Below are 85,791 nucleotides of genomic sequence, written 5' to 3'. Positions count from 1 at the left end.
GCGCTGCACGACTCGCTGGAGCGCCTGACGGCTGGACCCTACTGCGAGCTGTTCGCCCGCGAAACCCGCCCCGGCTGGGACTGCTGGGGCGACCAAGCGAACCTGTTTCCAGGAGATGCCCCATGAAACGCACGCGGGCCGTTGTTCATCCCGGTTCCCACGCCGCCGAGTGCCGGGGCAAGGCGCGGTTTCAGTCGCCCTGTCTGGCCTGGCGGGCGGCGCGGCGGCGGCCGGGCCGGCGGCTGTATCGCTGCCGTTTCTGCGGCGGCTGGCATGTGGGGGGAGGTCGGAAGCGATGAGCACCCGCAAGGCCGCGCTGGCCTGTCTCCACCTGGGGGCCAAGGAACTGGGGCTGTCCGACGAGGCGCGGCGCGATCTGCTCGAGCGGATCACCGGCCAGCGGTCGGCCAAGGGGCTGACGTCGGCCCAGGTGGGGGCCGTGCTCGACGAGTACCGGCGCCTCGGCTGGCGGCCCCGCGGTGGCGGCGGCCGGGGCGCCCGGCGGCCGTCCGACCGCCCGGACGTGCGCTTGATCTTCGGTCTGTGGCGCGGGCTGGCCGAGGCCGGGGCGGTTTCCTCCAGCGACCTGTCGCGCGCCTGCCGGGCCTGGGTGCGCCGTCAGACCGGCGTCGATGACCCGGATTGGCTGACGGTCGAACAGGCGCAGGGCTGCATCGAGGCGCTGAAGCTGTGGCGCGGCCGCCTGACGGCGCGGGACGGGGGAGACCCCCAAAGGTGACCCCCCGCCCCAAGGTGACTCCCCGCCCCGTCCCCCAGGCCTATCTGGACCTGATCGAGGACCTCGGTCCCGAGGTGGCCGCCGCCCTGGTGCGGGCGCGGGGCGGGGAGAACGTCTACGTGCCCAAGCGCCCCCGCCCCGACCATCCGCTGGCGGTCGCCCTGGGCCATGAGCGGTTCGCGGTGCTGGTCGAGCGCTGCGGCGGCGGGCCGGTGCAGGTGCCCTCTTGCCGCATCGCCAGCCGGCGGGCGACAATCCTCACCCTGGCCGGTCAGGGCTGGCCCCGGGCCCGCATCGCGCGGACGGTCGGGGTCACCGAAACCCGGGTCTATCAGGTGCTGCGCCAGGCCCGGATGGTGGGCGATCCGGAGCCCGCCCAACCGGACCTGTTTGGCCTCTGCCACCAGCCCCCGCCGCCCCAGGCCTGAAGCCCTTCAGGTCGCCCGGGCGCTCGGTTGCGCTCATTCTGGCCTCCCGTCGCCGCCCGGGAGGCCCCGCCCATGTCCCCAAGCCCCGCCATCCAACCGCCCTGCGCCGGCCAAACGCCCTGCGCCGGCGACGTGGAAACCCTGGCCCGCACCCTGTGGGGCGAGGCGCGGGGCGAACCGCTGGCCGGGCTGGTCGCGGTGGCCCACGTGGTGGTCAACCGGGCCCGCCGGCCGGGCTGGTGGTCGGAGCCCGATCATACCCTGACCGCCGTCTGCCGCCGGCCCTGGCAGTTCTCGTGCTGGAACACCGACGACCCCAACCGCGTGCTGCTCAATGACCTGACCCTGGCCACCCCCGCCTTCCGCCGGGCGATGATGGTCGCCTGCGGCGTGGTCGATGGCCGGGACGGCTTTGCCGAGGACCCGACCGGCGGGGCGACCCACTACCACAACACCGCCGTGGCGCCGCCCTGGGCCCAGGGCCACCGCCCGTCGGCCCGCATCGGCCGGCACCTGTTCTTCAACGACATCGAATGAGGCCCGCCATGGAAGAGACCTCCAAGGCCTGGTACCGCTCGCGCACCGTGTGGGGGGCGCTGGTGACGCTGCTCGCCCTGCTGCTGGGCCAGATCGGGCTGGAGCTGACCCCTGAGTTGCGCTCCGAGCTGACCACCGCGCTGGTCACCCTGGGCGGGGCGCTGGGCACCGTCCTGACCCTCTATGGGCGGATCAAGGCGACGCGCCGGCTGGGCCGCGCCGACCGACCGCCCCGGGCCGGCGGCCGGCTGGCCGTCCTGATCCTGTTGAGCGGCCTGATGGCCGGCGGCCTGGCGGCCTGCGCCGCGCCCAGCGCCAACCGGACGGTGCACGCCCTGGGCCACGCCTACCACGCCAGCGAGACCGCCTGGCGGGCCTGGCGGGAAGCGGCGCCGGCGGGGATCGACGCGGCCACGGCGGCGCGCATCGATCTGGCCAGCGAGCGGGCCCGGCTGGCCCTGATCGAGGCGGTGGAGACGGTCTGCCCGGAAGCGGTCGGCGATCCCGGCGCGCCCCGCTGCACCCCGGCCGATGACGCCACGGTGGCCCTGACCCTGGCCGCCGCCCGCACGGCGCTGGCCACCTTCCAGGACCTGCTGGCCGATCTCGGCCCCTCCCCGGCCCTGGACGCGGGGGTCGCGCCATGAACGCCGCCACCATCCTTACCCTGCTCAACGTCACCCTGAAGCTGGCCGAGGGGATGCCTGAGCTGCTGGAAAGCCTGCGCGCCCTGCGCGACACGGTGATCAACGGCGAGGACCCGACGCCGGCCCAACAGGCCGCCCTGCTGCGCCACCTGCTGGACCTCGAACGCACGCGGTCGGCCGCCGGGCCGGCCTGACGGGAGGCTCCCTTGGATTTCGGAAACTGGCTGGGCATCGCCGAGGCGATCAGTCGGGTGGCGCCGCTGATCGGCGCCCTGGCCACGGCGCTCGCCACCATTGTCCTGGCGGTGCTGATCGCCCGGCTGCGCCGGGTCTTCGTCACCCGCGTCGAACACGCCGGCGTGCGCGAGGTGGTGACGGCGCTGCAGAACACCCTGACCGAGGCCCACGCACGGCTGGACGCCGGCGACGCGCGCTTCCAGCGCCTGGAGCAGCAGATCGGGGACCTGCCGACGCGCCACGAGATGGCGCGCCTCGCCGACGCGGTGGGGCGGCAGGCGGAATCCCTGGCCGCCATCAGTGAAACCCTCAAAGGCCAGGCCGGGGCGCTGGAGTGGCTGCGTGAGAACGTCTTCGCGTTGACCTCGCACGAGCTGGCCGAGGCGCGGGCCGTCAAGACCCGACCGGGAGGGCGCGATGTCTGACGCTCCGGCCTCCTGGCTGGCCCACGTGCGGCTGGCCATGCTGATCGTCCTGGCCGGGGTTCCGGCGGCCGCCGTCCGGCGCCGCGACCTGCTGCGCGGCCTGCACGGGCTGCCGGGGGACATGGCCAGTCTCTCCCTGCTGGCCGAATTGATCACCGCGCCCCGCGCCCAGGTGCTGGGCGACCTCTCCTGGCTGGCCGACGCCGGTCTGGTGCACCTGGAGCCCGGCCCCGACGGCGCGCCCCAGGGGGCCGCCCTGCTGACCCGGGGGCGCGAGGTGGCGCTCGGCCTGGCCGACGTGGCCGGGATCGCCCCGCCGATGACCGCCGCCGCCATGTCCAGCGCCCTGGCCGGGGTCTCCCTGGCCCTGGGGCCGCAGGACACCGAAACCCAACGGGCCTGGCTGATCGAGGCCGGTCTGCTCGGCGCCGACTGGGCGCTGACCGAGCTCGGCCGGGCGGTGGCCCTGGGCCGGGCCCGGGTCGACGGGGTGCGCGCCCCCAGCCGCGAAACGGCCATGAAGCTGGCCGCCGCCACCGCCCGCCTGACCCTGGAGGGCTGACATGGCCCATCCCCCGGAGACCCGCGCCGCCGCCCGTGCCGCCTACGTCTTCGAGCGCCTGCCGCTGGACGCGGTGGCCGCGCGCCTGGAGTTGGGCGCGGCCACGGTGCGCCGCTGGAAGGCCCAGGACGCGGCCACCGGCGACGACTGGGACAAGGCGCGCGCCGCCACCGCCCTGTCGCGCGAGGGCGCCGGGACCATCGCCCAGTTGGTGTTGACCGACTTCCTGGCCATGTATCAGGCCACCGTCGAGGGGTTGCGCGAGGACGCCGACATCAGCCCCATGGCCCGCGCCGAGGGGCTGTCGCGCCTCGCCGACGCCTTCACCAAGACCATGAACGCGGTGGCCAAGGCCAGCCCCGAGCTGCACCGCTTCGCGGTGGCCAATGAGCTGCTGCGCGATCTGGCCGGCTTCGTGCGCCGCGACTTCCCCGAGCACGTGGACGCCCTTTTGGAGATCCTCGAGCCCTTTGCGGCCGACGTGGCCCGCCGGTACGGGTGAAGCCATGGGTCGGCGGTTCAAGACCGAGGCGAAATGGGGCTCGGGCGACTTCCTGGAGGCCATCGCCGAGTTCGCCCAGGGGCTGCGCGACGAGATCGCGGCCGCCGCCGATCTGGGCGATTTCGACACCAGCCCCCCGGCCACCCGCGCCCGCGCCGCCGAAACCAAGGCCTCCTTCGGCGCTTTCTGCCGCACCTACTTCCCGCACCGGGGGCGGGCCGAACCCAGCGCCTTTCACGCCTACATCTTCAGCCGGGGCCAGGAGATCGCCGACGGGCCGGGCGGTGCGCGCGAGGTGGAAGCCGCCCCGCGCGGCAACGCCAAAAGCACCTATTGGACCGAGTTGTTCGTGCTGTGGTGCGTCCTCACCCGGCGGCGGCGCTATCCCCTGATCCTCTCGGACGCCATCGAGGTGGCGGCGATGATGCTGGAGGGCATCAAGACCGAGCTGACCGACAACCCGCGCCTGGCCCACGACTTTCCCCAGGGTTGCGGCGGCGGGCCGGTGTGGCAGGTCGGGGTGATCGTCACCGCCGGCGGGGCCAAGATCCAGGCGGGCGGCGCCGGCAAGCGCATTCGCGGCGCCCGGCACGGCAGCCAGCGGCCTGATCTGGTGATCCTGGACGATATCGAGAACGATGAGAACGTCCGCTCGCCGGACCAGCGCGACAAGCGGGAAGCCTGGATCGACCGGGCGGTGGAGCCGCTGGGCCCGCCCGACGGCTCGATGGACATGGTCTACGTGGGCACCGTGCTGCACGTCGATTCCGTGCTGGCCCGCAAGCTGGCCAACCCGGCCTGGCGGGCGGTCACCTTCCGCGCCATCGTCGAGTGGCCCGAGCGGATGGACCTGTGGGACCGCTGGGAGGAGCTTTACCGCAACCAGGGGCCGGCGGCGGCCGAGGCCTTCCTGGCCCGGCATCACCGGGCCATGCACCGGGGGGCCCGCGTGCTGTGGCCGGCGGTCCAGCCGCTGGCCCTGCTGATGCAAATCCGCCTGCGGGTCGGCCTGGCCGCCTTCGCCAGCGAGCACCAGAACAACCCGACCGAGGCCGACGCCACCTTCGAGCGGATCACCTATTGGACCGAGGCGCCGGCCCTGATGCGTCAGTGGGCGCACTTCGGGGCCTGCGACCCGTCGCTGGGCCGGGCCGGGCGGACCCGTGATCCCTCGGCCCTGCTGGTCGGGGCGCGGGATGTGGAGAACGGCCGCCTGTTCGTGGTCGAGGCACAGATCCGCAAGCGCCTGCCGGACCGCATCATCAACGACGTGATCGAGCTGCAACGGGCCTACGGCTGCCAGAAGTGGGCGGTGGAGGCGGTGCAGTTCCAGGAGTTCTTGCGCACCCAGTTGCTGGCCCGCGCCATCGAGCGCGGGGTGCCGGTGCCCGCCGTGCCGGTGATTCCCCATACCGACAAGGTGCTGCGCATCGAGGCCCTGCAACCCTACGTCACCGCCGGCATCATCCTGCTGCATGCGAGCCAGAAGACCCTGATCGAGCAGCTGACCCACTTTCCCAACGCCGATCACGACGACGGCCCGGACGGCCTGGAAATGCTGTTCCGCCTGGCCATGGGGGTCGGCGCCGGGGCGGGCGCCAACGCCCGTCGGGCGGGGGATGGCGATCCCGAAGCCGCCACCGGACGGGCCGCGCGGGCCGGCCGCATGGGCTCTCTCGCCGCGCGCTATGGCGCCCGCGCCCGCCCCGGGCGCCGGCGCCTGATGGGAGATCGACCTTGAAGCTGTTCAACCTGTTCCGCCGCCCGCCCCCCGCCACCGCCCCGGCCCGCGAGGCCGCCGGGACCAACCGCGACCCGCGCGACGAGCCCGGCTTCCGCCGCCTGACCGGGGGCAGCGATCCGCGCGACCTGCTGCCCATGACCCAGACCCGGATGCAGCGGGTGGCCATGGGGTTGTGGGAGTCCACGCCGCTCGGCCACTGGATGGTCGAGGTCTCGCTGGCCTTCCTGTTGGCCGAGGGGGTGCGGGCCAAGGCGGAAGACCCGCAGGCGCAGGCCTGGCTGGACGATTTCTGGGACGATCCGATCACCGACCTGGACGCCACCCTGATCACCCGGGCCCGCGAGCTGGCCCTGTTCGGCGAACAAATCTGGCCGGTGTTCGTCGGCATCGACGGCCATGTCCGGCTGGCCTACCTGGACCCCTCGGACGTCGAGGACGTGGTCTGCGATCCGGAAAACAGCGCGGTGCAGATCGGCATCATCACCCGGCCCGATGCCTGCCAGCGCAAGCGGCGCTACCGCATCCTTTACGAGGGTGCCGACGAGGACCTGTTCGCCCCGGGCACGGTGGCCCTGCGCCGCACCTTCGATTCCGGGGACTGTTTCTATTTCCGGGTCAACGATCTGATGTGCGGGCAGCGCGGGCGCTCGGACCTGTTGGCCGCCGCCGACTGGATCGACGCCTTGGACCAGTTCCTGTTTGGCGAGCTTGAGCGGGCCGATTACATGCGCGCCTTCATCTGGGACGTCACCCTGACCGGGGCGACCCAGGAAGAGGTCGAACAACGCGCCGCCGCCCTCAAGGTGCCGCACACCGCCGGGGCGCGGGTGCACAACGAGAACGAAAGCTGGGAAACCCGCTCGCCCGATATCAAGGCGGAGGATGGCGAGACCGCCGCCCGCCTGTTCCGGCTGCACGCCATGGGGGCCCAGGGCCTGCCCGAGCACTGGTACGGCGGCGGCGGGGACGTCAACCGGGCGACCGCCGGGGAGATGGGCGCCCCGGCCTACAAGATGCTGACCATGCGTCAGCAGACCCTGAAGCGGATGCTGGAACGGGTCTGCCGTTACGCCCTGACCCAGCGCCTGGCGGCGCGCGGCCGCACACTGGACCGGGGCGACGGCGCCTGGAAACCCAAGATCGAGTTCCCCGAACTGGTGGCCCAGGACGTGTCGCGCTTCTCGGCGGCCCTGGCCCAGGTGGTTTCGGCGGTGGCGGCGGCGGTCGCCGAGGGCCTGCTGCCCCGGGCCGAGGCGGTGCGCCTGATCGCCGCCATGGCCGCCTATCTGGGGGTGGAGATCGATCCCGAGCAGGCCCTGGCCGAGGCGCGCGAGGAATCCCTGGCCGAGCGCGAGGCGGACCTGATCGTCGATCCCGCCCCCGATCCGGCCGGTTCCAACCCGGCCGATCCCGCCCCCCGGGCGGACCCGGCCTGAGATGAGCGACGCGCCGACGCCCGAGGACCGGGACCGCGCCTTCCGCGCCGAACGGCGGCGGCGGGCGCTGGCCCGGGGCGACATCCAGCGCGCCGCCATGGCCCGCCTCGACGACCTGCTGGCCGAGATTTCCGGCGAGATCGCCGCCGCCCTGGCCGATCAGCCCAGCGACTACCAACTGTGGCGCCTGCCCCGGCTGGCCCAGTCGGTGGCCGAGGCCAAGGCGCGGCTGGCCGGGAACGGGGCGGAAATCCTGCAAAGCGCCGTCGATGACGCCTGGACCGCCGGGCAGGCCCTGGTCGAGGCGCCGCTGGCCGCCGGCGGCATCGATCTTACCGGCCGCCTGCCCAGCCTCGACCTGGGGGCGCTGGTCGAGACCCGCCGTTTCATGGTCGCCCGGATGCGCGGCCTGTCGGATGACCTGGCGGCGCGGATCAGCGGTCAGTTGCATCTGGTGGTGGGCGGGGTGATCGATCCCGGGACCGCCACCGCGCGGGTCGAGAAACTGCTCACCGAGGGCGGCCGGCGGCGCGCCCTCGGCGTGGTGCGCACCGAGGTGGGCGGGGCCTTCAGCGCCGCCGCCCAGGCCCGCCTGGAGCAGGCGGCGCGCCATGTGCCCGGCCTGCAGAAACAATGGCGGCGCTCGGGCAAGATTCACAGCCGCCTCGCCCATGACCTGGCCGATGGTCAGGTGCGCGACGTGGACGAACCGTTCGACGTGGGCGGCATCCGCATCCCCTATCCCCGGGCCCCCTCGGTGCCGCCGGCGCACCGCATCAACTGCGGCTGCGAAAGCCTGCCCCACATGGCGAACTGGGAGATGGCCACCCCCGGCCGGCGCCCCTTCACGCCTCAGGAAACCCGCCTCAACCCCACCAAGCGCGACCTTGAGGACGCGCTTTCCGGCGGGTTCGATCCCGAAGCGGCGGTGCGCGGCCTGATCGGCGGCAAGCGGTTCCGCCGCGAGCGCGCCTGGGTGCTGGCCCAGCGCGATGCCGGGCGCCTGCCGGAAGCCGACGGGCTGTCCATCGCCGAGGCGGTGGCGGTGCGTCAGTACACCCGGGCCCAGGCGCGCCAGATCAACGCCGAGCTGCGCTCGGGCCGGCCCAGCCGGGCGGTGGCCGACTTCGCCCGGGTGGTGGAGGACGGCCTGGCCAAGATGCCGGCCTATGACGGCCTTGTCAGCCGGGGCGAGGACCTGACGGCCGAGGCCTCGGCCGGCTTGGTCTCCGGCGCCACGATCACGGTGCGGGCCTTCTGGTCGGCCAGCACGGACCTGGGCCACAGCCGCAATCACCGGTTCGTCGTGGTCAGTGGCGGCGGCCGGTCCATCGTCCGATTGTCGCACTATTCTGGCGAATCCGAGGTCCTCTGGCCTCCGGGCGCAAAATTCCGTATCCTGGAGGTGGATCGTAGCCAACCCGACGGGATCGTGCGTGTGATGCTGGAAGACCTGAGCAAGACTGGCCGCATGATGGAAGCCGCCCCCGGCACGACCGCGCCCACCCCGGCCGACCGCGATGCGGCCCTGCTGGCGCGGATGCGCGCCCATGACGCCGCCAACACCGCCTACCTGCGGGCGCACGGCCCCAACCCGGCCTTCGAGACGGACCATTGGCGCGGCGCCGGCGAGGGGATGATCGGCGAGCTGACCTTGGCGTCGCGCCCCAAACCCTGAGAACCGCCACAGAGGCGATTCTGACGGCCATTGCCCTTCCCAAGGCCCTGGGACACCACCCCAGGGCCTTGCGCGCGTCTGGACCCCGTCAGAAATCGACGCGGCCACCTGTCGGAAGCCTCGCGCCCTCGGTGGCCGGGCGCGTTTCCATGTTGTGGCCGGGTGGCGAACAGCGGGGGGTGGCCAAAATGGGCCGTGGGGTCTCAAAACGCGCTTTCAGACCGGCCCATCGGCCTTCAAGAGGCCGTTTCCGGAGGGGTTCAGGTTCTTTTGCGAGTCTCTCCTACGTTCGTGACTAAACGAAAAAGAAGGTAGTCCTATATCCCCCAGGGTCTGTTGGCAGGTGCGAAATGGCACGCTATTCTTGATCCATCGCCGTTGTGCGTCCTGTTGGGGTGCGTGCTTGGCGTTTGCCCCCCCGCCCAACAGCACCTGAGGGGTCACACCATGGAGAATAAAATCAACAGGGTTGGCGCCCCTTTGGTTGCCCTAGGAGTAATTATCGGGGCTATCAAAACACTTCTATTGGACTTCAGTGATATCGCCGCCACCCTGGAATCTTCAGAAACGATAATTTTTTTTCTTTTATCTTTGTTTCTTATTGTCAGTGGGGTGTTCATTAAGCTTCTGTCGCGACGCCAATCTATCCTGTGCCGACCGGAAGCCTTGCGGCTGGTTCGGAACAATCGCGCGCACCTGACGGGGCGGGATGACGACATCGAGAGTTTGATCCACTCGTGCCGGACACACCCCCTGGTGTTCCTGGTCGGCGCCTCTGGTGCTGGTAAATCGGCGCTTTTGCAGGCCGGTTTGTTGCAGGACCTTCGCGCGGACGCCGGGTTGCTGCCAATCTATGTGGAAACCTTGTTGGACGGGCCTAGTTGGGAGGAGGCGCCCTGGCGGGCGGTGTCCGTGGCACTGAACGCGGCGCCCGCCTTCAGCGCCGAGGCACGGCAGAAGTTGGGTTGGAATGATCCCCTTCCCCTGGCCGAATGCTCCGATGCGCTGGCAAAAATACAGCCCACCCTGGGACTAACCCCGCTGCTTATCCTCGACCAGTTCGACGACTACCAGAACGTTCACCGCAACCGATTTCTACAAAACAGGTCTTGGCTGCAGCCGGATGAACTCTGCCAACAGAATGGGTTCTGGAGATCGCTAAGGGACCACTTGGAAGGCGAAGCGCCCCGACTGCATGTAATGATCGTCACCCGCAGGGATGCCGCCGATGGCCTGGGTTGTGTACATTTCGGCCAGCCCAGAACAGTTTCGTTGGCGACGCTTCCGCCCCATGAGATCGGCCCTTTGTTGGCCCGCCTGACCGAACCGGTGGACGGCAATACCGTGATCAAGAATCCGGAAGGCGGATGGCGGGACCTGTGCCATCGCCTGGAGACCGATCTGACGCGGGAAGGTCGCGTGTTGCCACAGCAGCTCAAAGTCGTTCTGGCTGCCTTGGCAACGCTGCCGAGACAACGCGTGACCCTAAGGTCTTACGAACGCGCCGGGGGGGCGCGGGGCCTGGAAGCTCAGTTCATCGAAACTGCCGTGCAGGCCGCCGCCGAAGCCCACGACCAGTCGCGGCATCCGATTCGCCAAGCGTTGGTCGCTCTGGTGGACCGCACAAGTGAGGTGCCCAAGGCCACGGCTACCCGGGAAGATGATCTTCTCAAAATCATAAATGAGGCTGACCGCGAGGCCGCCCGGGCCGTCTTGGAAGACTTAGAGCGACGGGAGGTAATGCGGCAGCGCGCCTCAAGCGATTTGGAGAATCCCCTGTGGCAACTGGACCATGACTACCTTGCCAACGCGGTTCTGGAGGCAGAGCGCCGTGCCAACCGTTGGACTTACCGCCTAGAGGACGGCGCCCGTGCACTGGCGGCCGCAAATGGCCCGTTGTGGACAACGTGGCGCAACCGTTGGCGGGCTCTCTTGCCAACTGGCGTGCAGATCGCGTTCCTTGTCGACAGGCTGCGGAGCCGCTTCCGCTATGGCAAGTTCCGAGGCTATGCATGGGTCAGCACGCTGCGGTTCGCCCCACATGTGCTGGTGCTGGCGTTTGTTGTCTTTGCCGGCATCCAGCAATCACGGCAATTGCAGCAAAATCGCATTGAAGCGGCTTTCCAGACGAGCATCAAGAAGTTCAATACCTCCGCTGAACTTTCTGATGGTGAAGCCCAAACCCTTAGGGCGATTGCCGCTCAAGAATTGGCGGTGCGCCGGCATTTCACGAAACTGTTCCTGACCGATCCTGACCACGCCCGCGTGTTTTCCAAGGCCCCGATTATGTTTGGGCGGGCCCTGCTGGGTACTTCACCCAGCATGCATGATTGGACCAAAGGACTCGTCCAGTCGTTGGCCGTTGAGGCGCAAGAAGACTGGGAAAAAATTCTGCCGACAGCTTTCCAGCTTGCCTATATCCTCGGGACGCCTGAGGTATTCCCGATTGAGGCATGGTTACATGTTCTCCAGAGATCTTATCATGATCCATTATCCGGAGGCCCAGACCTTGAAATTGATCGTAATCACCGTTATCTTTTACATGATAGAGTTCTGTGGGCTGGGTTTGACGCTTTTCTGATACAGCAAGACCACGACACCCGAAGAGCGATTTTCGATCAGGCTGTCACGCGACTGATAGAACCAAGTCGGGATAATCGTGGCATGGCGTATGATGCAGCACTCTTCATAATAAGTCGAATTTTGACCCAAAATACCGCAAAAGAAAACGCGATACGCTTTCGTGACGCCGCTATAGAACAGATAAATGGAGAAAACCATCAGGAACATATAATTACGGCCGCGCAGCTATGCATACTCGCCATGAGTCCGACAGATCTGCTTAGCTTTTATATAGAATCAAATGAGCTTCTGAATAATATTAATGAAATGGAAAATGTTGGAACAATAATACATCTTCTAGGTTTTTCGATGGAAGCCACTGATGGCGATGAACTTTCCAATTTATTTTCCTTCGCCTTGAATACTGCATTAAAGTCAAAAATGTCGGATAAACTTGAAGGGTCATACTATCACATAAGCCGGACTTTAGATAGAATTGATGATTATTCTTTTTTTAAATCTCTCTCTTTATCAAAGGATGATATTTATGATTTGATGAAGCGTGTGACTTTATATTCTATTAATAAATATGGATCATACCCATACGCCCTATCTGGAACACTTTCTCGCCTATTATCTTTTTATGGAGAGATAGAATATAAGCATCTCCTAGAACGGTCTGTATCCGCCTTCATTGAAAAACCGAGCCTTCATAATACCACTATTATGGAAGCTACTGCAGAGGCAATGCTTTACAGACGCCCGGGCGATGGACTGACCCCCTCCCTCTGGTACGCCGAGCAAATCCGACGAATTATCGAGGCAATTCCAAGCATTTCCGATCCTCGGGTTTTGAAGGCTATCCCGTCGACAATCAGGTATCTAAATTATGGCGTTTCAAAGCAGACTGCAAAAACACTTGCGCATCTCGCTGAAAAAATCATGAGGCTGCCTGCAAATGACGATGAGCCGTACTTTTTATCTATTTTAGATATAATAGATGGTTTATATTCATTTTCTAATCAAGAAAGCTCTATTGACGCTCATCACTTTAATGAAGAATGGCGTTCTTGTAAGGGAGACAGAAAGAATTACACTTATAGTGAATTTCTCAATTGTGCGAATGATTATAGATTTTACCTGGATAGAATCTGGGAACTGGCGCCGAATTTGTTTGATGGTGAATATATACAAGGAAAAAAAATTAAAACATTTTGCGAGAACGCCAGAAGAATTGTTCCTTACTACAACAGTAATATTGACAGAGATGCACTTTTTGAGCTAATTTTTCATTATGTAATTCATGAACCCAAACGTAATGAAATAACTTACTTTTCTATATATAAAGATCGCATTAATTGCATATTTGATTTAACGCTGGCGGAATTTGGCGAGATAGCCGCGACTCGACTTTCAGCTGAATTGATCGGCCCGAGAAAAAATTCCGCTTATAGTGTAATACCTCTCTATATTTCTCTGCTTGCAGACAGAGTATCTCCAGATGTCGCGCGTGAACTCGCGACCAGGCTGCTAGAAGCCGCCAACGCGCCCGAGTATGCAGACCGGCGGGCCAGCTTGTATATGGGGCTCACCGCCTTGGCGGCCGCCTATCACGTGGACCGGGCGACAGTCGAAGATTGGGCCCAGCGGGCTGTCGCTGGTTTTCTGAAAGAGAGCACCGTGAAGGATTTGCCCTTGCTGGCGTGGACTCTTGAGGTCGTGGCGGATGACCTTTCGGAGACGGCGCGTGGAGAGTTGGCGCTGACAATCCTTGATCGCCTTCGGACATCGTCGCAACCCGCTGCCACGACCGCTTGGGCCCGCGCTCTGGGCGTGCTGGCCCGAAACAAATGGCCTGATGAGTTTCAGGCGCGCATTGAGGCGGAGGCGTTTGCCGCCCTGCGCAATCCATTGACTGTGGGCCTGCCCGGCGCGGTGGTCCTTTCGGTGCTCCGGGGGGATCCCCCTCGAACGGTGCGGTGGGCACCCGCGTTTTGGTTCACCGACTTCCGGTACACCGACTTCCCTGATCGTAGAGCGCACATTCAAGACGGCTTGGCTAAACCTCTCCCCGAAGTTGCTTGGGTTGATTCTGCCGACGGGCGCGATGTCATCGACGATGGGCTCGCGCCCGTCGTTGTGTGGGCAAAGAAAGAGCAGTCGCAAGGACGGCTAAGCGAGATCGATTTGGAGGCCCCGTTGTCGCTGGAACCTTGAGGCACGCGTTTTGCTCCACCAAGGGCTTTGGACCATACCTCCTGCCCCCATTTCTTATTGGCGCGCGTTCTCGCCTGTTCCAGTGGACACCTGCCGCATGATGTGGTTCGGAAGCCAGAGAGAAAGCTGAACGCCTCCGGGAACCTCATGACCTCGGCGGCGAGCGTGTGAATGGTCTCCGACGCCCGAGCCGACCGCGCCCATGGTTCCCAGGCCAAGCACCACCACCTAGCAAGGTCAGCCGGTTCCACGTGAAGAAGCCCAAGGGCGGGCCCAAGCCCCCGGCTTTTCGCCCCGAGGGCACCGATCTGCCCGCGCGCCCCTGACGGCCCCCGCCACCACAAAGCCATGGAAAGCGATTCTGACGGGGGGTCGGGTTTCGCGGCCCCCGGTTGCCGTTGGACGGCTTTCACGTACCCTGCCCCCGTCAGACCCCGTCAGAAATCGACGTGACTTGCGGTCGCCATGGCAGGCGGCCCCCCATCCCCGTTGACCTCCCCCCCGGCGCGGCGCCATGCTGTGCCGGCTTCCCCCCTTCGCGGCCCCTCCAGCGCCCGACCTGAAGCGCTTCAGGTCGCCGGCGGCGGCCCGGCGACGCCATGATCCCTCCGACCTTCGGCACACCCCAAGGACGGAGCCCGCCATGGCCGCCAAAGCCGCTTCCCCCACCCCCGATCCGGCCACGCCCGCCGCGCCGTCGCCCGGCGAGTCCGACGCCGCGCCCCCGGCCCCGCTGACCGCCGCCCAGGCGGCCAAGGCGGTGGGCGTTGCCGTCGAGGAGGTGTTCGCCTTCCGCGACCACGGCGAGCGCCTGGTGGTGGTCACCGTCGATGGCCGCAAGCTGGCCTTTCCGCCGGCCCCGCCCGCCGGGGCCCGCCGTCCCGTCCCGGCCCGGCGCAAGGAGGGCTGACCCATGGCCACCCCTGATCCCATCACCCGCCTGCGCGAGTCCCTGGCCGACGACTACCCCGGCCTGGAAGAGGCCACCCCCGGCGCGCCGGGCCAGGACATCGAGGGCCGGCAGGCCGAGTCCTCCGGCGCCATCCTGACCGAACGGGGCGCCTCCGGCGCCGCCGCCGTCCTGCCCCCGGGGCCGGGCGGGCGGACCGGGACCCGCTTCGAGGTGCGGGTGATCCAGGCCGGCCTCAGCGGCAACGGCAACCTCTACCCGCCCGCCGTCCTGCGCGAGGCGGTGGCGGACGGGCTGTTCGATCAGGTCAAGGTGCTGGTCAAGCCGGACCGCGATCACCTGGCCGGTCACGGCAAGCACCCCGAGGCGGTGCTCGGCCGGCTGGTCGAGGCGCGCTGGGTGGACGGCGCCAACCCGGATACCGAGGGCGAGGTGCGGGCCGTGCTGGAGGTGCTGGCCAGCGCCGGAACCATGCCGGCGCGCATGGTCGAGGCGGTGGGCCGGGGCATGAACCTGTGGGGCCTGTCCATCGACGCCACCACCCGCTTCCGCCCCGCCCGCCTTCAGGGGCGCCCGGTGAAGGCGGCGACCAAGTTCCTGAAGGTCCATTCGGTGGACCTGATCGTCGATCCCGGGGCCGGGGGCGAGCTTCTGCGCGTCCTGGAGGCCGCCGCCGACAGCGCGGCCGCCGCCGGCACCGATCACCCCCCGACCGCTTCGCCCCGAGAGGACGCCATGACGCGAGACCAACTGATCGCCCTGCTGCGCGAGGCGCGCCCCGACCTGCTGGAAGGGATCGACCTCGCCCAGGCCACCCTGGACGAGCTGACCGCCCGCCTGCGCGAGGCCCTGCCCGGGCCGACGGCGGCGCCCCCGGCGGCCAACAACGCCGGCGCCCCCCCGGCCACCGCCCGGCTGACCGAGGCGCAGATCAGGGCCCGGGTGGACGAACAGGTGGACGCCCGGGTCAGCCGGACCCTGGCGGACCGTGACCGTCTGGCCACCCTGCGCGAGGCCGCCGCCGAGCGGGTCCGCGCCTCGGCCCTGCCCGAACCGGCCCGCGCGCGGGTGATCGCCACCCTGCGCGAGGCCGCCGCCGAGCACCTTACCCAGAGCCATGTCGATCAGGCGGTCGAAGCCGAACTGGCCTACCTGCGCGGGCTGGGCGGCGGCCATGTCACCGGCCTGGGCGGCGGGGGCACCATCCATCTGGTGCAGGACCGCGCGGAGAAGGTGCGCGAGGCCCTGGACGCCTTCTTCGATCCCACCCACCGCGACCACCGCGACGCCCGTTCGATCAAGCAGCTTTACGGCGAGATCACCGGCGATGTCGAGGTCACCGGCAATCCCCGCCGCTGCGATCAGGCCCGGCTGCGCGAGGCCTTGGGCAGCGACACCCTGGCCAACGTGCTGGGCGATTCCATGACCCGCCGGATGCTGGCCGATTACCGCAACCAGACGCCCATGGACAGCTGGCGGCGGGTGGTCAACGTGACCTCGGTGCCCGATTTCCGGACCCAGGAGCGGACCCGCTGGGGCGGCTATGGCGACCTGCCCGGGGTGGCCGAGGACGGTACCTACACCGCCCTGTCCAGCCCCTCGGACGAAAAGGCGACCTACGCCGTCACCAAGCGCGGCGGCCTGGAAAGCGTGACCCTGGAGATGATCAAGAACGACGATGTGGGGGCGGTGCGCCGCATCCCCATCAAGCTGGGCCGGGCCGCCAAGCGCACCCTGTCCAAGTTCGTCTGGACCCTGTTCGTGGACAACGCGGTGACCACCTACGACGGGGTGGCCCTGTTCCACGCCAGCCACGGCAACCTGGGCTCGGCGGCGCTGGACGCGGCCAGCGTGGCGGCCGGCCGGCTGGCCATGCTGACCCAGCAGGAACTGGACTCGGGCGAGCCGCTGTGGATCCAGCCGCGCGCGCTGTGCGTGCCGGCCGAACTGGAGGAATCGGCGGTCGATCTGTTCCGCCGCTCGACCAACAACGACCGCGATTTCGTGGAGTCCCTGGTCCTCGACGTGATCCCGGTGCCCTGGTGGGCCGACGCCAACGACTGGATGCTGGCCGCCGACCCGATGGACATCCCGGGGGCCGAGATCGGCTTCCTGGACGGCCAGGAGGAACCGGAGCTGTGGGTGGCCGACAACCCGGCCGCCGGGTCGCTCTTCACCAACGACCGCATCGACTACAAGATTCGCCACATCTACTCCGGCGCGGCCACCGACCACCGCGCCTTCTACAAGGCCGTGGTGGCCTAAAGGCGGGGCGCGGCGCGCGGCCCGGTCCCTCGCCGCCCACCACCCCCGGGCCGCCGCCCCTCCCCGCTGTCACCACGCGCCCCGGCCGGGGCGGGCGGACACCGTCCACCCGCCCGCCCCGGTCTTCCGTTTCCCGACCACCCGTTTCCCGCCCACCCGACCGGAGCCCGCCCGTCATGGACCGCGCCGATCATCTGGCCGCCATCCAGGCCCTGCTCGCCGACGCCTCCGGCGCCGTCGCGGCCGGGGACGTGGCGCGGGCCCTGGATCAGGCGGTGGCCCGGCTGTCGGCCGATGCCCCGCGCCGCCATTCGGCGCGCCTCACCGTCGAGGCCCGGGACGCCGGTCACCATCAACTGACCCTGCCGGCCGATGTGCGCGGCGTTCCGGGCCTGGAGCATCCGCCCGATCAGGCCCCGCCGGCGGCGCTGCCGGGCGGCCTGTGGCGGCATCTGCCGGCGGTGGGCCTGGTGGTGATCCGGGCCCAGGCCGGCCCGGCGGTGGGCGACGAGGTCCTGGCCCACCTGGTCAGCCCGTACCTGTTGAGCGACACCGAAGCCACCGTGCCCGATGCCCTGGCCGAGCCGCTCCAGTGCCTGGCCGCCGCCCTGCTGCTGCGCCAACTGGCCAACGCGACGGCCGGCGAGGAAGTGAGCACGCTCGCCGCCGATACCGTGGACCACGGCGGGCGCTCGGCCCGCTACGCCGCCCGGGCCCGCGACCTGGCCGGGGTCTACGCCGCCGCCATCAAGGCCCAGGTGCCCCGGTCGGCCTGCGCCGCCCGCGACCTGCCGCCCCGCTTCGGCCGCCTGGTGTCGCGCGCCTACGGGGGCCCGCGATGAGCCGTCAGAGTTACCGCATCGACCTGGCCGGTCTGACGGCGCTCCAGGAAGCCCTGGCCACCGCCCCACGGATCGCCGCCGAGGAACTGGTCGCCACCACCTGGGAGGCTGAACTGTACCTGGAGCGCGAACTGAAGGAGCGCGCCCCGGTGGGGGCGACCAACCTGCTGCGCGGCTCCATCGCCGCCCGCCGGCCCGCCGTGACGGGCGCCCGCGTGGTCGGCGAGGTGGGCACCGCCGTGGCCCATGCCGTGCCGGTGGAGTTGGGCAGCAAACCCCACCGGCCGCCGGTGGCGCCGATCCTCGACTGGGTGCAGGCCCGCCTCGGGCTGTCCGGGGTGGAGGGCCGTTCGGCCGCCTTCGCCATCGCCGGGGCCATCGCCCGGCGCGGCACCGAAGGGCAGTTCGTCTTCCGCGACGTGTGGGCCGAACGGGAGCCGGCGGTGCGCCGCCTGTTCGGCGCCATGCTGACCCGCATCGGGCGGCGCATCGCCGCCGAGGGGGCGCGATGAGCACCCTGGCCGCCCACCGCGCCGCCATCGTCGCCACCCTGTCCGGGGTGCCGGAGGTCGGCCGGGTCCATCCCTTCGAGCGCTACGCCAAGCGCCACGGTGATTTCGCCGCCCTGTACGCCACCGGCGAGCGGCTGCTGGGCTGGCATGTCCGCCGGGTCGCCGGGCAGCGCCTGGCGCGGGGCCTGGCCCACGTCGATGAGTGGCACGAATGGGCGTTGACCGGTCTGGCCGCCATCGACGACGCCGCCGCCAGCGAACTGACCTTCGACGATCTGGTGGAGACGGTGCGCGATGCCTTCCTGGCCGACACCACCCTGGGCGGCGCCGTCGGCTCGACGGTCGATCCCGCCACCGGCGAGGCCGGTCCCTCGGTGGTCGACAGCGGGCCGGTGATGTTCGCCGGGGTGCTGTGCCACCGCGTCGTGCTGCGCATCGTCACCCGGACCTATGGCTGAAGGAGCCCCAAGCCATGCGCCAACCGACGAGCCAACCGACCTACACGCCCCCCGCGCCGGACCGTTTGGGGGGTCGCTACGAGAAGACCCGGGACGGCCTGCGCCCCGTCGCCGGCCCCGCCGCCGCCAGTTCCCCGCCCGCCCGCCCCGGTTCCCCAGCCACCACCCGGTCGCCACAAAAGAGCATCAAGATCAGCGAAAAGGGTGGCGCGCCCGGGGGGACGGGCGGGGAACCGGGCTCGCCCGCCTGAGTGAAGGAACCCGACCATGCCCAAGAGCGACCGCCTGAAAGTCCTGCTGGCCGCCGTCAACAGCGGCGCCTACGGCACCGACGCCACCCCCACCGCCGCCGATTCCATCCGCGCCTTCGACTTCACGGTGTCACCGCAGGCAACCCGGATCGATGACACCAGCACCCAGGCCTTCCTCGGGGCCGGCGATCACTTCCTGGTCGGCAAGAACGTCACCGCCAGCTTCAAGGTGCGGCTGTGCGGCGCCGGCACGGCGGGGGACGCGCCGCCCTACGGCAGCCTGCTCAGGATGTGCGGCCTGTCGGAAACCATCGAGGCCGGGGTTTCGGTCACCTATGACCCGATCAGCGCCGGGTTCGAGGACGGCACCCTGTACTTCTACCGCGACAGGAAGCGACGCAAGGTGGTCGGGGCGCGGGGCACGGTCAGCGTGGTCATCGAGCGCTCCAGCGTGCCCCATCTGGCCTTCGAGATGACCGGGCTTTACCAGTCGGCGGCCGACGACACCCTGCCGGCCATCGATTGGAGCGGCTGGCAGACCGCCCTGCCGGCCGAGCCGGCCAACGTGGGCGCCTTTTCCGCCTTCGGCCAAACCCCGATCCTGCAATCGCTGACCCTGGCCCTGGGCAACAGTCACCCCTTCATCAGCCGGGTCAACCAGGAGCGGGTGGACATCAACGACCGCGCCGCCACCGGCGAAATGGTGATCGAGGAACCGGACACCGCGACCTTCGATCCCGAGGCCCTGGCCATCGCCCACACCCGGGGCCTGGTCACCTTCCAGCACGGCACCACGGCCGGCAACATGGTCACCGTCAACGCCCCGGCGGCGCAGCTGGGGATGCCCTCGGAAGGCGAAAGCGACGGCACCGCCATGCTGACCCTCGACCTCAGCCTGAAGCCCTCGGCCGGCAATGACGAGTGGCAACTGGTGGTCGCCTGACCGGGTCCCGCCCCCAACCACCTTTCCCAAGAACAAGGCATCCGCCCATGACCCTGGTCCTTGAGATCGAAAAGCCCCAACACCTGACCTGGCCGGTGACGGCGCGGCGCCCGGTGGACGGCGGGCGCAGCGAAAGCCACGAGATCAGCGTCACCTACGAGCTGATCGCCGACGACGAACTGGAGCAGTTGCTGAAGGTGCCGGCGGCGCAGCGCGACCGGGCCATTGCCTGCCGGGTGGTGCGCGACTGGTCCGGGGTGGCCGACGCCGACGGCAACCCGCTGCCCTGGTCGGCGCCGGTGCGCGATTGGGTCCTGGGCCACGCCGTGTGGCTGCGCCGGGCCTTGGTTCTGGGCTTCTTCGCCGCCCTGGCCGGGGAAGGGCCGGAAAAAAACTGAGCGCGGCGGCCCGGGCCTGGGCGGTCGGCCCGCCGCCGCCGGACGCCGACCAGGACAGCGCCCGCGACCTGGCCGCCTGGGGGGCGCCGGAAGACCTGGTGGCGACCGAGACCCGCCGCGCCGCCCGCCCAGGCCGCCGGATCACCGTCTGGCCGGAAAACGCCGAGGCCTTCGCCCTGTTCTGCGCGATGGGCACGCAATGGCGCTGGGCCGAGGGGTTGCGGGTCGGGCTCGACCTGACCGCCCTGCCGGTGGTCGCGGCGGCGCACGGGGTGGCGGTGACGCCCGGTCTGCTCGACCGCCTGGGCATCTGCGAGGCGGCCGCCCTGGCCGCCTGGGAGGAACGGCGCCCCCGGCGGCGCCAACCACGGGAGGAATAGGTGTCGCAAGGGCTGACCCTGGCCATCCGGCTGACCGGCGACGGCTCGGACCTGCGCGGCGAGTTGCAGGTCTCGCGGGCCGAACTGGACAAGCTGGGACGCGGCGCCCGCAGCACCGGCGGCGCCCTCGGTGATCTGTCCGAGCGGGCCGGGCGGACCGGGCGCGCGGTCGAGGACATGGGCGGCCGGGCCCGGGGCACGGTGGGCGCCCTCAGCGCCCTGTACCATGCCGCCGCCGCCTATGGCGGCCTGCGTCTGGCCGAAAGCGCCTTTCGAACCGCCGATGCCTACCACGCCCTTCAGGCCCGCCTGCGCGTCGCCACCGACGGCTTCGGCAACGCCGCCACCGTTCAGGCCCGGCTGCTCGAGATCTCCAACGACACCGGCGGCAGCTTCGAGTCCATGGTCGAGATGTTCCAGCGTGGCGCCCTGGGGGCCCGCGAGATGGGGCGCTCGGCCGAGGACGTGGTGCGGCTGACCGAAATCGTCCAGAAGCTGGGGGTGATCTCCGGAGCCAGCGGCGAGGCCCTGAAGGCCGGCGGCATGCAGTTCAGCCAGGCGCTGACCAGTGGGGTGATGCGGGCCGAGGAGTTCAACTCGGTGATGGAGAACATCCCGGCGGTCGGCGTGGCCATCGCCGAGGGCCTGGGTGTCTCCACCGGCCGCCTCAGGCAAATGGTGCTCGACGGCCAGGTGCTGTCGGAGGACGTTTTCGAGGCCCTGCTGTCGCAAAGCGAAAAGGTCAACGCGCAGTTCGAGCAGATACCCCTGCTGCTGTTGCGGGCCCGTCAGGCGGCGGGCAAGACCCTGAGCCAGCAGATCGGCGAGATGGACACCGACCTGGGGCTGACGGCGGGGGCGGCCGAGGCCCTGCAGGCGGTGGCCGACAACGGCGAGGCCGTGCGCGCCGTCCTCGAGGCGGTGGCGGTGACCGCCGGGGTGGCCGGTGCCGCCCTCGGCGGCCGGCTGACCGCCGCCCTGGCCGGCAGCGCCGGCGGCTGGCTGCGCAACGCCCGCGCCATCAAGCAGGAACACGAGGCCCTGCTGGCCGAGCAGGCGGCCCTGCGCGGCGCCTTCCTGCCCGACCGTCAGCGTCTGGTGGCCGTCAACGCCCAGGTCGCCGCCTCGGAACGCCGGCTGGCGGCGGTGCTGCTGTCCGGGGCCACCGCCACCGGCCGCCTGAGCGTCGCCACCCGCGCCCTGACCGGAGCCCGGGCGGCGCTGGGCGGCGTGGTCGGGCTGCTCGGCGGGCCGCTGGGGGTGGCGGTGACCGGGGCGACGGTGGCCATCGGCTGGCTGGCCACCCAGCAGACCGCCGCCGAACAGGCCACCCGGGCCCACACGGCGGCGGTCGAGGCGTTCGAGGACGCCCAGCGGCAGGCGCGCGGCGCGGTGAGCGAAACCACCGAGGCGATCCAGGCGCAGACCGGCGCCGCCTGGCAGAACGCCCGCCGGCTGGCCGAGGAAAGCCTGGCCCAGGCCGAGGACGCCCTGGCCTTCCAGCGCCAACTGCTGCGCCACGCCGACGACGGCGTGTTTGCCCTGCCCTGGAAGGACGCCACCCACACCTTCCGCGACCTGATGGCCGAGTGGGAGGCCGGGCGGATCGAGGTCGATGCCCTGGCCGACGGTCTGCGCGCCCTGGGCGACGCGGCGCCCGAATGGAAGGACACCACCGATCAGGTGATCGAGGCGGCGGCCGCCTACGGCGCCGCCGAGACCGCCGTCGCCCGGGCGGCGGCGCAGCTGAAGCGGGCCAACGGCGAGGCCTTGACCCCGGCCGAGGAAGCCCTGCTCGGCATCGCCGAGGCCGGCCAGGAGGCGAGCCGGGAAGTCGACCGGGTGGGCACGGTCAGCGACCGGGCCCGGGAACGCCTCCAGGGCCTGAACGTCGAGGTGTCGCGGATGCGCGCGGCGCTGGACCTCTATTCCGCCGGCGGCGACCTGGGCGGGGTCGAACAGTTTCTCGACACCTCGGTCCGCCGCCAGGAGGCGGCCGAACTGGCCCGGGACAGTGGCATCCCGGCCGGCGACGTGGAAGCCCGCCTGGCCCGCGTCGAGACCACCGGCCAGTTGCTCGACCTGGCCCGGCGGGTGGCCACCACGGAGGAACGGGCGGCCACCGTGCGCCGCCAGTCCCTGGCCCTGGTCGAGCGGGCCGTCGCCCTGGGGCTGTCCGAGGCCCGGGCGGCCGACCTGCGCGCCGGGGTGGAACGGGAATACGCCGCCGCCGTCGCCAAGACCGCCCGGGAGGTGGACACGGCGGCCCGCCAGGCCCGCGAGGCGCGGGCCGACCTGCGCGCCGGGTTGGCCGCCGAGGCCGAGGAATTGGCCCTCAGGGTGCGCCACGCCGGCGACGAAAGCGGCGAACTTGAGGTGCAACTGCGCCTGCTGAGGATGCGCCGCGAGCTGGAAGCGGCCGGGGTGACGGACGCCGCCGCCCTGGTCGCCGCCCTGGAAGAGCAGGTGCGGGCCATCGAGGCCGGCACCCAGGCCCTGGAGGCGCGCCGGGTGGTCGACCGCCAGGCCGCCCGGCTGGCCGCCGAAACCGAGGAACTGGCCCTCCGGGCCCGCTACGCCGGCGACGAAACGGGCGAGTTGCAAATCCAGTTGCGCCTGCTCGAACTGCGCCGCGAACTGGAGGCCGCCGGGTTGAAGGATGTGGACGCCATCCTGGCCCGCCGCGAGGCCGAACTGCGGGCCAATGCCGCCGTGGCCGGCGAACTGGAGCGTCAGGCCGAGGCCCTTCAGCGTCAGGCCGCCCTGCTCGACGGCATCACCGGGCCGGCCGACAGCTACCGTCAGTCGATGGCCGATCTGGCCGCCCTGCTCGACGCCGGGGCGATCTCGGCCGAGCAGTACGCCGCCAAGGCCCGCGACCTGCGCCTGGAAATGCTGGCCTACGCCACCGATGCGGCGAGTGGGTTCGAGCGCGGCTGGCTGCGGGTACAGCAGACCATCGAGGACACCGCCAGCGTCGCCGAGGACGCGGTGGTCAACGCCTACAACAACATGGAAGACGCCCTGGTCGATTTCATCACCACCGGCGAGGCGGATTTCAGCGACCTGATTGATTCCATGCTGGCCGACATCACCCGCCTGGCCATCCGCACCATGGCCATGCAGGGGCTGGAGGCCCTGGGGGCCACCGGCGCCGATGGCGGCCTGGATCTGTCCGGGCTGTTCTCCGGGGTCGGCGATCTGTTCTCGGGCCTGTTCGGCGCCGCCACCGGGGCCGACATGGTGGTCGGCGGGCGGGGCGGCACCGACAGCAAGGTGGTCGCCATCCGCACCACCCCGGGCGAAAGCATCCACGTGCGCACCCCGGCGCAGCGGGCGGCGACCTTCGGCCATGAAGTCGGCCACGTCACCGCACCCATTCGCCCCACCGTGAACCAGTACATCAGCACCCCGGACGCCGACAGCTTCCGCCGCAGCCAGCGCCAGGTGGCGACCTCGGCCGGCCGGTCGCTCAATCGGCAGATGCGGAGGAACGGCTGATGGTCGCGTTCATCGACACCCGGCTGCCAATCCACATCGAACAGGGGTCCGAGGGCGGGGCCGGCTACAAGACGGATATCTGGGTCGGGGCCAGTGGCAAGGAGTCCCGGAACATCCGGTGGAGTCGGTCGCGCGGCACCTGGAACATCGCCTACGGGATTCATCGGCGGGACGATCTGGCCACCATCAAGTCCCTGCATCACGCCGCCGCCGGCGCCGCCTTGGGCTTCCGCTTCAAGGATTGGTCGGATTACGAGATCGGCGCGGCGGGCACGCCCCAGCAGATCGCCACCGGCGACGGGGCGACCACGAAGTTTCAGGCCGTGAAAATCTATACGGCCGGGGCCAGCAGCCGCGCCCGACCGATCACCCGTCTGGTCGATGGCACGGTCAGCGTCTTCAAGGACGGTGTCGAGGTTTCCAGTGGGGTGAGCGTCGATGTCGATACCGGCGTCGTCACCTTCACCACGGCACCGGCGGCCGACGTGGTGATCGGCCTGGTTGCCGAGTTCGACGTGCCGGTGCGCTTTTCCGACGACAGCCTGCCGATCAACGTGCGCACCGCGAACCTGGAGAGCATTCCCGATATCGAGCTGATCGAGATCAAGGAAGAGTTGGAGGATCTGTCGTGAAGACCGACACCGCCGCCTTCTTCGCCCATCGTTCCGGCGCCGTCGTGACCCTGGCCTGCTGTTGGGAGATTGAGCGCAAGGACGGCGCGCTCTTCACCTTCACCGACCACGATCAGGACCTGGTGATTGACGACGTGACCTATAGGGCGGTCGCCTACGAGCGTACGGCGGTCAGCGACGAGGGCAGTTTCGCGGTCGATAACCTGGAAGTGACGGCGCCGATGACCGACGACAGCATCGCCGCCGACGACGTGCGGGCCGGTCTGTTCGACGCCGCCGAAATCCGCCTCTACGTGGTCAACTGGGCCGATCCATCGATGGGCAAGCTGTTCCTGCGCCGAGGCACCCTGGGCGAGCTGGCGGCCGGTCATGGGGTGGACGTGTTCACCACCGAGCTGCGCGGCATGATGCAGCCCTTGAGCCAGTCAATCGGCGAGGTCTATGGCCCCGGATGCAAGGCCGACCTGGGTGATCGGCGCTGCCAGATCGACCTGAGCCCGGCGGCGATCACCCGCGAGTTGGAGGTGAACGAGGGCGACATCTACAGCGTCGCCGGCATCCCCGGCCGTCAGTTCGTGGTCATCGTGGCCGGCACCACGGCGGTCGAAGGCGAGGCCCCCGAGTACGATTCCACCCTGGAGGCCGAAACCGTCGACGGCACGGCAACCCTGATCGCGGCCGAGGCCTGGGCGCGGACGATCACCGTCGATGCCGACCCGACGCAGATGGCCATCGACGTCATTTTCGACGTGGCCGACAGCCGGGCGGCCGCCGATTCGAGCTGGTACGACTATGGGGTGCTGATGTGGCTGACCGGCGCCAACGCCGGCTACGCCCAGGAGGTGAAGAGCTGGGACGGCGCCAGCACCCTGGCCCTGTGGCTTCCGGCCAAGCTGGAGATCGCCGAGGGCGACACCGCGACCCTCTATCCCGGCTGTGCCAAGACCCGGGCGGTCTGCCGCGACAAGTTCGCCAACGTCATCAATTTCCGGGGGTTCCCGGACCTGCCGGGCATCGACCAGGCCATGAGCTATCCCGATGCCAACTGATCATCCTGTCTCCACCATCACCCCCGCGCTGATCGAGGCCGAGGCCCGCCAATGGCTGGGCCACCCGTGGCGCCACCAGGGCCGTGGCCCGACCCATGTAGACTGCGCCGGCCTGGTGGTGATGGTCGCCCACGCCCTGGGCCTGCCCTACGTCGACGAAACCGGCTACGGCCGCCGGCCGCTGGGCGACACTCTGCTGCGGCCGTTGCGGGCGCAACTGGTCGAGCTGCGCAACATCGGCGCGGCGCGGCGCGGCGACGTGGTGGCCCTCGCCGAGGGCGGCTCGGCCGTCAGCCACATGGGCATTCTGACGCTCCGTCACGGCCGGCTCTATCTGGTTCACGCACTGGCCCGCCGGCGCATGGTGGTCGAGGACCCCTGGGACGGCGAATGGTGGGAGAAAAGCAAGTTCGCCTTCAGGTGGCAGCACTTGGCCCAACAGCACTTGGCCCAGCAGGACGGGGAGGGCTGACCCATGGCCACCCTTGCCATCGCCGCCGTCGGCGCCGGGGCCAGTTCGGCCATGGGCCTGGGGTGGTCCATCGGCTGGACGGTGGGCGCCTTCATCGGCTCGGCCCTGTTCTCGTCGTCGAAATCCAGCACGGTGGAAGGCCAGCGGCTGGCCGACCTCGCGGTCACCACATCGGCCTACGGCGCCTATCGCAAATGGGGGTTCGGCACCATCCGCATGGGCGGCAACATCATCTGGTCGCAGGACATCGAAGAGGTCCGGACCGAAAGCCGCGACGGTGGCGGCAAGGGCGGCGGCGGTGGCGGCGTGACCACCGTCAACTACGAGTACTATTGCAGTTTCGCCGTCGGCTTCGGCGAGGGGCCGGCCGACGCGCTGTTGCAAATCTATGCCGATGGCAAGCTGATCTACGACGCCACCGGGACCGGGGCGGTGACCGATGTCGGCGGCCTCAAGTGCCGCTTCCATCCCGGCTCCGAGACCCAGTTGCCCGACAGCCTGATCGAGGCCGACGTGGGCAACGACGACTGCCCGGCCTATCGCGGCGAGGTTTACGTGGTCTTCGAGCGGCTGCCGCTGGCCAATTTTGGCAACCGCATCCCCAACATCACCGCGACCCTGACCTATGCCGGCGACACCCTCAACCTGGTCGCCGTGGAGGATGGGTCGGCGGCGATCACCCGCACCCAGTTGTTCGTCGATTGGACCCGAGGCCATTTCTACAGCGGTCTCACCCGATTTTCCTATGCATCCCAGGCGGCCGTCGCGGCGTTTACCACCGATGGGATCGGGACCAACGTCGGAGGGCTGTGGGTCGGCCAACGCGATGGCCTGATCTATTCCGGCGGCTGGATCGGCTATCAGGATCTGCGCTGTATCGATCCCGATTCCATGAAGCTACTGGCCATCAACGACAGCGAGATCGACACAGACTATATCGCCCCGGCCTGCCAGGTTGAGACCAGCGACGGCCAGGTGTTCGTGGTCGGCCTGCCCACCTATTACAGCGGCTGCGCGGTCTGGCGCGGACGCACCGCGAAATGCCTGTGGGCCGAGGCGGTGTCCAACAACCTGGGCAACGCCGTTGGCGGTGCGGTGGGTTCGACGGCCCATGCCTATATTTGCTCGGCCAACGGCGGAAGTCTGGTCCTGCACCGCCTGGCCATCGAGGCCGGAGCGCTCTACGATCCCGACCTTGAGGAGACGTTCGGCATCACCCTGGAAACGGATTGGGCCGCCTACGGGCTGGCCGATCTGATCGGCGAGTCGACGGGCAGCCACCAGATTTTCGGCTACGACGCCAGCGATGACGGCCTGATTTTGCAGGTCGTCGGCACCAATGCCCATTGCACGTTCAAGGTCGACGCCACCACCGGCGCCGTCCGCTGGATTGCCCGGCACGACGACGACGCGCCTTTCGTCAGCCATTGTGTCGCCGACCAAAACCGCATCGTCGGGTCGGCGATGGGATTTGTGACGGGCTCGGCAATGGCCGTCATGCTCGATCTCTCCGACGGCTCACAGCTCTTTCGCCGGCCTGTCGAGGTGCCCGATTGGGACTGGGACGGGGTTTATACCCTCCAGGTCTGGGACGGCCTCTATCACAGCGTGCTCTATCACGCCGGGGCGGCGCTGCACGACCGGATCGCACGTGTGTGGTTCAACCGCGCCGAGGGCGGCGGGGCGACCTTGGCGGACATCGTCACCACCATCGCCGGCCGCTGCGGCCTTGAGGCGGGCGATCTCGATGTGACCGGTCTGGCGGCGGTCACCGTGCCCGGCTACATGATCGGCCGGCCCAGCACCGGTCGCGCCGCGCTTGAGACCTTGCGGGCGGCCTACTTCTTCGACCCCGTCGAGCAGGATGGCCGGATTGCCTTCGTGCGCCGCGCGACCAGCGCAGTCGCCGCCCGGATCACCCAGGACGACCTGGCGGTGGTCGACAAGGACACTGGCGAGTTCCTGTCGCTGACCATCACGCAGGAGATCGAACTGCCGCGCACGGTCTCGGTAAGCTACCTGGACCCCGACAACGACTATGAGCAGAACAGCCAGAGCTGGACCCGTCCGACCAACCCGCACGAGACCATGTTCAGCAGCGAGGCCGAGACGGTCGAACTGGCCATCGCGATGACCGCCGACACCGCGATCCAGATCGCCCAAACGACTCTCTACGCCAAATGGGCCGAGCGCGAGGAATACAAGCGCCATCTGTCGTGGGCCTGGCTGCACCTGTCGCCGACCGACCTGACCGACACGGTGATGGACGACGGCACGGTCTACGCCACCCGAATCACCAATGCCGATGTCGGCGCCGACCTGACCGTCGAACAGAACCTGGTGCGCCATATCGCCGCCGTCTATGACAGCGACGCCACGGCCGACGCCGGCGCCGGCAACCGCAGCCAGACCATCCAGGTCCGGAGCCAGACCCGCCTGTTCGTGTTGGACGTGCCCCTGCTGCGCGATGTCGACGACGGCGGCGGCAACGTGACCGTGGCCTACATCGGGGCCAGCGCCTGGAGCGACGACGCCTATTGGCCCGGCTGCCGCATCTATGTGTCGGCCGACGACACCACCTATGACGCGGTCACGGTGTCGGACGCGGCGGTGGCATGGGGCGCCTGCACCCACGCCCTGGGGTCGACCGACCGACCCTGGAGCACCGACGAGGACAACACCCTGACCGTGCGCATGGCGGTCGGCGGCGACAGCCTGGAAAGCGTGAGCCAACGGGCCATGCTGAACGGCGCGAACGCGGCGGCCATCCTCACCGCCAACGGCGAGGTCGAGGTGATCGGCTATCGCGATGTGGTCGACAACGGCGACGGCACCTTCACCCTGTCGGGCCTGCTGCGGGGTCAGCGCGGCACCGAGTGGGCCATTGGCAATCATGCCGCCGGTGACCTCTTCCTGAGGCTCGACACCTCGGCCTGGCAGGCGGTGAAACAGAGCCTGGACACCATCGGCGTCGAGCGGTTCTGGCGCGGCGTGACCATCGGCACCCTGCTGGAAGATGCCACCCGCCAAAGCGTGACCAGGATCGGGCGCGACCTGATGCCCTACGCCGCCGTGCATTTGGCCGCCGCCGTCGACGGCGGCGATATCGCGCTGACCTGGGTGCGGCGGACCCGCATGGGCGGGGCCTGGCAGGACGGCACCGAGACCATGCCGCTGAACGAGGAAGCCGAAGCCTGGGAGATCGATGTTCTCGATGGGCCAGCGGGCGACGTCCTGCGCACCCTGAGCAGCACCACCGCCAGCGCGACCTATGCCGGGGCCGATATCGTGACCGATTTCGGGGCGATCCCGGCCAGCCTGTCGTTCGTGGTCTATCAGCTGTCCGCCGTCATCGGCCGGGGGTTCCCCGCCGCCGCCACCATCGACCTGGAGTAAGCCTCATGGGCAACATCGTGCAGTCCGAGATCGCCGCCAACCAGAGCAACAAGGCGACCACCGCCAACGATGCCCTGGCCGAGATCGACGCCGGCATGACCGAGCTGCTGGAAATCGATCTGTCGACCGCCGACGCAACCCTGACGGCGGCCCAGTATCGAGGGGCCTTCACCGTCAAGACGACCGGCAACGACGGCACCTATCACCTGGCCCTGCCGGCCCAGAAACGGGCCTGCGGCGTTTACAACGGCGGCACCGGCGATTTGAACGTGACGGTCGGCGCAACGACGGTCACCATCCCGGCGGCCACCGGCTATCACCTGTACACCGACGGCACGACCGATGGCCTGATTTCGCTGGGTGGCGGTGGCGGCGAAAGTGACTTCATCGGCCTGACCGACACCCCGACCGATTACACGAACGCGGCGGGTCGGGCGGTGATGGTCAACAGCACCGGCAATGCCCTCGAATTCGCGACCGTGGTGGAGCAGGTCGGCGGCTGGTTCGACGGCGCTCCGAGTGCCAGCCAGACCGTCTTCCGGGTCGCCCTGACCGACGCCACGGACCTGCCGGCCGATCTGGCCGGGAGCGTGTTCCGGGCCGGCACCGCACCGTCCGGTGGCGACGACGTCTATGACGTACAGGTCGCCGGGGCCTCCATCGGTTCGGTCACCTTCGCGGACGGCGCCACCTCGGGCACGGCCAGCGTGACCGCCACCGCTTGCGCCGCCGGCGACGTGGTCGCACTGATCGCCCCGACCACCCTTTACGGCTCGGCCGATCTGACCGTCACCATCAAGGGAACCCTGTGATGAGCGGGCAGCTGACCCACTTTCGTCGGCGGCCAACAGTCGCTGTCGTCGCCCCCGGGCACCACGCCTATTGGGCCGTGCGGATCGACGCCACCGACGGCGACAGCACGGCCGCCGTGGCCGAGGTCGATCTGAGGGCGGGCCCCTATTCCCCCAACCTGTGCTCGGGCGGCACGGCCATTTCCTCCGGCAATTACAGCGCCAGCTATGTGGCCGCCAACGCCTTCGATCACACCCCCATGGTGCCGACCATCTGGGCCTCGCCCGCCGGTCAGGGGGTGGGGTCCTGGATCGGCTACCACTTCGCCGCCCCCGTGGATATCCGGGCGGTCGGGCTGAGGACCCGGGATGACCACTACGACCAGATGCCGGCCGGGTTCACCGTGATCCACTCCGACGACGGCGTGACCTGGACCGAGGCGTGGAGCATCACCAGCGGCGCCACCGACTGGGAAGACCGCGAGTTTCGGCTGTTCGTCGACCCCGCCTACACCCCTCCGGACCACACCGACAGCCCCTGGGGAGCGCGACGGTACTGGCGCCTGTTCGTGCGGGATACGGCCGGCAGCGGCGGTCGCGTTGCCCTGGCCGAGATCGAGCTGCGGGGGGAGAGCGGGGGAGCCGATCTTACCGGCTCGGGCACGGCCAGCGCCTACAGCTATTACTCCAGCTACACCCCGGACCTGGCGTTTGACGACGACGTCGCCGGAACTTCCATGTGGGTATCGGACGAGAACCGCCTGGGCTGGATCCAGTACGACTTCGGGGCCGGGACCGAGGCGGCAGTGGAGGAAGTTGCCCTCACCGCCCGCGACAGCAGCACCTACGCACCCAACCAGTCGCCCCGAGACTTCGATGTGCTGTGCTCCGACGACGGCGCGACCTGGACCGTGGCGTGGCAGATCACCGGCGAAACCGGCTGGAGCGCGGGCGAAACCCGGGCCTTCCTCGACCCGGCGCTGGGGTGAGCATGGGGGTGATCAGAAACATACCGATTGACAGCGCCTTCCGCCGCCTTCCCCTCGCCCAGGACATTGCCGGGAACCGCGTCTCGGGCGAACCGTCAGGCTGGGCCGGTCAGGCTGAAAAGCGTCCAGCCACCCCACAGCACACCGGCGACCAGACACAGGACCGCAACCTTGTCCAACTGGCGCGCCCCCCATTCAAACGCCAGCGCCGGCAGGTAACCCTGCCCGTTTGGAACCGCCGCCACCAAACCGCAACGCTGCTGATGCGCCCGCCAAATCAGAAGCAGTTGGCGCAGGAACAATGCCGCCAAGCCGGCGCAGAAAAGAACAACCAGACTGAACAGCTCGACCCGAGGCGCGCCGTTGCCCAGAGATTGGGACCCAAACAGGGCCAAGGCGGCGATGGCACCGGAGGCATTGCCGCGCATGGTCAGGCGGCGGGTGGCATCCCACTCCTCGTTGACCTTGATGCTGCCTCTTTCCCTGGCCGCTTCGAACTCGTCATCGATGGAGAAGTCTGGTTCTTCGGGTCCAAACTGATCGTATCGAACCGGCTGACACAAGGTTTTAAACCATTCCCGAAACCCTTTGATCATGCCGGCATGGTTCCCCGAAGTTTTCCGCTCGCCCGCCCCGAAAAGGAGCGGGGGTCGGGGTGTTGGAGCACCCCGAACCGGCCGGATAGCCGCCGGCCACTTAGGACGGGCCAAACCCCGGCCCGCCGGTCGCCCCGCCGCCCGTCGACGGGCGGGGCCATGGTATGGGGATTCGCGCCGTGGAGTCGATCCGCTGCGCCAACTGCAACAAATTGTTGGCCCGGGCAGAGTTCGCCCGCCTGGAAATCAAGTGCCCGCGTTGCGGCACGGTCAATCATTTGCGGGCCCAGAGCCCCTCGCCCGAACGCCACCGAGCGTCCTCGTCACCAAGGAACGACGCTCATGGCCTCGCGCCCGCTTCATCACCCGCCCCTTCCCGGGCTGATCCGACGCCCGACCGGTGACCAACCGGGCTACATCCACGGCAGCCAGGCCCTCGCCGGGTTCGGCTGCCGGGACTTCTACATTGCCACCATCCCGCGCCGGCAGGCGGTGGAGATCATCACCCAAAACCACTACTCCGGCCGTGCGGTGAACAACGCCTACGTCCACCTCGGGGTCTTCCTCGAGGGCAGTTTGGTCGGGGTGCTGCAATTCGGCTACTCGATGAACCCCAAGCACGCCGGCAAGGTGGTCGCCAACACCGGCATCACCGAGCACCTTGAGCTGAACCGCATGTGGCTGGACGACCGCGCCCCGCGCAACAGCGAAAGCCGGGCGCTGTCGTTCGCCATCAAGTTCATCCGGCGGGCCTGCCCGGCGGTGCGGTGGATTCAATCCTTTGCCGACGAGCGGTGCGGCCGGCTGGGCGTGGTCTACCAGGCGGCCAACTTCCTGTACCTGGGCAGCCATCTGACGCGGTTCTACGACCTGGACGGCGAGACCTACCATCCGATGCTGCTGACCGCCCACAAGAAGGGCGGCCGACGTGGTGCGCACCTGCGCGCCAACCTGGATCGGGCCCAGCCTCGCCGGCTGCGCCAATACAGGTACATCTACTTTGTGAAGAAGTCCGCGCGACGGGACCTGAAGATGCTGCCCAAACCCTACCCGAAGGCGTCTGAGGGCCCGTCAGGGATGACCATCAGCCGGGAATGACTGACGCCAATTTCCGCCGCGCGAGGTGTGCCAAATCACCACCGATCTGCGCCAAATCAGCCGCCGCGCTACAATACCTCCAAGGACCAGGCGTATTCTTAGATCCAACCAATTCTCGTCTCCTTCTTCCCCCCTTCCCCATAGGCATAAATCCCAATAGAAACTGGCGCGCCCTGCAGGATTCGAACCTGCGACCGACGGCTTAGAAGGCCGTTGCTCTATCCAGCTGAGCTAAGGGCGCCCAAAAGGTGCACAAGCGGTGCGCAAGGCGATGACGGGAAACCGGGAGCCCCCGAAAAAGGCCCCCAACCGGGCAACGGCGGCGTGGTCGGGCCGGCCCAGCGGGGCAAGCCCACCTTGGTCAGCCCACCTTGTTGAAGGCGAAGTTGTCGGCGTAGGGGCGTGGCTTGGCGGTGCTGCCCTGGGGGGGCATGATCTCCACCGCCAGACCGTGCTTCTTGGCGTAGGCCAGGGCGGCCTCGCGGGTGGCGAATCTGAGGCGCACCTGACCCAGGGTGTCGACCGAGCCGACCCAGCCCATCAGCGGGTCGTGATAGCGCGGCGTGGTCGGCTCGAACTCCATCACCCAGTCGCGGGTCTTGGCGCGGCCCGACTGCATGGCGGTCTTGGCCGGACGGAACAACCTGACGGTGCGGGCCATGCGCGAACTCCCTCGAACAACGGAACAAGGGGGCCGCTTCCGGGGGGCGGGCCGGATGGTCGGGGCGAGAGGATTCGAACCTCCGGCATCCTGCTCCCAAAGCAGGCACTCTACCAGGCTGAGCTACGCCCCGAGGCGCCCCGGAAGGGGACCCAAGATAATGGGGGCTCAAGATAAGGCGCGTCACCACCGCAAGGCAAGCCCGGGAAAGAGCCCCCGGCCTGGTTCGCTGCTATCCCTTGGCCGCGGCGGGTGCCGGGGTGTAAGCTGCTGCGATGATGGCGCCGTCACAGCCGTAACCCCTTCCCTTTTCGACGCGAACCCGGGCGATGAGTTTCCTCACCTGGCATCAGGGGTTGTCGGTCGGCCATGCCGCCCTCGACTTCGACCACCAGACCCTGATCAACCTGATCAACCACCTGCACGAGACCCTGACCCGGGGAAGCGACGATCAGGTCATCGGCACCACCATCGCCGCCCTGGAGCACTACGTGGAGGCCCACTTCGCCCGCGAGGAAGCGATAATGGCCGACGCCGGCTATCCGGATCTGGAGCAGCACCGCCGGGTGCACGACGAGATCCGCCGCGTGGTCGCCGACATCGCCGACCTGCACGCCCGCGCCCCGCGTGACCTCAATCACGCCGAGGTGCTGCGCTTCCTGAAGATCTGGCTGCTCAGCCACATCCAGAAGGCCGACATGCGCTATGCGCCCTATCTGGCGGCGAGCGACGGCGACAGCCCCGACAGTTCCGGTTGACGGCCTTAGAGCCGAGAGCGAAAAATCGGAACCACTTGGTGGTTAACGATTTTTTGCTCAAATCGGCTCTACATCTAAGATCGAGAGCAGATCGTGCGAAATCTGAAGCGCTCCGCGATTCACATTTCGCACGATCTGCTCTAGGCCCCACCCTGGGCGGCCAGCCGGCGCAGGGCGGCGGGGTCGAGCAGTTCGATGCGGCCACGCCCCAGGGCGACCCAGCCACGGCGCTCGAACTCCTTGAGCTGGCGGCTGATCACCTCGCGCGCCGTGCCCAGCTCGCTGGCCAGGTCCTGATGGGTGGTCTTCAGGCTGGAGGCCGCCGCCGCCTCGGCCAGCCCCCGGGTCAGGGCCTGGGCAAGGCGCACGTCGAGGCGCCCGAAGGCAACGTCCTCGACCAGTTCGAGAAGATCGGACAGGCGCGCCGCGAAGGCACCGAAGACACAGGCCCGGAAGGGCGCCGAGCCGGCCAGCAGGGCCTGGAAGGTCCCGTCCGACAGCATCACCCCCTCGATCTCGGTCTCGGCGATGCCCTCGGCATCATAGTCGGCGCCGGTCAGCAGGCAGGCGGTGGTCAGCACGCAGGTCTGCCCGGCCTCGACCCGATAGAGCACGATCTCGCGGCCGCTTTCGCCCACCTTCTGGACCCGCACGCTGCCGGCCAGCACCATCAGGTAGCCCTGGCACGGGCTGCCCATGCCGAACAGCCGGCTGCCGGCCGGCAGGCGGACCAGCGTGCCGGCCGTTTCCAGACGGTGGCGGGCGGCGGCGTCGATCCCCTGAAGGCTGGGAAAGCCGGCAATCAGACGGTCGATGGAGACGGCGGCGCCGGCGGGCATGACAGGATCGGGGACGTCAGGCGGCGACCCGGCCCATGGCCAGGAACTTGTCGCGCCGTTCGGCCCTCAGCACACCGGCCTCGCGGTCGAGCAGGGGCTTGAGGTTCTCCTCGATGGCCAGACCCAGGTTGGCGATGGCTTCGTCCGGGGTGCGGTGGGCGCCGCCCAGGGGCTCTGGCACCACGGCGTCGATGACGCCCAGCTTCAATAGGTCCTGGGCGGTCAGGCGCAACGCCTCGGCGGCCTGCTGGGCGGCCTCGCCGCTGCGCCACAGGATGCCGGCGCAGCCCTCGGGCGAGATCACCGAATAGATGGCGTGCTCGAACATCAGCACCCGGTTGGCGGCGGCCAGGGCGATGGCGCCGCCCGAGCCCCCCTCGCCGATCACCGCCGTGACCAGCGGCACGCGGATGTCGAGGCAGGTCTCGATGGCGCGGGCGATGGCCTCGGCCTGGCCGCGCTCCTCGGCCTCGACCCCGGGATAGGCGCCAGCGGTGTCAACCAGGGTGATGACTGGCACCCCGAAGCGCTCGGCCAGCCGCATCAGGCGGATCGCCTTGCGGTAGCCTTCCGGCTTGGCCATGCCGAAGTTGTGGGTCAGCCGGGTGTCGGTGTCGCGGCCCTTCTCGTGCGCCATGACCATCACCGTGCGCCCGTTGAAGCGCCCCAGGCCGCCGACAATGGCGCGGTCCTCGGCAAAGGCGCGGTCGCCGGCCAGCGGGGTGAAATCCTCGACCAGCCCGTGGATGACGTCCAGGCCATGCGGCCGCAGCGGATGGCGGGCGACCTGGGTCTTCTGCCACGGGGTCAGCTTGGCATAGGTCGCCTTGAGCTGCTTTTGCACCTTCTCGCGCAGGCGGGCGATGTCGTCCGCCAGATCGATTTCCCCGGCCGCCTCGTCGCCATCCCGGACCTTGACGCCGTTGCCGTCGTGCAGGTGGCGCAACTCTTCGATCTTGCCTTCCAGTTCGGCGATCGGCTTTTCGAACTCAAGGAACTGCATGGTCTTCCGTCTTGGAAATGCGAGGGAAAGCGAAGGGATGGGCAAAAGCCGCGACTCCGCCGCCGGAGCGGCCGGCCGGGCGCGTTTCGCTGCTTAGCACAGTCGCCGGGCTGGTGCGATGCAAAATGACGCCGGGCAAAAGGACACCGCCCCTGGTCGCTCTGACCCATGCGGGACAGCCCGGCATATACCCTCTTGAGGTGTTATTAAATCTTGAAGACAGCATATGCGGTCGGTGCTACCTTCGCCAGGAGGTAGATGACACCCCCCAGAAACGGTCAGCAGGCGAACGGGACCCGCACCATGGCGCAGATCTCCGACACCAACGAGCCGATCGATGTGGATGCCCAGGTCGGGCGACGGATCAGGGTCCGGCGCCAGATTCTTGGGCTGTCACAGGCCCAACTGGCCTCGGCAATCGGGGTCAGCTTCCAGCAGATCCAGAAGTACGAGAAAGGCACCAACCGCATCAGCGCCTCGCGCCTGTACGACGTGGCGCGCGTGCTCAGCGTCTCGGTCAGCTTCTTCTTCGAGGCCATCGACGACCCGGCACCCGGCCAGACCGGCCCGCAGGGCGCCGACCTGCTGCTGGGCGACCCCATGCGGCGGACCGAAACGCTGGAAGTGATGCGCTGTTACTGGAACCTGCCCAGCGCCGCCGCCCGGGCCTCGTTCCTCGGCCTGCTGCGCAGCCTGGACCGCCAGCGCGGCCATGAGGGGACAACCGGCGGCCCGGGCAAGGGCTGACCGGGCAAAAGCTGGCCAGGACACGCCCCCACCCGCCACCCACAAGACAAAAAAAGCCCCGTCAGGGCGGGGTGGTCCTGACGGGGCAGAGATTTGGCTTCCAAGAGAGGGAGACTGAGTTAAGGGATTGCCTCAGTCACCTGCGATAATACCCTACCAACCAAGTATGTCAATGGATTTTCGCACAACGGTCACGAAACGGCCTTTGGCGGCGATCAGAAACCGACCGATTACGGACTTTTCAGGCAAAAACAGTCGCCGTGGAAGGGTCTTACCCCCTCACCCCACCTCGGCCGGCTGCCCGAGGACGCTTTCCAGCACCCCCTTCACCGCCGCCGGCCCGAGGTCGCGGGTGATGAAGACGATTCGACTGCGGCGCGGCACATCGGATGGCCAGGCGTTCAGGCGCACCGGGGGATGAAAGATATGCTGCACGCCATGGATGGCGACCGGCGCATCTTCGTCATCCACCGCCAGCAGGCCCTTCACGCGCAGCAGGTTGGCGCCCTGGGTGGCGAGCAGCAGGTCCATCCCGGCGGCCAGGGCCGGCCAGGCCAGCGGCCGCTCGAACGACAGCACGAAGCTGCGCACCCGGTCATCGTGACGGTTGGGATCGTGATGATGGTGGTGGTGATGGTGGTCGTGGTCGTGGTGATGGCCGTGGTGGGCCTCGATGGCCTCGGCGCGCAGCCAGTCGGCCACATCGGGGGTCTTGCGGTCGGGGCGGAACAGCCCGCAGTCGAGCACCGCGGCCGGCTCGACCTGGCCGTTCAAGGCGAGGATCGGCGCCACCCCCGGATTGATGCCCTCCAGTCGCCGCCGGGCCCGGGCCAGGGTCTCGGCGTCGACCAGATCGCTCTTGGTGAGCAGCAGGCGGTCGGCGACGGCGATCTGCTTGACCGCCTCCGGATAGGCGTCCAGCGTCGCCTCCAGGGTGGCCGCGTCGACGGTGGTCACCACGCCGTCCAGGCGGTAGCGGCTGCCGATCAGCGGATCGCTGATCAGGGTGTGCAGGATGGGCGCCGGATCGGCCAGCCCGGTGGTTTCGATGACCACCCGGGTGAACTCGGGCACCGCCATGCGCACGCGGCGGCTGAACAGGTCGCGCAGGGCGCGCACCAGATCGCCGCGCACCGTGCAGCACAGACAGCCGGCGTTGAGCATGACCACCTCGTCGTCGATCTTCTCGACCAGCAGATGGTCCAGGCCGACGGCGCCGAACTCGTTGATCAGCACCGCCGTTTCGGCCATGCCGGGGTGGCCCAGCAGGTGGTTGAGCAGGGTCGTCTTGCCGCTGCCCAGAAAGCCGGTGAGCAGGGTCACCGGCAGGGCCTGGGCGGCCTCGGCGGCGAGATCGCGTTCCTCGCTCATCGGCCGCCGCCATAGAGGGTTTCGGGGTCCACCTCGGGCTCGGTCAGCGCCGTCGGCACACCGTCGCGCAGGGCGGTGTAGAAGCAACTGCGCCGCCCGGTGTGGCAGGCCACCCCCACCTGATCGACCAGGGCGAGCAGGGTGTCGCCGTCGCAGTCCAGCCGCAGGTCGACCAGATGCTGCACCTGGCCCGAGCTTTCGCCCTTGCGCCACAGCCCCCGGCGCGAGCGCGAGTAGTAGCAGACCCGGCCGCTGGCCAGGGTTTCGGCGATTGCCTCGCGGGTCATCCAGGCCATCATCAGCACCTCGCCGCTGTCGTGCTGTTGGGCGATGGCGGGAACCAGCCCGTCCCCGGTGAAGGCGACCTCGGCCAGGAAGCGCTCGATGGCCTCGGGCGGCGGCGGAAGGTAGGCGTTCATGGGAATGTCCTCATGCGAACAGAAGCAAGACGGCTCAGCCGGCCAGACAGGCCAGACCCTGCTCCAGGTCGGCGATCAGGTCGGCCGGGTCCTCGAGGCCGGCATGCAGGCGCAGGGTCGGCCCCTCGGCCTGCCACGGCCGGACGGTACGCACGATCGAGCCGCCATAGGTGGGAATGGCGAGGCTCTCATAGCCGCCCCACGAGAAGCCCAGGCCGAACAGGGTCAGGCGGTCCAGCATGGCGTCCGCCTTGGCCTCGTCGACCGCCTTCAGGACCACCCCAAACAGCCCGCAAGCGCCGCTGAAGTCGCGTTTCCACAGGGCGTGCCCGGGGTCGGAGGGCAGCGCCGGATGAAGCACCCGGGCCACCTCCGGGCGCCCCTCAAGCCACTCGGCCAGGGCGAGGCCGGTCTGATGGTGGCGGGCCAGCCGCACGCTCAAGGTGCGCAGGCCGCGCAGGGCCAGATAGGCCTCGTCGGAGCCCACCGAATAGCCGAACAGGGCCACCGTTTCCTTGATTCGCCGGCCCAGCGCCTCGTCGGCGGTGGTGATGGTCCCGAGCATGGCGTCGGAATGGCCGACGATGTACTTGGTGCCGGCCTGGATGGAGATGTCGGCCCCCTTCTCGAAGGGCTTGAAGTAGAGCGGCGTGCCCCAGGTGTTGTCGATCGCCACCTTGACCCCGCGCTCCCGCGCCACCTCGGCCAGGGCCGGCAGGTCCTGCATCTCGAAGGTCAGCGAGCCGGGCAGCTCGGTGAACAGCAGGCGGGTCTCGGGGCGGATCAGGGCGGCCAACTCATCGGGCGTGATGTCGGGCGCGTAGTAGGTGGTCTCGACCCCGAAGCCGGCCAGCACCTTGTCGCAGAAGCTGCGGGTCGGGAAGTAGACGCTGTCCACCATCAGCAGATGGTCGCCCGCCTTGAGCACGGCCAGCAGGGTCCCGGCGATGGCCGACAGGCCCGAGCAGGTGGCGGTGCAGCGCACCCCGCCCTCCAGCCTGGCCACCGTCTCCTCCAGGGCGAACACGGTCGGCGTGCCGTAGCGGCCATAGACCATGTGGTCGCCGGCCATCTTGTCCTTGCCGCGCAGGGTGGCGACATCGGGCGAAAGCACGGTGGAGACATGGTAGACGGGCGGGTTGACCGCCCCCAGAGTGGCCTCTGGCGGGCGTCCGGCGTGGGCCAGCACGGTCTCGGGACGCCAGCGGGGGTCGGAGTCGGAGTGGGTCACGGCATCGCATCCTGGTAGTGGCAAGGATATGGGGCGGGCCGGCGACCCGCCGCGTCAGGGTTGGGATAGCCCTCGACCGGGGGGCCTGTCCAACCCTGTTTGGGCTGCGGGTATTGCCTCTTCACGCCTCATGTTGCATTGCAGCAGAAACCAAAATCTGCTATCACCTGCCCTGCGGTCGACCCCAACAGCACCCGGCCGCCTGTTGCCCCGAGGCATCCCAGGGAGGGCTTTCGTGCCGACCCCCACCTCTTATCATGCGTTCAACCTGTTCACCCTGACCATGGAATCCCGCCACGGCGGGAACTGGCGGCGCGACCTGTCGGCCGATGACATCGCCCGGCTGGCCGAGGAAGTGGCCAGCGGCTTTGGCGGCGAGGTCATCGACCCCGGCCAAGGCAGCGAGGCGGTGCCGACCATGTGGCGCTTCCCCGACGACTCCGAGGTGCGCACCGGCCGCTTCGGCCTGAAGGTCGAGGAATCCGCCGCCGCCCATTCGGCCGCCTGAGCCGGGCGGCCAGTCGGCCAATCGGACCGCCCTCCCGACCGGACCAAGGGGAAGGAGCCGCCATCGCGGCTTCGGCCTGCCGTGCCCGTGCGCCCACGCCCTGCCCCACCCCACGGGGCGCGGCGGCGTGGATCAGCGCGGCGTGGCGGCAATCAGGTCGTTGAAGGCCTTGACCGCCGCCCGGGGTCCCTCGGGATGGCCCCACACCCCGTTGCTGACCGCAAGGAAGTCCGCCCCGGCGGCGATCAGCGGGGCGGCGTTGTCCACCGTGATGCCGCCGATGGCCACCGAGGGCAGCACTGTCATGGCGCTCCACCAGGCCAGCAGATCGGGCTCGGCGTGGGTCGGGGCGTCCTTGGTGGCGGTCGGAAAAAAGGCGCCGAAAGCCACGTAGTCGGCCCCCGCCTCGCCGGCCAGCAGGGCGAGATGCCGCGAATCGTGGCAGGTCACGCCGACGATGGCCTCCGCCCCGACCAGCCGCCGGGCCTGGGCGCAGGGCGTGTCGTCCTGCCCCACATGCACCCCGTCGCAGCCGGTCTCGGCCGCCAGATCGGGGCGATCATTGAGGATCACCGCCACCTCGCGGTCCTGGGCCAGGGGGCGCAGGCGGTCCACCGCCCGGCGCACGGTGTCGTCGTCGGCCTCCTTCAGGCGGATTTGCAGGCAGGCCACGTCGCCACCGTCCAGCGCCTCGGTCAACTGTTCGGCAAAGCCGTCCAGGTCGTCGAGACGCGGCGGGGTGATCAGATAAAGGCGGCAGGGGGGAGAGTCGCTGTCGGTCATGCGACCCATCTAGCGGCTGGGCGGCCCCCTGTCCATGCCGATAAAGCGGGCCAGGGCGCGGCGCGCCGCCGCCGCATCGTCCGGCAGGTCGAGCCACGGCGGCACCAGCTCCACCACCTCGGCGCCCAGGGTGGCGGCCAGGGCGGCCAGACGGGGGCGGGCCGGCCCGGCGTCGAGCGCCACCCCCTTCGCCCCCAGGCGCAGCGCGGCCAGGGCCAGCCCCGGATCGGGCCCGCAATCGACGACCAGCCGGGGCATGGCGCACCCTGGGTGCGCCGCAAGATGAGCGCCCCCCGGGTGCGCCTCAAGGTGGGCGGCCACGGTGGCGGCCAGCCAGCCGGGCCCGGCCCAGGCGGCATGGCCGGGCGCCGTCGCCACCACGGGTGGCCCACCGTGGGTGGCGGAAAAGTGCCCGCCCATTTCCAGAATCAGGGCGACCTGGGCCGGCGCCCACACCCGGATCACACCGGGCAGCGAACGAATGGCTGGTGGGTCAAGGGTCTGTGGCATGGCGGCCACGCCGGGCGGTTTGTCGAGTCGGGGCGATCTTTCTGGCGTTGACCAATCAGGCAGTCAAGGGGCATAGTCTAAAGCGTCGCTCAAATAACCCTTGGTAATTCCTTGAAAGACATATCGATATACCGCCTGAAGCGGATCGAAACCGGGATCGAGGAGTTGGCCGGCGCGGTGGCCCGCCTGGAAGGCGCGGAACGCGCCGGGCGCGCCGCCCGCTTGGTGCCCGCCCCGGCCTCGGTCGCCTCCGGCTCCCGGCCGGAGGCCGACCTGACGGTGCTGGCGGCCGAGAACGCCACCCTCAAGGCCGATCTGGAAGACGCCCGGGAAACCATCGCCGGCCTGGAAGAGGCCCTGGCCGCGGCACGCACCCTGGGCGACGAGGCCGGGCAGCGGCTGGCCGACGCCCCGCCCCCACAGGCCGATCCGTCGGAGTCCGACTCCTCGGCCTCGGCGGCGCTGACCGAGGCACGCCAGGAAAACGACCGGCTGCGCCAGGACAACGAGGACCTGCGCCACGCCGTGAGCACCGCCGAGGCACGGCTCGACGCCGCGCTGGACCGGCTGAAAGGCCTGCTGGCCCCCTCGGCGGCGGCGCTCTGACGCACCAGACACACCCCGGGTAATGAACGCCAAGGAATCACCGGCATGGGACAGGTCACGGTCAGCATCAACAGCCGCAAGTACACGGTGGCCTGCGACGACGGCCAGGAAGCGCAACTGGTCCGCCTGGGCCGCTACATGGACCAGCGGGCCCGCGAGTTGACCGCCGCCGTCGGCCCGATCAGCGAGAACCTGCTTCTGGTCATGGTCGGCCTGCTGCTGGCCGACGAGCTTTCCGATGTCCAGGGCGAGTTGGAAGACCTGCGCGGCGAGGGCGGCGGCAAGGCGCGCGAGGAAGCCGAGGAACGGGTGGTCCAGGCCCTGGCTTTTCTGAAAAGCCGAATCGATGCGGTTGTCGATGCCCGCCCGGTGGCCTAAATTGGCAGCAAGCGATGCTGCCCGGTACGTCAGGCAGGACGACTCCCGGGGGCTTTCTACCAGAATGGGAGCTGTCCCTGCCGGGGCCCTGGCCCCGGTATCACGGCGCCCACCTAGTCCCATGGCCCATGTGGAGGTCATGATGCCAACGGCCAGGGCGGCATCGCGCCCCTCGCCTGCCCTCCCCTTGCCCGCCCCCGCCACAAGGGCCGCGCCATCCGCAAGGGGCAGGCCATGAAGACGCCCCCCGAACCGGCACGGGCCCCGGCCACCGAAAGCCAGGGCGAATCCCTGGCCCAGATCAAGCGCCGCCTGCGCAGCGAAGCCCAGGGCCGCCGCCGCCGCCTCGCCGCCGAGGCCGCGCCCCGGGTCGGCGAGCATTTGCGCGACGTCTTCGCCGCCACCCTGCCGGTGATCAAGGACTGTACGGTCGCCGCCTACTGGCCGATCGGCGACGAGATGGACGTCCTGCCGCTGACCGAATACCTGCGCTCGCGCGGCTGCACCATCGGCCTGCCCGCCGTCGAGCGCCCCGGCCAACCGCTGACCTTCCGCCGCTGGTGGGCCCCGGCCCGGCTGATCGAGGGGCCCTACGGCACCCGCCACCCGGAGCCCGACGCCCCGACCCTCACCCCCGACTGGCTGCTGGTTCCCCTGCTCGCCTTCGACCGCGACGGGTGGCGCCTGGGCTACGGTGGCGGCTACTATGACCGCTCGCTGGCCGGACTGCGCGCCAAAAGCCCCGTCCGGACCATCGGCATCGCCTACGCCGGACAGGAGATTTCCCGGGTGCCCCACGACCACCTCGACCAGCCACTGGACCTGATCGCCACCGAACGCCACGTCATTGTTGCCGGCGCGGGGGGGCGGTCCGGGCAATGAGGATTCTGTATCTGGGAGACGTGGTCGGCCGCTCCGGCCGCGATGTGGTGGCCGGTCGCCTGCCCCGCCTGCGCCGCGAACTGAAGCTGGATTTCGTGATCTGCTGCGGCGAGAACGCGGCCCATGGCTTCGGCATCACGCCGCGCATCTGCGACGATTTCTTCAATGTCGGGGTGGATGTGCTGACCACCGGCAACCACGCCTGGGACCAGCGCGAGATCATCCCCCATTTCGCCAAGGAATCCCGCCTGCTGCGCCCGATCAACTTTCCGCCCGGGGCGCCCGGGGCGGGGCTCGGCGTGTTTTCCGACGCCCGCGGCCGGCAGGTGCTGGTGGTCCAGGTGATGGGCCGGCTGTTCATGGACGCCCTGGACTGCCCCTTCCGCACCCTGGATCAGGTCATCCGCCCCTACCGCCTGGGCGGCAACGTGGCGGCCATCGTGGTCGATTTCCACGCCGAGGCGACCAGCGAGAAGCAGGCCCTGGCCATGGCCTACGACGGCCGGGTGTCGGCCGTGGTCTGCGGCCACACCCACGTGCCCAGCGCCGACGCCCGGGTGCTGCCCAAGGGCACCGCCTTCCAGACCGACGCCGGCATGTGCGGCGACTACACCTCGGTCATCGGCATGAAGGCGCCGGCCGCCATCGACCGCTTCGTGCGCAAGGGACCGGGCGAGCGGCTGTCGCCGGCCGATGGTCCGGGCTGCCTGTGCGGCCTGCTCATCGAGACCGACGACGCCACCGGCAAGGCGCGCCGGGTGGCGCCTTTGCGCATGGGCGCCGGGCTGGCCGAGACCGGGCTGCCCCACTGGCACTGATCAAATTCGAACCGGCCGAATTTGAACCGGCCGAATTTGAACTGGCCGAATCTGAACTGGCCGAACTGGCGCGAACCGGCGTCGCGCTCAGTCGCCGCCGCCGGCGACGCGTGCCTTGGTCAGCATGGACTCTTCCCAGTCGCGCAGCTCGGGCAGGCCGATCAGGCTGTTGAAGGCGCTGAAGTCGAGCATCCGGTCGGCCATGGCGGCGGCGGTGCCGTGCTCGGCCAGGCTGCCATAAAGCTGCCGGAAAGCGTGGGCGGCGGCGTAGGTGGCGGCCACCGGATAGGCGACGAAGGCGTACCCCAGGTCCTGCAAACGGGCCGGCGGCAGGATCGGGGTCAGCCCGCCTTCCACCTGGTTGGCCATCAGGGGGACCGGTATCTCCGCCGTGATGCGCGCCATCTGGGCCTCGTCGCGCGGTGCCTCCACGAACACCGCGTCGGCCCCCAGGGCGGCGAAGGCCCGGCCGCGGGCGATGGCGGCGTCCAGCCCCTCGACGGCCAGGGCATCGGTGCGGGCCATGATGACAAAGTCGGGATCGCGCCGCGCCTCCAGGGCGGCGGCCAGCTTGGCCAGCATGGTCTGAAGATCCACCACCGCCTTGCCGGCCATGTGGCCGCAACGCTTGGGGAACACCTGATCCTCGATGAACATGCCGGCCAACCCGGCCTGTTCGTAGGCGCGCACGGTGCGCGCCGTGTTTGTCGGGTTGCCGAAGCCGGTGTCGCCGTCGCCGAACAGCGGAATGTCGATGGCCTGGGTCAGCCGCCCGTAGTGGGCGGCCATCTCGGTCATGGTGAGTTGCGAGGTGTCGGGCCGCCCGAGCAGGGCGGCGCTGCTGGCGTAACCGCCGGCGGTCAGGGCCTTGAAGCCGGCCTGCTCAGCGATGCGGGCGGCCAGGGCATCGTGCACCCCGGGCATGACCAGGATCTCGGGCGCCTCGATCAGCTGGCGCAGGCGGGTGGTGGGTTTGGTCGTGGTTCTCATGAAAGCAGGTCCGACAGGTGGGGCGGAAAGCGCCCACCATGCCCCGCCCCCCGGCGGCCGGGCAAGCCCCGCCCGGCCAGCCGTCCGCCGGTCAGCCGATCAGGGCGGCGCCGACCACTCCCCAGGCGGCGATGACGGCGAACAGCCCTCCCAGGGCCAGACCTTCGGCGAGCATGCGGGAATCGAAGTGGGTCATTTCGGGCCTCCTCACGGGATCGGATCAGTGATATTCTTCAAATGTTCTCCTTGAAGCCAAGGTAGAACGATAAGAGAACATCCGTCAAGCCCTTTCCCACCCCTGTCGCCCCTCTTGCGCCGCTGCCCGGCTTTGGTCATGGTCCGCGCCATGACCGCACCCGCCACCGCCCCGCTGGACCGCCGCCTCTCCGTTGCGCCGATGATGGAATGGACGGACCGCCACTGCCGCATGTTCCTGCGCCAGTTGACCCGTCACACCCTGCTCTATTCGGAGATGATCCCCCTCGGCGCCCTGCTGCACGGCGACGCCGAGCGCTTCCTCGCCTTCTCCCCCGAGGAACGGCCGCTGGCCCTGCAGGTCGGCGGCAGCGATCCGGCCGGGCTGGCCGAGGCGGCGCGGATGGCCGAGGTGGCCGGCTATGACGAGATCAACCTCAACGTCGGCTGCCCGTCGGACCGCGTCGCCTCGGGGCGCTTCGGGGCCTGCCTGATGGCCGAGCCGGCCCTGGTCGCCGAGTGTCTGGCGGCGATGACCGAGGCCACCCGCCTGCCGGTGACCATCAAGCACCGCCTGGGCATCGACCATCTGGACAGCGACCCGCTGCTGCACGGCTTCATCGAGACGGTGCAGCGGGGCTCGGGCTGCCGGGTCTTCGTGGTGCACGCCCGCAAGGCCTGGCTGAGCGGCCTGAGCCCCAAGGAGAACCGCGAAATCCCGCCCCTTCAGTACGCGCGGGTGCGGGCCGTGAAGGCGGCCTTTCCCGACCTTGAGGTGATCCTGAACGGCGGCGTCGAAACGGTGGCCCAGGCCGCCGGCCTGCTCGCCCCCGATCCGGCGGGGCGGCTGGACGGGGTGATGATCGGCCGCGCCGCCTACCAGACCCCGTGGACCCTGGCCCAGGCCGACCGCCTGATCTTCGGCCAGGACACCCCGCCGCCAAGCCGCCACGGGGCCATCCGCGCCCTTCTCCCCTACGTCGAGGAGCAGTGCGCCCAGGGGGTGCCGGTGAAGGCCATCACCCGCCACCTGATGGGCCTGTTCCACGGCCGACCGGGCGGCCGGCGCTGGCGGCGCTTCCTTTCCGAGGCGCCGCATGAACCGGGCGCCGGGCCCGAGGTGCTGACCCAGGCCCTGACCCTGGTGCCCGAGGCCGAGTCGCTGTCGGCCTGAGCCGGCGCACCTTCAGCTGTCGAAGACAATCTGCACCCAGTCGCTGGCCCAGCGCGAGACGGAGACATGGACCGGCCGGTCGGTCGGGTCGACGTCCACCCCCTCGGTGACCAGCAGCGGCCGGTTGCGCGGCTGGCTGAGGATGTCGGCCTCGCCGGGGCTGGGCATGCGGGCGAACACCCGGGTGGTGCGCCGCCGGTAGTCGGGCACGCCGACCCGCTTCAGGGCCTCGGTGACCGAGCCGACTTCCTCCAGCACCACCTGGATGCCGTTGAAGCGGGCCCGGGAGAAATAGATGTCACCCAGGCTGATCACCCGCCCCTCGGCGTGGCTGACATAGTTGACGTGCAGCACCGGCGCCCCGACCTTCAACTCCAGGCCGCTGGCCAGGGCGGCATCGGCGGCGATCTCGCGCCAGCCCCGGAACTCGCGGGTCGCCCGCCAACCGCGCCGGTTGAGGTTCTCGGAATAGCGGGTGCGGGCCCCGACGTGATAGTCGAGCACCGGCTCGTGGACGAAGGTGCCCCGGCCCTGCTCGACGCGGATCAGTCCCTCGTCCTCCAGCCCGGCCATGGCCCGGCGCACGGTGTGCCGGTTGACCCCGAAGCGGCTGGCCAGTTCAAGCTCGGTGGGCAGGCGCTGGCCGGGCGCCACCTTTCCCTCGCTGATGACCTGGCCCAGCGCCGACTGGATCTGCCGCCACAGCGCCACCCCGGCCCCGCGGCCACGGTTGAAGGCGGTTGAATCAGGCAACGATTCCAACACGGCAGCCACCTCTTCCGGACTTTGCCCGGGCAGATCGGAATTGCCGCCGGCGACACGGGCCAGCGAGCGCACGTTGGGTTTGACCATCGGGGGACCTTCTCAACCTTCGCGACTGACGACAGCAGACCCCGACACGTTGGCGGCATCAACGACCAACGTCAAAGGTATGGGCCCACAAAGCCACAAAAGCTTCACCAGTCGATTGTTGCCCCCCGGCAATGCCCTTCTTATAGTCGGAAGAGAGATAGACGTCTAGATGAATAAAGGGTGTGATCCACCCTTCCATCGAGCCGGCCGAACACAAGCCCCCACCAAGCTCAAGGTCCCGATGTCCGACCAGCCCCCCCCCGACTCCACCCCCCGCCAGCGCTGGATGGCGGCCCTGGCGCGTGCCCCACGGCGCCGTCTGGCCGAGGCGGTGGCCGCCCTTGACCCACTGCCCGAGCACACCGTGCTGCGCCCGCCCGAAGTGGGGCTGGGGCTGGTGCGCGGCCGCATGGGCGGCGACGGCCGGCCGTTCAATCTGGGCGAAATGACCCTGACCCGCTGCACCGTGCGGACCAGCGCCGGCCACCTGGGGCACGCCACCATCGCCGGCCGCGACCGCGCCAAGGCCGAGCTGGCCGCCCTGCTCGACGCCCTGCTCCAGGAGCCGGCCCGCCAGCCGGCCCTGCTGAGCGGATTGATCGCCCCCCTGATCGCCGAACAGGCCGCCGCCCGGACAGCCTGTCAGGCCGACACCGCGACCACCCGGGTCGACTTCTTCACCATGGTCCGGGGAGACGAATAGCAATGACCGCCGCCGCCCACCTGCTGCCCGGGTTCGCCGACCCGGTGACCGATTCCCAGGCCGTCTTCCGCGCCACGCTGGAAGCCCTGAGCCGCCCCGGCACGGTGCTCGAGGTGCCGGCCGCGCTGGCGCCGCCGGCGCCGCTGTCGCCGGCCGCCGGGGCCGTGCTGCTGACCCTGGCCGATCTCGACACGCCGCTGTGGCTGGCCCCGGGAAGCGGCAGCGAGGCGGTCATCGAATGGCTGGCCTTCCATTGCGGCTGCCCGCGCGTCGCCGACCCGGGCCACGCCGCCCTGGCCGTCGCCGCCCGGCCGGGCGGCACCCTGGCGCTGGACATCTTCACCCCCGGCTCGCCGACCCGCCCGGAGGGCTCGACCACCCTGCTGCTGGAGGTCGACGATCTGGCCGGCGGACCGCCGCTGACCCTCGCCGGCCCCGGCATCGACGGCACGGCGCGGCTGGCCCCGGCCGGGTTGCCCGAGGGCTTCGCCGAGTCCTGGCGGGCCAACCGGGCGCTGTTCCCGCAGGGCATCGACGTCATCCTCACGGCCGGGCGGCATCTGGCCGGCCTGCCCCGCACCACCACCCTCAAGGAGGGCTGAGACCCATGTACGTGGCGGTCAAGGGCGGCGAAAAAGCCATCGACAACGCCCATCGGCTGATGGGCCAGACCCGGCGCGGCGACCCCGCCGTGGCGCCGCTGACCCTTCAGCAGATCGAGCAACAGATGCCGCTGGCCGTGGCCCGGGTGATGACCGAGGGCTCGCTGTACGACCCCGAGTTGGCCGCCCTGGCCATCAAGCAGGCGGCGGGCGATCTCATCGAGGCCATCTTCCTGCTCCGGGCCTACCGCACCACCCTGCCCCGGCTGGCCGAGACCCAGCCCCTGGAGACCACCCGGATGACGGTGAGCCGACGCATCTCGGCCACCTTCAAGGACCTGCCCGGGGGGCAGGTGCTGGGCCCCACCTTCGACTACAGCCACCGCCTGCTCGACTTCGCCCTGGCCGCCGAGGGTCCCGACACCCCGCCGCCAGCCGCGCCCGAGGGCTCGCCGCCCGAGGTGGCGGACCAGCCCATGCCCCGGGTCCTCTCCCTGCTCGCCGACGAGGGGCTGATCCAGCGCGAGCCGCCGGGCGACCCCGAAGCCCGGGTCGGCGACATCACCCGCCAGCCGGTGGACTACCCGGCCGAGCGCGACGTGCGCCTGCAAAGCCTGGCCCGGGCCGACGAGGGCTGGCTGCTCGGGCTGGCCTATTCCAGCCAGCGCGGCTACGGCAACAGCCACCCCTTCGCCGGCGAGATCCGCCAGGGCACGGTGGCGGTGGAGATTGTCCCCGACGAGCTGGGCTTTGCCATCGAGATCGGCGACATCACGCTCAGCGAGTGCGAGATGATCAACCAGTTCAACGGCTCGAAGACCGAGCCGCCGCAGTTCACCCGGGGCTACGGGCTGGCCTTCGGGCTGGCCGAGCGCAAGGTGATGGCGATGGCCCTGGTCGACCGCTCGTTGCGCGCCGAGGAGTTGGGCGAGGACATCGCCGCCCCGGCCCAGGACCAGGAGTTCGTGCTCGCCCACGCCGACAACGTGGAGGCCTCGGGCTTCGTGCAGCACCTGAAACTGCCCCACTACGTGGATTTCCAGGGCGAGCTTGCGACCATCCGCGCGTTGCGCCGCGAACAGGCCGAGGCCGCCGCCGGCAAGGATGAAACCCCATGACCATGCCAGCACCCACGCGCGCTTCCACCCCGACCAGCGAAGGCTACAACTTCGCCTACCTGGACGAGCAGACCAAGCGCATGATCCGCCGCGCCATCCTCAAGGCGGTGGCCATCCCCGGCTATCAGGTCCCCTTCGCCGGGCGCGAGATGCCGCTGCCCTATGGCTGGGGGACCGGGGGCATCCAGGTGACCGCCGCGGTGATCGGCCCCAAGGACGTGCTGAAGGTGATCGACCAGGGGGCCGACGACACCACCAACGCGGTTTCCATCCGCCGCTTCTTCGCCCGCACCGCCGGGGTGGCGACCACCGAGGCGACCCGCGAGGCGACCCTGATCCAGACCCGCCACCGCATCCCCGAGTTGCCGCTGAACGAGCGCCAGATCCTGGTCTATCAGGTGCCCATCCCCGAGCCGCTGCGCTGGATGGAGCCGCGCGAGACGGAAACCAGAAAGATGCACGCCCTGGAGGAATACGGGGTGATGCACGTGAAGCTGTACGAGGACATCGCCCGCTTCGGCCGCATCGCCACCAGCTACAACTACCCGGTGCGGGTCGATGGGCGCTATCTGATGTCACCCTCGCCGACCCCCAAGTTCGACAATCCCAAGATGGACCGCATGGCCGCCCTCCAGTTGTTCGGGGCGGGGCGCGAGAAGCGCATCTACGCGGTGCCGCCCTACACCGAGGTGAAAAGCCTCGATTTCGACGACCATCCCTTCGAGGTGCAGTCGTGGGACCAGCCGTGCGCCCTGTGCGGGGCCACCGACAGCTACCTCGACGAGGTGATCACCGACGACCGGGGCGGGCGGATGTTCGTCTGCTCGGACACCGATCATTGCCGGCGCCGCCGGGACGCGCAGGAGGAGGCCGCCCAATGACCACCCCGGCCAGCCTGCCCGCCACCGGCCAAGCCACCGCCGAGCCCCCCCGCGCCCCCCTGCCCGCCGACCTGCCGGAAGACGGCCTGCTCGCCGTGCGCGACCTCACCGTGCGCTATGGCCGGCGCCTGGGCTGTGCCGAGGTCACCTTCGACCTGTGGCCGGGCGAGGTGCTGGGCATCGTCGGCGAAAGCGGCTCGGGCAAGACCACCCTGCTCAACGCCCTGACCGGGCGGGTCGCCATCGACGGCGGGCGGCGCCTCTACGCCGTCCCGGCCGACGACGGCGGCGGCTGGGTCGATCTCGACACCCTCTCCGAGCCCAAGCGCCGCCTGCTGATGCGCCGCGACTGGGGGATCGTCCACCAGCACCCGCGGGACGGCTTAAGGCTGGCCGTCTCCGCCGGGGCCAACATCGGCGAGCCGCTGATGGCCCTGGGAGCCCGCCACTACGGCGACATCCGCAGCCAGGCCCTGGGCTGGCTGGACAAGGTGGAGATCGCCCCGGAACGCATCGACGACCTGCCGCGCACCTTCTCCGGCGGCATGCAGCAACGCCTGCAGATCGCCCGCAATCTGGTCACCGGGCCGCGTCTGGTGTTCATGGACGAGCCGACCGGCGGCCTCGATGTCTCGGTGCAGGCCCGCCTGCTCGATCTGGTGCGCGGGCTGGTCGACGAGATGGGGCTGGCCGCCGTCATCGTCACCCACGACCTGGCGGTGGCCCGCCTTCTGGCCCACCGCCTGATGGTCATGAAGGAAGGCCGGGTGGTCGAAAGCGGCCTGACCGATCAGGTGCTGGACGACCCCCACCACCCCTACACCCAGCTTCTGGTCAGTTCGGTGTTGCAGGTTTAGGAGCCCACCCGTGTCCATCCCCCCCAACGGCCCCCCCACCGACCCCCCCACCGGCCCTTCCCTGAGCGCCAGGGGACTGGCCAAGACCTTCGTCCTGCACACCCAGGGCGGAGTCCGCCTGCCGGTCTTCTCGGGCCTTGATCTCGAGGTTCATCCGGGCAGTTGCCTGGCCCTGAACGGACCCTCCGGGGCCGGCAAGTCGACCCTGCTCCGGGCCCTTTACGCCAACTACCGGCCCGACGCCGGGCAGGTGCTGATCCGTCACGACGGCGCCCTGCTCGACCTGACCGCCGCCCCGCCGCGCCGGGTGCTGGAGGTGCGCCGCCGCACCCTGGGCTATGTCAGCCAGTTCCTGCGCGTCATCCCCCGGGTGCCGGCGCTGGACATCGTCGCCGAGCCGTTCGCCCGGGCCGGCGGCACGCTGGCCGAGGGGCGCGACCGCGCGGCCACCCTCTTGCGCCGCCTCAACGTGCCCGAGCGGCTGTGGCACGTGGCCCCGGCCACCTTCTCCGGCGGCGAACAGCAGCGGGTCAACATCGCCCGCAGCTTCATCGTCGACTATCCGGTGCTGCTGCTCGACGAACCTACGGCCAGCCTGGACGCCGCCAACCGCGCCGTGGTCGTCGAGCTGATCCATCAGGCCCGGGCCCGGGGCGCCGCGCTTGTGGGAATCTTTCATGACCGGGAGGTGCGCGATGCCGTCGCCGACACCACCTTCGAGTTGACCGCGCAGAGGACCGCCGCATGACCGCCGCCGAGATGATCCTGACCAACGCCACCGTGATCACCCGCCACGACGAGTTGCCGGGGGCCACCGTGGTGGTGCGCGACGGCCGCATCGCCGAGGTGGACGACACCCCCTCCACGGCCTCGGGGGCGATCGACCTGGGCGGCCGCCACCTGCTGCCCGGTCTGGTCGAGATGCACACCGACCACATGGAAAAGCACTTCATGCCGCGCCCGGGGGTGATGTGGCCCTCGGCCCTGGCCGCCGTGCTGGCCCACGACGCCCAGGTGGCCAGCGCCGGCATCACCACGGTGTTCGACGCCATCTCCATCGGCGCCGACGAGGACAAGGGCTTCCGCCGCCAGATCCTGGCCGATTCGGTGGCCGCCGTGAAACACGCCCAGCACCTGGACGTGCTGCGCGCCGACCATCTGTTCCACATGCGCTGCGAGGTCTCCGACCCCTGCGTGGTCGAGATGTTCGCCCCCTATGCCGACGACCCCCTGGTCCGCGTCGTCTCGCTGATGGACCACACCCCGGGCCAGCGCCAGTGGGCCAACATCGACGCCTTCATCCAGTACAACCAGGGCGAAGGCTGGGGCGAGGACGAGGTGCGCCGCCGGGTGAGCGAGTTGAAGGCCGAGCAGGACCGCTACGCCATCGCCCACCGGCGCCAGATCGTCGCCCTGGTGGCCGGCCGCGACCTGGCCCTGGCCAGCCACGACGACGCCACCGAGGCCCACATCGCCGAGGCCATCGAGGAAGGCGTCACCATCGCCGAGTTCCCGATCACCGAGGAAGCCGCCCGGGCGGCCCGGGCGGCCGGCCTGAAGACCATCCTCGGCGCCCCCAATGTTGTCCGCGGGGGCAGCCATTCGGGCAACATCGCGGCCCTCGAGCTGGCCCGCCTGGGGCTGCTCGACGGGTTGTCCAGCGACTACGTGCCGGCCAGCCTGCTGCACGCCGCCTTCCTGTTGCGCGAGCGCCTCGCCCTTTCGCTGCCCGAGGCGGTGGCCAAGGTCTCGGCCAACGTGGCCGAGATGGTTGGCCTGGACGACCGGGGCGAGATCGCGCCGGGCAAGCGGGCCGACCTGATCGTGGTCGAGGCGACCGACCATGTCCCGGTGGTCCGCCAGGTGTGGCGGACCGGCCAGCGGGTGGTCTAGGGCCCGTGGGCGCCGCCGCCACCCGCGCCCCGGCCGAGGACGGCCGCTTCGCCGTCTACTTCGCGCCGGCCGAGGGGTCGCGGCTGGCCGACCTGGGGCGGCGCTGGCTGGGCCGGCCGGGGGCCGACGCCCACCCCCCGCCGACCCTCCCCGGGCTGTCCGCCGGGCGGCTTTCGGCGTTGACTGAAAGCCCGCGCCACTACGGCTTTCATGGCACCCTGAAGCCACCCTTCCGGCTCGCCCGGGGGCGCAGCGGCGCCGAGCTGGCCCACACCCTGGACAGCTTCGCCGCCCAAACCCGGGGCTTCGAGCTGCCGCCCTTCGAGGTGGCCGCGCTGGGCCGCTTCCTGGCCCTGGTGCCGAGCCAGCCGTGCCCCCGGCTCGACGCCCTGGCCGAGGCCTGCGTGCGCCACTTCGATGCCTTCCGCGCCCCGCCGCCGCCCGACGAAACCCTGCGCCGGCGCGCCGCCGGCCTCAGCGAGCGCCAGGAACGCCTGCTCGACCTGTGGGGCTACCCCTATGTGATGGAAGAATTCCGCTTCCACCTGACCCTGACCGGGCCGATCAACGACGCGGACGACCGCCGCACGGTGAAGGCCTACCTGGAGGCCCTGGCCGCCCCGGCCTGCGCCGAGCCGACCCGGCTCGACGCCCTCAGCCTGTTCTGGCAACCCGACTCGGCCACCCCGTTCCGCCCCCTGTCGCGCCATCCGCTGGGGGAATAGACGGGAGACCACCTCCTTTTCAGGGCCTTATTCCGTCAAGAATCTTTTAGGTTGTCTTCCCCTCCAACCCGCCTACCGTGACAGGGGCCGGGAGGTGTCCCGGTGACCCACACGACCGAAGGGGGGAACCCTGCCATGTCCGACTCCCGAAGCCCGGATATCAGCCACCTGAGCGCCGCCGACCTCGCCACGCTGATCCGCGAACAGAGCGCGGTCCAGGGCCGCGAGCGAATTGCCCTGGTCGACGCCCTGATCGAGCGCAGCGTCAAGGTGAAGGACATCGACGCCGCACTGATCGACAAGGTCGCCCGTCTGGCCAACATCGGCGACAACAACGGCGGCTGCGGGGTGCTTTCCGGTGGCTGCTGCTGACCGGTGCCCGGCCGCCTGACCCTGGTCCTGGCCCATGCCTGCAACCTGGCCTGCCGCTACTGCTACGCGGCGGGCGGGGATTTCGGCCTGGGCAAGGGCCTGATGGCGCCAACCCTCGCCGAGCGGGCCGTCCAGGTTGCCTGGCAGCGCCTGGATGGCCTCGGCGAGGTGTTCCTGTTCGGCGGCGAGCCACTGCTCGCCCGGCCGGCCATGGAGGCCGCCATTGCCGCCGCCCAGGCCCTGGCCAGGGCCCACGGACAACCGCCGCCGCGCCTGTCCATGGTCACCAACGGCACCCTGGTCGATGCGGATTTCGCCGCCTTGGCCGCGGCCCAGGGGATCGCCGTCACGGTCAGCCTGGACGGCCCCCCGGCGCTGCACGACGCCAACCGCCGCCATCCCGATGGCCGGGGCAGCCAGGCCCAGGCGCTGGCCGGCATCGAGACCCTGCGGGCGGCCGGCGTGACGGTCCATCTGGAAGCCACCTACACCGCCGCCCACCGGGCCGCCGGCTGGTCCCCGGACGACCTCGCCGGCTGGCTGGAGAGCCTGGGCAGCGAACGCATCATCATCAGCGAGGACCTGGAGGACCGGCCCGAGGATGCCGCCCGCTTCGCCGCCGAGGGCCTGAACCTGACCGCCGCCGCCATCGACCGCACGCTGGCCAGCGGCCAACCGCGCCAGGGCGGCCTGCTCAATGCCCTGGATGCCATCCTGTGCCGCCCGGCCCTGCTCGAGGAGCGCTTCTGCGGGGCCGGGGTCGATACCCTGGCGATCAACCCGCTGGGCGAGGTCTATCCCTGCCACATGCTGAACGGCCAGCGTCCCTATCGCCTGGGCACCGTCGCGGCGCCGGCGGCGCCGGCCCGGCCGGTGCCCGTCAAAACCGGGATCGCCGCCTGCCTCGACTGCGACATCCGCCGCTGGTGCCGGCGCTGCCCGGCCCGCATGATTCTGACCGGCGAGTTGGCGGACAACGGCCCCGACCCGATCCAGTGTCAGGCGGCGCGCCAGTCGTTCGCCCTGACCGCCCACTTCGCCCCCGCCCTGGCCCGGCGCCTGGGATCGGCCCCCCCTTGATATTTGCCGCAAATCGTCGTCACGATCCGTTCCGGATCGCTCGGGATTTGCTCTAAAACCGCACCGACAGGCTGACCCCGCCGAACTGGTCGGGTCGGTCCTGGCCGTCGAACTCGCGGCTGCGCCAGACGTAGGTGTAGGTCATCCGGGTGCGCCCGATGGTCAGGGCCAGACCGGCCTGGGCCTCGGCCACGAAGGGCTCGCGATCAACGCTGTGGCTGTCGCGGAAGGTGTTGCCGTCGAGCATGATGTTGCGGGCCACGGCGCGCCCCTCGGCCCCGGCGAAGAGGTACCAGGAGAAGTCGTCGGTCGGTCGGAAGAAGCCCGAGCCGGGCAGGCTGGGGCGGATGCGCGGCGCCCCGTAGTCGGTCGGCAGGTCGTCGCCGAAGCGCACGGTGGCCCCGGCCGAGGCGTTGGTGAAGACGTTGCCCAGGCTCAAGCCGACCCGGGGGATGATGTCGACCCCCAGGCCCGGCGCGTCGTCCAGCGAGAACTGGGCGAGATGGCGCCACTGGTGCTCCCAGCGCAGGTTGATGCCGGGTTCGTTGTGCAACTGGTTGTCCCAACCCTGCGCCTTGGCGATGCCGCGCCAGCCGTGGACCCAGTTCTGGGTCTCGCCGGCCAGTGCCGCCGGGCCGACCACCCCCAGGTCGAGGGCGATCATGTCCAGTTCGTCGCCGCTGTCGGCGATGGCGCCCAGGCTCAGGTAGAGCCAGCCGGCGTAGGGCCGGTCGTCGGTCACCAGCCGGGTGGTGGCGGTGTTTTCCGGGGTGAACATGCTCTGCCCGATGGCCACCTCCCAGCGCGCCAGGGCGCCATCGGGGATCACCGGGATGTGCTCGATCACCTCGGCCAGAGGCTCCGGGAACTGGTGCTCCGGCGACAGGTAAGAGGCCCGCACGCCGTTGGTGTAGTGGCGGTCGGTGCCGGAGAACAGGTCGTTGTCGAACTGAAGCGTCACCACCCCCCGGGGGTCGGGCGGTGGATCAGCCGGCGGCTCCGCTGCCCGCGCCGAACCGACCGCCACCACGGCGGACAGGGACAAGCAGGCACAGAGGCGGGACAGGGGCGGCATGGCGGCTCTCGGGCGGATTGGCGCAAGGCGGGGAGGCATGGCGGCATGGTAGCACCCCCGGGACGGGGCACAAGCCTGTGCGGCGAGCACGCCCCCGGCAGATTCGATCTTGCCGACGCCCCGTCCGGTCGGGCAGTTTTTGCTCGACACGTTCTGTTTTCGCCCCGCGCTGTTTTCGCCCCGCGCCCCTCTGGAGGCCCTGATGACCGACTATGCCGCCCCGATCAAGGAGATGCGCTTCGCCCTCGCCCTCGCCGGCCTGGACGAGGTGCGCGCCCTGCCCGGCTTCGAGGAAGCCACCCCCGACCTGATCGACGCCATCCTCGACGAGGCCGGACGCTTCGGGGCCGAGGCGCTGGCCCCCCTCAACCGGACCGGCGACCTGGAAGGCTGCCGCCTGGAAGACGACACGGTGATCGCCCCCCCGGGCTTCGCCGAGGCCTACGCCCAGTTCGTCGAGGCCGGCTGGCAGTCGCTGGTCTTCGACCCCGAGCACGGCGGCCAGGGCATGCCGTGGCTGTTGCAGGGCGCGGTGGGCGAGATCTGGCAGGCCGCCAACCTGTCGTTCGGGCTGGCCCCGCTGCTCACCCAGGGCGCCATCGAGGCCCTCACCGCCCACGGCAGCGAGCACCTGAAGGCGACCTATCTGCCCAACATGATCGCCGGCACCTGGGCCGGCACCATGAACCTGACCGAGCCCCAGGCCGGCACCGATCTGGCCCAGGTGCGCCTGAAGGCGGTGCGCGCCGGCGAGGAGACCTACCGCCTCTCCGGGCAGAAGATCTTCATCACCTGGGGCGACCACGCGATGGCCGAGAACATCATCCATCTGGTGCTCGGCCGACTGCCCGACGCGCCGGCCGGGGTGAAGGGGATCAGCCTGTTCCTGGTGCCCAAGTTCCTGCTCAACCCGGACGGCACCCCGGGGCCGCGCAACGACGTCCACTGTGCCGGCCTGGAGCACAAGCTGGGCATCCACGGCAGCGCCACCTGCACCATGGCCTTCGGCGAGGAAGAGGGCGCCGTGGGCTATCTGGTCGGCGAGGAGAACCGCGGCCTGGAATACATGTTCACGATGATGAACAACGCCCGCCTGTCGGTCGGCATGCAGGGCGTGGCGATCGGCGAGCGGGCCTACCAGCAGGCCCTGGCCTATGCCCGCGAGCGCATCCAGTCCAAGTCGGTCACCGCCCCGCGCGAGGCCGGCCCGGGAACCATCGTCCATCACCCGGACGTGCGGCGCATGTTGCTGTCCATGCGTTCCCGCGTCGAGGCGGCGCGCGCCCTGGGCTATTACGCCCACGCCAACATCGATCTGGCCGACCACCACCCCGACCCCGAGGTGCGGGCCCGGGCCGAGGCCACGGTCCAGGTGCTGACCCCGGTGGTCAAGGCGTGGGCCTCGGAGATCGGCGTCTCGGCGGCCGACCTCGGGGTGCAGATCCACGGCGGCATGGGCTACGTGGAGGAGACCGGCGCCGCCCAGCACCTGCGCGACGCCCGCATCTGCCCGATCTACGAAGGGACCAACGGCGTCCAGGCGGCCGATCTGGTGGGCCGCAAGCTGCTGCGCGACCAGGGGGCCGGCTTCGCCCGCGTGGTCGGCGCCATGGAGGCCGATCTGGCCACCCTGGGCGATGCCGCGAGGCCGGTCGCCGAGGCCCTGCTCGGCCTCAAGGCCAGCGCCGACCATCTGATGAAGGTGGGCGACATGGGTCAGGCGATGGGCGCCGCCACCCCCTTCCTCAACCAGTTCGGCACCGTCGCCGGCGGCTGGATGATGGCCCGCGCCCTGGCCGCGGTGGAAGGCAACGCCCAGCCCGGGATCACCGACGATCCCAACTTCGCCGCCGCCAAGCGGGCCACGGCGCGCTTCTACCTGGATCAGGTGCTGCCCCTGGCCGACGCCTTCGCGACCCAGGTGACGGCCGACCAGAGCTGCCTGCTGGCGCTTCCCGAAGAGGCCCTGGCCACCACCTGAGGCACAATCGGGGCCTCTCCCCACCGGCGATGGGCCTCGCTCATCGCCGGTCGGCTTCGCTCAGGCGTCGGCGTTCAGCAGGCGCACGTGGGGCACCACCCGGCGCACCCCGTCGATGTCGCGGGCGTGGGCCATCACCCGGTCGAGTTCACCTTGGCCGCGGGCCACGCCGAGCAGGTAGACGGTGCCCTTGACGGCGCTCATCCGGTAGTTCACCGAGCGCACCTCGCCATCGGCCAGCAGGCGGGCTTCCAGCTTCTGGGTGATCAGGCCGTCATCGACGAAATCGCCCAGGCTGCCGGCCTCGGCCACCTGAAGCTCGTTGATCACCTCATCGACCCCGTCGATGCCCCAGGCGGCGGCCACCGCGCGGTCCATCTGGGCCGCCTCGGCGACGGCGCCGGTCAGCATCACCCGGCCCTCCCAGACCTTGGTCGAGACGGCCCGGAACAGTCTGGCGCTGTCATCCAGCAGGGCCTTGTTGAGGGCCACCCGGATGCGCAGGTCCTCGACCTGATCGCCGCCGCTGCGGTCTTCCAGCACCGCGCCGCCCAGGGTGCTGGCGGTGGAGATGGGCGAACAACCGGCCAGCAACACCAGCACCACCAGCCCCGCCCAGATCGAGGCGCCACCGCCCCGCCCGCGCCAACCGGTCATCCGCCCCTCCTCCCGCCGCCATGATCGATGTCATCATGGGCCATGATCGGGAGTGGAGTCGCGCCGGTCAAGGCGGCAGGCGAAAGGGCGGCAAATCGGCCCTGTCCTTGCGCCCCGCCCCGGCCTTATACTCCGCTCCCATGGCACGGAGCACCGGACTGATCACCCGCTATCTGCTGCGCCACCTGACCGTCGGCACGGTTCTGGTGACCATCGTGCTGTGCCTTCTGGTGTGGCTGACCCAGTCGCTGCGCTTCGTCGACCTGATCATCAACCAGGGTCTGTCGGTGGCCGGATTCCTCAAGCTGACCGTGCTGCTGCTGCCCAGTTTCCTGGCCATCGTGCTGCCCATCGCGCTGTTCGCGGTGATCCTGTTCGTCTACGCCCGGCTGACCAGCGACCGCGAGCTGGTGGTGCTGCGGGCGGCCGGGCTGTCGCCGCTGGGACTGGCCCGGCCGGCACTGATCCTGGCCCTTCTGGTCACCCTGGCCAATTATGCCGTCACCCTGCACTTCATCCCCCAGTCGGTGCGCGACTTCCGGGAATTGCAGTGGGAGGTGGAGAACGACCTGTCCAAGGTGATGCTGAAGGAGGGCGCCTTCTCGCAGGTCGCCCGGGGCCTGACCGTCTACGTGCGCCAGCGGACCAGCCGCGACGAGTTGCTCGGCATCCTGGTCCACGACAGCCGCTCGCCGGAGAAGGAGGTCACCTGGATGGCCGAGCGCGGCGCCCTGATCCACACCGACAACGGCCCCCGGGTGCTGATGATCAACGGCAACAGCCAGGAACTGTCGGCCGGCGGGCAACGCCTGAGCCTGCTCTACTTCGACAGTTACACCCTTGATTTCGGGCTGGCCGGCCCGCATGACGAGGAACGCTTCCGCGACGCCCGCGAACGCTCGATGAAGGAGTTGCTGGCCACCGAGGCCGGCGGCTTCCTGAGCGAAACCGACATCCGCCGGTTCCGGGTCGAGGGCCACAAGCGCCTGACCGCCCCCCTGCTGACCCTGGGCTTTGCCCTGATCGCCCTGACCATGCTGCTCAACGGCCAGTTCAGCCGCCACGGCACCACGCCCCGGGTGCTCGGCGCCATCACCCTGATGGTCGGCCTGCAAGGGGCCCAGTTGGGGGCCGCCAACGTGGCCGCCAACCGCCTCGACCTGCTGCCGCTGCTTTACCTGAGCACCGTTCTGCCGGTATTGGTCGGCTTTTACGTACTGGCCCGCCCGCCGCGCCTGAAAGCCCCCGTCGCCGCCTGACCGCCCCGCCAGGAACGAGACCCGAGACCGCCCATGCCCCGCACCAGGAGCCCACAGCAAATCCCCAGCGATCCGGACCGGATCGCGACGACGGTTTGCAGCACTGTCAAGAGCCCACAGCGTGCCGCGTGAGCCACACATCACGCAGCACGCCGTGCAGCCGGGGACGATGACCCGGCGCCACGTCGTGGCACCGGATTTGTCGCCCTCGGCTCTGGCGATCCAGGCCGGCACCATGCTGATGGCGCTCGTGCTGATACCCGCCGTCTGGCTGGCCGCCGGTGGACCAGCCAGCGCGCAAACCATCTGGGGCGGCGCCGCCGAGGGCGGCGACCCCGTGCACGGCCCCCGGGAAACGGTGGTCACCGCCAGCCAGATGACCTACGACCGCGACCTTGAGGTGGTCACCGGCCGGGGCGACGTGGAAGTCCTGCACGGCCAGCGCATGGTGGTGGCCGACACCATCAACTACGACATCGGGCACGATCTGGTCACCGCCTCGGGCAACGTCAGTCTGGTCGAGCCGGACGGCAACGTGCTGTTCGCCGACTACGTGGAACTCAAGGGCGATCTGGCCGAGGGCGTGGCCCGGGAAATCCGCCTGATGCTGGCCGACCGCTCGCGGCTGTTCGCCGAAAGCCTGACCCGTCAGGCCGGCAACCGCTCGACCCTGACCCGGGCCCGCTACACACCCTGCGACACCTGCCGCGACAATCCGGATCGGGCGCCGCTGTGGCAGGTCAAGGCCCGCGAGGTGGTGCACGATCAGGCGGCGCGGGAAATCTATTACCGCGACGCGACGCTGGAGATGTTCGGCGTGCCGGTCGCCTACACCCCCTACCTGCAACACGCCGACCCCACGGTGCGCCGCCAGAGCGGCCTGTTGCCGCCGACCATCGGCAACTCGTCCAGCCTCGGCTTCAACGTCAAGGTGCCCTATTTCTTCGTCCTCTCCGACCACGAGGACCTGACCCTGACCGCGCTCGCCACGACGGAAAAGGGCGGCAGCCTGATCGCCGAACACCGCAACCGCTTCCGCACCGGCGAAGTCGACCATACCGCCAGCCTGACCTACGACGGCGACAGCACGGTGGGCCACATCGACGGCGAGGGCGAGTTCCACATCGACGAAACCTTCCGCGCCGGCTGGGAAGTGGCCCTGGCGCCGGACGACACCTACATGCGCCGCTACGGCTTCGGGGCTGATGCCTGGCTGACCAACCGGGCCTATGTGGAAGGGTTCGACAACAACGACTACGCCAGCCTGGACGGCTTCTACTTCCAGGGCCAGCGGGCCGACGACGACCCCGGCCTGACCCCCCTGGTCCTGCCGCGCCTGCAATACCATCTGGTCGGCGACCCCGGCCGGGCCGGCGGATACACCTGGTTCAAGGGCGGCGCGGTGGCGATCAACCGGGGCGAGGGCAGCGACAGCCGCCGGCTGTCCGGCGACCTGGGCTGGACCCTGCCCTACATCAGCCCGCTGGGCGAGCGCTACGAGCTGACCACCCGCGTCAAGGGCGACCTCTACCATGTCGCCCAGGTGGCCGACGGCACCCCGGCCGACGGCAGCTTCGACGGCGTCACCGGCCGGGTCATCCCCAGCATGTCGCTGCGCTGGAGCCTGCCCCTGGCCGCCGCCCGGGAAACCCACACCGAGATCATCGAACCGATCATCCAGGGTATCGTCGCCCCGGTCGGCGGCAATCCCTCGGGCATTCCCAACGACGACAGCCGCGACTTCGTGTTCGACGACACCAACCTGTTCAGCGACAACCGCTTCACCGGCTGGGACCGGGTCGAGGACGGGTCGCGCCTGAACTACGGCCTGCGCTACAGTGCCATCGGTCGCGGCGGCGGCGATTTCTCGATGCTCATCGGCCAGTCGTACCGCTTCCACGAATCGGCCATGTTCGGCACCGACAGTGGGTTGTCCGGCAAGCTGTCCGACGTGGTCGGCCGGCTGGCGGTGCGGCCCAGCGACAACCTGAACCTGAACTACCGCTTCCGCCTCGACCGCGAGAACTTCGCCCCGCAGTTCAGCAACCTGGACCTGAACATCGGACCGGACCCCCTGTCGCTGGGCTTGAGCCACATCTATCTGACCGAGACCCGGATCGACGACACCACGATCGACGAGAAGCACCAGATGTCCGGCTCGCTGAACTCGCGCTTCGGTCAGTACTGGGAGGGCAAGGTGGACGCCACCTACGACCTGCGCGACAATCACAAGGGCTGGGTTTCGGTGGGCGGCGCCCTGACCTACGAGGACGAGTGCTTCACCATGCGCGGCACGGTGCGCCAAAGCTACACCAGCGACCGCGACTACGAGGACGGCCTGTCGTTCTCCCTGCAACTGATCCTGAAGACCCTCGGCGAGGTCAACACCAATGGCTGATGTTTCCCGGGCGCGCCGTCTTGCGCCGGCTCTGGTCGCTGTTTTCGCGCTGCTGGTCGGGCTGGACGCCCCGCCGCGGGCGGCGTGGGCCCAGCAGATGCAGCGCATCGCCGCGGTGGTCAACGACGACCTGGTGTCGCTCTACGACGTCCAGGCGCGCACCAGCTTCGTCATCTCGACCTCCAATCTGGCCAACACCGAGGAGGTCCGCCAGCGCCTGTTCGGCCAGATCCTGCGCACCCTGATCGACGAAAGGCTGCGCCTGAAAGCCGCCGAAGGCGCCGGCATCGAGGCCAGCGAGGCCGAGGTCGACCGGATGGTTGCCAGCATCGAGGCCAGCAACAACCTGCCGCCGGGCAGCTTCGAGCGCATGCTGGCGGCCAACGGCCTGGATCGTGAAAATGCCCGGGCCCAGTTCCGGGCCCGCATCGCCTGGCGCAAGTACATCCAGGCCGAGGGACGGCGCGACCTCAGCGTCTCCGACGAGGAGATCGAGGCCGAGCTCAATCAGTTGAAGGCGGCCGAGGGGCGGCCACAGCGCCATCTGGCCGAGATCGTGCTGACCCTCGATGATCCCCGGGAAAGCGCCGAACTGGCCGAGACCGCCCGCCAGTTGGTCAGCCAGATCCGCCAGGGGGCCGATTTCGCGGCACTGGCCAACCGTTTCTCGCAGACCGCCACGGCGGCGGTCGGGGGGGATCTGGGCTGGGTGCCGCAGGGGCGCCTCGACCCGGCCCTGGAGCGTGCCATCCAGGACCTGGGCCCGGGCGAGGTCTCCGCGCCGGTGCGCACCGAGACCGCCTATCACATCCTCAAGCTGATCGAGCGACGCGACGCCGGTGGGCGGCCCGAGGAAAGCGTCTTCAACCTGAGCCAGATCCACCTGCCCTACAGCGGGGCCCACGCCGTCTCCGAGGCGCGCGCCGCCGAGATCGTCGAACAGGCCCGGGCGGCCGCCGACTGCCAGGCCTTCCAGGCCCTGGCCGAGGAAGTCGCCACCCCCGGCTCGGGGCCGCTGGGGCGCCTCAAAAGCGGTGACCTGCCGGACACCGTCGCCCAGGCGGTGAGTGGCCTGGAACCCGGCCAGACGACGCCCCCCGTCGCCGTCAACGATGCCCGACTGATCCTCATGGTCTGCGACAGGGAGACGGTCGGCGGCCTGCCCTCGCGGGCCGAGATCGAGGAACGCCTGCACGCCGAGAAGCTGAACGCCCTGTCGCGGCGGCGCCTGCGTGAACTGCGGCGGGCGGCGATGATCGACATCCGCCTGTAACCCCCCCGGCGTTGCCGCCGGCGGACAAGGGAGGTCCCGCATGTTGGCTGTGACCATGGGCGATCCGGCCGGCGTGGGCGGCGAGTTGATCCTCGCCCTGTGGGCGGCCCGCCATGCCGACACCCCGCCCTTCCTGATGATCGACGACGCCGGACGCCTGGAAGCCCTGGCCCGGCACCTGGGCCTTGAGGTCCCGGTGGCCCGCCTGGGCACGGCGGCCCAGGCGGCCGAGGTGTTCGATCAGGCGTTGCCGGTGCTGCCCCTGGCCACCCCGCTGGCCGTGCCGCCGCGCCCCGGCCATCCCGACCCGGCCAACGCCCCGGCCATCATCGCCGCCATCCGTCAGGCGGCGGAGATGGCCCTGGGCGGCGCGGTGTCGGCGATGGTCACCAATCCGATCAGCAAGGCCGTCCTGCAGGACGACGGTTTCGCCCACCCCGGGCACACCGAGTTTCTGGGCCATCTGGCCGACGGCGCCGGGGCCGATCCGGTCGATCCGGTGATGATGCTGGTCGCCCCCAACCTCGACCCGCCGCTGCGCGTCGTGCCGGTGACCATCCATCTGCCACTGGCCCGGGTGGCCGGCGCCCTGAGCCGCGAACGCATCGTCGCCACCGGGCGCGTCACCGCGCGCGCCCTCAAGCAGCGGTTCGGCATCGCCCGGCCCCGGCTGGCGGTCGCCGCGCTCAACCCGCACGCCGGCGAGCAGGGCCGGCTGGGCAACGAGGAACGGGCCCTGATCGCCCCGGCGGTGGCCGACCTGAAGGCCGAGGGGATCACCGTGCACGGCCCCCTGCCGGCCGACACCCTGTTCCATGAGCCGGCCCGGGCGGAGGCCGACGCGGTCCTGTGCATGTACCACGACCAGGCCTTGATCCCCTTGAAAACACTTGATTTCTTCGGCGGCGTCAACGTCACCCTGGGGCTCCCCTTCATCCGCTGCTCGCCGGACCACGGCACCGCCTTCGGGCTGGCCGGCAGCGGCCGGGCCGATCCGCGCAGCCTGCGCGCGGCGCTGCGACTGGCCGCCGATCTGGCCGCCCAGCGGCCCCCCAGCCGGCCCACGCCGTGAACGACACCGTGAACGACATCGTGAACGACACCGCGAATCCCGCCCCGATCCCGGCCCCGCCGCTGCCCCCCTTGCGCGAGGTCATCGCCCGCCACGGCCTGGACGCCCGCAAGGCCCTGGGCCAGCACTTCCTGCTCGACGCCAACCTGACCGACCGCATCGCCCGCGCCGCCGGCGACCTGGGCCAGGGCACGGTGATCGAGATCGGCCCCGGGCCGGGGGGGCTGACCCGCTCCCTGCTCGCCGCCGGGGCGCGCCGTCTGGTCGCCGTGGAGCGCGACCCGCGCTGCCGGCCGGTGGTCGAGGAGTTGGCCGCCGCCTACGCCGGGCGGGCCGAGGTGCGCCTGATCGAGGCCGACGCCCTGACCGTGTCACTGGCCGAGCTGGGCCCGCCGCCGCGCCGGGTGGTCGCCAACCTGCCCTACAACGTGGGCACGCCGCTGCTGGTCGGCTGGCTGAGTCAGGCCAGCCAGCTCGCCACCATGGTCCTGATGTTCCAGCGCGAGGTGGCCGAGCGTCTGACCGCCGAGCCGGGCGGCAAGACCTACGGCCGGCTGTCGGTGCTGACCCACTGGCTGTGCCACGCCGAGGCGCTGTTCGACGTCAACCCCCGCGCCTTCACCCCGCCGCCCAAGGTGTGGTCGCGGGTGGTCCGCCTGACCCCGCGCCCCGAGCTGCCGCCGGCCGAGGACATCGCGGCCATGGCGCGGCTCACCCAGGCGGCTTTCGGGCAGCGCCGCAAGATGCTGAAATCCAGCCTCAAGAGCCTCGCCCCGGGGGGCGACGGCGAGGCTCTGTGCCGGGCCGCCGGGCTCGATCCCACGGCCCGCGCCGAAACCCTGGGGGTGGCCGACTTCACCGCCCTTCTGCGACGGCTGCCGCCCCCCGGCCTTTCGTGATAGGGTGGGTCCTTGCTGAACAAGCCTCACCGCCCCCCGCCCACACCGCCGTTTCGCCCATGGCCCTGAGCTACTCGTTCGCCAACGCCCGCGCCCTGGTCGGCCTGTGCGACCCGCAACGCATGCAGACGGTGCGCAGCAACCTCTACTACCTGGGCTTTCGCGACACCATCCGGGTCGACAGCCTGGAAGCCCTCGACGCGACCCTGGACAGTCTCGATCCGGACCTGCTGGTGGTCGACCTGGGGTGTGGCGAGGCGGAAGTGGCGCGCCTGATCCGCGATGTCCGCCTGCAGCGGCGGACCGCCAGCCCGTTCGTGCCGATCATCGTCATCGCCCAGACGGCCAGCGAGACGCAGGTGAAGGCGATGATCAACGCCGGGGCCGACGACGTGGTGTCGATCCCCTGGCCCAGCGACTACTTCGACCGCCGGCTCGACCTGCTGGTGCGCGAGCGCCGGCCGTTCGTCGTCACCTCGGACTACGTCGGCCCGGAGCGCCGCCAGCACGCCCGGCGCGGCGCCCAGAGCATCGCCTTCCCGGTGCCCAATCCGCTGAACATGAAAACCCTCGACCGGCGCAAGCGCGAGGACATCGCGGCGGAAACCGAGCAGGCCCAGCGCCAGCTCAACGACCGGCGCATCGTCGCCCTGGCCGGCCTCATCGCCCGCCTGCTGGCCAGCCTGCAATGGCTCTACGAGCAGAACGAGGTCGATGTGGACCATGCCACCGCCTCGCTGGAGCGGCTCGCCCTGGCCTGCCGCGAAACCCTGGACCGCCGGCACCCCGACAGCCGCCATGCCGAAGCCGTGGTCATCTGCCGCGCCGTGCTCGACGAGGCGGAACGGCTGACCTTCGCCCACGCCAGGGGCATCCCGCCGGCGGTCGATGAGTTGCCGCCGCTGCTCGATGGAGTCTGCCAGGCCTTCGGCCTGGACCGCGAGCACATCCCCGTCACCCCGCCCCCCAGGCCGCTGCCCCCGCCGCCGGCCGACCTGGACCAGCAAGGCTGCTGACGCCGACGGGGTCTCAGCCGGGCAGGGCGTCGGCCTCCCAGGGCGGCGGATTGGGGATGTGACGGCCCAGGAAGTCGATGAAGGCGCGCACCTTGGGCGCCGCCTGACGGGTCGGCGGGTAGACGGCGAATATGCCCGACTGGGCCCCGGTCGGGGTGGTCTGGTACTCGGTGAACAGGGGGACCAGCCGCCCCTCCCGCACATGGCTGCCAACCAGCCAGGTGGAGAGCATGGCCAGCCCCGCCCCCTGCACCGCCGCCTCGGTCAAGGTGGTGGAGTTGTTGGCCCGGATCGGCCCGCTGACCGCCACCTCGACCATGCCCTCGGGGCGGCTCAGGCGCCACACCTGGGCCTCGCCGGGCTGGTACTTGAACAGCAGGCACTGGTGATCGGCCAGATCCTCCGGCCGCTCCGGCGCCCCGTGGCGGGCCAGATAGGCCGGGGCGCCGTAGATGATGCGCCGGTTGTCGGCCAGCTTGCGGGCGATCAGCGAGGAATCCTTGAGCGCCCCGATACGCAGCACCACGTCATAGCCGCCGTCGATGACATCGACGAACTCGTCGGAAAAGGTCAGGTCCAGGTCCACCCCCGGGGTCTCGGCCAGGAAGCGGGGCAGCAGCGGGGCGATTTGCAGGGTGCCAAAGGCGACCGGCAGGTTGACCTTGAGGGTGCCCCGCGGGGTGGCGTCCAGTTCGGCCACGGCGCGGGTGGCGTCGGCCGCCTCGGCCAGGATGTGGCGGGCCCGGCGGTCGAACAGCCGCCCGGCCTCGGTCAGCGCCAGACGCCGGGTGGTGCGATGGAGCAGGCGGGCCGACAGGTGGCTTTCCAGCCCCCCGATCTGCCGCGAGACCGAGGACGGGGTCAGCCCCAGACGTCGCCCGGCCTCGGAAAAACTGCCGGCATCGACCGCCGTGGTGAACAGCCGCATGGCGGCGAGCAGGTCCATGGCGCGGGCTCCATCTATGCATTTCGCGCAAATATTATACGCATGCGGTGATGATTATCAATCCCGGTGGCGGGAGTTAAGGTTGCGCCATCCTCCCGGAAAGGAGAGCACCCGATGTCTCCCGACAACCTGCCCGACTTCACCAGCCTCGATTCCGCCACCCGCGCCCACCTCATCCGGCGCGGCCGCAAGCTGCACGCGCTGGCTGTCCGCCGCGCCTTGCAGACGGTGGCCCACCGCCTTGCCGGGATGGTTCCCCGACGACCGGCCACCCCGGCCGCGCCCCCCTGCTCCAGACCCCACCCCTGCTGAGCCGGCCCGGCCCACGCCGCGTTGACAGACCCCTGGGGTGACGGCTACCAGGGTTTCTTTTTTCGCCGGCCCGCTGGCGAGGGATGGGGGAGTCTGTCATGTCCGGGCGTGGAGCCGTCGCCGCCGGCCATCCGGTGACCGCCGATGTCGCCGCCGAGGTGCTGAAAGCCGGCGGCAACGCGGTCGACGCGGCGCTGGCCGGGGTGGCCGCCGCCTGCGTCGCCGAGCCGGTGCTCGCGTCGCTGGGCGGCGGTGGCTTCCTGCTGGTCCATCCGCCTGACCGGGCGCCCCTGGTGTGCGACTTCTTCACCCACACGCCGCGCCGTCGCCGGCCCCTGGAGGAGGTGGATTTCCACCCCATCGTCGCCGACTTCGGCACCGTCACCCAGGATTTCCATATCGGCCAGGGGGCGGTGGCGGTGCCCGGCCTGCCGCGCGGGCTGGTCGAGACCCACCGCCGCTTCGGCCACATGCCGCTGACCGAGGTGGTCGCCCCGGCGGTGACCCTGGCCGGCCAGGGCGTGCCGCTGTCGGCGCTTCAGGCCTACATCCTGAGCGTCGTCGGGCCGATCTTCACCGCCACCGAGGGCGCGCGCGCCCTGTACTGCGATCCCGACGGCACCCTGAAGGGCGCCGGGGCCAACGGCACCCTGAAGGGCGCCGGGGCGACCATCCGCCTGCCCAACCTGGGCCCCCTGCTGGAGGAGTTGGCCCGCGAGGGCGACCGCTTCTTCTATGAAGGGGAGCCCGGCCAACGGCTGCTCGCCGCCCAGGCCGAGGGGGGCTTTCTCGGCCCCGACGATCTGAGCGGCTACCGCATGGAGCTGCGCCGCCCGCTGAGCGTCGAGGTGGGCGGGCAGCGCCTGTTCACCAACCCGCCGCCCTCCACCGGCGGGGTGCTGATCGCCTTCGCCCTCGGGCTGCTGGAAGGCAGCGGGCTGGCCGGCACCACCTTCGGCGCCCCCGGGCACCTGTGCCGGCTGGTCGCGGCGATGGCGGCGACCAACCGGGCGCGCCAGGAAAGCCGCCTCGCCGAGGACCCCGAAGGGGCCGCCGCCACCCTGGCCTCGGCCAGCTTCGTTGAGCGCCATCTGGCCGCCTGTCTGGCCGCCCTCGAGGGCCATCCGCCGGCCTTCCGGGGCACCACCCACATCAGCGTGGTCGATGGCGCCGGCGGAGCGGCGGCGCTGACCGTCTCCAACGGCGAGGGCAACGGCTGGATCCTGCCCGGCACCGACATCATGATGAACAACATGCTGGGCGAGGAAGACCTGAGCCCAGGCGGCTTCCACAGCTGGCCCACCGACACCCGGCTCTCCTCGATGATGGCGCCCAGCCTGTTGGAGGCTCCGGACGGCACCCGGCTGGCCCTTGGCTCGGGCGGCTCCAACCGCATCCGCACGGCGATCCTCCAGGTGCTGGCCAACCGGCTGTGGCTGGGCCACGACCTGGAGCGGGCGGTCGACGCGCCGCGCCTGCACTTCGAGGCCGGCACCCTCAACCTGGAGCCCGGTTTCAGCGAGCCGGCGCGCCGGGCCGTCGCCGCCCTGCCCGACGGCATGGTCGACAAGGTGGTGGAGTGGGACGGCCCCAACATGTTCTTCGGCGGCGTGCACGCGGTGGCGCATCGGGCCACGGCCCGGGGGGTCCAACTGGCGGCGGTCGGCGACCCCAGGCGGGGCGGCGCGGCGCGGCTGCCATAGGGGATGGCGATCAGGGCTTGCCGCGCCTCGATGGTCGGACTATATATAGCGCGCTATTTTAATTCCCCACGGCCAGGCTTTCCTGACGGCGGACCCGCGCCCCGTCCAGGAACAGGCCGATGGCCAGACCCAGCCGCGCCTCGGCCTGTTCGGCGTCGAGCGGCGGCCGCTGCGAGTCGAGCAGCCAATCGAGCGGATTGTGGTAGACCATGTCGAACAACACCTCGGACGCCGCCTGGGGGTCGAGCGGCACGATTTCGCCGCGCGCCATGGCCCGTGCCAACTCCTCGGCGATCATCGCCCGCGCCGTGCCCGCCCCCTCGCGCAGGAAGGCCTGGGCCACCTGCTGGGCCTCCGGGGCCTCGGCGATCATCGCCCGCAGCACGGCCAGCCGGCGTTCGGAAATGCGGGCCCGCACCTCGCGCCGCAACAGCAGGTGCAGGCGCTCCTTCAGCGGCAGGTCGTGGGCCTCGGCCGGCAGCGGACGGACCAGCGAGGCCCGCACCCGACGCACCCAGGCCGTGAACAGCGCCGCCCGGCTGTCGTGGATGGCATACAGGGTGCGCTTGGACATGCCGGCGGCGCGCGCCACCGCGTCCATGGTGGCCGCCTTCAGACCCTTGGTGGCGACCAGCTTTTCCAGGGCATCGAGGATCAATGCCTCGCGCTGCCCGGGGTCGAGGGGCGGGCGTCCGCGGCGGCGCGGCATGGGTTTGGGGGCGGTGTCACACAATCTCTCTTGCATCGTTCCAGGATACGGTCTATTTCCAATACCGTCCAGTTTCCAAAAAAGATCGGTTTGCCGGGGTCGTCGCTTGCGAAGCCGCCGGGAAACCACCCCAGGAGAGCTCCCATGATCGTTCGTGCGCGATCCGGGCCCGTTGGCCCGATCCTCGGTGCGCTGTTTGTCCTCTGCCTGCTGGTCGCCCCGGCCGCCGCCCAGGCCCCCGGTGGCGGCGGCCCGCCGCCGGCGGTGACGGTGGTCACCGTGCAGCAGCGGGACATCACCCTGACCGCCGATCTGCCGGGCCGCGTGGTCGCCTCCGGGGTGGCCGAGGTGCGTCCCCAGGTCAACGGCATCATCACCGAGCGTCTGTTCCAGGAAGGCTCCGATGTCGCCCTGGGGCAACCGCTGTACCGCATCGATCCCGACACCTACGCCGCCCAGGTGGCCTCGGCCGAGGCCCAGATCGCCCAGGCCCAGGCCACCCTGAAGGCGGCCGACCGCGAGGCCGACCGGGCCGCCAAGCTGGTCCGCGAGCGGGTCGCCAGCCAGCGCACCCTGGACGAGGCGGTGGCGGCGCGCGACGAGGCGGCGGCCGCCGTCAAGGTGGCCCAGGCCGCCCTGCGCTCGGCCCGCATCGAGCTCGACCGGACCACCATCAAGGCGCCGCTGGCCGGCGTCATCGGCCGCTCGCTGACCACCCAGGGCGCCCTGGTGACCAGCGGTCAGGCCACGCCGCTGGCGGTCATCCGCACCATTGATCCGGTGCTGGTCGACGTCACCCAGTCGGCGGCCGAGGTGCTGTCCTGGCGCCGCGCCAAGGCCGGCCAGTCGCCCAGTCAGGTTCCCGCCGGCTCGGACGCCGTGCGCCTGACCCTGGCCGACGGCAAGGCCTACGAGCACACCGGCTCGCTGCGCGCCGCCGAACCCAACGTCAACGAGCAGACCGGGGTGGTCACCCTGCGCCTGGAGTTCCCCAACCCCGACCGCCTGCTGCTGCCCGGCATGTACGTGCGGGTGGTGATGCCCCAGGGCGTGGTCAAGGACGCCGTGTTGGCGCCCCAGGAAGGGGTCAGCCACGACCGCCGGGGCCGCCCCACCGCCCTGGTCGTCGGCCCGGACAACACGGTCGAGCCGCGCGAGTTGACCGTGGTTCAGGCCCAGGGCAACGACTGGGTGGTCAGCGCCGGCCTGAAGGACGGCGACCGGCTGATCGTCAAGGGCCTGCAGAAGGCCCGCCCGGGGGCTCAGGTCACCCCGACCGAGCAGGGCGGCGACCCGAACAGCCCGTCGGGAGGCAACAACGCCGCCCCGGCCGCCAGCACCAACTGATCGTCAACCGCCCCCCGTCCGTCCGCAGCCGCCCCCCAGGAGCCGCCCCCCAGGAGCCGCCAGATGTCCCGCTTTTTTATCGACCGCCCGGTTTTCGCGTGGGTGATCGCCATTTTCATCATGGGCATCGGCGTGCTGTCGGTGCTCTCGCTGCCGGTCAGCCAGTACCCGCAGATCGCCCCGCCGACGGTCAACGTAAGCGCCAACTATCCCGGCGCCTCGGCGCGCACCGTGGAGAGCACCGTCACCCAGGTCATCGAACAGCAGATGACCGGGCTTGATGGCCTGCGCTACCTGTCGTCCACCTCCAACGCCGCCGGCTCGGCCGAGATCACCCTGACCTTCGAGACCGGCACCGATCCGGACATCGCCCAGGTCCAGGTGCAGAACAAGCTCTCGCAGGCCACCCCGCTGCTGCCCGAGGCGGTCCAGCGCCAGGGCGTGACGGTGGAGAAGTCGGCCGCCGGCTTCCTGATGGTGATCGGCCTGATCGCCGAGGAAGGGGCCGCCCAGTCCGACCTCAACGATGTCGACCTGTCCGACTATCTGGCCTCCAACCTGGAGGAAGAGATCAGCCGCATCGAGGGCGTCGGCGAGGTCACCGTCTTCGGCTCGCCCTATGCCATGCGCATCTGGCTCGACCCGGAACGTCTGGCCGCCTACGAGCTGGCCCCGTCCGACGTGGTGGCCGCCGTGTCGGCCCAGAACGCCCAGATCTCGGCCGGCCAGTTCGGCGCCCTGCCGGCGCCGGAGGGCCAGGCCATCAACGCCACCATCACCGCCCAGTCGCTGCTGACCACGCCGACCGACTTCGAACAGGTGGTGGTGCGGGCCGAAACCGACGGCGGGCTGGTCCTGCTGAAGGACGTCGCCCGGGTGGAGATCGGGGCCGAGAGCTACCGCACCATCCCGCGCTACAAGGGCCGCCCGGCGGCCGGCATGGCACTCCGGCTGGCCAGCGGGGCCAACGCCCTGGACACCGCCAATCGGGTCAAGGCGCGCATGGACGAGTTGGCCCAGTTCTTCCCCGAGGGGATCACCTACACCATCCCCTACGACACCACGCCGTTCGTCAAGATCTCCATCGAGGAGGTGGTGGCCACCCTGTTCGAGGCCATCGTGCTGGTCTTCGTGGTCATGCTGCTGTTCCTCGGCAACATCCGGGCCACCCTGATTCCCACCCTGGCGGTGCCGGTGGTGCTGCTCGGCACCTTCGGGGTGCTGGCCGCCTTCGGTTTTTCCATCAACACCCTGACCATGCTGGCCATGGTGCTGGCCATCGGCCTTCTGGTCGATGACGCCATCGTGGTGGTGGAAAACGTCGAGCGCATCATGGAGGAGGAAGACCTCGACCCGCGCGAGGCCACCCGCAAGTCCATGGGCCAGATCACCGGGGCGCTGATCGGCATCGCCCTGGTGCTGTCGGCGGTGTTCGTGCCGATGGCCTTCTTCGGCGGCTCGACCGGGGTCATCTATCGCCAGTTCTCGGTGGCCATCGTCTCGGCCATGATCCTCTCGGTGGTGGTCGCGTTGACCCTGTCGCCGGCGCTGTGCGCCACCCTGCTGAAGGCCCGCCAGACCCACCCCAAGCGCGGCCCGCTGGCCTGGTTCAACAACAGCTTCACCTGGCTGACCGAGCGCTACGCCAAGGGCGTCGGCGGCATCGTCAAGCGCCCCTTGCGCCTCGGCCTGATCTACCTCGCCCTGGTCGGCGGCATGGGCGTTCTGTTCACCCAGACCCCGACCGGCTTCCTGCCCGACGAGGACCAGGGCATCCTGTTCGTCCTGGTCCAGGGGCCGGCCGGCTCGACCGCCCAGCAGACCCGCGAGGTGATGACCCACATCGAGGACCACTTCCTGAACGCCGAGGCGGAAAACGTCGAAGGCCTGTTCACCGTGGTCGGCTTCAGCTTCGCCGGCTCGGGCCAGAACACCGGCATCGGCTTCGTGCGCCTGAAGGACTGGGACGAACGCCCGCGCCCCGACCAGGGCGTCCAGGCCATCGCCGGGCGCGCCTGGGGCGCCTTGAGCGGAGTCCAGGGGGCGATGATCTTCCCCGTGGTGCCGCCGGCGGTGATCGAGCTGGGCAACGTCTCGGGCTTCGACGTCTACCTCCAGGCCCGCGCCGGGCAGACCCACGACGAGCTTCTGGCCGCCCGCAACCAGTTGATGGGCATGGCCTCGCAAAGCCCGATGATCGGCTCGATCCGGCCCAACGGCCTGGAAGACGCGCCGCAGTTCTTCCTCGACGTGGACTGGCGCAAGGCCGGCGCCATGGGCCTCACCGCGGCCGATGTCTCCCAGTTGCTGTCCACCGCCTGGTCGGGCAGCTACGTCAACGACTTCCTGGACCGCGGCCGGATCAAGAAGGTCTACGTGCAGGGCGAACCCGACGCCCGCAGCACCCCGGACGACATCGAACGCTGGCGGGTGCGCAACGAGAGCGGCGGGCTGGTCCCCTTCTCCAACTTCGCCGACGGCTCGTGGCGCTTCGGGCCACAGGGGCTCTATCGCTACAACGGCATGCCCGCCATGCAGTTGCAGGGTCAGCCGGTCCCCGGGGTGACCACCGGCGAAGCCATGGACGAAATGGAGCGTCTGGCCGGCCAACTGCCCCCCGGCTTCGATCTGGCCTGGACCGGCCTGTCGCTGGAGGAACGCCAGACCGGCGGTCAGGCCCCCCTGCTCTACGCCCTGTCGCTGGCCGCCGTGTTCCTCTCCCTGGCCGCGCTCTATGAAAGCTGGGCCATCCCGGTGGCGGTCATGTTCGCCATGCCCCTGGGCGTGCTGGGCGCCCTGCTCGCCGCCCTGGTCGGCGGCTTCGCCAACGACGTGTTCTTCCAGGTCGGCATCCTCACCACCATCGGCCTGACCGGCAAGAACGCCATCCTGATCGTCGAGTTCGCCCGCCACCGTCAGGAATCCGGCGAACCCCTGCTGACCGCCGTGGTCGAAGCCGCCCGCCAACGCTTCCGACCCATCGTCATGACCTCGATGGCCTTCGGCCTCGGCGTCACGCCGCTGGTCATCAGCTCCGGCGCCGGCTCGGCGGGCCGCAACGCCATCGGCTCCGGCGTGCTGGGCGGCATGCTCGCCGCCACCATCCTGGGAACCCTGCTGGTGCCCCTGTTCTACACCATCATCCGCCAACTCACCGGCCGCGTGGGCGCCGGCCAGGGCTGATCCGCCGACCGCCGAGGCGCGGCGACCACCGCCAAGGGGCGCCGCCCCTTGGAACCCCGCTGGGGAGGCCGGGGGCCTCCCCAGACCCCACCACGACTTAAAACCCCACAGAGGGGGCTTGCCCCCCTCTGTGGGGTTTTGATTCACGGCGGGGGTCCGGGGGGGCCCCTGGTCCCCCCGGCGGGGGTTCCAAGGGGGCCGCGCCCCATTGGCGGTGGCGGCCACACCCCGACCGTTGGCGGTTCACTCCTGGCCGGTGAAGGTGGCGAGCAGGTGGTCGACGGCGAGGCTGGGGGCGAGGGTTCCCTGGGCCACTTGGCTTTCCATGTCGGGCAGGGTGTGGGCCACCTGGGGGTGGTTCTGGAAGCGTTCCATCAGGCCGTCTTCCAGCATGCTGCGCATCCAGCGGACCATCTGGTCCTGGCGCCGGGCGGTGCGTTCGCCGCTGTCGTGCATCAGGCGGCGGTGGCGGTCGATGTGCTCCCACAGGGCCTTGAGGCCCTGCCCGGTCAGCCCCGAGCACGGCACCACCGGCGGCGACCAAGTGGGCGAGGCCGGATTGAGGATATGCAGGGCGCTTTTGTATTCGCGCACGGCGGCGCCGGCCCGGTGGTCGTTGTCGCCGTCGCATTTGTTGACGGCGATCATGTCGGCCAGTTCCAGCACGCCTTTCTTGATGCCCTGGAGTTCGTCGCCAGCCCCGGGCAGCATGAGGACCAGGAAGAAGTCGACCATATCGGCGACCACGGTTTCGTTCTGCCCGGCGCCGACGGTTTCGACCAGGATGACGTCGTAGCCGGCGGCCTCGCAAAGCAGCATGGTTTCGCGGGTCATCCGGGTGACCCCGCCGAGCCGTCCGGCCGAGGGCGAGGGACGGATGAAGGCGGCCGGGTTCTGGGACAGGGTCTCCATGCGCGTCTTGTCGCCGAGGATCGAGCCCCCGGAGCGCGACGACGAGGGATCGATGGCCAGCACGGCGACCTTGTGGCCCTGCCCGGTCAGCAGGCCGCCCAGGGCCTCGATGAAGGTCGACTTGCCGACCCCGGGCACCCCGGTGATGCCGACCCGCTGGGCGGCCCCGGTGAAGGGCAGCACCGCCTGGAGCAGATCGCGGGCCAGGGCGCGGTGCTCGGCCCGGCGGCTTTCCACCAGGGTGATGGCGCGGGCCAGGATGGCGCGGTCGCCGGCCCTCACCCCGGCCACGTAGTCGTCGAGGGAAAGCTGGCGGCGGACCGGCTGGGCGGCGGCGGCGGGCTGAGACATCGGGCCGGGTGCTACTCGGCGGCCTGGGGATCGCTGTAGCCAAGCGCCCGGTTCAGCTCGTGCAGCAGCTCGATGGCGGCCGCCGAGATCACCGTGCCCGGGCCGAAGATGGCCTTGGCCCCGGCCTTCCTGAGGGCGTCGTAATCCTGGGGCGGGATGACCCCGCCGCAGACCACCAGGATGTCGTCGCGGCCCAACTCGGCCAGTTCGCGGCGCAACTCGGGAACCAGGGTCAGGTGGCCGGCGGCCAGCGACGAGGCGCCGACGATGTGGACATCGTTCTCCACCGCCTGACGGGCGGTTTCGGCCGGGGTCTGGAACAGCGAGCCGATATCGACGTCGAAGCCCAGGTCGGCGAAGGCCGAGGCGATCACCTTCTGGCCCCGGTCGTGGCCGTCCTGGCCCATCTTGGCGATCAGGATGCGCGGCCGGCGGCCTTCGTTGGCCTCGAAGGTCTCGATCAACTGTCGGACCCGCTCAAGCTGGGAATTGTCCTTGCCCATTTCGCCCTTGTAGACCCCCGACACGGCCCGCACGGTCGCCTGATGGCGGCCGAAGACCTTCTCCATGGCATCGCTGATCTCGCCCACGGTACACTTGGCGCGCGCCGCGTCAACCGACAGGGCGAGCAGGTTGCCGCCCTTGTGGGCGCCGTTGGTCAGGGCTTCCAGGGCCTGACGCACGGCCTCGGGATCGCGCTCGGCGCGCAGGCGTTCGAGCTGGGCGATCTGCTGGCGGCGCACCTCGGCGTTCTCGACCTTCAGCACCTCGATGTTGTCGGCCTCGTCCTCGAGCTGGTAGCGGTTGACGCCGACCACGCTCTGGCGGCCGGCGTCGATGCGGGCCTGGGTGCGGGCCGCCGCTTCCTCGATGCGCAGCTTCGGCGTGCCGGCCTCGATCGCCTTGGCCATGCCGCCCATGCCTTCCACTTCCTCGATGTGGGCCCAGGCGCGCTCGGCCAGATCGCGGGTCAGGCGCTCCAGGTAGTAGCTGCCGGCCCAGGGGTCGATGATCCGCGTGGTGCCGCTTTCCTGTTGCAGGAATAGCTGGGTGTTGCGGGCGATGCGGGCCGAGAAGTCGGTCGGCAGGGCGAGCGCCTCGTCGAGCGCGTTGGTGTGCAGCGACTGGGTGTGGCCCTGGGTGGCGGCCATCGCCTCGATGCAGGTGCGGACCACGTTGTTGAAGACATCCTGGGCGGTCAGCGACCAGCCGGAGGTCTGGCAGTGGGTGCGCAGCGACAGCGACTTCTGGTTCCGGGGCTCGAAGCGGTTCATCAGCTTGGCCCACAGCAGGCGGGCGGCGCGCATCTTGGCCACTTCCATGTAGAAGTTCATGCCGATGGCCCAGAAGAACGACAGCCGCGGGGCGAAGGCATCGACGGTGAGGCCGGCGTCCATGCCGGCGCGCACGTACTGCACGCCGTCGGCCAGGGTGTAGGCCAGTTCCAGGTCGGCGGTCGCCCCGGCTTCCTGCATGTGGTAGCCGGAAATGGAGATGCTGTTGAACTTGGGCATGTTCGCCGAGGTGAAGGCGAAGATGTCCGAGATGATCCGCATGCTGGGGGCCGGCGGATAGATGTAGGTGTTGCGGACCATGAACTCCTTGAGGATGTCGTTCTGGATGGTCCCGGCCAACTGCTCGGGCTTCACGCCCTGTTCCTCGGCGGCGACGATGTAAAGTGCCATCACCGGCAGCACGGCGCCGTTCATGGTCATCGACACGCTCATCCTGTCGAGCGGGATGCCGTCGAACAGGGTGCGCATGTCATAGATGGAATCGATCGCCACCCCGGCCATGCCGACGTCGCCGGCGACCCGGGGGTGGTCGCTGTCGTAGCCCCGGTGGGTGGCCAGATCGAAGGCCACCGAGAGGCCCTTCTGCCCGGCCGCCAGATTGCGCCGGTAAAAGGCGTTGGAGGCGGTGGCGGTGGAAAAGCCGGCGTACTGGCGGATGGTCCACGGCTGCTGGACGTACATGGTGGGATAGGGCCCGCGCAGGAAGGGCACGATCCCGGGCAGGGTGTCCAGGTGATCGAGGCCGGCCAGATCGGCCTCGGTATAGAGCGGCCTGACGTCGATCTTTTCCGGCGTCGTCCACGGGCGGTCGCCCGGGGCGGCGCCGGCGGTGCCCTTGAAGGCGGCGGCCCAGGCCTCGGCGTCGCCCTCGGCGGCGGGCGGAGCCCACGCGAGATCGGCAAAATCGGGGATGCGGCTCATCGCGTCTCTCCCTTGGCGGCGACGCCCAGGCGGGCGTGAAGGTCTGTCAGCACCTCGAGCACCGGGCCGCCGAGATGGATGAACCCGTCGATGCCGGCGGCCCGCCAGTCGGCCTCGGCCTCGCCCGGCTTGCCGGCCAGATAGAGCACCTTGCAGCCGGCCGCCTTGAGGGCCTGGGCGACGGGCACGGCCAGTTCCTCGTAGCGGGCATCGTTGCCACAGATCACCGCCGCCTGGGCGCCGCTGTCGGCGAAGGCCTTGGCCAGCTCGGCCGGGTCGGTGGCGCCGCTTCCGGGCAGGGCCTGGACGCCGCCGGCCTCGAACAGGTTGCGGGCGAAGGTGGCGCGCGCCGTGTGCTCGGCGACCGGGCCGAGGTTGGCCGAGAAGATGCCCGGCCAGGCGCCGTGGGCCGCCTTGTGGGCGTCGGCGGCATCGCGCAGGGCCTCGAAATCCTCGCCCAGGCGGTGGCTCGGCAGCGGGCCGGAGGCCAACTCGTCCGCCGCCCCGGCGAGGGCGGCGGAGACGGCGTCGAGCGCCGCGCCAGCCTTTAGGGCGGCGATGGCGCCGCCCACCGGGTCGGCGGCCAGGGCGGCCAGATCGGGCTCGCCGCCGGCCGGGGGGGGACTGTCGGGCAGGCTGGCCGGGTCGGGCCGGGGCGTCGGCTCGGGCAATTCCTCGGTCAGGTTGGGGAACTCGGAGACGCCGGTCACCGGCTCCTTGCGACGGGCCAGGGCGGCGGCCCGGGCGGCCCAGCTTTGGGCCAGATCGTCGGCCAGCGAGCCGTCGGCCAGCACGGCGGGCAGACCGCCCCGGCGCTCCAGGTCGCGGAAGGTTTCCCAGGCCCTGGCGGCCAGCTCGGCGCTCAGGGTTTCCAGGGCCCAAGCGCCGCCGGCCGGGTCGATCACCCGGTGCAGGTTGCTTTCCTCTTTCAGGATCAGCTGGGTGTTGCGAGCGATGCGGCGGGCCAGATCGGCCGGCAGGCCGAGGGTAGCGTCGAAGGGGCGCACGGTGATGGCGTCGGCCCCGCCGACCCCGGCGGCGAAGGCGCCCACGGTGGCCCGCAGGATGTTCACCCAGGGGTCGCGCCGGCTCATCATGGGGCCGGCGGTGACGGCGTGGATGACCGCGCCCCGGGCCGCGCCCTCGGCCCCGCAGGCCTCGGCGAGGCGGCACCACAGTTGGCGGAAGGCGCGCAACTTGGCGATGCCCTTGAAGAAATCGGCCCCCACGGAAAGCCGGAACTGAAGCTGCGACAGGGCAGTTTCCAGGCCCACCCCGGCCGCCTCCAGGGCTTTCAGGGTGGCCACCCCGCCGGCCAGGGCGATGGCCAGTTCCTGGGCGTCGGTGGCGCCGGCGTCGACGTGGGCGTCGGTGGCCACGGTCAGGGCGCGCACCCCGGGCCACGCCTCGGCGACATGGGCGGCCAGGGCGGCGGCGCGGGCCAACTCGTCCTTGAGCGGCGCGGCAAGGCGGCCCTCGGCGGCCAGGGTGCCCAGCGGATCGACGTTGAGACTGCCCCGAATGGCGTCCGGCGCGGCGCCCGAGGCGGCCCACTTGTGCAGCATCAGGGTGGCGGCGGCGAAGCCGTGGCGGCCGGCCTCGACGGAAACCGGGGCCAGATCGAGGCGCACCTCGGCCAGCACGCGGTCCAGGTCGGCGGCGCGGCGCACCTTGATGCCACGCCGGCCCTCGGGATCGAGCACCAGGGCCAGGCCCTCCACGCCCCGGTTCAGCTCAAGCAGGATCTCGCGGTTGCTGTGGGCCGGGTCGGGATGGGCGAAGGTCTGGCGGATCTCCCACCCGGCGAGCGCCCCGGCGGCCGCCGTGCGGCCCCGGGTGAAGGGCGCAAAGCCGGGCAGGCCGGCCGGCGCCGGGGGCATGTCGGCGCGGGTGTAGAGCGGCTGGACGGTCAGCCCCTCCGCCGTTCGGGTCAGCAGTTTCTTGTCGAACGGGGCGCCTTTCAGCGCCTTGTCCACCAGTCCCCGCCATTGCTCCAGATCGGGCGTCGGGAACTCCCCCGCCAGCACCAGATCCCCGGACCCGTTACCCTCAGCTCCAGACACGTCGTCATTCCCCCGAGTCAAATGCCAGCCAGACTCACATCACAGGTAGCCCCTGCCCCGGCCGATGTCCAGGGTTGGACCACGGAAGAAGGGCTCCATCCCTGGTGGGATGGAGCCCCTCGGTCATCGTTTCGGCGCGCCTAATCGAGCGCCGCGACCACTTCCTCGGTCATCTTCTTGGCGTCACCGAACAGCATCATGGTGTTGTCGGCGTAGAACAGCGGGTTGTCGACGCCGGCATAGCCGGGCGACAGGGACCGCTTGACGAAGAGCACCGTCTTGGCCTTCTCCACGTCGAGGATCGGCATCCCGGCGATGGGGCTCGAAGGGTCGGTCTTGGCCACCGGGTTGGTGACGTCGTTGGCCCCGATGATGTAGGCGACATCGGCGGTGGAGAACTCGTGATTGATCTCCTCCAGTTCGAACACCTCGTCATAGGGCACCGAGGCCTCGGCCAGCAGCACGTTCATGTGCCCCGGCATGCGCCCGGCCACCGGGTGGATGGCGTAGCGCACGTCGACGCCCTCGGCCTTCAGCTTGTCGCCCATCTCGCGCAGGGCGTGCTGGGCCTGGGCGACGGCCATGCCGTACCCGGGGACGATGATGACCTTGGAGGCGTTCTTCATGATGAACGCCGCGTCATCGGCCGAGCCCGGCTTGGCCGCCTTGTCGCCGCTGGTCATGGTGGCGGTGGCCTGATCGCCGCCGAAGCCGCCCAGCACCACGTTGATGATCGAGCGGTTCATGCCCTTGCACATGATGTACGAGAGAATGGCACCCGACGAGCCGACCAGGGCGCCGGCCACGATCAAGAGGCTGTTGCCCAGGGTGAAGCCGATGCCGGCCGCCGCCCAGCCCGAGTAGCTGTTGAGCATGGAAATCACCACCGGCATGTCGGCGCCGCCGATGGGGATGATGATCAGCACGCCCAGGGCCAGGGCGACCAGGGTGAGGACCACGAACAGGGTGGTGCTCTCGGTGCTGGCGAACAGCACGATCAGCACCAGAAGGCCGATACCCAGGGCCGCGTTCAGGCGGTGCTGGTTGTCGAAGACGATGGGATTGCCCGACATCAGGCCCTGCAACTTGGCAAAGGCGATCACCGAGCCGGTGAAGGTGATGGCGCCGATCGCCGTGCCCAGGCTCATTTCGATGAGGGAGCCCATGCGGATGCTGCCCACCGCGCCGATGCCATAGGCCTCGGGCGTCAGCAGCGCCCCGAAGGCGACCAGCACGGCGGCCATGCCGACCAGCGAGTGGAAGGCCGCCACCAGCTGGGGCAGCGCCGTCATCTGCACCTTCTTGGCGATCACCGTGCCCAGCGAGCCGCCGATCAGCAGGGCGACCACGATGTAGGCATAGCTTTCGACCACCGGCGACATCAGGGTGGTGAGGATGGCAATGGCCATGCCGACCATGCCGTAGAGGTTGCCCCGCCGGGCGGTTTCCGGCGAACTCAGACCGCGCAGCGCCAGAATGAACAGCACCGCCGCGATCAGGTAGGCGAACATGGTGAAGCTTGAAGCCGTCATTTCGGTTCGCCTCCCTTATTTGGCTTTTTTCTTGAACATGGCCAACATTCGTTGGGTCACGATGAACCCGCCGAAAATGTTGATCGAGGCCAGCAGCACGGCGATGAAGCCGAGCACCTTGGAGGTCGAGGTGATGTCCGGGCCGGCGGCGATCAGCGCGCCGACGATGATCACCGAGCTGATGGCGTTGGTGACGCCCATCAGCGGGCTGTGCAGCGCCGGGGTGACGCTCCACACCACGTAGAAGCCGACGAAACAGGCCAGCACGAAAATGCTGAACAGGTACATGAACTCGTTGCCCGAGTGGGCGGCGGCGGCGACGCCCCCGACCACATCGGCGCCACCGGCCTGGACGGCCAGGGTCTTGGCGCTCTCGGCCACCGCCTCGGCCTGGGTGGCCAGCTTGCCGGCGGCTTCGCTGAGGGTTTGGCTGTTGGACATCAGTTGCCTCCCGAGCCCGTCAGGGCGCTGTGGACCACCTTGCCGTCACGCGCGATCAGGGTGCCCTTGACCAGGTCGTCCTCCCAGTCGAAGGCCACCTTGCCGGCTTCCTTGTCGACGAAGGGGGTGAGGAAGTTGAGCAGGTTCTTGGCGAACAGGGTCGAGGCGTCGCGGGCCACCGTGGCCGGCATGTTGGCCGGGCTGATGATGGTCACGTCGTGCTTGGTGACGGTCTTGCCGTACTCGGTCAACTCGCAGTTGCCACCGGTCTCGCCGGCCAGATCGACGATCACCGAGCCCGTTTTCATGCTCTTCACCTGCTCGGCGGTGACCAGTTTGGGGGCCGGCTTGCCGGGGATCAGGGCGGTGGTGATGATGATGTCGGCCTTGGCGATCTGCTCGGACATCACCTCGGCCTGCTTCTTGCGGTACTCGTCGCCCAGGTCCTTGGCGTAGCCGCCGGCGGTCTCGGCCTGCTTCTCGGCCTCCTCGTCGACCACCACGAACTTGCCGCCCAGGCTTTCCACCTGCTCGCGGGTCGCCGGGCGGACATCGGTGGCATAGACCACCGCGCCCATGCGCTTGGCGGTGGCGATGGCCTGAAGGCCCGCCACCCCGGCCCCGAAGACCAGCACCCGGGCCGGGGCCACGGTGCCGGCGGCGGTCATCATCATGGGGAAGCACTTGGTGAAGGCGGCCGCCGCGTCGACCACCGCCTTGTAGCCCGACAGGTTGGACTGCGAGGACAGGATGTCCATCGACTGGGCGCGCGAGATGCGCGGCATCAGCTCCATGGCGAAGGCGTCCACCCCGGCCTTGGCCAGGGCTTCGGCCAGCGGCTTGTTCTGCAGGGCGGCGAGCTGGCAGACCAGGGTCGCGCCCTTGGGCAAGAGGGCGACCTCGTCGGTGCCCTCGTCCTTCATCATGGGACGGGCCACCTTGAGCACGATGTCGGCGTCCTTCAGGGTCGCCTTGGCGTCGGCGGCGATGGTGGCCCCGACCTGCTTGAAGGCCTCGTCGGTGAAGCTGGAGCCGGCGCCGGCGCCTTTCTCGACAGCCACGTCGAAGCCGAACCCGACATACTTCTTCACCGTATCGGGCGAGGCCGCAACGCGTGTCTCGTTGGGGCGCCGCTCCTTGGGAATGGCGATCTTCATGGGCGAATCAGTCCCTCGTTGGCGATTGGTTGTCCCCCTTGGCCGCGCCGCCCTTGCCTCGAAACGTCCTCTGGGAAGGGCGGCACGTGGGGGCCTTCAGGGATCGGAAAAATTCAGGCGGACCCCCTGAAAACCGGGCGGCGCACGCCGTCACAATATGGGGCCCGGAGCGCGACAGGGACGTTTAAGATGCCCCCCGACACCCCCTTTGCCAGGGGCGCCGTCGCCTTACCGGTCGGCGGGCAACGGCGGGCCTTGGGAGCCCACCATCCCCCGGTGTTGCGCCTCCATTTACTGCCTTAAGGGCGATCAGGCAAGGGAGCGGGGATGATCGGCGCCCTCGCGGCAGGCGGCCGGGCCCGCGCCAGACGCCCCCGCCCGGCCTTGACAGAGCCCCGACGCGGCGTATGGTCGAAGCCTGATGGTGCCCGGAGGGTCTTGGCTTTCCGGGTGAAAAGGGAACACGGTGCGGTCCCGCCGCCGGCCCGGAAGGCACCTCTTCCGGCCACCGGCAAAAGGACCAAGGCCGAGGCTGCCCCCGCAACTGTAAGCGGTCAGCCGGCGTCCACCCCAGGTTGCGGCAGCCCCAACTGCCGGCAGCCGGAGGCAACACAGCCACTGGGCATCAGGCCGGGAAAATCCCCCGCCCGCCCGGGAAGGCCGGACACCGGTGACGATCCGCGAGCCAGGAGACCTGCCATCGCCCGCCCCCGGGCCGTCCCGGGGCGCGGTTGTTGCCCACCGGACGCCGGGGTGAGCGTCGCGGAGAGGCGATCAGGGCGATGGTCTTGGCTCCCCCGCGATCCGACCCACGTCGCCCCGGCCCTCGCCGTCATTCCCCAGCGTCTCCCTTGACCACCGCCGGCGCCAGGTCGCCCGGCGATGCCATGGAGACATGACCCATCATGCGTTTTCGCACCACCCTGCCCGCCGCGCTTGGCGCCGCCGCCTGCCTCGCCCTGGCCGCGCCGGCCGAGGCCCACTTCCAGCTTGTCTACACGCCCGAGGTGAACCTGGAGCAGCCCGGCGATGTGCCGCTGAGCCTGTACTTCTGGCACCCCATGGAGAATGGCCACGCCATGGACATGGGCCAGCCCGAAGCCCTGGCCTGCCACTTCAAGGGCGAGGCCATCGAC

Annotated in this window: 79 protein-coding genes, 2 tRNA genes, 1 other RNA gene, 1 pseudogene and 1 riboswitch; of the genes and pseudogenes, 60 read left to right on the top strand and 23 right to left on the bottom strand. The window is 69.9% G+C overall.

The features are described 5' to 3' along the window. Positions 1–295: 295 nt before the first annotated feature. The 27 genes from BLR95_RS13705 to BLR95_RS13575 all read left to right on the top strand — a co-directional run bounded on the left by BLR95_RS13705 (position 296) and on the right by BLR95_RS13575 (position 31,503). Complete coding sequence (locus BLR95_RS13705; RefSeq protein WP_176787875.1) at positions 296–739, top strand: regulatory protein GemA; 444 nt, start codon at positions 296–298, stop codon at positions 737–739. Beyond that, on the top strand, positions 736–1,167 hold the full coding sequence (locus BLR95_RS13700) for a helix-turn-helix domain-containing protein (RefSeq protein ID WP_092621301.1): 432 nt from the start codon (positions 736–738) through the stop codon (positions 1,165–1,167). The genes BLR95_RS13705 and BLR95_RS13700 overlap by 4 nt, the downstream gene beginning before the upstream one ends. A gap of 72 nt (positions 1,168–1,239) precedes the next feature. Continuing rightward, complete coding sequence (locus BLR95_RS13695; protein WP_092621298.1) at positions 1,240–1,704, top strand: cell wall hydrolase; 465 nt, start codon at positions 1,240–1,242, stop codon at positions 1,702–1,704. An 8-nt stretch (positions 1,705–1,712) separates the two neighbouring features. Then, positions 1,713–2,351: a hypothetical protein gene (locus BLR95_RS15840; protein WP_176787873.1), complete on the top strand. Its 639-nt coding sequence runs from the start codon at positions 1,713–1,715 to the stop codon at positions 2,349–2,351. Beyond that, the gene (locus BLR95_RS13685) at positions 2,348–2,545 is read left to right on the top strand and encodes a hypothetical protein (protein ID WP_092621295.1); all 198 of its coding nucleotides are present in this window, start codon (positions 2,348–2,350) and stop codon (positions 2,543–2,545) included. The genes BLR95_RS15840 and BLR95_RS13685 overlap by 4 nt, the downstream gene beginning before the upstream one ends. A 12-nt stretch (positions 2,546–2,557) precedes the next feature. Next, a complete protein-coding gene (locus BLR95_RS13680; protein ID WP_092621293.1) occupies positions 2,558–3,013 on the top strand; it encodes a hypothetical protein in 456 nt (151 codons plus the stop codon). Then, the gene (locus BLR95_RS13675) at positions 3,006–3,575 is read left to right on the top strand and encodes a hypothetical protein (protein ID WP_092621290.1); all 570 of its coding nucleotides are present in this window, start codon (positions 3,006–3,008) and stop codon (positions 3,573–3,575) included. Before BLR95_RS13680 ends, BLR95_RS13675 begins: the two co-directional genes overlap by 8 nt. Before the next feature lies 1 nt (position 3,576). After that, entirely contained in the window at positions 3,577–4,077 is a 501-nt protein-coding gene (locus BLR95_RS13670) for a DUF1804 family protein (protein ID WP_092621287.1), read from the top strand. A gap of 4 nt (positions 4,078–4,081) precedes the next feature. Further along, entirely contained in the window at positions 4,082–5,818 is a 1,737-nt protein-coding gene (gene terL, locus BLR95_RS13665; protein WP_092621284.1) for a phage terminase large subunit, read from the top strand. Beyond that, on the top strand, positions 5,815–7,257 hold the full coding sequence (locus BLR95_RS13660) for a hypothetical protein (protein ID WP_092621281.1): 1,443 nt from the start codon (positions 5,815–5,817) through the stop codon (positions 7,255–7,257). Before terL ends, BLR95_RS13660 begins: the two co-directional genes overlap by 4 nt. Before the next feature lies 1 nt (position 7,258). Then, positions 7,259–8,935, top strand: coding sequence for an ADP-ribosyltransferase family protein (locus BLR95_RS13655; RefSeq protein ID WP_092621278.1), 1,677 nt, complete (start codon positions 7,259–7,261; stop codon positions 8,933–8,935). Between the two features lie 447 nt (positions 8,936–9,382). After that, positions 9,383–13,714 carry an ATP-binding protein gene (locus BLR95_RS15575; RefSeq protein WP_143131010.1) on the top strand — a complete coding sequence of 1,444 codons (4,332 nt, stop codon included), beginning with the start codon at positions 9,383–9,385 and terminating at the stop codon, positions 13,712–13,714. Positions 13,715–14,357: 643 nt separating this feature from the next. Next, the gene (locus BLR95_RS13645; RefSeq protein WP_092621273.1) at positions 14,358–14,624 is read left to right on the top strand and encodes a hypothetical protein; all 267 of its coding nucleotides are present in this window, start codon (positions 14,358–14,360) and stop codon (positions 14,622–14,624) included. 3 nt (positions 14,625–14,627) lie between these two features. After that, entirely contained in the window at positions 14,628–16,889 is a 2,262-nt protein-coding gene (locus BLR95_RS13640) for a phage major capsid protein (protein WP_092621270.1), read from the top strand. A gap of 176 nt (positions 16,890–17,065) precedes the next feature. Further along, complete coding sequence (locus tag BLR95_RS13635) at positions 17,066–17,731, top strand: hypothetical protein (protein ID WP_092621267.1); 666 nt, start codon at positions 17,066–17,068, stop codon at positions 17,729–17,731. Further along, positions 17,728–18,243, top strand: coding sequence for an HK97 gp10 family phage protein (locus BLR95_RS13630; RefSeq protein WP_092621264.1), 516 nt, complete (start codon positions 17,728–17,730; stop codon positions 18,241–18,243). The genes BLR95_RS13635 and BLR95_RS13630 overlap by 4 nt, the downstream gene beginning before the upstream one ends. After that, positions 18,240–18,701, top strand: coding sequence for a hypothetical protein (locus BLR95_RS13625; protein WP_092621261.1), 462 nt, complete (start codon positions 18,240–18,242; stop codon positions 18,699–18,701). Before BLR95_RS13630 ends, BLR95_RS13625 begins: the two co-directional genes overlap by 4 nt. Positions 18,702–18,968: 267 nt before the next feature. Next, positions 18,969–19,895 carry a hypothetical protein gene (locus BLR95_RS13620; RefSeq protein WP_092621258.1) on the top strand — a complete coding sequence of 309 codons (927 nt, stop codon included), beginning with the start codon at positions 18,969–18,971 and terminating at the stop codon, positions 19,893–19,895. 47 nt (positions 19,896–19,942) lie between these two features. Then, positions 19,943–20,293: a hypothetical protein gene (locus tag BLR95_RS13615; protein WP_092621255.1), complete on the top strand. Its 351-nt coding sequence runs from the start codon at positions 19,943–19,945 to the stop codon at positions 20,291–20,293. 98 nt (positions 20,294–20,391) lie between these two features. Beyond that, on the top strand, positions 20,392–20,673 hold the full coding sequence (locus BLR95_RS15835) for a DUF1799 domain-containing protein (RefSeq protein WP_176787871.1): 282 nt from the start codon (positions 20,392–20,394) through the stop codon (positions 20,671–20,673). Continuing rightward, positions 20,674–24,174 carry a tape measure protein gene (locus tag BLR95_RS13605; protein ID WP_092621249.1) on the top strand — a complete coding sequence of 1,167 codons (3,501 nt, stop codon included), beginning with the start codon at positions 20,674–20,676 and terminating at the stop codon, positions 24,172–24,174. Further along, complete coding sequence (locus BLR95_RS13600; RefSeq protein ID WP_092621246.1) at positions 24,174–24,806, top strand: DUF2460 domain-containing protein; 633 nt, start codon at positions 24,174–24,176, stop codon at positions 24,804–24,806. The genes BLR95_RS13605 and BLR95_RS13600 overlap by 1 nt, the downstream gene beginning before the upstream one ends. Next, positions 24,803–25,855, top strand: a complete 1,053-nt coding sequence (locus BLR95_RS13595) for a DUF2163 domain-containing protein (protein WP_092621243.1) — start codon at positions 24,803–24,805, stop codon at positions 25,853–25,855. The genes BLR95_RS13600 and BLR95_RS13595 overlap by 4 nt, the downstream gene beginning before the upstream one ends. Next, on the top strand, positions 25,845–26,327 hold the full coding sequence (locus tag BLR95_RS13590) for a C40 family peptidase (protein ID WP_092621240.1): 483 nt from the start codon (positions 25,845–25,847) through the stop codon (positions 26,325–26,327). Before BLR95_RS13595 ends, BLR95_RS13590 begins: the two co-directional genes overlap by 11 nt. 3 nt (positions 26,328–26,330) lie before the next feature. Continuing rightward, positions 26,331–29,723, top strand: coding sequence for a phage tail protein (locus BLR95_RS13585; protein WP_092621237.1), 3,393 nt, complete (start codon positions 26,331–26,333; stop codon positions 29,721–29,723). 5 nt (positions 29,724–29,728) lie between these two features. After that, positions 29,729–30,535: a hypothetical protein gene (locus tag BLR95_RS13580; RefSeq protein WP_092621234.1), complete on the top strand. Its 807-nt coding sequence runs from the start codon at positions 29,729–29,731 to the stop codon at positions 30,533–30,535. Continuing rightward, on the top strand, positions 30,535–31,503 hold the full coding sequence (locus tag BLR95_RS13575; RefSeq protein ID WP_092621231.1) for a discoidin domain-containing protein: 969 nt from the start codon (positions 30,535–30,537) through the stop codon (positions 31,501–31,503). Before BLR95_RS13580 ends, BLR95_RS13575 begins: the two co-directional genes overlap by 1 nt. Positions 31,504–31,598: 95 nt before the next feature. Here the strand turns inward: BLR95_RS13575 and BLR95_RS13570 are convergent, their stop codons facing one another. Then, a complete protein-coding gene (locus BLR95_RS13570; RefSeq protein ID WP_092621228.1) occupies positions 31,599–32,099 on the bottom strand; it encodes a hypothetical protein in 501 nt (166 codons plus the stop codon). A 164-nt stretch (positions 32,100–32,263) separates the two neighbouring features. Here BLR95_RS13570 and BLR95_RS16340 point away from each other — a divergent pair, with 164 nt between their 5' ends. Both BLR95_RS16340 and BLR95_RS13560 read left to right on the top strand, forming a co-directional pair. Then, positions 32,264–32,503 (top strand): Com family DNA-binding transcriptional regulator, encoded by a 240-nt coding sequence (locus BLR95_RS16340; RefSeq protein ID WP_218119566.1) that lies wholly within the window; start codon positions 32,264–32,266, stop codon positions 32,501–32,503. Further along, complete coding sequence (locus BLR95_RS13560) at positions 32,442–33,197, top strand: Mom family adenine methylcarbamoylation protein (protein WP_218119565.1); 756 nt, start codon at positions 32,442–32,444, stop codon at positions 33,195–33,197. Before BLR95_RS16340 ends, BLR95_RS13560 begins: the two co-directional genes overlap by 62 nt. Positions 33,198–33,361: 164 nt before the next feature. Here the strand turns inward: BLR95_RS13560 and BLR95_RS13555 are convergent. The 3 genes from BLR95_RS13555 to BLR95_RS13545 all read right to left on the bottom strand — a co-directional run bounded on the left by BLR95_RS13555 (position 33,362) and on the right by BLR95_RS13545 (position 33,991). Continuing rightward, a tRNA-Arg gene (locus BLR95_RS13555) sits at positions 33,362–33,438 on the bottom strand. 120 nt (positions 33,439–33,558) lie between these two features. After that, a complete protein-coding gene (locus BLR95_RS13550) occupies positions 33,559–33,858 on the bottom strand; it encodes an ETC complex I subunit (RefSeq protein ID WP_092621225.1) in 300 nt (99 codons plus the stop codon). A gap of 56 nt (positions 33,859–33,914) precedes the next feature. Next, positions 33,915–33,991, bottom strand: a tRNA-Pro gene (locus BLR95_RS13545). A gap of 196 nt (positions 33,992–34,187) precedes the next feature. Between BLR95_RS13545 and BLR95_RS13540 the strand changes: the two genes are divergently transcribed. After that, positions 34,188–34,616 carry a bacteriohemerythrin gene (locus tag BLR95_RS13540; protein WP_092621222.1) on the top strand — a complete coding sequence of 143 codons (429 nt, stop codon included), beginning with the start codon at positions 34,188–34,190 and terminating at the stop codon, positions 34,614–34,616. 140 nt (positions 34,617–34,756) lie between these two features. On the opposite strand, the gene BLR95_RS13535 is transcribed toward BLR95_RS13540, so the two are convergent. Together BLR95_RS13535 and BLR95_RS13530 are read right to left on the bottom strand one after the other, a co-directional pair. After that, a complete protein-coding gene (locus BLR95_RS13535; protein ID WP_092621219.1) occupies positions 34,757–35,455 on the bottom strand; it encodes a Crp/Fnr family transcriptional regulator in 699 nt (232 codons plus the stop codon). A 16-nt stretch (positions 35,456–35,471) separates the two neighbouring features. Further along, positions 35,472–36,458, bottom strand: coding sequence for an acetyl-CoA carboxylase carboxyltransferase subunit alpha (locus BLR95_RS13530; protein ID WP_092621216.1), 987 nt, complete (start codon positions 36,456–36,458; stop codon positions 35,472–35,474). Positions 36,459–36,761: 303 nt separating this feature from the next. Here BLR95_RS13530 and BLR95_RS13525 point away from each other — a divergent pair, with 303 nt between their 5' ends. Beyond that, on the top strand, positions 36,762–37,205 hold the full coding sequence (locus BLR95_RS13525) for a helix-turn-helix domain-containing protein (protein ID WP_092621213.1): 444 nt from the start codon (positions 36,762–36,764) through the stop codon (positions 37,203–37,205). A 279-nt stretch (positions 37,206–37,484) separates the two neighbouring features. Here BLR95_RS13525 and BLR95_RS13520 read toward each other — a convergent pair whose 3' ends face one another. From BLR95_RS13520 to metC, 3 genes are read right to left on the bottom strand one after another with little or no spacing between them, the layout of a single operon-like run. Next, complete coding sequence (locus tag BLR95_RS13520) at positions 37,485–38,576, bottom strand: CobW family GTP-binding protein (RefSeq protein ID WP_092621210.1); 1,092 nt, start codon at positions 38,574–38,576, stop codon at positions 37,485–37,487. Next, positions 38,573–38,995 carry a phosphoribosyl-AMP cyclohydrolase gene (hisI, locus tag BLR95_RS13515; RefSeq protein ID WP_092621207.1) on the bottom strand — a complete coding sequence of 141 codons (423 nt, stop codon included), beginning with the start codon at positions 38,993–38,995 and terminating at the stop codon, positions 38,573–38,575. The genes BLR95_RS13520 and hisI overlap by 4 nt, the downstream gene beginning before the upstream one ends. Before the next feature lie 34 nt (positions 38,996–39,029). Beyond that, on the bottom strand, positions 39,030–40,226 hold the full coding sequence (gene metC / locus BLR95_RS13510) for a cystathionine beta-lyase (RefSeq protein WP_092621204.1): 1,197 nt from the start codon (positions 40,224–40,226) through the stop codon (positions 39,030–39,032). Positions 40,227–40,461: 235 nt separating this feature from the next. Between metC and BLR95_RS13505 the strand changes: the two genes are divergently transcribed. Next, positions 40,462–40,734, top strand: a complete 273-nt coding sequence (locus BLR95_RS13505; RefSeq protein WP_245689540.1) for a hypothetical protein — start codon at positions 40,462–40,464, stop codon at positions 40,732–40,734. Between the two features lie 132 nt (positions 40,735–40,866). On the opposite strand, the gene thiE is transcribed toward BLR95_RS13505, so the two are convergent. After that, entirely contained in the window at positions 40,867–41,517 is a 651-nt protein-coding gene (gene thiE, locus BLR95_RS13500) for a thiamine phosphate synthase (protein WP_092621325.1), read from the bottom strand. A gap of 9 nt (positions 41,518–41,526) precedes the next feature. After that, positions 41,527–42,027 carry a hypothetical protein gene (locus tag BLR95_RS13495; RefSeq protein WP_143131009.1) on the bottom strand — a complete coding sequence of 167 codons (501 nt, stop codon included), beginning with the start codon at positions 42,025–42,027 and terminating at the stop codon, positions 41,527–41,529. Positions 42,028–42,138: 111 nt separating this feature from the next. Between BLR95_RS13495 and BLR95_RS13490 the strand changes: the two genes are divergently transcribed. From BLR95_RS13490 to BLR95_RS13470, 5 genes are all read left to right on the top strand, one after another. Beyond that, complete coding sequence (locus BLR95_RS13490) at positions 42,139–42,633, top strand: hypothetical protein (RefSeq protein ID WP_092621199.1); 495 nt, start codon at positions 42,139–42,141, stop codon at positions 42,631–42,633. Positions 42,634–42,678: 45 nt separating this feature from the next. Then, positions 42,679–43,011, top strand: a complete 333-nt coding sequence (locus BLR95_RS13485; RefSeq protein WP_092621197.1) for a cell division protein ZapA — start codon at positions 42,679–42,681, stop codon at positions 43,009–43,011. Positions 43,012–43,022: 11 nt separating this feature from the next. Further along, positions 43,023–43,179: non-coding RNA, 6S RNA (ssrS, locus tag BLR95_RS13480), on the top strand. A gap of 66 nt (positions 43,180–43,245) precedes the next feature. After that, on the top strand, positions 43,246–43,893 hold the full coding sequence (locus BLR95_RS13475) for a 5-formyltetrahydrofolate cyclo-ligase (RefSeq protein ID WP_092621322.1): 648 nt from the start codon (positions 43,246–43,248) through the stop codon (positions 43,891–43,893). Then, a complete protein-coding gene (locus BLR95_RS13470) occupies positions 43,890–44,711 on the top strand; it encodes a TIGR00282 family metallophosphoesterase (protein WP_092621194.1) in 822 nt (273 codons plus the stop codon). The genes BLR95_RS13475 and BLR95_RS13470 overlap by 4 nt, the downstream gene beginning before the upstream one ends. A gap of 87 nt (positions 44,712–44,798) precedes the next feature. Here the strand turns inward: BLR95_RS13470 and BLR95_RS13465 are convergent, their stop codons facing one another. Continuing rightward, positions 44,799–45,701: an isocitrate lyase/PEP mutase family protein gene (locus BLR95_RS13465; RefSeq protein ID WP_092621191.1), complete on the bottom strand. Its 903-nt coding sequence runs from the start codon at positions 45,699–45,701 to the stop codon at positions 44,799–44,801. Positions 45,702–46,047: 346 nt separating this feature from the next. On the opposite strand from BLR95_RS13465, the gene dusA reads away from it, so the two are divergent. After that, positions 46,048–47,070: a tRNA dihydrouridine(20/20a) synthase DusA gene (gene dusA / locus BLR95_RS13460; RefSeq protein ID WP_245689538.1), complete on the top strand. Its 1,023-nt coding sequence runs from the start codon at positions 46,048–46,050 to the stop codon at positions 47,068–47,070. Positions 47,071–47,082: 12 nt separating this feature from the next. On the opposite strand, the gene phnF is transcribed toward dusA, so the two are convergent. Beyond that, positions 47,083–47,922 carry a phosphonate metabolism transcriptional regulator PhnF gene (phnF, locus tag BLR95_RS13455; RefSeq protein WP_092621185.1) on the bottom strand — a complete coding sequence of 280 codons (840 nt, stop codon included), beginning with the start codon at positions 47,920–47,922 and terminating at the stop codon, positions 47,083–47,085. A gap of 241 nt (positions 47,923–48,163) precedes the next feature. Here phnF and phnG point away from each other — a divergent pair, with 241 nt between their 5' ends. From phnG to BLR95_RS13405, 10 genes are all read left to right on the top strand, one after another. Further along, on the top strand, positions 48,164–48,625 hold the full coding sequence (gene phnG / locus BLR95_RS13450) for a phosphonate C-P lyase system protein PhnG (protein WP_092621182.1): 462 nt from the start codon (positions 48,164–48,166) through the stop codon (positions 48,623–48,625). A gap of 2 nt (positions 48,626–48,627) precedes the next feature. Then, positions 48,628–49,227: a phosphonate C-P lyase system protein PhnH gene (gene phnH, locus BLR95_RS13445; protein ID WP_092621179.1), complete on the top strand. Its 600-nt coding sequence runs from the start codon at positions 48,628–48,630 to the stop codon at positions 49,225–49,227. Between the two features lie 5 nt (positions 49,228–49,232). Then, positions 49,233–50,345, top strand: a complete 1,113-nt coding sequence (locus BLR95_RS13440) for a carbon-phosphorus lyase complex subunit (RefSeq protein ID WP_092621176.1) — start codon at positions 49,233–49,235, stop codon at positions 50,343–50,345. Beyond that, positions 50,342–51,226, top strand: a complete 885-nt coding sequence (locus BLR95_RS13435) for an alpha-D-ribose 1-methylphosphonate 5-phosphate C-P-lyase PhnJ (protein WP_425438446.1) — start codon at positions 50,342–50,344, stop codon at positions 51,224–51,226. Before BLR95_RS13440 ends, BLR95_RS13435 begins: the two co-directional genes overlap by 4 nt. Next, positions 51,223–52,083, top strand: coding sequence for a phosphonate C-P lyase system protein PhnK (gene phnK, locus BLR95_RS13430; protein ID WP_092621173.1), 861 nt, complete (start codon positions 51,223–51,225; stop codon positions 52,081–52,083). Before BLR95_RS13435 ends, phnK begins: the two co-directional genes overlap by 4 nt. Before the next feature lie 10 nt (positions 52,084–52,093). Further along, entirely contained in the window at positions 52,094–52,831 is a 738-nt protein-coding gene (phnL, locus tag BLR95_RS13425; protein ID WP_425438445.1) for a phosphonate C-P lyase system protein PhnL, read from the top strand. Further along, positions 52,828–53,976, top strand: a complete 1,149-nt coding sequence (locus BLR95_RS13420; protein ID WP_245689537.1) for an alpha-D-ribose 1-methylphosphonate 5-triphosphate diphosphatase — start codon at positions 52,828–52,830, stop codon at positions 53,974–53,976. The genes phnL and BLR95_RS13420 overlap by 4 nt, the downstream gene beginning before the upstream one ends. A gap of 5 nt (positions 53,977–53,981) precedes the next feature. Next, on the top strand, positions 53,982–54,701 hold the full coding sequence (locus BLR95_RS13415) for a DUF1045 domain-containing protein (RefSeq protein ID WP_092621170.1): 720 nt from the start codon (positions 53,982–53,984) through the stop codon (positions 54,699–54,701). A 135-nt stretch (positions 54,702–54,836) separates the two neighbouring features. Further along, complete coding sequence (locus tag BLR95_RS13410) at positions 54,837–55,073, top strand: hypothetical protein (protein ID WP_092621167.1); 237 nt, start codon at positions 54,837–54,839, stop codon at positions 55,071–55,073. A gap of 3 nt (positions 55,074–55,076) precedes the next feature. After that, a complete protein-coding gene (locus BLR95_RS13405) occupies positions 55,077–56,153 on the top strand; it encodes a radical SAM/SPASM domain-containing protein (RefSeq protein WP_092621164.1) in 1,077 nt (358 codons plus the stop codon). A 52-nt stretch (positions 56,154–56,205) separates the two neighbouring features. Here BLR95_RS13405 and BLR95_RS13400 read toward each other — a convergent pair whose 3' ends face one another. Next, positions 56,206–57,228, bottom strand: coding sequence for a lipid A deacylase LpxR family protein (locus BLR95_RS13400; protein ID WP_176787869.1), 1,023 nt, complete (start codon positions 57,226–57,228; stop codon positions 56,206–56,208). Between the two features lie 202 nt (positions 57,229–57,430). Here BLR95_RS13400 and BLR95_RS13395 point away from each other — a divergent pair, with 202 nt between their 5' ends. After that, positions 57,431–59,209, top strand: coding sequence for an acyl-CoA dehydrogenase (locus BLR95_RS13395; protein WP_092621158.1), 1,779 nt, complete (start codon positions 57,431–57,433; stop codon positions 59,207–59,209). Positions 59,210–59,269: 60 nt separating this feature from the next. Here BLR95_RS13395 and BLR95_RS13390 read toward each other — a convergent pair whose 3' ends face one another. Further along, positions 59,270–59,866, bottom strand: a complete 597-nt coding sequence (locus tag BLR95_RS13390; RefSeq protein WP_092621155.1) for a BON domain-containing protein — start codon at positions 59,864–59,866, stop codon at positions 59,270–59,272. Between the two features lie 140 nt (positions 59,867–60,006). Between BLR95_RS13390 and lptF the strand changes: the two genes are divergently transcribed. The 6 genes from lptF to BLR95_RS13360 all read left to right on the top strand — a co-directional run bounded on the left by lptF (position 60,007) and on the right by BLR95_RS13360 (position 67,783). After that, entirely contained in the window at positions 60,007–61,125 is a 1,119-nt protein-coding gene (gene lptF / locus BLR95_RS13385) for an LPS export ABC transporter permease LptF (RefSeq protein WP_092621153.1), read from the top strand. Positions 61,126–61,246: 121 nt separating this feature from the next. Next, on the top strand, positions 61,247–63,523 hold the full coding sequence (locus BLR95_RS13380; protein ID WP_143131008.1) for an LPS-assembly protein LptD: 2,277 nt from the start codon (positions 61,247–61,249) through the stop codon (positions 63,521–63,523). Continuing rightward, entirely contained in the window at positions 63,516–64,796 is a 1,281-nt protein-coding gene (locus BLR95_RS13375) for a peptidylprolyl isomerase (RefSeq protein WP_092621147.1), read from the top strand. The genes BLR95_RS13380 and BLR95_RS13375 overlap by 8 nt, the downstream gene beginning before the upstream one ends. Positions 64,797–64,836: 40 nt before the next feature. Beyond that, positions 64,837–65,868 carry a 4-hydroxythreonine-4-phosphate dehydrogenase PdxA gene (gene pdxA / locus BLR95_RS13370; protein ID WP_092621144.1) on the top strand — a complete coding sequence of 344 codons (1,032 nt, stop codon included), beginning with the start codon at positions 64,837–64,839 and terminating at the stop codon, positions 65,866–65,868. A gap of 17 nt (positions 65,869–65,885) precedes the next feature. Next, the gene (gene rsmA / locus BLR95_RS13365) at positions 65,886–66,767 is read left to right on the top strand and encodes a 16S rRNA (adenine(1518)-N(6)/adenine(1519)-N(6))-dimethyltransferase RsmA (RefSeq protein ID WP_176787876.1); all 882 of its coding nucleotides are present in this window, start codon (positions 65,886–65,888) and stop codon (positions 66,765–66,767) included. 59 nt (positions 66,768–66,826) lie between these two features. Beyond that, positions 66,827–67,783, top strand: a complete 957-nt coding sequence (locus tag BLR95_RS13360) for a PleD family two-component system response regulator (RefSeq protein ID WP_092621141.1) — start codon at positions 66,827–66,829, stop codon at positions 67,781–67,783. Positions 67,784–67,796: 13 nt separating this feature from the next. Here BLR95_RS13360 and BLR95_RS13355 read toward each other — a convergent pair whose 3' ends face one another. After that, positions 67,797–68,729, bottom strand: coding sequence for a LysR family transcriptional regulator (locus BLR95_RS13355; protein WP_092621138.1), 933 nt, complete (start codon positions 68,727–68,729; stop codon positions 67,797–67,799). 114 nt (positions 68,730–68,843) lie between these two features. Between BLR95_RS13355 and BLR95_RS13350 the strand changes: the two genes are divergently transcribed. Together BLR95_RS13350 and BLR95_RS13345 are read left to right on the top strand one after the other, a co-directional pair. Then, complete coding sequence (locus BLR95_RS13350) at positions 68,844–69,041, top strand: hypothetical protein (RefSeq protein WP_092621135.1); 198 nt, start codon at positions 68,844–68,846, stop codon at positions 69,039–69,041. A gap of 98 nt (positions 69,042–69,139) precedes the next feature. Next, complete coding sequence (locus BLR95_RS13345; protein ID WP_218119564.1) at positions 69,140–70,744, top strand: gamma-glutamyltransferase; 1,605 nt, start codon at positions 69,140–69,142, stop codon at positions 70,742–70,744. A 58-nt stretch (positions 70,745–70,802) separates the two neighbouring features. Here the strand turns inward: BLR95_RS13345 and BLR95_RS13340 are convergent, their stop codons facing one another. After that, positions 70,803–71,453: a TetR/AcrR family transcriptional regulator gene (locus BLR95_RS13340; RefSeq protein ID WP_176787867.1), complete on the bottom strand. Its 651-nt coding sequence runs from the start codon at positions 71,451–71,453 to the stop codon at positions 70,803–70,805. Positions 71,454–71,597: 144 nt separating this feature from the next. On the opposite strand from BLR95_RS13340, the gene BLR95_RS13335 reads away from it, so the two are divergent. Then, the gene (locus BLR95_RS13335; protein ID WP_092621127.1) at positions 71,598–72,800 is read left to right on the top strand and encodes an efflux RND transporter periplasmic adaptor subunit; all 1,203 of its coding nucleotides are present in this window, start codon (positions 71,598–71,600) and stop codon (positions 72,798–72,800) included. Positions 72,801–72,863: 63 nt separating this feature from the next. Then, complete coding sequence (locus tag BLR95_RS13330) at positions 72,864–75,983, top strand: efflux RND transporter permease subunit (protein WP_092621124.1); 3,120 nt, start codon at positions 72,864–72,866, stop codon at positions 75,981–75,983. Between the two features lie 243 nt (positions 75,984–76,226). Here the strand turns inward: BLR95_RS13330 and meaB are convergent, their stop codons facing one another. From meaB to BLR95_RS13300, 6 genes are all read right to left on the bottom strand, one after another. Further along, a complete protein-coding gene (meaB, locus tag BLR95_RS13325; protein ID WP_092621121.1) occupies positions 76,227–77,246 on the bottom strand; it encodes a methylmalonyl Co-A mutase-associated GTPase MeaB in 1,020 nt (339 codons plus the stop codon). Positions 77,247–77,257: 11 nt separating this feature from the next. Then, positions 77,258–79,462 (bottom strand): methylmalonyl-CoA mutase, encoded by a 2,205-nt coding sequence (gene scpA / locus BLR95_RS13320; RefSeq protein ID WP_092621118.1) that lies wholly within the window; start codon positions 79,460–79,462, stop codon positions 77,258–77,260. Further along, positions 79,459–81,525, bottom strand: coding sequence for a methylmalonyl-CoA mutase family protein (locus tag BLR95_RS13315; RefSeq protein ID WP_245689535.1), 2,067 nt, complete (start codon positions 81,523–81,525; stop codon positions 79,459–79,461). Before BLR95_RS13315 ends, scpA begins: the two co-directional genes overlap by 4 nt. A 140-nt stretch (positions 81,526–81,665) precedes the next feature. Continuing rightward, positions 81,666–83,057 (bottom strand): NAD(P)(+) transhydrogenase (Re/Si-specific) subunit beta, encoded by a 1,392-nt coding sequence (locus tag BLR95_RS13310; RefSeq protein WP_092621115.1) that lies wholly within the window; start codon positions 83,055–83,057, stop codon positions 81,666–81,668. A gap of 15 nt (positions 83,058–83,072) precedes the next feature. Then, positions 83,073–83,498: a proton-translocating transhydrogenase family protein gene (locus BLR95_RS13305; RefSeq protein ID WP_176787865.1), complete on the bottom strand. Its 426-nt coding sequence runs from the start codon at positions 83,496–83,498 to the stop codon at positions 83,073–83,075. Further along, positions 83,498–84,655 carry a Re/Si-specific NAD(P)(+) transhydrogenase subunit alpha gene (locus BLR95_RS13300; protein WP_092621109.1) on the bottom strand — a complete coding sequence of 386 codons (1,158 nt, stop codon included), beginning with the start codon at positions 84,653–84,655 and terminating at the stop codon, positions 83,498–83,500. The genes BLR95_RS13305 and BLR95_RS13300 overlap by 1 nt, the downstream gene beginning before the upstream one ends. 405 nt (positions 84,656–85,060) lie before the next feature. After that, positions 85,061–85,371, top strand: a riboswitch (cobalamin riboswitch). A gap of 189 nt (positions 85,372–85,560) precedes the next feature. Between BLR95_RS13300 and BLR95_RS13295 the strand changes: the two are divergent. Further along, positions 85,561–85,791: pseudogene (locus BLR95_RS13295) on the top strand (hypothetical protein); the annotation flags it as partial.

Source organism: Roseospirillum parvum, from assembly GCF_900100455.1.
In the GTDB taxonomy this organism is placed as follows: Bacteria; Pseudomonadota; Alphaproteobacteria; order Rhodospirillales; family Rhodospirillaceae; genus Roseospirillum; species Roseospirillum parvum.
The sequence above is the reverse complement of the archived record's forward strand: the minus strand, read 5'-3'. Positions and strand labels throughout refer to the sequence as shown.

Bases quoted from the DNA above. Each gene is read 5' to 3' on its own strand.
- BLR95_RS13435 (WP_425438446.1), top strand. From the start codon at position 50,342: ATGACCATGCCAGCACCCACGCGCGCTTCCACCCCGACCAGCGAAGGC.
- BLR95_RS13375 (WP_092621147.1), top strand. From the start codon at position 63,516: ATGGCTGATGTTTCCCGGGCGCGCCGTCTTGCGCCGGCTCTGGTCGCT.
- lptF (WP_092621153.1), top strand. From the start codon at position 60,007: ATGGCACGGAGCACCGGACTGATCACCCGCTATCTGCTGCGCCACCTG.
- BLR95_RS13600 (WP_092621246.1), top strand. From the start codon at position 24,174: ATGGTCGCGTTCATCGACACCCGGCTGCCAATCCACATCGAACAGGGG.
- BLR95_RS13420 (WP_245689537.1), top strand. From the start codon at position 52,828: ATGACCGCCGCCGAGATGATCCTGACCAACGCCACCGTGATCACCCGC.
- BLR95_RS13580 (WP_092621234.1), top strand. From the start codon at position 29,729: ATGGGCAACATCGTGCAGTCCGAGATCGCCGCCAACCAGAGCAACAAG.
- BLR95_RS13670 (WP_092621287.1), top strand. From the start codon at position 3,577: ATGGCCCATCCCCCGGAGACCCGCGCCGCCGCCCGTGCCGCCTACGTC.
- BLR95_RS13630 (WP_092621264.1), top strand. From the start codon at position 17,728: ATGAGCCGTCAGAGTTACCGCATCGACCTGGCCGGTCTGACGGCGCTC.
- BLR95_RS13675 (WP_092621290.1), top strand. From the start codon at position 3,006: ATGTCTGACGCTCCGGCCTCCTGGCTGGCCCACGTGCGGCTGGCCATG.
- BLR95_RS13390 (WP_092621155.1), bottom strand. From the start codon at position 59,866: ATGACCGGTTGGCGCGGGCGGGGCGGTGGCGCCTCGATCTGGGCGGGG.
- BLR95_RS13465 (WP_092621191.1), bottom strand. From the start codon at position 45,701: ATGAGAACCACGACCAAACCCACCACCCGCCTGCGCCAGCTGATCGAG.
- hisI (WP_092621207.1), bottom strand. From the start codon at position 38,995: ATGAACGCCTACCTTCCGCCGCCGCCCGAGGCCATCGAGCGCTTCCTG.
- BLR95_RS13655 (WP_092621278.1), top strand. From the start codon at position 7,259: ATGAGCGACGCGCCGACGCCCGAGGACCGGGACCGCGCCTTCCGCGCC.
- BLR95_RS13495 (WP_143131009.1), bottom strand. From the start codon at position 42,027: ATGCCACAGACCCTTGACCCACCAGCCATTCGTTCGCTGCCCGGTGTG.
- BLR95_RS15575 (WP_143131010.1), top strand. From the start codon at position 9,383: ATGGAGAATAAAATCAACAGGGTTGGCGCCCCTTTGGTTGCCCTAGGA.
- BLR95_RS13695 (WP_092621298.1), top strand. From the start codon at position 1,240: ATGTCCCCAAGCCCCGCCATCCAACCGCCCTGCGCCGGCCAAACGCCC.
- BLR95_RS13645 (WP_092621273.1), top strand. From the start codon at position 14,358: ATGGCCGCCAAAGCCGCTTCCCCCACCCCCGATCCGGCCACGCCCGCC.
- phnK (WP_092621173.1), top strand. From the start codon at position 51,223: ATGACCACCCCGGCCAGCCTGCCCGCCACCGGCCAAGCCACCGCCGAG.
- BLR95_RS13535 (WP_092621219.1), bottom strand. From the start codon at position 35,455: ATGCCCGCCGGCGCCGCCGTCTCCATCGACCGTCTGATTGCCGGCTTT.
- BLR95_RS13395 (WP_092621158.1), top strand. From the start codon at position 57,431: ATGACCGACTATGCCGCCCCGATCAAGGAGATGCGCTTCGCCCTCGCC.
- BLR95_RS13305 (WP_176787865.1), bottom strand. From the start codon at position 83,498: ATGTCCAACAGCCAAACCCTCAGCGAAGCCGCCGGCAAGCTGGCCACC.
- BLR95_RS13475 (WP_092621322.1), top strand. From the start codon at position 43,246: ATGAAGACGCCCCCCGAACCGGCACGGGCCCCGGCCACCGAAAGCCAG.
- BLR95_RS13310 (WP_092621115.1), bottom strand. From the start codon at position 83,057: ATGACGGCTTCAAGCTTCACCATGTTCGCCTACCTGATCGCGGCGGTG.
- BLR95_RS13585 (WP_092621237.1), top strand. From the start codon at position 26,331: ATGGCCACCCTTGCCATCGCCGCCGTCGGCGCCGGGGCCAGTTCGGCC.
- BLR95_RS13705 (WP_176787875.1), top strand. From the start codon at position 296: ATGAGCACCCGCAAGGCCGCGCTGGCCTGTCTCCACCTGGGGGCCAAG.
- BLR95_RS13640 (WP_092621270.1), top strand. From the start codon at position 14,628: ATGGCCACCCCTGATCCCATCACCCGCCTGCGCGAGTCCCTGGCCGAC.
- BLR95_RS13440 (WP_092621176.1), top strand. From the start codon at position 49,233: ATGTACGTGGCGGTCAAGGGCGGCGAAAAAGCCATCGACAACGCCCAT.
- BLR95_RS13335 (WP_092621127.1), top strand. From the start codon at position 71,598: ATGATCGTTCGTGCGCGATCCGGGCCCGTTGGCCCGATCCTCGGTGCG.
- BLR95_RS13615 (WP_092621255.1), top strand. From the start codon at position 19,943: ATGACCCTGGTCCTTGAGATCGAAAAGCCCCAACACCTGACCTGGCCG.
- BLR95_RS13550 (WP_092621225.1), bottom strand. From the start codon at position 33,858: ATGGCCCGCACCGTCAGGTTGTTCCGTCCGGCCAAGACCGCCATGCAG.
- BLR95_RS13530 (WP_092621216.1), bottom strand. From the start codon at position 36,458: ATGCAGTTCCTTGAGTTCGAAAAGCCGATCGCCGAACTGGAAGGCAAG.
- pdxA (WP_092621144.1), top strand. From the start codon at position 64,837: ATGTTGGCTGTGACCATGGGCGATCCGGCCGGCGTGGGCGGCGAGTTG.
- dusA (WP_245689538.1), top strand. From the start codon at position 46,048: ATGACCGCACCCGCCACCGCCCCGCTGGACCGCCGCCTCTCCGTTGCG.
- phnG (WP_092621182.1), top strand. From the start codon at position 48,164: ATGTCCGACCAGCCCCCCCCCGACTCCACCCCCCGCCAGCGCTGGATG.
- BLR95_RS13470 (WP_092621194.1), top strand. From the start codon at position 43,890: ATGAGGATTCTGTATCTGGGAGACGTGGTCGGCCGCTCCGGCCGCGAT.
- BLR95_RS13635 (WP_092621267.1), top strand. From the start codon at position 17,066: ATGGACCGCGCCGATCATCTGGCCGCCATCCAGGCCCTGCTCGCCGAC.
- BLR95_RS13345 (WP_218119564.1), top strand. From the start codon at position 69,140: ATGTCCGGGCGTGGAGCCGTCGCCGCCGGCCATCCGGTGACCGCCGAT.
- BLR95_RS13330 (WP_092621124.1), top strand. From the start codon at position 72,864: ATGTCCCGCTTTTTTATCGACCGCCCGGTTTTCGCGTGGGTGATCGCC.
- BLR95_RS13620 (WP_092621258.1), top strand. From the start codon at position 18,969: ATGCCCAAGAGCGACCGCCTGAAAGTCCTGCTGGCCGCCGTCAACAGC.
- thiE (WP_092621325.1), bottom strand. From the start codon at position 41,517: ATGACCGACAGCGACTCTCCCCCCTGCCGCCTTTATCTGATCACCCCG.
- BLR95_RS13590 (WP_092621240.1), top strand. From the start codon at position 25,845: ATGCCAACTGATCATCCTGTCTCCACCATCACCCCCGCGCTGATCGAG.
- terL (WP_092621284.1), top strand. From the start codon at position 4,082: ATGGGTCGGCGGTTCAAGACCGAGGCGAAATGGGGCTCGGGCGACTTC.
- phnF (WP_092621185.1), bottom strand. From the start codon at position 47,922: ATGGTCAAACCCAACGTGCGCTCGCTGGCCCGTGTCGCCGGCGGCAAT.
- BLR95_RS13575 (WP_092621231.1), top strand. From the start codon at position 30,535: ATGAGCGGGCAGCTGACCCACTTTCGTCGGCGGCCAACAGTCGCTGTC.
- BLR95_RS15840 (WP_176787873.1), top strand. From the start codon at position 1,713: ATGGAAGAGACCTCCAAGGCCTGGTACCGCTCGCGCACCGTGTGGGGG.
- BLR95_RS13340 (WP_176787867.1), bottom strand. From the start codon at position 71,453: ATGCCGCGCCGCCGCGGACGCCCGCCCCTCGACCCCGGGCAGCGCGAG.
- BLR95_RS13355 (WP_092621138.1), bottom strand. From the start codon at position 68,729: ATGGACCTGCTCGCCGCCATGCGGCTGTTCACCACGGCGGTCGATGCC.
- BLR95_RS13570 (WP_092621228.1), bottom strand. From the start codon at position 32,099: ATGATCAAAGGGTTTCGGGAATGGTTTAAAACCTTGTGTCAGCCGGTT.
- BLR95_RS16340 (WP_218119566.1), top strand. From the start codon at position 32,264: ATGGGGATTCGCGCCGTGGAGTCGATCCGCTGCGCCAACTGCAACAAA.
- BLR95_RS13560 (WP_218119565.1), top strand. From the start codon at position 32,442: ATGGCCTCGCGCCCGCTTCATCACCCGCCCCTTCCCGGGCTGATCCGA.
- BLR95_RS13685 (WP_092621295.1), top strand. From the start codon at position 2,348: ATGAACGCCGCCACCATCCTTACCCTGCTCAACGTCACCCTGAAGCTG.
- BLR95_RS13410 (WP_092621167.1), top strand. From the start codon at position 54,837: ATGTCCGACTCCCGAAGCCCGGATATCAGCCACCTGAGCGCCGCCGAC.
- BLR95_RS13350 (WP_092621135.1), top strand. From the start codon at position 68,844: ATGTCTCCCGACAACCTGCCCGACTTCACCAGCCTCGATTCCGCCACC.
- BLR95_RS13540 (WP_092621222.1), top strand. From the start codon at position 34,188: ATGAGTTTCCTCACCTGGCATCAGGGGTTGTCGGTCGGCCATGCCGCC.
- BLR95_RS13485 (WP_092621197.1), top strand. From the start codon at position 42,679: ATGGGACAGGTCACGGTCAGCATCAACAGCCGCAAGTACACGGTGGCC.
- BLR95_RS13625 (WP_092621261.1), top strand. From the start codon at position 18,240: ATGAGCACCCTGGCCGCCCACCGCGCCGCCATCGTCGCCACCCTGTCC.
- meaB (WP_092621121.1), bottom strand. From the start codon at position 77,246: ATGTCTCAGCCCGCCGCCGCCGCCCAGCCGGTCCGCCGCCAGCTTTCC.
- BLR95_RS13400 (WP_176787869.1), bottom strand. From the start codon at position 57,228: ATGCCGCCCCTGTCCCGCCTCTGTGCCTGCTTGTCCCTGTCCGCCGTG.
- BLR95_RS13525 (WP_092621213.1), top strand. From the start codon at position 36,762: ATGGCGCAGATCTCCGACACCAACGAGCCGATCGATGTGGATGCCCAG.
- BLR95_RS13360 (WP_092621141.1), top strand. From the start codon at position 66,827: ATGGCCCTGAGCTACTCGTTCGCCAACGCCCGCGCCCTGGTCGGCCTG.
- BLR95_RS13520 (WP_092621210.1), bottom strand. From the start codon at position 38,576: ATGAGCGAGGAACGCGATCTCGCCGCCGAGGCCGCCCAGGCCCTGCCG.
- BLR95_RS13300 (WP_092621109.1), bottom strand. From the start codon at position 84,655: ATGAAGATCGCCATTCCCAAGGAGCGGCGCCCCAACGAGACACGCGTT.
- phnH (WP_092621179.1), top strand. From the start codon at position 48,628: ATGACCGCCGCCGCCCACCTGCTGCCCGGGTTCGCCGACCCGGTGACC.
- scpA (WP_092621118.1), bottom strand. From the start codon at position 79,462: ATGAGCCGCATCCCCGATTTTGCCGATCTCGCGTGGGCTCCGCCCGCC.